The 85,389-nt window shown below is 70.0% G+C and carries 78 protein-coding genes, 2 pseudogenes and 1 riboswitch (1 of these 81 cut by a window edge); of the genes and pseudogenes, 38 read left to right on the top strand and 42 right to left on the bottom strand.

Annotated features, from left to right (window positions below; genetic code table 11):
- The 3 genes from rho to ACWEPL_RS18680 all read left to right on the top strand — a co-directional run.
- Window positions 1–629, top strand: partial view of a transcription termination factor Rho gene (gene rho / locus ACWEPL_RS18670; RefSeq protein ID WP_452436919.1) — the 3' portion only. Its footprint begins 478 nt before the window's first position; only the last 629 of its 1,107 coding nucleotides appear in the window; its start codon lies off the left edge, out of view; its stop codon occupies window positions 627–629.
- A gap of 185 nt (window positions 630–814) precedes the next feature.
- Window positions 815–1,864 (top strand): putative RNA methyltransferase, encoded by a 1,050-nt coding sequence (locus tag ACWEPL_RS18675; protein WP_452436920.1) that lies wholly within the window; start codon window positions 815–817, stop codon window positions 1,862–1,864.
- Window positions 1,865–2,008: 144 nt separating this feature from the next.
- The gene (locus tag ACWEPL_RS18680; protein WP_363977088.1) at window positions 2,009–3,781 is read left to right on the top strand and encodes a S9 family peptidase; all 1,773 of its coding nucleotides are present in this window, start codon (window positions 2,009–2,011) and stop codon (window positions 3,779–3,781) included.
- A gap of 98 nt (window positions 3,782–3,879) precedes the next feature.
- Here the strand turns inward: ACWEPL_RS18680 and ACWEPL_RS18685 are convergent, their stop codons facing one another.
- The gene (locus ACWEPL_RS18685) at window positions 3,880–4,935 is read right to left on the bottom strand and encodes a PP2C family protein-serine/threonine phosphatase (RefSeq protein WP_363977091.1); all 1,056 of its coding nucleotides are present in this window, start codon (window positions 4,933–4,935) and stop codon (window positions 3,880–3,882) included.
- Between the two features lie 609 nt (window positions 4,936–5,544).
- Between ACWEPL_RS18685 and ACWEPL_RS18690 the strand changes: the two genes are divergently transcribed.
- Window positions 5,545–9,729: a HAMP domain-containing protein gene (locus ACWEPL_RS18690; protein WP_363977094.1), complete on the top strand. Its 4,185-nt coding sequence runs from the start codon at window positions 5,545–5,547 to the stop codon at window positions 9,727–9,729.
- Between the two features lie 3 nt (window positions 9,730–9,732).
- The gene (locus tag ACWEPL_RS18695) at window positions 9,733–10,362 is read left to right on the top strand and encodes a response regulator (protein WP_363977097.1); all 630 of its coding nucleotides are present in this window, start codon (window positions 9,733–9,735) and stop codon (window positions 10,360–10,362) included.
- 344 nt (window positions 10,363–10,706) lie between these two features.
- On the opposite strand, the gene ACWEPL_RS18700 is transcribed toward ACWEPL_RS18695, so the two are convergent.
- Entirely contained in the window at window positions 10,707–11,900 is a 1,194-nt protein-coding gene (locus tag ACWEPL_RS18700) for an NYN domain-containing protein (protein WP_363977100.1), read from the bottom strand.
- Between the two features lie 187 nt (window positions 11,901–12,087).
- Window positions 12,088–14,442 (bottom strand): sigma-70 family RNA polymerase sigma factor, encoded by a 2,355-nt coding sequence (locus ACWEPL_RS18705; RefSeq protein ID WP_452436921.1) that lies wholly within the window; start codon window positions 14,440–14,442, stop codon window positions 12,088–12,090.
- Between the two features lie 143 nt (window positions 14,443–14,585).
- Between ACWEPL_RS18705 and pyrE (ACWEPL_RS18710) the strand changes: the two genes are divergently transcribed.
- Window positions 14,586–15,119 carry an orotate phosphoribosyltransferase gene (gene pyrE / locus ACWEPL_RS18710; RefSeq protein WP_350732624.1) on the top strand — a complete coding sequence of 178 codons (534 nt, stop codon included), beginning with the start codon at window positions 14,586–14,588 and terminating at the stop codon, window positions 15,117–15,119.
- Between the two features lie 20 nt (window positions 15,120–15,139).
- Here the strand turns inward: pyrE (ACWEPL_RS18710) and ACWEPL_RS18715 are convergent, their stop codons facing one another.
- Together ACWEPL_RS18715 and ACWEPL_RS18720 are read right to left on the bottom strand one after the other, a co-directional pair.
- Entirely contained in the window at window positions 15,140–15,550 is a 411-nt protein-coding gene (locus ACWEPL_RS18715; protein ID WP_363977107.1) for a hypothetical protein, read from the bottom strand.
- A gap of 62 nt (window positions 15,551–15,612) precedes the next feature.
- Window positions 15,613–16,320 (bottom strand): DedA family protein, encoded by a 708-nt coding sequence (locus tag ACWEPL_RS18720; RefSeq protein ID WP_350732620.1) that lies wholly within the window; start codon window positions 16,318–16,320, stop codon window positions 15,613–15,615.
- A 108-nt stretch (window positions 16,321–16,428) separates the two neighbouring features.
- On the opposite strand from ACWEPL_RS18720, the gene fbaA reads away from it, so the two are divergent.
- The 4 genes from fbaA to hisC all read left to right on the top strand — a co-directional run bounded on the left by fbaA (window position 16,429) and on the right by hisC (window position 20,436).
- On the top strand, window positions 16,429–17,451 hold the full coding sequence (fbaA, locus tag ACWEPL_RS18725) for a class II fructose-bisphosphate aldolase (RefSeq protein WP_363977113.1): 1,023 nt from the start codon (window positions 16,429–16,431) through the stop codon (window positions 17,449–17,451).
- Window positions 17,452–17,485: 34 nt separating this feature from the next.
- Complete coding sequence (locus ACWEPL_RS18730) at window positions 17,486–17,896, top strand: DUF3151 domain-containing protein (protein ID WP_350732618.1); 411 nt, start codon at window positions 17,486–17,488, stop codon at window positions 17,894–17,896.
- Between the two features lie 107 nt (window positions 17,897–18,003).
- On the top strand, window positions 18,004–19,287 hold the full coding sequence (locus tag ACWEPL_RS18735; protein ID WP_355202845.1) for an adenylosuccinate synthase: 1,284 nt from the start codon (window positions 18,004–18,006) through the stop codon (window positions 19,285–19,287).
- 90 nt (window positions 19,288–19,377) lie between these two features.
- Window positions 19,378–20,436, top strand: coding sequence for a histidinol-phosphate transaminase (hisC, locus tag ACWEPL_RS18740; protein WP_397369022.1), 1,059 nt, complete (start codon window positions 19,378–19,380; stop codon window positions 20,434–20,436).
- Here hisC and ACWEPL_RS18745 read toward each other — a convergent pair whose 3' ends face one another.
- The 3 genes from ACWEPL_RS18745 to ACWEPL_RS18755 are packed head-to-tail and all read right to left on the bottom strand — an operon-like array spanning window position 20,437 to window position 23,704.
- Window positions 20,437–21,960, bottom strand: coding sequence for a hypothetical protein (locus ACWEPL_RS18745; protein ID WP_452436922.1), 1,524 nt, complete (start codon window positions 21,958–21,960; stop codon window positions 20,437–20,439). It abuts the gene before it with no gap.
- A gap of 26 nt (window positions 21,961–21,986) precedes the next feature.
- Entirely contained in the window at window positions 21,987–22,820 is an 834-nt protein-coding gene (locus ACWEPL_RS18750; RefSeq protein ID WP_350732611.1) for a carbohydrate ABC transporter permease, read from the bottom strand.
- Complete coding sequence (locus tag ACWEPL_RS18755) at window positions 22,817–23,704, bottom strand: carbohydrate ABC transporter permease (RefSeq protein ID WP_350732609.1); 888 nt, start codon at window positions 23,702–23,704, stop codon at window positions 22,817–22,819. The genes ACWEPL_RS18750 and ACWEPL_RS18755 overlap by 4 nt, the downstream gene beginning before the upstream one ends.
- A gap of 200 nt (window positions 23,705–23,904) precedes the next feature.
- Between ACWEPL_RS18755 and ACWEPL_RS18760 the strand changes: the two genes are divergently transcribed.
- Genes ACWEPL_RS18760 through ACWEPL_RS18785 form a run of 6 tightly spaced genes read left to right on the top strand, consistent with a single transcriptional unit; the run spans window position 23,905 to window position 30,614 of the window.
- Entirely contained in the window at window positions 23,905–25,200 is a 1,296-nt protein-coding gene (locus tag ACWEPL_RS18760; protein ID WP_364253960.1) for an ABC transporter substrate-binding protein, read from the top strand.
- Window positions 25,184–26,185 (top strand): Gfo/Idh/MocA family protein, encoded by a 1,002-nt coding sequence (locus ACWEPL_RS18765; RefSeq protein ID WP_363977128.1) that lies wholly within the window; start codon window positions 25,184–25,186, stop codon window positions 26,183–26,185. The genes ACWEPL_RS18760 and ACWEPL_RS18765 overlap by 17 nt, the downstream gene beginning before the upstream one ends.
- A 29-nt stretch (window positions 26,186–26,214) precedes the next feature.
- Window positions 26,215–27,768, top strand: coding sequence for a heparinase II/III family protein (locus ACWEPL_RS18770; protein ID WP_452436923.1), 1,554 nt, complete (start codon window positions 26,215–26,217; stop codon window positions 27,766–27,768).
- Window positions 27,752–28,489 carry an amidohydrolase family protein gene (locus ACWEPL_RS18775; RefSeq protein WP_363977134.1) on the top strand — a complete coding sequence of 246 codons (738 nt, stop codon included), beginning with the start codon at window positions 27,752–27,754 and terminating at the stop codon, window positions 28,487–28,489. Before ACWEPL_RS18770 ends, ACWEPL_RS18775 begins: the two co-directional genes overlap by 17 nt.
- Complete coding sequence (locus ACWEPL_RS18780; RefSeq protein WP_363977137.1) at window positions 28,486–29,292, top strand: amidohydrolase family protein; 807 nt, start codon at window positions 28,486–28,488, stop codon at window positions 29,290–29,292. The genes ACWEPL_RS18775 and ACWEPL_RS18780 overlap by 4 nt, the downstream gene beginning before the upstream one ends.
- Window positions 29,271–30,614 (top strand): GTP cyclohydrolase IIa, encoded by a 1,344-nt coding sequence (locus ACWEPL_RS18785; RefSeq protein ID WP_363977140.1) that lies wholly within the window; start codon window positions 29,271–29,273, stop codon window positions 30,612–30,614. The genes ACWEPL_RS18780 and ACWEPL_RS18785 overlap by 22 nt, the downstream gene beginning before the upstream one ends.
- Here ACWEPL_RS18785 and ACWEPL_RS18790 read toward each other — a convergent pair.
- Genes ACWEPL_RS18790 through ACWEPL_RS18810 form a run of 5 tightly spaced genes read right to left on the bottom strand, consistent with a single transcriptional unit; the run spans window position 30,611 to window position 35,452 of the window.
- Window positions 30,611–31,348 carry a sugar isomerase domain-containing protein gene (locus tag ACWEPL_RS18790; protein WP_452436924.1) on the bottom strand — a complete coding sequence of 246 codons (738 nt, stop codon included), beginning with the start codon at window positions 31,346–31,348 and terminating at the stop codon, window positions 30,611–30,613. The two genes, ACWEPL_RS18785 and ACWEPL_RS18790, sit on opposite strands and share 4 nt — an antisense overlap.
- A complete protein-coding gene (locus tag ACWEPL_RS18795) occupies window positions 31,348–32,553 on the bottom strand; it encodes a hypothetical protein (RefSeq protein ID WP_452436925.1) in 1,206 nt (401 codons plus the stop codon). The genes ACWEPL_RS18790 and ACWEPL_RS18795 overlap by 1 nt, the downstream gene beginning before the upstream one ends.
- Entirely contained in the window at window positions 32,550–33,506 is a 957-nt protein-coding gene (locus ACWEPL_RS18800; protein ID WP_452436926.1) for an N-acetylglucosamine kinase, read from the bottom strand. Before ACWEPL_RS18800 ends, ACWEPL_RS18795 begins: the two co-directional genes overlap by 4 nt.
- Before the next feature lie 14 nt (window positions 33,507–33,520).
- Window positions 33,521–34,597, bottom strand: a complete 1,077-nt coding sequence (locus ACWEPL_RS18805; protein WP_452436927.1) for a helix-turn-helix domain-containing protein — start codon at window positions 34,595–34,597, stop codon at window positions 33,521–33,523.
- Between the two features lie 9 nt (window positions 34,598–34,606).
- Entirely contained in the window at window positions 34,607–35,452 is an 846-nt protein-coding gene (locus ACWEPL_RS18810; protein WP_363977155.1) for a fumarylacetoacetate hydrolase family protein, read from the bottom strand.
- A 114-nt stretch (window positions 35,453–35,566) separates the two neighbouring features.
- On the opposite strand from ACWEPL_RS18810, the pseudogene ACWEPL_RS18815 reads away from it, so the two are divergent.
- Window positions 35,567–36,796, top strand: a pseudogene (locus ACWEPL_RS18815) (aspartate aminotransferase family protein); the annotation flags it as partial.
- Here ACWEPL_RS18815 and ACWEPL_RS18820 read toward each other — a convergent pair.
- Complete coding sequence (locus tag ACWEPL_RS18820; RefSeq protein WP_452436928.1) at window positions 36,731–37,750, bottom strand: EamA family transporter; 1,020 nt, start codon at window positions 37,748–37,750, stop codon at window positions 36,731–36,733. The pseudogene ACWEPL_RS18815 and the gene ACWEPL_RS18820 sit on opposite strands and share 66 nt — an antisense overlap.
- Before the next feature lie 164 nt (window positions 37,751–37,914).
- On the opposite strand from ACWEPL_RS18820, the gene ACWEPL_RS18825 reads away from it, so the two are divergent.
- Window positions 37,915–38,349, top strand: a complete 435-nt coding sequence (locus ACWEPL_RS18825) for a rhodanese-like domain-containing protein (RefSeq protein WP_363977160.1) — start codon at window positions 37,915–37,917, stop codon at window positions 38,347–38,349.
- A 545-nt stretch (window positions 38,350–38,894) separates the two neighbouring features.
- On the opposite strand, the gene ACWEPL_RS18830 is transcribed toward ACWEPL_RS18825, so the two are convergent.
- From ACWEPL_RS18830 to purD, 4 genes are all read right to left on the bottom strand, one after another.
- Window positions 38,895–40,184, bottom strand: coding sequence for a GTP cyclohydrolase IIa (locus ACWEPL_RS18830; RefSeq protein WP_185069825.1), 1,290 nt, complete (start codon window positions 40,182–40,184; stop codon window positions 38,895–38,897).
- Between the two features lie 201 nt (window positions 40,185–40,385).
- The gene (gene murA / locus ACWEPL_RS18835) at window positions 40,386–41,651 is read right to left on the bottom strand and encodes a UDP-N-acetylglucosamine 1-carboxyvinyltransferase (protein ID WP_350732587.1); all 1,266 of its coding nucleotides are present in this window, start codon (window positions 41,649–41,651) and stop codon (window positions 40,386–40,388) included.
- 77 nt (window positions 41,652–41,728) lie between these two features.
- Window positions 41,729–42,565, bottom strand: a complete 837-nt coding sequence (locus tag ACWEPL_RS18840) for a phosphoribosylaminoimidazolesuccinocarboxamide synthase (RefSeq protein ID WP_452436929.1) — start codon at window positions 42,563–42,565, stop codon at window positions 41,729–41,731.
- Entirely contained in the window at window positions 42,562–43,776 is a 1,215-nt protein-coding gene (gene purD / locus ACWEPL_RS18845) for a phosphoribosylamine--glycine ligase (protein WP_452436930.1), read from the bottom strand. The genes ACWEPL_RS18840 and purD overlap by 4 nt, the downstream gene beginning before the upstream one ends.
- A gap of 440 nt (window positions 43,777–44,216) precedes the next feature.
- Between purD and corA the strand changes: the two genes are divergently transcribed.
- Window positions 44,217–45,239 carry a magnesium/cobalt transporter CorA gene (gene corA / locus ACWEPL_RS18850; RefSeq protein WP_363977171.1) on the top strand — a complete coding sequence of 341 codons (1,023 nt, stop codon included), beginning with the start codon at window positions 44,217–44,219 and terminating at the stop codon, window positions 45,237–45,239.
- On the opposite strand, the gene ACWEPL_RS18855 is transcribed toward corA, so the two are convergent.
- Window positions 45,236–46,141 (bottom strand): glycerophosphodiester phosphodiesterase family protein, encoded by a 906-nt coding sequence (locus tag ACWEPL_RS18855; protein WP_452436931.1) that lies wholly within the window; start codon window positions 46,139–46,141, stop codon window positions 45,236–45,238. The genes corA and ACWEPL_RS18855 overlap by 4 nt on opposite strands.
- A gap of 109 nt (window positions 46,142–46,250) precedes the next feature.
- Here ACWEPL_RS18855 and ACWEPL_RS18860 point away from each other — a divergent pair, with 109 nt between their 5' ends.
- Window positions 46,251–46,907, top strand: a complete 657-nt coding sequence (locus tag ACWEPL_RS18860; RefSeq protein ID WP_452436932.1) for a GNAT family N-acetyltransferase — start codon at window positions 46,251–46,253, stop codon at window positions 46,905–46,907.
- On the opposite strand, the gene ACWEPL_RS18865 is transcribed toward ACWEPL_RS18860, so the two are convergent.
- The 5 genes from ACWEPL_RS18865 to ACWEPL_RS18885 form a co-directional block, all read right to left on the bottom strand.
- Window positions 46,897–47,562 (bottom strand): NUDIX hydrolase, encoded by a 666-nt coding sequence (locus tag ACWEPL_RS18865; protein WP_350732578.1) that lies wholly within the window; start codon window positions 47,560–47,562, stop codon window positions 46,897–46,899. The two genes, ACWEPL_RS18860 and ACWEPL_RS18865, sit on opposite strands and share 11 nt — an antisense overlap.
- 43 nt (window positions 47,563–47,605) lie before the next feature.
- Window positions 47,606–49,393 (bottom strand): DUF4434 domain-containing protein, encoded by a 1,788-nt coding sequence (locus ACWEPL_RS18870; protein ID WP_363977180.1) that lies wholly within the window; start codon window positions 49,391–49,393, stop codon window positions 47,606–47,608.
- A gap of 10 nt (window positions 49,394–49,403) precedes the next feature.
- On the bottom strand, window positions 49,404–50,495 hold the full coding sequence (locus ACWEPL_RS18875; protein ID WP_350732575.1) for a glycosyltransferase: 1,092 nt from the start codon (window positions 50,493–50,495) through the stop codon (window positions 49,404–49,406).
- Window positions 50,496–50,514: 19 nt separating this feature from the next.
- Window positions 50,515–51,777, bottom strand: coding sequence for a nucleotide sugar dehydrogenase (locus tag ACWEPL_RS18880; protein WP_350732574.1), 1,263 nt, complete (start codon window positions 51,775–51,777; stop codon window positions 50,515–50,517).
- Between the two features lie 121 nt (window positions 51,778–51,898).
- Window positions 51,899–53,446: a glycosyltransferase family 4 protein gene (locus ACWEPL_RS18885; protein WP_363977185.1), complete on the bottom strand. Its 1,548-nt coding sequence runs from the start codon at window positions 53,444–53,446 to the stop codon at window positions 51,899–51,901.
- Between the two features lie 176 nt (window positions 53,447–53,622).
- On the opposite strand from ACWEPL_RS18885, the gene wecB reads away from it, so the two are divergent.
- Window positions 53,623–54,753 (top strand): non-hydrolyzing UDP-N-acetylglucosamine 2-epimerase, encoded by a 1,131-nt coding sequence (gene wecB, locus ACWEPL_RS18890; RefSeq protein ID WP_363977188.1) that lies wholly within the window; start codon window positions 53,623–53,625, stop codon window positions 54,751–54,753.
- A gap of 54 nt (window positions 54,754–54,807) precedes the next feature.
- Window positions 54,808–56,844 (top strand): glycosyltransferase family protein, encoded by a 2,037-nt coding sequence (locus ACWEPL_RS18895; protein WP_363977191.1) that lies wholly within the window; start codon window positions 54,808–54,810, stop codon window positions 56,842–56,844.
- A gap of 208 nt (window positions 56,845–57,052) precedes the next feature.
- Here the strand turns inward: ACWEPL_RS18895 and ACWEPL_RS18900 are convergent, their stop codons facing one another.
- The 4 genes from ACWEPL_RS18900 to ACWEPL_RS18915 all read right to left on the bottom strand — a co-directional run bounded on the left by ACWEPL_RS18900 (window position 57,053) and on the right by ACWEPL_RS18915 (window position 60,918).
- Entirely contained in the window at window positions 57,053–57,700 is a 648-nt protein-coding gene (locus ACWEPL_RS18900; RefSeq protein ID WP_363977194.1) for a hypothetical protein, read from the bottom strand.
- Window positions 57,701–57,807: 107 nt separating this feature from the next.
- Window positions 57,808–59,139, bottom strand: coding sequence for a flotillin family protein (locus ACWEPL_RS18905; RefSeq protein WP_452436933.1), 1,332 nt, complete (start codon window positions 59,137–59,139; stop codon window positions 57,808–57,810).
- Window positions 59,140–59,218: 79 nt separating this feature from the next.
- Entirely contained in the window at window positions 59,219–60,703 is a 1,485-nt protein-coding gene (locus ACWEPL_RS18910) for an SPFH domain-containing protein (RefSeq protein ID WP_363977201.1), read from the bottom strand.
- 14 nt (window positions 60,704–60,717) lie between these two features.
- On the bottom strand, window positions 60,718–60,918 hold the full coding sequence (locus tag ACWEPL_RS18915; protein ID WP_350732563.1) for a hypothetical protein: 201 nt from the start codon (window positions 60,916–60,918) through the stop codon (window positions 60,718–60,720).
- Between the two features lie 226 nt (window positions 60,919–61,144).
- Between ACWEPL_RS18915 and ACWEPL_RS18920 the strand changes: the two genes are divergently transcribed.
- The 5 genes from ACWEPL_RS18920 (at window position 61,145) to ACWEPL_RS18940 (ending at window position 65,644) form a co-directional block, all read left to right on the top strand.
- Window positions 61,145–62,002 (top strand): PrsW family intramembrane metalloprotease, encoded by an 858-nt coding sequence (locus tag ACWEPL_RS18920; RefSeq protein WP_452436934.1) that lies wholly within the window; start codon window positions 61,145–61,147, stop codon window positions 62,000–62,002.
- Between the two features lie 167 nt (window positions 62,003–62,169).
- Window positions 62,170–64,311, top strand: coding sequence for a sensor histidine kinase (locus ACWEPL_RS18925; protein WP_363977207.1), 2,142 nt, complete (start codon window positions 62,170–62,172; stop codon window positions 64,309–64,311).
- Window positions 64,312–64,324: 13 nt separating this feature from the next.
- Entirely contained in the window at window positions 64,325–64,732 is a 408-nt protein-coding gene (locus tag ACWEPL_RS18930) for a roadblock/LC7 domain-containing protein (protein ID WP_350732559.1), read from the top strand.
- A complete protein-coding gene (locus ACWEPL_RS18935; protein WP_350732557.1) occupies window positions 64,729–65,091 on the top strand; it encodes a DUF742 domain-containing protein in 363 nt (120 codons plus the stop codon). Before ACWEPL_RS18930 ends, ACWEPL_RS18935 begins: the two co-directional genes overlap by 4 nt.
- The gene (locus ACWEPL_RS18940) at window positions 65,072–65,644 is read left to right on the top strand and encodes a GTP-binding protein (RefSeq protein WP_350732556.1); all 573 of its coding nucleotides are present in this window, start codon (window positions 65,072–65,074) and stop codon (window positions 65,642–65,644) included. The genes ACWEPL_RS18935 and ACWEPL_RS18940 overlap by 20 nt, the downstream gene beginning before the upstream one ends.
- On the opposite strand, the gene ACWEPL_RS18945 is transcribed toward ACWEPL_RS18940, so the two are convergent.
- From ACWEPL_RS18945 to ACWEPL_RS18965, 5 genes are all read right to left on the bottom strand, one after another.
- Window positions 65,641–66,018 (bottom strand): DUF742 domain-containing protein, encoded by a 378-nt coding sequence (locus ACWEPL_RS18945; protein ID WP_363977211.1) that lies wholly within the window; start codon window positions 66,016–66,018, stop codon window positions 65,641–65,643. The two genes, ACWEPL_RS18940 and ACWEPL_RS18945, sit on opposite strands and share 4 nt — an antisense overlap.
- Window positions 66,015–68,405: a sensor histidine kinase gene (locus ACWEPL_RS18950; RefSeq protein ID WP_363977214.1), complete on the bottom strand. Its 2,391-nt coding sequence runs from the start codon at window positions 68,403–68,405 to the stop codon at window positions 66,015–66,017. Before ACWEPL_RS18950 ends, ACWEPL_RS18945 begins: the two co-directional genes overlap by 4 nt.
- A 56-nt stretch (window positions 68,406–68,461) precedes the next feature.
- Window positions 68,462–69,148, bottom strand: a complete 687-nt coding sequence (locus tag ACWEPL_RS18955; RefSeq protein ID WP_452436935.1) for a DUF998 domain-containing protein — start codon at window positions 69,146–69,148, stop codon at window positions 68,462–68,464.
- Between the two features lie 76 nt (window positions 69,149–69,224).
- Entirely contained in the window at window positions 69,225–69,602 is a 378-nt protein-coding gene (locus ACWEPL_RS18960; protein WP_363977220.1) for a VOC family protein, read from the bottom strand.
- A gap of 138 nt (window positions 69,603–69,740) precedes the next feature.
- Entirely contained in the window at window positions 69,741–70,865 is a 1,125-nt protein-coding gene (locus ACWEPL_RS18965; RefSeq protein WP_363977223.1) for a S1 family peptidase, read from the bottom strand.
- 181 nt (window positions 70,866–71,046) lie between these two features.
- Here ACWEPL_RS18965 and ACWEPL_RS18970 point away from each other — a divergent pair, with 181 nt between their 5' ends.
- The gene (locus tag ACWEPL_RS18970) at window positions 71,047–71,409 is read left to right on the top strand and encodes a hypothetical protein (protein WP_452436936.1); all 363 of its coding nucleotides are present in this window, start codon (window positions 71,047–71,049) and stop codon (window positions 71,407–71,409) included.
- A 12-nt stretch (window positions 71,410–71,421) separates the two neighbouring features.
- Here ACWEPL_RS18970 and ACWEPL_RS18975 read toward each other — a convergent pair whose 3' ends face one another.
- A complete protein-coding gene (locus ACWEPL_RS18975) occupies window positions 71,422–71,754 on the bottom strand; it encodes a winged helix-turn-helix transcriptional regulator (protein ID WP_350732545.1) in 333 nt (110 codons plus the stop codon).
- Between the two features lie 87 nt (window positions 71,755–71,841).
- On the opposite strand from ACWEPL_RS18975, the gene ACWEPL_RS18980 reads away from it, so the two are divergent.
- Together ACWEPL_RS18980 and ACWEPL_RS18985 are read left to right on the top strand one after the other, a co-directional pair.
- Window positions 71,842–72,414, top strand: coding sequence for an NADPH-dependent FMN reductase (locus tag ACWEPL_RS18980; protein WP_363977231.1), 573 nt, complete (start codon window positions 71,842–71,844; stop codon window positions 72,412–72,414).
- Window positions 72,415–72,429: 15 nt separating this feature from the next.
- A complete protein-coding gene (locus ACWEPL_RS18985; RefSeq protein WP_397368988.1) occupies window positions 72,430–73,710 on the top strand; it encodes a TIGR04013 family B12-binding domain/radical SAM domain-containing protein in 1,281 nt (426 codons plus the stop codon).
- Here the strand turns inward: ACWEPL_RS18985 and ACWEPL_RS18990 are convergent.
- Window positions 73,707–73,940, bottom strand: coding sequence for a hypothetical protein (locus tag ACWEPL_RS18990; protein ID WP_185069775.1), 234 nt, complete (start codon window positions 73,938–73,940; stop codon window positions 73,707–73,709). The two genes, ACWEPL_RS18985 and ACWEPL_RS18990, sit on opposite strands and share 4 nt — an antisense overlap.
- A 44-nt stretch (window positions 73,941–73,984) precedes the next feature.
- On the bottom strand, window positions 73,985–74,494 hold the full coding sequence (locus ACWEPL_RS18995) for a VOC family protein (protein WP_363977238.1): 510 nt from the start codon (window positions 74,492–74,494) through the stop codon (window positions 73,985–73,987).
- 63 nt (window positions 74,495–74,557) lie between these two features.
- Between ACWEPL_RS18995 and ACWEPL_RS19000 the strand changes: the two genes are divergently transcribed.
- From ACWEPL_RS19000 to ACWEPL_RS19020, 5 genes and pseudogenes are all read left to right on the top strand, one after another.
- Window positions 74,558–75,007: a MarR family winged helix-turn-helix transcriptional regulator gene (locus ACWEPL_RS19000; protein WP_350732538.1), complete on the top strand. Its 450-nt coding sequence runs from the start codon at window positions 74,558–74,560 to the stop codon at window positions 75,005–75,007.
- 60 nt (window positions 75,008–75,067) lie between these two features.
- Window positions 75,068–75,256, top strand: a complete 189-nt coding sequence (locus ACWEPL_RS19005) for a hypothetical protein (protein WP_350732537.1) — start codon at window positions 75,068–75,070, stop codon at window positions 75,254–75,256.
- Window positions 75,257–75,285: 29 nt separating this feature from the next.
- Window positions 75,286–75,489: pseudogene (locus ACWEPL_RS19010) on the top strand (xylose isomerase); the annotation flags it as partial.
- A 164-nt stretch (window positions 75,490–75,653) separates the two neighbouring features.
- Window positions 75,654–77,057 carry a xylulokinase gene (gene xylB / locus ACWEPL_RS19015; protein WP_363977243.1) on the top strand — a complete coding sequence of 468 codons (1,404 nt, stop codon included), beginning with the start codon at window positions 75,654–75,656 and terminating at the stop codon, window positions 77,055–77,057.
- Between the two features lie 129 nt (window positions 77,058–77,186).
- A complete protein-coding gene (locus tag ACWEPL_RS19020) occupies window positions 77,187–77,930 on the top strand; it encodes a hypothetical protein (RefSeq protein WP_452436937.1) in 744 nt (247 codons plus the stop codon).
- A gap of 5 nt (window positions 77,931–77,935) precedes the next feature.
- On the opposite strand, the gene ACWEPL_RS19025 is transcribed toward ACWEPL_RS19020, so the two are convergent.
- Entirely contained in the window at window positions 77,936–78,793 is an 858-nt protein-coding gene (locus tag ACWEPL_RS19025) for a class I SAM-dependent methyltransferase (protein WP_452436938.1), read from the bottom strand.
- 185 nt (window positions 78,794–78,978) lie between these two features.
- Between ACWEPL_RS19025 and ACWEPL_RS19030 the strand changes: the two genes are divergently transcribed.
- Window positions 78,979–79,377, top strand: a complete 399-nt coding sequence (locus ACWEPL_RS19030) for a hypothetical protein (RefSeq protein ID WP_452436939.1) — start codon at window positions 78,979–78,981, stop codon at window positions 79,375–79,377.
- Window positions 79,378–79,400: 23 nt separating this feature from the next.
- Here the strand turns inward: ACWEPL_RS19030 and ACWEPL_RS19035 are convergent, their stop codons facing one another.
- Both ACWEPL_RS19035 and pyrE (ACWEPL_RS19040) read right to left on the bottom strand, forming a co-directional pair.
- Window positions 79,401–80,087 carry a hypothetical protein gene (locus tag ACWEPL_RS19035; protein ID WP_452436940.1) on the bottom strand — a complete coding sequence of 229 codons (687 nt, stop codon included), beginning with the start codon at window positions 80,085–80,087 and terminating at the stop codon, window positions 79,401–79,403.
- Between the two features lie 103 nt (window positions 80,088–80,190).
- A complete protein-coding gene (gene pyrE / locus ACWEPL_RS19040) occupies window positions 80,191–80,715 on the bottom strand; it encodes an orotate phosphoribosyltransferase (protein ID WP_355202957.1) in 525 nt (174 codons plus the stop codon).
- Window positions 80,716–80,997: 282 nt separating this feature from the next.
- On the opposite strand from pyrE (ACWEPL_RS19040), the gene ACWEPL_RS19045 reads away from it, so the two are divergent.
- Window positions 80,998–82,179: a L,D-transpeptidase gene (locus ACWEPL_RS19045; RefSeq protein WP_452436941.1), complete on the top strand. Its 1,182-nt coding sequence runs from the start codon at window positions 80,998–81,000 to the stop codon at window positions 82,177–82,179.
- 84 nt (window positions 82,180–82,263) lie between these two features.
- Window positions 82,264–82,364: riboswitch (SAM riboswitch) on the top strand.
- 7 nt (window positions 82,365–82,371) lie between these two features.
- Complete coding sequence (locus ACWEPL_RS19050; RefSeq protein WP_452436942.1) at window positions 82,372–83,001, top strand: GNAT family N-acetyltransferase; 630 nt, start codon at window positions 82,372–82,374, stop codon at window positions 82,999–83,001.
- A 174-nt stretch (window positions 83,002–83,175) separates the two neighbouring features.
- Here the strand turns inward: ACWEPL_RS19050 and ACWEPL_RS19055 are convergent, their stop codons facing one another.
- The 3 genes from ACWEPL_RS19055 to ACWEPL_RS19065 form a co-directional block, all read right to left on the bottom strand.
- Complete coding sequence (locus ACWEPL_RS19055) at window positions 83,176–83,580, bottom strand: hypothetical protein (RefSeq protein ID WP_452436943.1); 405 nt, start codon at window positions 83,578–83,580, stop codon at window positions 83,176–83,178.
- Between the two features lie 502 nt (window positions 83,581–84,082).
- Complete coding sequence (locus ACWEPL_RS19060) at window positions 84,083–84,286, bottom strand: hypothetical protein (protein WP_363977268.1); 204 nt, start codon at window positions 84,284–84,286, stop codon at window positions 84,083–84,085.
- A 221-nt stretch (window positions 84,287–84,507) separates the two neighbouring features.
- Entirely contained in the window at window positions 84,508–84,966 is a 459-nt protein-coding gene (locus ACWEPL_RS19065) for a hypothetical protein (RefSeq protein ID WP_452436944.1), read from the bottom strand.
- Between the last annotated feature and the right edge of the window lie 423 nt (window positions 84,967–85,389).

The following is an 85,389-nucleotide window of genomic DNA, read 5'->3' on the forward strand; positions in this document are numbered from 1 at the left end:
GGCCCGAGGAGGTCACCGAGATGCGCGCCACGATCTCCGGCGAGATCTTCTACTCCACCTTCGACCACCCCGACCGCGACCACACCGCCGTCGCCGAGCTGGCCATCGAACGCGCCAAGCGGCTCGTCGAGTCCGGCCGGGACGTCGTGCTGCTGCTCGACTCGCTGACGCGGCTGGGGCGGGCGTACAACAACCTGGCGCCCGGCGGCGGACGGGTCCTCACCGGCGGCATCGACGCCGGGGCCCTGTACCCGCCCAAGCGCTTCTTCGGCGCCGCCCGCAACGTCGAGGGCGGCGGCTCCCTCACCATCCTCGCCACCGCCCTGGTGGACACGGGGTCGCGGATGGACAACAACCTGTACGAGGAGTTCAAGGGGACGGGGAACATGGAGCTGCACCTCGTCCGCGAGCTCGCGGAGCGGCGGCTCTTCCCGGCCGTGGACCTGGACGCCTCGGGGACCCGGCGGGAGGAGATCCTGCTGCACACGGAGGAGCGGCAGGTGGTGTGGCGGCTGCGGCGCATGCTCACCTCCCTGGAGAAGCGGCAGGGGCTCGAGATCCTCGTCGACAAGCTCCGCGCCACCCCCTCCAACGCCGCCTTCCTCCTCGAAGCCACCACCGCCGCCTGACCCCCCACCCCGGCGCGCCACCTCACAACGGAACCGCCCCCATGAGACGCCCGCCCCCTTCACCGGAACCGCCCTCAAAGGACGCACACCCCCACCCAACGCGCGCTCCGATCGGCGGCGTGGTGAGGCGCACGTCAGGAGCCAAGCCCCGCCCCGTGGGGAGGGTCCCGGGGTGGTGGACGAGAATGGGCGGCATGCTGGCCGATATCGTCGAATACCTAGCGTGCCCCGTCTGCCGAGCCACCCTCCGGCTCGACGCCGGCGCGCTGCGGTGCGCTCAAGGGCACGCCTTCGACATCGCCAAGCAGGGCTACGTAAGCCTCCTGGTCGGCAACAAACCCCCGGGAACGGCCGACAGCCCCGAGATGGTGGCCGCGCGGGCGCAATTTCTCGACGCGGGCCACTACGCACCGCTGCACGACGCAGTAGCAGAAACTGTACGAAAGTACGCGTGCAGCAAGAACGTTCCAGCAAAACGTGAGTACTCCACCGAAACGAATGACGGCACGGGGCTGAGGGCGTACCGTGGGGCGGGAGTGGAGGCCGGTTACGGCGCTGGATCAACGGATCCCGCGTACGAGCCGGAAATCGACGGTGAGCGTCGCGCGGAGGGCAGGGCGGCGCCGTTGATCGTCGACGCAGGCGCGGGCACCGGGCACTACCTGGCGGCCGCGTTGGACGCGGTGAACGATGGCATCGGGATGGCGTTCGATGTGTCGAAGCACGCTGTACGCCGGGCGGCGCGGGTGCATCCCAGGGCAGGGGCGTTCGTGGCCGACGTGTGGCGTCCGCTCCCCATCAGGGATGGGGTGGCCGATGTGGTGATGGACGTGTTCGCGCCCAGGAACGGGCCCGAGTTCGGCAGGATCCTGAGGCCCGGCGGCGTCGCGGTGGTCGTGACCCCGGCGGCGCGGCATCTGAGCCCGCTGGTCGAGGAGCTCGGGCTGCTCTCCGTGGACGACGAGAAGGACCGCAGGCTGGCGCGGAGCCTGGAGGGCTTCACCGAGGTGGAGCGACGTTCGGTCGAGTTCGAGATGGAGCTGGGGCATGACGGCATCGCCCAGGTGGTCGGGATGGGCCCGAGTGCGTGGCATACCGACCCGGCCGAGCTCGACAGGCGAATAGCGGGATTTATCTCCCGAAATGCCATGAACAGACAGCAAAAAGTAGTAACGCACGCAGCGTTTCACCTGTCTATCTTCGAGCCCGTACCCCGATCAAGACCCGTTCCTTGACGGGCATGTGGGACTGGTGTTACTGATGGGGCATTTAGTCCGAAATTCCCCCACATTCCCTGAGTTTTTCCCCGGAACACGCGCAATACTGGACGGCATCCCGCGCCCGGAGGCACGGGACATCAATGGGAGGGGGCGCACCGGATGAAGGCGGAGGAACGCTGGCAGGCCAGGTTCCGCGCGTCGCGCATGACGCTGCCGTCCTGGGCACGCCAGGCCCCCAACCGCTCCATCTACCGCTCCAACGCCACCGGCACCTGGGAGGTCTACGCCTGGGACCGCGTGAGCGGCGCCGTCCGCCAGGTCACCGACCGCCCGAAGGGCACCGCGTACGCCGCCATCGACCCCACCGGCCAGTGGATCTACTGGTTCGCCGACACCGCCGGCGACGAGTTCGGCGTGTGGTGGCGCCAGCCGTTCGCCGGCGGCCCCAACGAGCCGGTCGCCCCCGACCTGCCGCCGGGCCAGCCCGGCGGCCTCGCCCTGTCCACGACGGGCGTCGCGGCGATCAGCATGGCCAGCGAGGGCACGTTCAGGATCCATGTCGTCCGCGTCGGCGGCCCGGCGAGTCTCCTGTACGAGCACAGCGAGGCCGCCTGGGTGGCCGACATGTCCCTCGACGGCTCGCTCATCGCGATCAACCACGGCGAGTACGGCGACTTCCGCCACCCCGCGCTCCGCGTCGTCCGCCCGAGCGGCGAGACGGTGGCCGAGCTGTACGACGGGCCCACCAAGGGCGTCACCGGCCTGCACTTCGCCCCCGTCGTCGGCGACCGCCGCCTGCTGGCCCTGCACGAGCGCCGCCAGCGCCACGAGCCCCTGGTCTGGGACCCGGTGAGCGGCGAGCAGCGCGAGATCTGGCTGAGGGACCCCGGCGACCTGAACGCCGAGTGGTACGACGACGGCCGCGGCCTGCTCATCCTGCGCGACCACCGCGCCCGCACGTACCTGCACCGCTACGACCTCGCGGGCGGCGGCCTGACGCTCATCGACACGCCGCACGGCGTGATCGAGGAGGCGTCTCCCCGGCCCGGCGGCCACGTCGAGTACTCCTGGTCCAGCGCCTCGCGCCCGCCGGTCATCCGCTCCAGCAGCGGCCAGGTCGTGGTCAATCCCGGCGGCCCGCCCGCCCCGCCGAGCGTCCCCGTCGAGGACATCGACGTCGACGGCGAGGGCGGCCGCATCCACGCGCTGGTCTCCAAGCCCGAGACAGGCGTCGCCCCGTACCCGGCCGTCTTCCTGCTGCACGGCGGCCCGACGGCGCACGACCGCGACGCGTTCTCGCCGGAGGTCGCGGCCTGGGTGGACGCGGGGTTCGCGGTGGTGCGGGTCAACTACCGGGGCTCGACCGGGTACGGCTCCGCCTGGCGCGACGCGCTGCACGGCGACGTCGGGCACATCGAGCTGGCCGACGTGGCCGCCGTACGCCAGGTCGTGGTCGATCGCGGCATCGCCGACCCGAACCGCATCGTGCTGGCCGGCGCGGCCTGGGGCGGCTATCTCACGCTGCTCGGCCTCGGCACCCAGCCGGAGCTGTGGGCGGCCGGCATCGCGGCGGTGCCGATCGCCTGCCACCAGACCTCGTACGAGGACGAGGCGGAGAGCCTGCGCGCCTACCACCGCGCGCTGCTCGGCGGCTCACCCGACGAGCAGCCGGAGCAGTACGCGGCCAGCTCCCCCATCACCTACGTCGACCAGGTCAAGAGCCCGCTGCTGATCCTCGCGGGCGAGAACGACACGCGCTGCCCGCTGCGCCAGATCGAGAAGTACGTGGCCAAGCTGGCCGAGCACGGGCGCGAGCACGAGGTCTACATGTACGACGCCATCGGCGGCTCGCTCGTGGTGGCGGAGCGGATCGCGCAGACCGCCCTCCAGCTCGAATTCGCCAGGAAGCACCTGGATCACAGTGACATTTGACACACTGTAAGAAGTTTCCCGACTGATCGACTTGACCGTCAGACTCTCCCGGTGACAGCATGTGCCGACGCTGTCACAGGGAGGCGTTATTGAGCGTGTTAGCGGGCGCGCAGCACCACGATGGCCAGGTCGTCATGGCTCGGCTCGGAGGCGAACTCTGCCGCGCCCCTGCGGATGCGCTCGGCCACCGCCCTGGCCGACAGCCCGGCGCATTCGGCCAGCAGCTTGGCCAGCCCGCCGTCGTCGTCGAGCAGCCGTCCGCCCGAGCGCCGCTCCGTCACCCCGTCGGTCACCGCCAGCAGCACGTCGCCGTGCTCAAGATGCACGGTGTCGGCCTCGAACATGACCTCGTGGAAGACCCCCAGCAGCGACTGCGGCGTGGTCACGGCCTCCACCTTGCCGCTCGGCTTGAGCCGCAGCGCCTCGGGGTGCCCGGCCGACACCAGGCGCACCTCCAGCCCGGTCGCCACGGGCGTGATGTCGCCGTGCAGCAGCGTGAGAAACCTGGCGCGCTCGCCCTCCTCCAGGATCGCCTGGTTGAGCCGCCCGAGCACCGCTGCCACGCCGTACCCCTCGCGGGCCAGCAGCCGCAGCGTGTGTCGGGCGAGCCCGGTCACGGCGGCGGCCTCGGGGCCCGTGCCGCACACGTCGCCGATCGCGAACCGCCACGAGTCGTCGCCCGCCTTGAACAGGTCGTAGAAGTCGCCGCCCACCTCGTTGGTCTCGCCGGCGGGCTCGTAGATGACGCCGTAGTCGAGCCCGGGAACCTCGGGCTCGTTGGGCGGCAGCAGGCTGCGCTGGAGCGCCCGGTTGGCGGCGGCCTGCTGTGCGTAGAGCCGGGCGTTGTCCATGGCCAGCGCGGCACGCCTGCCGATGTCCTCGGCGAACTGGATGACGTCGTCGGGGAAGCGGTCGGGCCGGCCCAGGCACATCATGCCGAGCCCCCGCCCGCGCGCCGTGAGCGGCACCGCGAGCACCTGCGAGTCGGCCAGGTGGACGGTCGAGGTGACCCTGGTGTCGGCGGCGGCCACGTCTATATCGGCGAGCTGCTCGCGCAGCCCGTCGATCCTGGCCTCGTCGGCGTGCCAGAGGTAGACCAGCCGCATCGGCCCGACGGAGTTGTCGGAGGTGTAGACGGCGCACCAGCTGGACAATCGCGGGACTACGACCTGAGCGACGAGGGCAGGTACCATGTCTGGGTCGAGCGTGCCCGCGAGCAGGTCACTCGCATCAGCGAGAAACCCGAGCCAGTGCGGACCTCGGGCGCTCTCCTCCAGCCATTCGGCGGCAACCCTGTCCGGGGAGCCAGGTAGCGTGAGCCTAGCCCAATGGACACGGGAATCGCCCGTGAAGGTGACGCCCCACTCTTCGACGTTCGCGGAAGGAGCTTTCGGATCACCCTGTGAGAGGCTTCGCTGCCTCAGTTCGACCTGTACGGCATCCCCGAGATGCTTCCAGATCACCTCAAACGGCTCGTCAGCGACCTGTTCGGCCAAATCTCCCGCGACTTGTTCGGCGGTATGGAGCACGCCGCCGGTGGCCCACGCGGTCATCACCTCGCGCGTGAACCTCATCGCAGCCGTCACAGCGGTCTCGCCCGGCGCGAAGGTCGCAGCGAGCACGGCGTGGGGAGAAGCAGTCATCCCACCGTGCCTACCACACTTCCAGCTGACTTGGGGTAAATCCAAGGGCAGGACTCAGAGCTACTCATCGTGACAGACTTGTATCACTCGCCGGAGCCCGCCGCGAGTGAAGGAGGCCCCATGACCACGGCCAAGGCCGCGCCAACCCCGGAGGAGAGGACCTACACCGAGTCGGATCTCATTCCCATCCTTGAGACCCTTTTCTCTTGGCGTGATGGTGATTTCCGGCGTCGTGTCCCCCACGCGCCTCCCGGGATCCTCAGCGAGGTCCGGCTGCTGCTCAACGAAGTGGCCGACCGCCGCGAACACCTGGCGAACGAGCTGGTGCGCGTTCGCAAAGAGGTCGTCAAGGAAGGGCGGTTCGGCGAGCGGCTGACGCCCGGGCCGGGCGTCGGCGCGTGGGCGGAGAGCGTCGAGTCGGTCAACCAGCTGATCGACGCCCTGGTGAGCCCCGTGAGCGGCGCGGCCGACGTGATCGACGCGGTCGCCAAGGGCGACCTGTCGCGCCGGATCGACCTCGACCGGTCCGCCAGGGGCGAGGTGCGGCGCCTCGGCAAGGCCATCAACGGCATGGTCGACCAGCTCGCGCTGTTCAACAGCGAGGTGACCAGGGTGGCGCGCGAGGCCGGCACCGAGGGCCGGCTGGGCGGCAGCGCCAACCTGCGTGGCATGTCGGGAAGCTGGCGCGACCTCACCGAGGCCGTCAACACGATGTCGTCCCGCGTGGCCGCGCAGGTGCGCGACATCGCGGTCGTGACCACCGCGGTGGCCAAGGGCGACCTGAGCCGCAAGGTGACGGTCGACGCCGTGGGCGAGATGTTCGAGCTGAAGAACACCGTCAACACGATGGTCGACCAGCTCTCCGGCTTCGCCGAGGAGGTCACCCGAGTCGCCCGCGAGGTGGGCACCGAGGGCCAGCTCGGCGGCCAGGCCCAGGTGACCGGCGTCTCGGGCGTCTGGAAGGACCTCACCGACAACGTCAACTTCATGGCCAACAACCTGACCTCCCAGGTGCGCAGCATCGCGACCGTGGCGACGGCGGTGGCCCAGGGCAACCTGTCGAAGAAGATCACCGTCGATGCGCAGGGCGAGATCCTGCAGCTCAAGGACACCCTCAACACGATGGTGGACCAGCTGTCCTCCTTCGCCGACGAGGTCACCCGAGTCGCCCGCGAGGTGGGCACCGAGGGCAAGCTGGGCGGCCGGGCCGAGGTGAAGGGCGTGTCCGGGGTCTGGAAGGACCTGACGGACAACGTCAACTCGATGGCCAACAACCTGACGTACCAGGTGCGCAACATCGCCCAGGTGACCACGGCCGTGGCCAACGGCGACCTCACCCGCAAGATCGACGTGGACGCCCAGGGCGAGATCCTCGAGCTCAAGTCGACCATGAACACGATGGTCGAGCAGCTGTCGTCGTTCGCCTCCGAGGTGACCCGAGTCGCCCGGGAGGTGGGCACGGAGGGCCAGCTGGGCGGCCAGGCGCAGGTGCGCGGCGTGTCCGGGGTCTGGAAGGACCTGACCGACAACGTCAACTTCATGGCCAACAACCTGACCTCCCAGGTGCGCCAGATCGCGGCCGTGTCGTCGGCGGTGGCCCAGGGTGACCTGTCGAAGAAGATCACCGTTGACGCGCAGGGCGAGATCCTGCAGCTCAAGGACACCCTCAACACGATGGTGGACCAGCTGTCGTCGTTCGCCGACGAGGTCACCCGAGTGGCGCGCGAGGTGGGCACGCAGGGCCAGCTGGGCGGCCAGGCCCGGGTGACCGGCGTCTCGGGCGTCTGGAAGGACCTCACCGACAACGTCAACTTCATGGCCAACAACCTGACCTCGCAGGTGCGTAACATCGCCGAGGTCACCACGGCCGTGGCCAACGGCGACCTCACCCGCAAGATCGACGTGGATGCCCAGGGCGAGATCCTGGCCCTGAAGACCACCATCAACCGCATGGTGGACCAGCTGTCGTCGTTCTCCTCCGAGGTGACCCGAGTCGCCCGGGAGGTGGGCTCCGAGGGGCAGCTGGGCGGCCAGGCCCGGGTCGAGGGCGTCGAGGGCACGTGGAAGCGGCTCACCGAGAGCACCAATGTGCTGGCCGGCAACCTCACCACGCAGGTGCGCGCCATCGCCACCGTCACCAGCGCCGTGGCCCGCGGCGACCTGACCCGCTCGATCGCCGTCGATGCGCAGGGCGAGCTGGCGGAGCTGAAGGACAACATCAACTCGATGGTGGCCAACCTCCGCGAGACCACCCAGGCCAACCAGGAGCAGGACTGGCTCAAGTCCAACCTGGCCCGCATCTCCAGGCTCATGCAGGGCCACCGCGACCTGCTCGAGGTGGCCAAGCTGACGATGAGCGAGCTGACGCCGCTGGTCTCGGCCCGCTACGGCGCCTTCTACGGCATCGACCCCGAGGGCGCCCACGAGCTGATACTGATCGGCGGGTACGGCGTGCGTCCCGACCGGGGGCCGCGCCAGCGGTTCGCGATCGGCGAGGGCATCGTCGGCCAGGCGGCCGCCGAAGGCCGGCACATCATGCTCGACGACGTGCCGCCGCAGTTCATCACCATCGACAGCGGGCTCAGCCAGTCCACGCCCGCGCAGATCGTGGTGCTGCCGATCCTGTTCGAGAGCCGGGTGCTCGGCGTGCTCGAGCTGGCCTCGTTCACGCCGTTCGGCGAGGTGCACCTCGACTTCCTGCGCCAGCTCGTCGAGACCATCGGTGTCACGATGAACACGATCATCGCCAACTCCCGCACCGAAGACCTGCTCACCGAGTCGCAGCGGCTCACCAGGGAGCTCCAGGAGCGCTCCGACGAGCTGCAGCGCCAGCAGGAGGAGTTGCGCAGATCCAACGCCGAGCTGGAGGACAAGGCGGCGCTGCTGGCCAAGCAGAACCGCGCGATCGAGATCCAGAACTTCCAGATCGAGCAGGCCCGCCGCACGCTGGAGGAGCGCGCCGAGCAGCTGGCGGTCTCCTCGCGCTACAAGTCCGAGTTCCTCGCGAACATGTCCCACGAGCTGCGCACGCCGCTCAACAGCCTGCTGGTGCTGGCCAAGCTGCTGACCGAGAACGCCGAGGGCAACCTGACCTCGCAGCAGGTGGAGTTCGCCCGCACGATCCACAGCGCGGGCTCGTCGCTGCTCCAGCTCATCAACGACATGCTCGACCTTTCCAAGGTCGAGGCGGGCCGGATGGACATCCACCCGATCCAGGTGTCGCTGCCGAAGATGGTGGACCTGCTGGAGGCGGCGTTCACGCCGCTGGCGCAGGACAAGGGGCTGTCGTTCAGCGTCGACGTCGAGAACGACGTGCCGAAGGAGCTGCGCGCCGACGAGCAGCGCCTGCAGCAGGTGCTGCGCAACCTGCTCTCCAACGCGGTGAAGTTCACGCCGCGGGGCGAGGTGAAGCTGCGCGTCTCGATGGCGCCGCCCGGGGTCGACTTCGACGACGACACCCTGCACGGCGCCGACGATCTGCTCGCCTTCCAGGTGATCGACACCGGCATCGGCATCGCGCCCGACAAGCGGGACGTCATCTTCGAGGCGTTCAGACAGGCCGACGGCACGACGAGCCGCAAGTACGGCGGCACGGGCCTGGGTCTCGCGATCTGCCGGGACATCGCCAGGCTGCTCGGCGGCGAGATCCACGTGGACAGCGAGCTGGGCAAGGGCAGCTCGTTCACGCTCTACCTGCCGGCCTCCTACACCGGCCCGCTGGCCGCCACCGACGGCGGCGTGGCCCGCCGCCAGCTGATGACGGCGCCGGCGGAGGAGTCGGCCGCCGCGGTCGCGCCCGAGCCGCCGCTGCCGCTCGACCTGCCGATGCACGAACTGGTCGAGCCGGTGGAGACCCCGGCCCAGTGGCAGGGCGACGACCCGCTCAGCGGCGCCAAGATCCTCATCGTGGACGACGACATCCGTAACGTGTTCGCGCTGACCAGCGTCCTGGAACGACACGGTTCCACGGTCGTCTACGCTGAAAACGGTCGGGAGGGGATCGAGCAGCTCGAACGAAACGAGGACGTCGCGCTCGTGCTGATGGACATCATGATGCCGGAGATGGACGGCTGGGCCACCACCTCCGCCATCCGGCGCATGCCTCAGTTCGCCGACCTGCCGATCATCGCGCTGACCGCCAAGGTCATGCGGGGCGATCGCGAGAAGAGCATCGCCTCCGGCGCGTCCGACTACGTCCCCAAGCCGGTGGACGTGGACCGCCTGCTCGAACGCCTGCGCGGCTGGCTGAGCCGCGGGCGCGGGTCCATGTCCGACTCGTCAGCCTCAGCAGCCGAAGGGTCGTGATCGATGCCAGATCGCGCCAAGATTCTCCTCGTCGACGATCGCGAGGAGAACCTGATCGCCCTCGAAGCCATCCTCAGCTCCCTCGACCTGGTGCCGGTGCGCGCCAGGTCGGGCGAGGAGGCTCTCAAGGCGCTGCTCAACACCGAGTTCGCCTTGATCCTGCTGGACGTGCGCATGCCCGGCATGGACGGCTTCGAGACGGCCGCCCACATCAAGCGGCGGGAGCGGACCAGGAACATCCCGATCATCTTCCTGACCGTGGTGGACAGCGCGCCCGACTACGCCTTCCGCGGCTACGCGGCCGGGGCGGTCGACTACCTGACCAAGCCGTTCGACCCCTGGGTCCTGCGGGCGAAGGTGTCGGTGTTCACGGAGCTGTACAACATGAACAAGCGGCTGGCCGAGCAGGCGTCCCTGCTCCGCGACCGCGTGAGCGGCGAACTCCCGCCGGGGGCCGGCGACCAAGCCTCGGTGCTGCCCGAGCTGTCGCGACGGCTGACGGCGGTGGAGGACGAGCTGGCCCGGGTTCGGGAGCTGGCCCGCAAGGCCCAGGACCCGGCCCTCACCGTCCCCCTGTCCGACCTCACGGACCGCCTCAACCACCTCCGCGCCGGCTTCGACGCCCTCTCCTGACCCCGCCCCCGCCCCCGCCCCCGCCGGGCATGACGGCGGGGCAGGCACCACCACGCAACCGCCGCCTCCCAAGCGCCGTGCCGGCGAGGCGTCGGTGGGTGGGAGCGGCCGCGAAAGGGCTCGGCCAGGAGTCCGGAGGGGCGCGTAACGGGAAGCGCCGTAATCCGGATTCCTGTAGTGAGGGGTGAGGTGGCCGGGGAGCTCCTGGCCGGAGGGTCGCGTGGGGAACGAAGTGACACGGCGATAGCGGCAGGGCCGGCCGACGAGGCGACACGGCGACAGCGGCGGGGCCGGCCGATGAGGTGGGGAAGTGACCGGCGGGGCGGGATCGGCTGGGGGGTGAGTCAGTGACGGGCGCGTTCCAAGGCGTCCCAGAAGCCGCGTCTCAGCGCGTGCCGTACCTCGTCGTGCAGCAGGAAGTCGATCGGCAGGGAAGACCCCTGCAGCAACCGCGCCTCCAGGTCCGAAGGCATTCGCGGCTTGCGCGCCAGCACCGCCTCCAGCCACAGCGCGGGCGCGTCGCGCGCCACGGACTCGCCGAAGTCGTGCCCCTCCCGGTGGGCGGACTTGACCGCGTCCGCCAGCGTGGTGGCGCCGGCGGTGGCCGCGGACGGCGGGGTGACGGGCGCGGGCTGCGGCCCCGTGTACGGCCCCAGTTGGGCCGGCTGGTAGGTGCCGCTGGACGACGGGCTGGCGAACTGTCCGGTGCTGGGCGACTGCGACTGGATGGGCCCGGTCGCCGGAGCGGCCGGCGGGGGTGTGACCGGCGGCTGCTCGGGCTGGTAGCTGGCGTACGTCGGCAGCACGGGCGGCGTGGACGACTGCCCGCGCCCGGACGAGGACCCGTTGGACGAGGACGGCGTCGAGGAGCCGGCGGCGTGGCTGCCGCTGGACGGCGGCAGCGGGGGCAGCGACGGGGGCAGGGCCGGCTGGGCGGGCGGCAGCGAATGGGCGGCCTGCCCGTTGCTGATCGGCTGGTGCCCGTTGGACGACTCCGCGATGCCCGCGACGAGGCTGACGTAAGGGCGCAGGTGGACGGCGCCCAGCTCGACCAGGTCGTCGCATTCCTGGCGCAGCGACCGCGACACGGCCCAGCCGCCGTCGGCCGCGATGTGGATCACGCTGACCCTGATGCCGAGGTCCTGCGCGTCGCACACGACCTGGGCCAGGTCCTCGTCCCCGCTCACGACCACCGCGTCGCAGATGGCGTTGTTGCGGGCGAGCGTCATGAGGTCGCGGTGGACCTGGGCGTCGACGCCTTCGCGCCGGCCCGGCCGGATGCGCGACAGCCTGAGCTTGAGGCCCGGTATGTCGGCCAGCGCGTCGTGCTCCGGCGTGCGACGGCCTTCGACCGTCGCCTCGTACCAGTAGCACCTCAGCAGCGGCAGGCCGGTGCGCTCGCGCGACAGGCTGGTCATCAGCTGGAGCAGCCCCGGGTAGTCCCAGGCAACCGCTTCACGATGACGCGTGCCGTGCACGGCCATCGCGCCATCGGCCAGCAGATAGCCGGCGTCCACGAACAGCGCACAGCGATCCACTTAGCACCGCCCCTTTCCTGGTGGTCCGTCCTGGCTGGCTCTGCACCGTCAGAGACCGGACTCGGCGGCCCTCTCTCAGGGTAATGAAAGCTGGTGATCGCGCGAGGGTTAATCCCGACGATTCGGCATCGACCCGCTGCCACCCCGGAGCATTCAGGCAGACCGTACCAGTTTGTCCCGTTCACAGTCATGATCGCGCTCGGACGCTCAACGCGGCCACCCCGAACAGCACGACATCCTTGTCCGTCGCGATCGTCAGCCCCGGATCCACCCCGAGTTCGGCCCCGACCGTGTCGACGTCGACGCCGAACGTCATCTCCGCCGCGCCGGTCGAGGACTCGTCGAAGACGTTCGACGCGTCCCGATCGCCGCCCTCGGGGGCGAGCGCGCCGGACCCGAGCGAGACCTTGTCACCCTTGAGATCGGCGTCGCCCTCCCACGTCACCAGCTCGACCCTGGCGGGCGAGGCGGCCGGGCTCAGCCCGCCGAGCGGTATGCGCACCCGTCCCGCCGACCCGCCGACCACGGTGGCCGCGTCGAGCACCATGGCCTGGCTGTACGGCTCCGCGGGATCCGTGACGATCAGCACCAGGCTCCATCCGGCATGCCGGGACACCCCTTCTTCCATGGGCATGTCGGCCGCCCACCACGTGCCGTTGCGGTCGGAGGCGGAGACCAGCTCGCTGACGTCGGCGTACGCCTGGTAGACGGCCCCTGAGGGCAGCTCGCGGAGCGCCACGTCGTCGGGTTTGACCAGCGTGTACTGGCGCCGCCCCGGCGGTCTGACCTTGATGGGCCCGGCCGTCGTCGCGCTCGCGGACCAGTAGAGGCCGGCCCACACGACCTTGCTCCCCTTGGGCAGGCTCAGCGCGGCCCCGCTGGACGCGCCGGTGCCGGAGCTGCCGTCCTGGTCGAGCGCGGTCATCGGCCAGAGGTCGTTGTCGCGCTGGCCGCGCCGGCGCTTCCGGGCCTCCGCGCAGCCGTCCGCAGTCTCGGGGCAGGTCAGCAGCGAGTTGCCGATCGCCCTGACGGCCACCTTCCCGTCGGTGGCGAACCTGGCGGGCGCCCCGGTCGTCCGTACGCCGTCCTCCGCCTGCGCCGTGACGTGCAGCGGGCCCGAGTCGATCCGGACGGCCGGGCCCGCGCCCTCCGGCGCCTCCGCCGCCACCCGTACCCGCAGGAACAACGCCGTGCCCTGCCCCGCCGCCAGCGGCGCCCTGGCGCACCGCGCGTCGTGCCCGGAGGGGCGGCACGCCCACCCGTCCACGGTGCCCACGGTGTCGCGGTCGTCGCGCCGCGCGGGCGGGACGAGCGTCACGCCGGAGGGCAGGTCCACGAACGCCGTCAACTCCTCGCTGGGCGCCTCGCCATAGTTGCGCAGGCGCAGGCCGACGATGCCGGGCCGGGCGCGTACGAGCGAGCCCAGCGCCTCGACGGTGGCACGCAGCCGCGCCCTGCCCGGCTCCCCGCTCGTGACAGGGCTCTTGACCGGGCTCCTGGCCGGCGGCCGCACCCGCGTGGGCTCCTCGCTCTGCAACGGCACGGGCACCGGCATGGGCTCGCCGGCGAACGGCGGCGGCCCCGCGACCGGTACGGCGGCGGTTGGCCTCGCGATCGGCTTCTCGTCGGTGACCAGCAGCAGCCCGGCCGCCACGGCCACGGTGACGGCCATGCTGCCGGCCATCGCGGCCAGCTGCTGCCTGGGCCCCCGCCACAGCCGGGGGAACGCCCGCAGCAGCCCGCCCGCGCCGCCGCCCGCGGCCGACTTCGCCAGCGTCGTCGCATACCCGCCGAAGATCGGCCCCGCGACCAGCGGGCCGACCATGACGCGAAGCCCGCGGTTGACGTCGGTCAGCTCCAGCAGGACCCCGTTGCACTCCTCGCAGGCGGCCACATGCTCGTCGACCACCTTGGCGTCGCGCCTGGTCAACCCGTCGCGGACGTACGCGCCCATCTTGCCCAGGACGGGCCGGCAGTCGTGCTTCGGCGGCGAACCCAGGTGCATCTGCAGGTAGGCCTGCCGCAGCCCCTCCCTCGCCCGGTACGCGAGCGCCGCCACGCCGTTGGGCGACAGGCCCAGCAGCGGCGCCACCTGGGCCGGTTTGCACCGTTCGACCTCGGTGTGCCAGAGCACCGCCCGCCACCGCTCGGGCAGCGACAGGAACGCCTTGGCGATCAGCGACTTCTCCAGCTCCACGAGCGCCGGATCGACGAACGGCACCCCCGGGTCGTACTCCTCGATCTCGCCCGTGGCCACCTGACGGCTCTCGATCCTGGAGCGGTCGTAGACCGTGCGCCGCACCACCGTCAGCAGATAGGTGCGGAAGCCGGACTCGGGCCCACCGCCCCTGCCGACCAGGTCGAGGATCTTCGTGAACGACTCCGCGACCACGTCCTCGACCTCGGAGCGCCGGACGAGCTGCCTGGCCAGCGCGCGGGCGGCGGCAGCGTGGCGCTCGTAGAGCTGCCCGTAGGCGGCGGCGTTGCCCTCTCTGACCGCCTGGAGAAGCTCTGCGTCGCTTTGCGGAGTTACGCCACCCATAGTGACCTCACGATTACACGGGGTTGCCTCGCGCATTCATTCCGCACTCCCCGCCGGGACTAAACCGCACCCGCGCCTTTACCTTCGAGAGGTTTCGAGGGCGCCGCGACGGGCCCTCCGGCCGGAGCCATAAGCTTGGGCGCATGACGGATCGCGACAACCTGCTGGCCGAGATCAAGAGCAAGGCCGTCGTCCACGGCAAGGTCATCCTCTCCTCCGGCATGGAGGCCGACTTCTACCTCGACCTGCGCCGCATCACCCTCGACGGGGTGGCCGCGCCGCTCGTCGGCCGGGTGATGCTCGACCTGACGGCCGACCTGGAGTTCGACGCGGTGGGCGGGCTCACGCTGGGGGCCGACCCGGTCGCGGGCGCGATGCTGCACGCGGCGGCGGCGCGCGGGCGCACGCTCGACGCGTTCGTGGTGCGCAAGGCGCAGAAGCAGCACGGCATGCAGCGCAGGATCGAGGGGCCCGAGGTGAAGGGGCGGCGGGTGCTGGCCGTCGAGGACACCTCCACGACGGGCTCCTCGCCGCTGACGGCCGTGGAGGCGCTGCGCGAGGCGGGGGCCGAGGTGGTGGCCGTGGCCACGATCGTCGACCGGGGCGCGCGCGAGCGCATCACCGGTGAGGGACTGGAGTACCGCTCGGTCTTCACCCTCGGCGACCTCGGGCTCTGAAGGTCCGGAGCCGCCGAGCGTCAGCCGCCGGACGACTTGACGGTGAACGCCTCCCGGGCGCCGGCCTTCCCCTGCTCGCGCGGCTTGCCGTTCTCGGTGACGCGGACGGTGCCCGCGTCGCTGAGCACGACGTCGAGCTCCGGCTCGTAGTAGCTGACCTCCTCGCCCCTGCTCATCTCGCGATACTGCAGCACGTCGCCGCCCGGCACGCGTACGGTGACGACGGGGCAGGCATCGGCCAGGCACTCGATGTGCACGGTCGGCACCCGCGCGGTGGTCTCCGCGGCGGGGCCGGGCGTGACGGCCGACGCGCGCTCGCGTTCGGGCGGCGTCGCGCCGAACGAGCCGAACAGCGCGCGGCCGCCGATGACCAGCAGCGTCACCACGGCGCCCGCGGCGAGGACGGCGAGCGCCATACGGGCGACGCCCATCGGATCTGACCTGTGGCGTCCCACAGGGGGCAGCGTACCCCGGGTAACCCCCGGTTTTCGGCTCAGAACTGGGTGTCGGTCGGCACGCGGTGGTGTTTGCCGTTGGGCTCAGGAAGGCTCTTGTGCTCCCTGCGCTTCTTGATCACCTCGACGATGATCGGGATCAGCGAGATGAACACGATGACGAAGACGCCCGGCAGGATGTACTTGTCGATCTGCTTGGGGTCGACCTTGCTGCCGAGGAAGTGGCCGAGCAGGAGCAGGCCCTCGACCCAGACGACGCCGCCGACGACGTTCCACAGGAAGAAACGCTTGGCCGGCATCTCCAGCACGCCCGCGACGGGATTCATGAACGTGCGCACGATCGGCACGAACCTGGCCAGAATCACCGCCCTGGCCGGACCGAACTTCTGGAAGAACTCCTCGGCCCTGACGACGTGCTCCCTCTTGAACAAGCGCGAATCAGGTTTCTCGAAGAGCCTGCGGCCGAACCTGGCCCCCAGGAAATGCCCGAGTTGGGCGCCCGCAATGGCGCACAGAGGCGTGCCGATCAAGAGGACGGGAAAGGAGAGCGGCTCGATGCCCATTCCCTGCGCCACCGAGGCCGAGCTGAAAATCCCCGCGGCCACCAGCAGCGAGTCGCCGGGGAGGAAGAACCCGAGCAGCAAGCCCGTTTCGGCGAAGATGATGGCGAGAACGCCGATCGTCGCGAAAGCCCCCAACACGGTCAGCCACCACGTCGGGTCGAGGAGATTCCAGAGCCAGTCCACGCCGAGAGCCTACCTGTAGAGGCGACAAACGCGTTGTGTCTACCACACGGGGTAGTGAGTCGGGATACTGGGCCTGCGCGAAGCCGTTACTTCTCAGGGAGATGAATCATGCCTATTGCGACTCCAGAGGTCTACGCTGAGATGCTCGACCGGGCGAAGGCCGGCGGATTCGCCTACCCGGCGATCAACGTGACCTCATCGCAGACGCTGAACGCCGCTCTGCGGGGCTTCGCCGAGGCCGAGAGCGACGGCATCGTCCAGGTCTCCACGGGCGGCGCCGAGTTCCTGTCCGGCGCGACCGTCAAGGACATGGTCACGGGGGCCACGGCGCTGGCCGAGTACGCGCGGGTGGTGGCCGCCAAATATCCCGTGACGGTGGCGCTGCACACCGACCACTGCCCGAAGGACAAGCTCGACGGCTTCATGAGGCCGCTGCTCGACATCTCCCTGGAACGGGTCGCCAAGGGCCTCGACCCGCTCTTCCAGTCCCACATGTGGGACGGCTCCGCCGTGCCGCTGGAGGAGAACCTGGAGATCGCCAAGGAGCTCCTGGAGAAGTGCGCCAGGGCGCGGATCATCATGGAGATGGAGATCGGCGTCGTCGGCGGTGAGGAGGACGGCGTCGTCGGCGAGATCAACGAGAAGCTCTACACGACCCCCGAGGACGCCCTGGCCACGGCCGAGGCCGTCGGGATCGGCGAGAAGGGCCGCTACCTGCTGGCCGCCACGTTCGGCAACGTCCACGGCGTCTACAAGCCCGGTCACGTCAAGCTGCGTCCGGGCGTGCTGAAGGACATCCAGGAGGCGGTCGCGGCCAAGTACGGCAAGGACAAGCCGTTCGACCTGGTCTTCCACGGCGGCTCCGGCTCGTCGCTGGAGGAGATCCACGAGGCGATCTCGTACGGCGTCGTCAAGATGAACATCGACACCGACACCCAGTACGCCTTCACCAGGCCGATCGCGGACCACATGTTCCGCAACTACGACGGCGTGCTCAAGGTGGACGGCGACGTGGGCAACAAGAAGACGTACGACCCCCGTTCCTACGGCAAGAGCGCCGAGGCCGGCATGGCCAAGCGCGTCGTGGAGGCGTGCGAGAACCTCAAGAGCGCTGGGACGAAGATCTCCTAGCCAGTTTCATGGCCCGGCGGGTATGACTTGTCCTATGGATAACCTTCTCGCCGGGCCGCCCCCGACTCAACTGCCGGATCTGCCCGAGGCCAGGGAGGCGCTCGACTCCGGAGCCAAGGCCGCGGACGTGGCCGCCCGTTTCCCCGCCTACCCGGCGGCCTGGGCAACGCTCGCGGAAGAGTACTTCGCACAGGGGCACGCCGTCACTTCCTACGCTTTCGCCCGCACGGGCTACCACCGCGGGCTCGACGCGCTCCGCCGCAGCGGCTGGAAGGGACACGGGCCCATCCCCTGGGAGCACGAGCCCAACCGGGGCTTCCTGCGCTGCCTGTACGCCCTGTCCAGGGCCGCCCAGGCGATCGGCGAGAAGGACGAGGCCGAGCGATGCGTACAGTTCCTCAGGGACAGCACCGAGACGGGCTACGAGGCGCTCGCCAAGGGTTAGTCCTCGTTGTCTTGGGACGAATAGGCACGTTCGGGTAGTCTCTCTACGCAAGAGCCCCTGTCGCGCTTGCGCCAGGGGTTTTCGTTTTGTGCACGGGAGACTGAACCATGCCGGCTGCCGTTCTCGTAGGCGCCCAGTGGGGCGATGAGGGCAAGGGCAAGGCCACCGACCTGCTCGGTGGCGACGTCGACTACGTCGTCCGCTATCAGGGTGGCAACAACGCGGGACACACCGTGGTCATCGGGGACCAGAAATACGCGCTGCACCTTCTACCGACGGGAATCCTGTCGCCCGACGTGGTCCCCGTGATCGGCAACGGCGTGGTCATCGACCCCGGCGTGCTGCTGAGCGAGATCGACGGGCTCGCCGCGCGCGGCATCTCCGCCGAGCGCCTGCTGATCTCCTCGAACGCGCACCTGATCATGCCGCACCACAAGGCCCTCGACAAGGTCACCGAGCGATACCTCGGCAAGGCCAGGATCGGCACCACGGGCCGCGGCATCGGGCCTGCGTACGGCGACAAGATCGCCCGTATGGGCGTGCGCGTCCAGGACCTGCTCGACCCCGGCATCCTGGCCAAGAAGATCGAGGTCGCCCTGGGCGAGAAGAACCAGGTGCTCACCAAGGTCTACAACCGCCGCGGCATCGACCCCACGGCGGTCCTGGACGAGTACCTCGCCTACGCCGAGCGCCTCAAGCCGCACATCGCCGACACCTCGCTGGTGCTCTCCAAGGCGCTGGACGAGGGCAAGTTCGTGCTGCTGGAGGGCGGTCAGGGCACGCTGCTGGACATCGACCACGGCACCTACCCCTTCGTCACGTCCTCCTCGCCGACCTCCGGGGGCGCCTGCGCCGGGGCCGGGATCCCGCCGAACCGCCTCACCAAGATCATCGGCATCCTCAAGGCGTACACGACCCGGGTCGGCTCCGGCCCCTTCCCGACCGAGCTCACCGACGAGGTCGGCGAGTGGCTGCGCCAGACGGGCGGGGAGTACGGCGTCACCACGGGCCGTAACCGCCGCTGCGGCTGGTTCGACGCGGTCATCGCCCGCTACGCGACCCGGATCAACGGCATCACCGACTACTTCCTCACCAAGCTGGACGTGCTGTCGGGGCTGGAGCGGATCCCGGTGTGCGTGGCGTACGACGTGGACGGGGTGCGGCACGACGAGATCCCGATGACGCAGACGGACTTCCACCACGCCGTGCCGATCTACGAAGAGCTGCCGGGGTGGCAGGAGGACATCACGAGCGCGAAGGACTTCGACGATCTGCCGCCGAACGCGCAGGCGTACGTGCGGGCGCTGGAGGAGATGAGTGGCGCCCCGGTCTCGGCCATCGGCGTGGGCCCCGGCCGCGACCAGACCGTGGTGGTGCGCTCGCTCGTCTGAGAGCAGGCGCCGGGGTCCGGCGAAACCGGACCCCGGCACACCGCGAGGCCAGGTGGTGCCTCGGCCTGCCTGGCCTCATATGGTTGGGGTATGCCTCGTTTCCGCCACATCCTGGACACCATGGCCGCCTACAAGCCGGGCAAGGTCGTAGCGACCCCCGACGGCCGGTCGTTCAAGCTGTCCTCCAACGAATCCCCGTACGACCCGCTGCCGTCCGTGGTCGAGGCGATCGCCGAGGGGGCGCGGCAGATCAACCGCTACCCCGACCCCGGCGCCGTCGGGCTGACGGAGGCCATCGCGGAGCGGTTCGGGGTGCCGGCCGACAACATCGCGCTCGGCGCGGGGTCCGTCACGGTGGCGCAGCAGCTGTTCGAGTCGATCGGGGAGCCCGGGGTCGAGGTCGTCTACGCGTGGCGGTCGTTCGAGGCGTACCCGCTGCTGGCCGACCTCGCCGGGGTGAAGTCGGTCATGGTGCCGTTGGCCGGGGAGGACCACGACCTGGACGCCATGGCGGAGGCGATCAACGAGCGCACGCGCATGGTGTTCGTGTGCAACCCGAACAACCCGACCGGCACCTCGATCCGCCGGAGCGCGCTGGAGGCGTTCCTGGACCGGGTGCCCGAGCATGTGCTGGTGGTGCTGGACGAGGCCTACCGGGAGTACGTGCGTGACGAGGACGTCCCCGACGGCCTCACCCTCTACCGCGACCGGCCGAACGTCTGCGTGCTGCGCACGTTCTCCAAGGCGTACGGGCTGGCGGGCCTGCGGGTCGGCTACCTGGTCGCGCACGAGCCCGTGGCGACGGCGATCCGCAAGACGATCATCCCGTTCGCGGTCAACCACCTCGCCCAGGTGGCGGCCATCGCCTCGCTCAAGGCCGAGGACGAGCTGCTGGAGCGGGTCGAGCACGTGGTCAAGGAGCGTACGAGGGTCCGGGAGGCACTCATCGCCCAGGGCTGGACGGTGCCGCCCACCGAGGCCAACTTCGTCTGGCTCAGGCTCGGTGAGCGCACCCTCGACTTCGCGGCCGCCTGCGCCGTGGAGGGCGTGGCGGTGCGGCCGTTCGCCGGGGAGGGCGCGCGGGTGTCCATCGGTTCCCCCGAGGCGAACGACGCGTTCCTCACCGCCGCCGCGGCCTTCCGCGGCTGATCAGCGGCGGGGCTGCCAGTTGAGGTAGGCGACCGACAGCAGCGTGGAGCCGTACTGCGACTGGACGGCGTGGTCGGCGTAGACCGCCAGCGCGTGCGTGAACAGGGCCGGGTCCCACTGGGCCACCGGCATGTAGCGCGGCGCCTGCAGATACTGCCCGGCGGCGGCCAGGCCGCCGGTGCCGTCCACCCGCAGGAACGTCGTCGCCACGCCGTTGTCGGTGGTGGCCATGTTCTTGGTGTAGCTGCGGGCGAAGCGACCCATGTCGGCGTCGGTGAAGGCGAGGCCGAACCGGTGCGCGGCGGCGGCGAACTCGACGTCGATGCCGCCGTGGCTGAGGTCCTCGATCTGCTGCCCGCCCTTGGGCGGGGTGCCGTAGGACGGGGTCCACTCGGAGACGCCGTCCGCCTTGGTGTAGCCGCTGTAGAGCTTGCCGAAGCTGGGCCAGTACGGCCAGTAGTAGGCGTCCTTGTCGTTGGTCTTGAGGTCGCGGGCGAACGTGGCGGCGAGCCGGCGGGTGCGGTCGCGGAAGAACGGGTCGCGGGTCGCCGCCGCCAGCTCCGCGTACGTCTGGCCGAGACCGACGCTCTGGTTGATCGGCTGTTCGACGCCGTCGTAGGGGACGGGCATGCCCTTGGGCCAGATGTAGTAGCCGTCCGCCACCCATTCGGGGTCGTGCGCGGCAGCGGCGTCCCGGCACGCCTTCAGGTATTCGGCGGCCTTGGCCCGGTAGCGGGCGTTGCGCAAGAGGCGCGGGTCCCGGCGGACGATCCGGACGAACGACGCGAGCGGGTAGGTGATCATGCCGGTGTGCACCGAGAAGATCACCGGCGCGGCGGCCAGCTTGAACGTCCCGAGCGCCGGCATCGCCGCCCCCGCCGGCGAGGGACGCAGGTCCTTGGCCGTCACCATGGTCGGCGAAGGGTAGGCGTCGAGGATCCGCTTCACCGCGTAGTCGGGGCTGGCGGGGTCCATACTCAGGTCGGTGAAGGTGGACACCTTGCTCTTGACGGGGTTGTTCACCTCCAGGGTGAACCGCCCGTCCGAGGTGCCCGCCCGTACGGTCGCCACCGCATCGTTGACGTTGACGAGCGCGCTGCGCACCTCCAGGAGCGGCTGCCCCGACGCGTCGAGCAGGCTCACGCCGCCCGCGCTGTAGACGAGGCTGCGCCAGGCGGGCAGCGACAGGCCGCGGTAGTCCCTGACGCCGCGCTCGGAGTCGCGGTTGCCCAGCACGAGGTCGGCGTTGTGGATGAGCCGGTCCAGGTAGGTGGTGTCGTGGTAGGCCTCGTACATCCTGATGTAGGCGGCCATCACGTAGGAGGCGCCCCAGCCGAGACCGCCCGCCTCGTTGGTGTCGGTGGGCTGGCCGGCGTTGCCGCTCTCGTGGAACACCTTGTCGAACAGGTCGAACGTCTCGCGTGCGGTGTAGTCGTAGCCTGCCGCGGCGCGGGCCGTGCCGGGCAGTGCTGCCAGGGCGCCGAGGGAGAGCGCGCCCACGCCGAATTGGCGGCGAGTAAGCATGGATGACCCTTTCACAACGGGCGGCGTCAGCTCTTGACCGCGCCGCGCATGCCTTCGAGGACGTGTCGTTGCATGATCATGAAGAAGACGACCACGGGCAGGATCGAGATGATCGTGCCCGCCGCCAGGCTGCGGATGTCGGTGCCGGTGATTCCGGCCAGGTAGGCGATCCCCAGCGAGATGGGATACAGGGAGGAGTCCTTCAGCACGACCATCGGCCAGATGAAGCTGTTCCAGACCGAGATGAAGCCGAAGACGCCGAGGATCGCCAGGGTGGGGCGGGCGGCCGGCAGCATGACGTGCCAGAAGATGCGCAGTTCGTGGCAGCCGTCGGTCCTGGCGGCGTCCACCACCTCGCGTGGCACCCCGGCGAAGGTCTGCCGGAGCAGGAAGATCCCGAACGCCGACAGCAGGCCGGGCAGGATCACGCCCAGGTAGCCGTCGGCCATCCCGATCTGGGAGACCACCAGGAACCTCGGCAGCAGCATCACCTCGCCGGGCAGGAACATGGTGGCGAGGATCGCGAAGAAGATCAGGCTCCGGCCGCGGAAGGCCATCTGCGCCAGCGGGTACGCGCACAGAGCCGACACCAGGATGTAGAGCGGCACCATCACGGCCACCAGGAACGCGGAGTTGAGCAGGTAGCGCGGGAACGGGATGGCCGTCCACGCCTCCTTGGCCCAGGTGAGCACCGGGGGCCGGGGGATGATGTCCGGCGGGAAGGAGAAGACGGCCTGGCCGGCCGGTTTCAACGCCGCCGACAGCAGGATGAGAAAGGGGCCGACGAACGCCAGGGCGATCGCGGTGAGCAGCACGTACATGCCCGCGCGGCGCACCCACCAGCCGAGCCTCCGAGTCACCGCTCGTCCTTCCTTCCGCTGGTGAGCCGATAGTTGAGCAGGGCCATCACGATCAGCAGGACCCACAGGACGAGGCCGACGGCGCTGGCGTAGCCCATGTCGTACTTCTCGAACGCCTCGGCCCAGATGTAGTAGCCGAGCATCAGGGTGGCGTCCTGCGGGCCGCCCTTGGTCATCACGAAGACGGTCGTGAACGCCTGCATCGCGTCGAGCATGGCCATCGTGACGGTGACCGCGATGTAGGGGACCATCAGCGGGACGGTGATGCGCCGCATCCGGTGCCAGCCGTTGGCGCCGTCTATCTTGGCGGCCTCGTAGAGCTCCGACGGGATCGTCTGGAGGCCCGCGAGGTAGACCATCATGTAGACGCCCATGTTCTTCCAGCCCTCGACCAGGATCAGCGCGGGCAGCGCCCAGACGGGGTCGAGGAGGTACTGGATGGGCTCGTCCAGGATGCCCAGGCCGGTGAGCAGCCAGTTGACCACGCCCTGCTGGTGGAAGACGTAGTTCCAGGCCACCGCGACCGCGACCATCGAGGTCACGACCGGCAGGTAGTAGAGCATCCGGAACGTCCTGATGCCGGGCAGCTTCTGGTTTACCAGCACGGCCAGCGGCAGCGGGAGCACGACGAGCAGCGGGAACAGGCCCACGAGGAACACGAGCGAGTTGCGCAGGGCGGTCCAGAACCTGGCGTCCCCGAGGATCTTGACGAAGTTGTCCAGTCCGGTGAAGACGGGCGGGCTGACGCCGTCGTAGTCGGTGAAGGAGAGCTGGACGGCGGTGACGGCCGGCCAGGCGAAGAACACCCCGAACAGCACCAGGGCCGGTAAGGGGAAGAGGTACGGCGTGTACCAGCGCTGCCCTGGGATCCGGCTGGCGGCCACCGGCCTCACATCCTTCGGTCCTTAATAGTGACGCCCAAAGCCTCGATAAGAGTTGGCCAGAATTTGATCGCAGACTATAGACGGCCGATCTCGACCGTCAAGAGCGGATCTGAGCAGGGACCCTTGACGACTCAGGCGCTGGAGTGTCATTGTGCCGAAAGAATTATTAAGGACGGCCATAATTCTCAGGAGGTCCCCCGATGTCGAGGAGAAGAGCGTTGGGGGCAGGCGCGCTCGCGCTGGCTCTCATGTCGTCCGGCTGCGTGGCCGGAACGTCGGGCAGCACGTCGGGGGGACAGGCGGACGACCAGCCGTTCGAGGGGGAGGTCGAGTTCTGGACGATCAACCTGAAGAAGAACTTCGGCTCCTACATCGACGGGCTGATCGCCCAGTACCAGAAGGAGCACCCCAAGGTCACCGTCAAGTGGGTCGACGTGCCCGGGCAGGACATCGCGACCAAGCTGCTCGCCGCGGTCGCCAGCGGCGACGTCCCCGACGCGGTCAACATCGCCTCCTCCGACCTCGGCCGGTTCACCCCGTCGCTGGCCCCTCTCGACGAGTTGCTCAAGCCCGCCGACCTCGCCGACTTCCAGCCGAACCTGGTCGACTCGCTGCGCGTGGCGGGCAAGCTGTATGCCGTGCCCTGGTACAACGGCGGCACGCCCGTGGGCATCTACCGCAAGTCCGTCGTCGGCAAGGCGGGCTTCGACGAGAAGGCCCCGCCCAAGTCCTACGCCGAGGCCCTCGCCCTGGCCGACAAGGTCTACGCCGAGACCAAGGTCTACGGCAGCAACGACATCCCCGGCGTCAACGCCGCCTCGGTGCTGCGCTACTACGGCATCGAACTGCTGAGCGCCGACAAGAAGAAGGCGACGTTCAACACGCCCGAGGTCGCCAAGCTGCTGGACACGTTCAAGGCGAGCTACGACAAGCACGGCATCGCGCCGGGATCGATCTCCAAGGACGTCCGGAACTACCCGCAGACCCTGGAGAACGGCCAGATCGCGATGGCGGCGAGCGCGTCCGCGGCGACGCTGGTCAACGTCGAGAAGAACGCCCCCGACGTCTACAAGGACCTGCTCGTCACCGAGCCCGTCCAGACCGGGACCGGCGGATACCTGCTGCTCGCCCAGCAGACCGTGGCCATCCCCAAGGCGTCCAAGCACCAGCGGGCGGCGGCCGAGTTCGTCAAGTTCTTCACCAACGGCGCCAACCAGCTCGCGTTCTGCAAGCTGGTGCCGATCTACCCCTCGACGATCTCCTCCACCAAGGACGCCTTCTTCTCGGACATCACCGGCGACTCCCCGATGGACGTCGCCCGCCGGGTGATCGTCAAGGGCCTGCCGAAGCTGGAGTACGTCCCGCTGGGCACGGCCAAGGACGCCGAGCTCGGAGAGTCGCTGTCCGAGGAGATCAGGGCCTTCCTCCAGGGATCCAAGAGCGCCAAGGAGGCGCTCGACGCCGCAGAGAAGCAATGGAATGACGCACTTGCCTAAGCTCAGAGTCGGGATCGTCGGCGCCGGGATCATGGGCCGCGGCCACGCCGAAGTCCTGTCCGCCCACCCGGACGCCGAGGTCACCGCCGTCGCGCGCCGTCCTCTCGACGCCGCCCCGCAGGCGGCCGTCTATCCGGGCTACCGGGAGCTGATCGACTCCGGCACCGTCGACGCCGTGTCGATCACCACCCCCGACCACCTGCACGCGGACGTGATGGTGGCGGCCGCGGAGGCAGGGCTGCACATCCTGGTCGAGAAGCCGTTCACGACCACGGTCGAGGACGCCGACCGCTCCGTGGCCGCGATCCGGCAGGCGGGCGTCACCGCGATGTGCCTGTTCAACCACCGCTGGGTGCCCGCGTACGCGCAGGCCAAGCAGCAGATGGAGCTGATCGGCGAGCCGGTCGTGGGCTACGCCCGCAAGGACGACACGATCCACGTGCCCACCGAGATGATCGGCTGGGCCGATCGGACGACCTGCGCCTGGTTCCTGTCGAGCCACGACATCGACCTGGTCACCTGGCTCTACGACGACCACGTCGTGGAGGTCTTCGCCACCGCCCGCCACGGCAAGCTGCGCGGGATGGGCATCGACACCCCCGACGCGATGCAGATCCAGGCCCGCTTCAGCCGGGGCGCCGTGGCCACGTTCGAGTCGGCCTGGATCTACCCGAACACCTTCCCGACCATGGTCGACAGCTACATCACCGTGGCCGGCGAGTCGGGCGTCATCCAGCTCGACCGGCAGAAGGAGAACATCCAGCTCGCCACCGAGAAGTCCTACTCCTACCCGCGCAACATGCTCCAGCGGGTCGTGCACGGCATCCCGGCGGGCGCCTACCGCGACGCGATCCACCACTTCGTGGACTGCGCCCGTACCGGCGCCGAGCCGCTGGTCAGCGTGGAGAGTTCGCGGCACGTGACCGCCGTGCTCGCCGCCGCGCACGAGTCCGCCCGCACCGGCCGGCCGGTGACATGTTCGTAGAGAAACCGCCGCACGTGCATCCCACGCGCATGCGGCACATCACCGACGAGGCCCTGCTGGAAACGCTCGGGACGGGCGGCGTCGCCGAGGCCAGGGCCTGGCGCCGGCGGCGGCCGGTCCCGGCGGCCCTCGGCGCGGAGGGCGCGGACGCCCTGCTCGGGATCGAGGTCGACTTCCTGGACAAGGGCCACGGCCGCTCGCTGCTGTACGGCTTCCACTACCTGCGCTGGATGTCCCCGCTGATCACGGCCTACGCCGGGACCGGGGACCCCCGCTACGCGGCCGAGTGGGACCGCCTGTTCCGCCAGTGGTACGACGACCGCGACCGGGTCGAGGGCGACTGGCCGGGGCTCGACGTGGTCTGGTACTCGCTCGGCGTCCGCGCCCGCGCCATGTACGTCACCGAGGCGCTGGCCGTCTTCGCGGACGAGCCCGCGCTGAGCGACGGGTGCTGGCTGCGGATGATGAAGACGGTCGTCGGCGGCGCCAGGTGGTCGGCCGAGGAGCACGACGAGTTCCGCCACGGCAACTGGCAGTTCGTCAACGCGTGCGAGCTGCTGCACACGGCCAGGGTGTTCGCGGACCTCCCCGAGGCGGAGCAGTGGGCCGAGGTCGCCATGGCCCGCATCCTGGAGCACCTCGAACAGGACGTGCGCGCCGACGGCGGCCACCACGAGCGCTCGCCCAGCTATCACCTCATGTGCCTGGACAACCTCGAACGGGCCGTGGCCGTCGAGCCCGCGCTCGCGCGGCACCCCCGCCGCCAGGCCATGTACCGCTGGCTGAGCGTCCTGACGACGTCCGGCGGCTGGGTGCCCCATCTGCAGGACAGCGGCCTGATCTGGCCGCAGGACGTCGGGCCGGCCGAGGGCTCGCACAACCTGGAGGCCAGCGGCTACGCCACCTTCCGCCACGGGGACTTCCACACCGTCGTCAACTACGGCCCCTATGTCGGGCACGAGCTCGAACCGCACAGCCACCACGCGGCGCTCGACTTCGTGCTGTCGGGCTGGGGCGTGCCGCTGGCCTGGGAAGGGGGCGGCCCGCCGTCCTACGACGACCCCGGCTACTACGACTGGTACCAGGCGACCAGGGCGCACAACACGCTGCTCGTCCCGGGCGAGGGCTACACCGAGGACCGCCGCGCCGCCTGTGACCTGTTCTCCGTCTCCGCGCGGGCCGACGTCTTCGCGGGGCACCACCACGGCTACAGCGCGCGGCACGACCGGGAGATCGTCTTCGTCAAGGGCGACAACCCGTACTGGATCGTCACGGACCGGATCGACGCGGAGGCGATCTGGCAGATCCACGGCCTGTCGCCGTGGGTCGAGCGCGACGGCGGGTTCGCGGGCACCCGTGGCCCGGGAATCCTGGTGGTGCCGCTGGAACCGCCCGACGAGGTGGTGTACGGGACGGGCCCGGCCCGGATCCCGGACCCCGCCACCAGGACCGCCGAGTACGGCGAGATCCACTCGCTCGGCCTGCGGCGCGCCGACGGCAGGTTCACCGTCGGCATCTTCCCCTACCGCGACCAACCCCCCTGTGTCCCCGAAGATTGGACGGTTCATGCTGATCGACGCTGACGCGATGCTCGGCCGCTATCCCCGCAGGGACGTGGGCACGGGCTCGATCACGGAGGCGCTGGACAGGATGGACCGCTTCGGCATCGCGGAGGCCGTGGTCAGCCACACCCTGTCGTGGCTGCACGACCCCGCGACGGGCAACAGGGAGCTGCTGGGCCTGGTCGCCGACCATTCCAGGCTGCGCCCCTGCTGGGTGATGCTGCCCGGCACCTGCGGCGAGACCGGCACGCCGGACGAGTTCGTGACCGGGGCGCTGGAAGGCGGGGTGTGCGCCGTCCGCGCCTACCCCGCCGACCACGGCTACGACCTCGCCGGCCGCGACTGCGCGGCCATGCTCGCCGCCGTCGCCGAGGCCGGGCTGCCGCTGCTCGTGGACGCGGCCCAGACCGGCTGGGCCGCCGTGGAGTCCGTCGCCGCCGCGCACCCGAAGCTGCGGGTCGTGGTCGGCGCGATCGGCTACCGCCAGCTCAGGCAAGCGGCCGGGGTGCTCTCCCGCACCGGCAACGTCTACCTGGGGCTGGCCAACCTGTCCTCGCACTGCGGCCTCGAATGGCTCGTCGAGCGGTACGGCGAGCGCCGTCTCGTCTTCGGCACGGGGGCGCCGCTCAGGGACCCCGCCGAGGCGGTCACCCGGCTGCTGTGGGCGGAGCTCGACGACGCGGCCGTGGCCGCCATCGGCGCCGGCACCCTGCTGGAACTGCTGCCCGTGGGGGCGATGTGAACGCGATCACCTCGGCGCTGTGGCAGCGCCGCCCGCAGACCAGCGTCCGGATCGTCGACGCGCACGCGCACTCCGGCCCCTACAGCCTGTTCTTCATCCCTGAGGCGTCCCCCGACGCGATGGTCCGGGTGATGGACAGGTGCGGCGTGGCGCACGCCGTCATCTCCAGCCACCTGGCGATCCAGCTCGACGCGGCGGCGGGGAACGCCGCGACCGCCGAGGCGGTGGAGCGCGCGCCGGACCGCTTCACCGGATACCTGACGATCAACCCCTGGCAGGACCCCGACGGCGAGCTGGCCAGGTGGAGCGCGGATCCGCGCTTCGGCGGCATCAAGCTCCACCCCGACCTGCACGACTACCCGCTCACCGGCAGGCGCTACGCCGGTGTGTGGGAGTTCGCGCAGCGTACCGGCTGCCCGGTGCTCACCCACACCTACGACGGCTCCCCCTACAACGACCTGGCCGCGGTGGACGCGGTCGCGTCGGAGCACCCCGACGTGGTGATCATCGCGGGGCACGCGGGCGCGACCCCGCTGGGCATCGAGCGGGCCATCGAGGTGGCGCACCGGCGCCCAGGGGTCATCCTGGAGGTGTGCGGGTCCTTCAACACCGGGCCCGACATCGCCAGGATGGTGCGGGAGCTCGGTGCCGGCCGGGTCGTCTACGGGTCCGACTTCCCCTTCATCGATCTTCGGATCTCGCTGGGGAGGGTAATCTTCAGTGGCCTCGCAGAGGGGGACCAGGCCGCGGTGCTCGGTGCGACGATGACCCGCTTGCTGCAGTGGAGATCCGGACTGGGGTGATCAAGATCATGGACCGGCTGCGTTCGGAGTCGCGGCCCAGGGTGACGATCGGAGTCGTGGGACCGCACGATCTCGTCGAACAGATCATGATGATCGGCGCCGGCCTGCCGGCCGCGGCCGACTGGCGGCTGCTCGGCGCGCCTCATGCCGAGGAGCACGAGACCTACGACAAGTTCTCGCGGATCGCCGACAGCATCGACGTGGTGCTGTTCACCGGGCCCCTCCAGCACGACCTGGCCAGGCAGGCGGGCGAGCTGACCGTCCCCGCCACGTTCGTGCCCATGAGCGGGGCCAGCCTGTACGCCAGCCTGCTGCGCGGGGTGCTCACCCACGGGATCGACCCGGCCAGGGTGAGCATCGACTCGCTGCCCGCCGCCGACGTGGACGAGGCGTACGGCGAGATCGGGGTGAGCACGGCCGGCGTGCACCTTTCCGAGTACGACCGGCCGGAGTCGGCGCGCGGCTTCGGCGCCTTCCACGAGGAGCTCTACCGCCAGGGCGAGACCACCGCGGCGCTCACCACGATAAGGAGCGTCGCCAACAAGCTGAGCGCCGCCGGCGTGCCCGTGCTGCGCCTGCTGCCGACCTCCCACACGTTGCGCCTCGCGCTCAACACCGCCGCCCTGCTCGGCACCGGCAGCAGGCTGGAGGACGCGCAGATCGCCATCGTGGTCGTCGAGCTCGCCGCCTCCGCCAAGCCCAGCTACTCCGGGCCGGGCAACTACTGGCAGCAGGAGCTGAAGCTGTCGCTGCACCGCTCGCTGCTCGCCGACGCGCGGCTCATGGGCGCCACCGTGGCGCCCCGCGACGAGAACGGCTACGTCGTCACCGCCACCGTGGGCGCGCTCGGCCAGGCCACGGAGGGGTTCAGGATGGCGCCGTTCATGGACCGGATCCGCTCCGACGTGGGGGTCGACGTCGAGGTCGGCGTCGGGCTCGGCAGCACGGCCCGCGACGCCGACGCCAACGCGATGGCGGCCGTCGAGAAGGCCCGCAACGCGGGGGCGACCGCCGCGTACCTGGTCGGGGGCGACGGCACCGTGCTGTCCCTGCCGGTACGCCGGCGCAAGCGGCAGGACACCGAGCCGATCGTCGCCACCAAGGCGGCCAAGCTGCTCGAACGCCTGGTGGAGGGCCTGCACGACGGCGACTCGATGGTGGTCGACGCCGAGATCGTCGCGGAGGTGCTGTCGATCTCCCCGCGCAGCGCCCGCCGGGTCCTGCAGAGCCTCGCGGAGGAGGGCCTGGCCTGGCCCATGCCTCCGGTCAAGGGCACCCAGGCGGGCCGGCCCCGCCAGCCGTACCGGCTCGTGCGGAGTTAGGCGTCGCCGAGGCGCACGCGCGGGCCGTACCTGTCCAGCAGCAGGGCGTTGTGCGCGTCGCCGCCCGGGGTGTTGGCCGACTTGAAGACGGGCGGCGGCTCGCCGGCCGCGAGGAAGCGGCCGACGACCTCGGCGACCAGGAGCTGCGCGACCAGCACGCCGGTGAGGGTCGAGACGCCGCAGGCGCTGCCGCCGCCCGGCAGCGGCAGCGTGGCGTCGCCGTACGGCGCCCCGTTGTCGATGACCACCTGGGCCAGGTCGGCCAGCCGCTCCTCGACGGCCACCGCGGCGGTGTGCGCGCGAGAGGTGATCGCGATCACGGGGTGCCCGTGCCGGACCGCGAGCCGGGCCATCTCGACGATCGCCGCGTTGCCGCCGGAGTTCGAGATGATCACGAAGACGTCGTCGGGCCGGATGTCGGCCAGCTCCCAGACGCGTGCGGCGAGGCCGGGCTCACGCTCGATCTTCGGGTCGAGGAGGTCGCGCGGCGAGGCGTCACCGTAGTAGGCGAGGTCGCGGATGCCGAGCTGGTTGACCGGCACCAGGCCGCCCGCCCGGCCGGTGAGCTCCAGCGCGACGGACCTCGAATGGCCGGTGCCGAACGCCTGGAGCACCCCGCCCGCGCGCAACGAGGCGTAGACCAGCGCGCCTGCTTGTTCGATCGCGTCGCGTTCGGCGGTGAGCAGCCGGTCCACGGCCGATCCGGCGATCAGCGCGTACGAGCTCTGGTCCATCACAGATCCTCCAGCAGGTTTCGTGCGGTCTCGGCGATGAGTTCGGCGCTGCCCGGGGCCACCTGGCTGGCCAGGACCTCGTACTCGGCACGCCGGTAGGCGGCGGCCGTCGGCAGGTATCCGGGGTAGCCGTTGACGTAGCCCAGGACCACGGTCGGCTCACCCGGCCGGTCGGCGACGCGCTCGGCGACGGCGAGGAACGGCTCGCCGGGCAGCCCGGCGAGGGAGAGCCCGCCGAGGCGGGCGACGTTCACGTCCACGCCGGTCCGTACGGGGGGTGCGGTGCGCGCCCGCAGCCCTTCGAGCCTGCTGCGGGCCAGGCGGGTGGCGACCGGGTCACCCGACGCCGCGGCCTGCTCGTACCCGGCGAGGAGGGCCGCCTCGTCGGCCGTCGTGGCGGCGGGTTCGAGCGTCAGCCGTCGCGTGGCCCAGGAGATGCCGGTGGGTCCGGCCCGCCAGAGCGGGGTGCCCGGACCCGCCAGCAGCTCGGCGCAGCGGTCCGCGACGAGCTCGCCCAGGCGTCGCAGCTCCGCCGCGTCCTGGCCGCGCCGGGTGTGGCGGGTGCTGATGTCGCCGGCCGCGCCGGTGGCGACCGCCACCCAGACGTCCTCGCCGAGCCGCCGCCGCAGGCTCGCGCGTACGGCTCCGACCAGGTCGGCGCTGACCAGGCGGTTGGCCGCGGGCAGCACGGTGGGGTGCACGGGAAGCACCGCCAGCACCCCGGCGAGGCCGCCGTCGCGCACGGCGATCAGGTCGAGCGGCACCACGGCCGGCGCCCCCGGCCTGCTCCGGTCGGCGCCGACCCCGTGCAGCTCGCCGCGGTACGCCATGCCCTCGCACGGCCGCTCCGCCTCGATCGCCCGCCGCACGGCCGTGCGGACCGCCTCGGTGAGCCGGCCGAGCCACGGCTCGGGTGTCGGCCCGCCGCCCGGTACGCAGCCGGTCTCGGGCCCCGCGTGGGTGTGGCTCGCCGCCAGCCACAGCTCGCACCCGGCCGCCTGCCTGGCCCGCGCGGCGAGGTCCTCGTTGACGCAGATGACGTCGGCGATCGCCAGCGCGAACCGTCTCCCGCCGTCCGACCAGGTCACCGCGCTGACCGACAGCGGGTCCGCCAGGCCCGTGGACGGCCCCGGCCGGTCGATGTAACCGCCCATCGGCGTGCCGTCCGGCACGGGCAGCTCGGCGGTGCCGTGTCCCACTCTCATCGTTCCGCCGTTCTGATCATCGTCTCGTAGCGGCTCGGCCCCGTGGAGGCGGCCAGCAGGGCGGCGCCCGCGAGGCTGTCGCCCGCGGGAGGCCGGAGGGTCGCTTGAGGGAGCAGCCGGGCCAGCTCCGCCTCGAAGCCGGCGCGGAGTCCGGGGTCGCGCAGCAGGCGGCCGGTCCACGCGACGGGCACCGCCGCCTCATTCGCGAGGCAGCGGGCCGCCGCCGCCACCGTGCCCGCCAGCTCGCGGGCCGCCTCCTCGGCGATGGCGCGGGCCGTGGGATCTGGGCGGCTCCGGTCTTCCGCCGGCTCCAGGACGCGGCCCGAGTCTCCCGCCGGCTCCAGGACGCGGCCCGAGTCTCCTGCCAGCTCCAGGACGTGGACGGCGAAGCGCGCGATCCGCGCCACCGCGTCGGGGGCCAGGTAGAGGCGCCCGGGCAGGCCGGCCAGGTCGCCGAACACGGCCTGGGCGCGCTCGGTGAGCGGGCCGGGCTCCGCGCGCCCGTCGAAGCCCCGGAAGGCGGCGTCGAGGCCGCGGCGGCCGATCCAGAAGCCGCTGCCCGCGTCGCCGTAGAGGTAGCCCCAGCCGTCCACCTGCCGGATGCCGTCACCCACGCCCAGGGCGATCGCTCCGGTGCCCGCGGCCAGCACCACGCCGTCGCCGCCCGCGAACGCCCCCGCGTGCGAGGTGACCACGTCGGTCGTGATCAGCACGCGGCGGGCCATGGAGAGCAGCCGGGTTGCCAGCTTGCCGGGGTCGTCCAGGATGGTGGTCAGGCCGAGGCAGACGGTGCCGAGTGGCCCCCATCCCGTCCCGATCCGCTCCAGCACGGCCTCGGCCGGGGAGCCCTCCGCGTACGACAGGCCGGGCAGCTCGCGGATCTCCCGGATCCGCCCCGACTCGGCCAGGCCGATCCGCAGGCCCGTCTGCCCGCCGTCGATCGCCAGGTCCATGCGCGTCCTCCTGGTCACGATTCGGGCCGGAGCCCGGCCCTGCGGTATTCCGTGGGGGAGCAGCCGACGTACCGCCGGAACGCGCTGCGCAGGGCCTTCGCGGTCGGGTAGCCGGTGTGCGCGGCGACCACGTCCACCGGCAGCGCCGAGGTGGCCAGCAACCGGCGGGCGTGCCGCAGCCGCAGCCCGGTCAGGTGCCGCAGGAACGTCGTCCGCCGCTCCTCCGCGAACAGGTGCGAGATGTAGTACGGGCTCGCGCTCACGGCCTCCGCCACGGTCGCCAGGCGCAGCCCGGGATCGGTGTAGTGCTCCGCCAGGTACGCCTCGGCCAGCGCGAGCACGTCACGGCGGGGCGCGGCCGGCATGAGCCGGCCCAGCGTCTCCCGCAGCCAGAAGTGCAGGTAGGAGCGTTCGTGGATGTCTCCAACCATGACGATGTCCTCGATCGGCAGCCGGGCGCAGGCCTCCACCCAGTCCGTCGACCCGTCGGCCAGCCTGCTCCGGTTGGCCACGTCCACCACGAACAGCAGCTGGCCGATGAGCCAGTTGCGCAGCGTGCGCGGGTCGACCCCGGGCTCCCTGGCGCACCTGTCGACCCACCCGGCCAGCAGGCCCGCCGCGCCGTTGCGGTCACCGGCGCGGACCCGCCTGGTCAGCTCCTGCTCGATGCGCACCGGAGGCGCCGGCGCGGCGCTCTCGTGCGCGGGAGGCGCGATCACCCGGTCGCCGCCGAGCACGAGCTTGTAGTCGTTGACCCGCCTGGCGTCCCGCTCCGCCGCGAGGTGTTCGAGGCTGGGCGCGCCCAGGCTGACCGTGGCCGTCCACGCCGTCTCGCGGACGATCCTGGCCCGCAGCTCCTCGGCCAGCTCCTCCGCGTCGGACATCAGCGCGCCCGGGTCGGCGCCCGACAACACGATCAGCCACTCCTCCGGGGGCCGGGGGTGGCAGGTCGCGTCGCGGCGGGCGCTCGCGGCGGCGCGCACCGCGTGATCGGCGCGCTGGAGCTGGCGCAGCGCCCACGGCCGGCCACGGGTCTTCTCGGAAACCATGAAGTCGTCGATGTCCACCAGGGCAGCCACGGCGTAGGTCATGCCTCTACTTTAGGCGGACCGAAATTTGACCGTATTCACCAGCGTCCCGATTCCCTCCACCGTGGCCCGCATGGTGTCGCCGTCCTTGAGCGGGGCGATCCCGGCGATGGTGCCGGTCGCGACGATGTCCCCGGGCATCAGCGTCATCCCGTCGGACAGGTCGGCGATGAGCCGGGGCAGCCCGAAGACCATCTGCCGGGTGTTGGCCCGCTGCCTGACCTCGCCGTCCACCTCCAAGGTCAGCTCCAGCTCCTGCGGATCGGGCACCTCGTCCACCGTCGCCAGGTACGGGCCCACGGGCGCGAAGGTGTCGAACCCCTTCGACTGGTCCCACGGCACGTTGCGGGCTATGTTGGCCAGCTGGAGGTCGCGGGCCGTCATGTCGTTGATCACGGTGTATCCGGCGACGGCCTCGCGCCACCGCTCGGCCGGCAGGTCCCTGGTCACCTTGCCGATGACCACGGCCAGCTCCACCTCGTGCTCCAGGTGGCGGGTGCGGGCGGGGGCGACGACCGGGTGGCCGTGGCCCACGAGCGCGGACGGCGGCTTGAAGAACAGCACCGGCTCCGGGGGCACCTCCAGGCCGCTCTCGTCCGCGTGCTCCTGGTAGTTCAGCGCGAGGCAGCAGATCTTCGTGCAGGTGGCGACGGGCGGCTCGAAGATCACCGCGCTCTCGTCCAAGGCGGGGCCGTCGTGGCCGGCCACCAGCTCGGTCAGGCGGTCGAGCCCGTACGAGTCCAGGGCCGCCACCGGGTCGGACCCGAGGTCGGCCAGGCTCACGAGCTCGCCGGGCGCGCGCCGGGCCACCAGCTCGACGGGGCCGGAAGGGGTGCGCCGAATGCGTCCAAGAAACATGTCCGTAAGCCCATCAAGGCCCTGTGACCTCCACAAGCACCGAAATTTGCGCTTAGACCCGCTTCTTGCTCTCTTTCTTGTGGCCGGGCGAGGTGCCCCCGTTTGATGGTCGGCATGACCCGCACTCTGGACGTCAGCCGCGACCTCTACACCAATGCCCAGCGCTACATCGCGGGCGGCGTCTCCAGCGACGCCCGCCGCACCGCGGGCGTGCCGCTCTACGTGGACAGGGCATCGGGAGCCAGGCTCTGGGACGTCGACGGCAACGTCTACACCGACTACGTGCTCGGCCAGGGCCCGGCGCTGCTCGGCCACTGCCCGCCCGCCGTGGTGGAGGCCGTGGCCGCGCAGGTGGCCCGCGGCATCGTCTACTCCGCCCAGCACGCGGCGGAGGCCCGCGTCGCCGAGCGGCTGTGCGCGATGGTGCCCTCCGCGGAGCGCGTCCGCTTCAACACCGTCGGCTCCGAGGCCGCGCACGCCGCCTGGCGCCTGGCACGCGGCTTCACCGGACGGCCCAAGATCCTCAAGTTCGAGGGCCACTACCACGGCTGGCTCGACCCGGTCCTCTACAGCGTCCACCCGTCCCTGGACGACGCGGGCCCGCAGGACCACCCGCGCCCCGTCCCCGGCACCGCGGGCCAGCCACCCGCCGCCGACCTGGTGATCTGCCCCTGGAACGACCTGGACGCGCTCAGCCGTCTCATGGACGAGCACGCGGGACAGATCGCCGCCGTCGTCACGGAGCCGGTGCTCTGCAACACCGGCGCCATCGAGCCGGACCCCGGCTACCTCCAGGGGGTGCGCGCGCTGTGCGACCGCCACGGCAGCCTGCTGATCTTCGACGAGATCATCACCGGTTTCCGGCTCGCCCCCGGCGGCGCCCAGGAGTACCTCGGCGTCAGCCCCGACCTGTCGGTCTTCGGCAAGGCGATGGCGGGCGGCATGCAGGTGTCCGCGCTGGCGGGGCGGGCGGCCGTGATGGACGCCATCTCCTCGGGCAAGGTCGCGCACGCCGGGACGTTCAACTCCCAGCCCGTCGGCATCGCCGCCGCCGAGGCCACCCTGCGCATCCTGGACGAGGAGCGCGAGGAGGTCTACGGCACCCTCTACGCGCGGGGGCGGCAGCTCATGGCCGGCCTGCGCGAGGCCGCGGCCAAGGTGGGCGTCCCGATGCTGGTGGACGGGCCGGGGCCGGTCTTCCAGACGTACTTCACCGACGCGCCCGCCGTACGCGACTACCGCGACTTCGCCGGGACCGACCGCGCCATGATGACCCGCCTACACGCCGCGCTGCTCGACCGCGGGGTCAACATGGTGCCGCGCGGGCTGTGGTTCCTGTCCACCGCCCACACCGAGGCCGACGTCGCCGCCACCGTCGACGTCTTCGAGGACGCGCTTCGGTCGCTTCCGCTCGGTTGAGATCACCAGCGCCACGCCGGCCAGGATGACCAGGCCGCCGACGACCACCTGGGTCGTGATCGGCTCGTCCAGCATGAGCGCGCCGAGCGCGACGGCCACCGCCGGGTTGACGTAGGCGTAGGTGGACACCAGCGAGATGGGGGCGTTGCCGAGCAGCCAGGAGAACGCGGTGAACCCGATCAGGGACCCCACCAGCACCAGGTAGGCCAGCGCCACCCACGATCTGGTGGTGACGGCCGACACGTCGAGCCGCTCGCCGACCCCGGTCCCGAGCACCAGCAGCCCGGCGCCGCCCACGACCATCTCGACCGCGCTGGTGGCCAGCGCGTTGGCGGGCATCTGGATCCTGCTCGACAGGAACGAGCCCACGGCCCAGGAAACCGAGCCGAGCAGGACCACCACGATCCCGACGCCGCTGCCGCCGTCGGCGCCGGTCAGCGACAGCGCCGCGACCCCGCCGAGCCCGACCAGCACGCCCGCGAGCGTGAGCGTCTTGGGACGGTCGCGTACGGCGAACCTGAACACGACCAGCCACAGCGGCACCGAGGCCACCAGGAGCGCCGCCAGGCCCGTGGAGATGTACTGCTCGGCCACCGCCAGCAGCCCGTTGCCGGTGGTCAGCAGCAGCACGCCCACGACGGCCGCGCCCACGAACTGCCGGCGCGACATCCTGAAGGCCGACGGCCCCGACCGGACCAGCAGGAAACCGGCGAGCAGGGCGGCGGCGGTGATGAACCGCAGGGCCCCGCTGAGCATCGGCGGGATCGACTCGATGGCGACGCCGATCCCGAGGTACGTCGAACCCCAGACCACGTAGACGACCGCCAGGGCGCCCCAGACGAGGACTGTGGGTCGACTGTCAGTGGTGTCCGTACGCATGGCTCATGACTGTACCGGGCGACCCCGACAGAACTCTCGCAGGTATCAGACATCGCACTCTGGCGGGATATTAGCGATCAGCGGCATTCACGCCACTGTCCTCCTACCTGCGGAAAGTGACACGATCCTTCGCAGTCACCCGCTACGAAGGGAACGATCCCCCGATGTCCGACAACGCCGCCGCGCTCGCCCACTTCGCCGCCCGCCTCGCCTTCGAGACCGACGTCTCGGACGTGGCCGCCGACCTGGCCGCCGGGGCTCCCGGCGTCGTGGTCGTCGACTCGCGCAGCCGGGAGAGCTGGGACCAGGGCCACATCGAGGGCGCCGTGCACCTCCCGACCGCCGAGATCGCCACGAGGGCGCCCGGCCTGGTCCCGGGTGAGGCCATGGTCGTGACGTACTGCTGGGGCCCGGGGTGCAACGGCGCCACCAGAGCGGCCCTGGAGTTCGCGAAGCTGGGCTACCGGGTCAAGGAGATGATCGGCGGCTTCGAGTACTGGGCGAGGGAGGGCTTCCCCGTGGAGACCGCCTCGGGCGTCACCCGGCGCCCCGTGGACGCCCTCACGGCGCCGGTGTCCGGCGCCGCCTGCGCCTGCTGACGGCGCACGGCCCGCAACACCGGACGAATCAGCCCGAAACCGGCCGCTTCCCTACCACGACTTCCGGCCTCCGACCTGCGGAAACGCGCCGAGCCACGTGGTGTTGGACGAAACCGCGACGCCTCGGCCAGAAACACACAGCCAGAACGCGCGCGAGGGCGGAAGATCGACGCCTGAAAGAATTGGCGCCCCCGTCCGAATCCCGTCGATCGGGGGCACTGGAGAACATACCCGGATCTACACGGGTCAACCAATGAGTTCACAAGAGTCAATGCGTGAGTTCGCAAAGATGACATCGATTGTCAATGCCATCCTGTTCCCCAGGTCATACGAAAGCCCACAACAGTCACACACGACTCCGTAATGCACACAGAGGGGCGGCGGCTCCCCGCCGGGCATCAGACCAGCCCCAGGAGCGTTTCCAGCCTCAAGAGACGCCTCAGGCCCGTACGGCGGGCAGCACGAAGTGCCCGCGGGCGCGGACCCCGCCCGTGACGCTCGGTGCCGAGAGGCGGCCCGGCACCGAAACGCTCAGTCCCGGACCCTCATCGGGGCCCGAGCTTCTCCACGATCAGCCGGTACAGCTGGCGCGGACGGCCAGGCTGCGGTGTGCGGTTCGGCGGTAGCGGCCACGCGAGTCCCTCGTCAACCAACGTGCGCAGCAACCGCCGAGCCGTACGCGGCGTCACTCCCAGCATCTTGCCCGCGCCCTCGGCGTCCACCACGGTGTCTCCGCCTTCGAGCTTGGCCGCGAGCCGGGCCAGTACTTCCACCCCCTTCGGTTTGAGTGCGTTGGACCCGGTCGGTGGCATCCGGGGGGCCGGGATGAGTGCCCGCCCCTCGCGATCCACCGCGAATCCCTGTGCCTGTTTGCCCGCCTGCGTGCGGGCCAGTGCCGCCCGGGCGTGCGACTCCGCGTCATGCGTCGTGCGACCCATGCCCACGCCGACCTCGACCGCCAGTCCCAGCTCGTCCCTGATCCTGGCCGCGAACGGCAACACCCTGAACCCGTCCGTCGCCGCCGCGATCGAGCCTCTGGTAGCGGTAACCAGATAGCTGTGATCGTCGATGGGCCAGACGGTGGCGTTGATCCGGTTCGCCTCCTGGACCAGGAGCCGATGCAGTGACAGCCGCAGCTCGTCGCGCCAGTAGCGGGGGGCCGCGCGGCGCACGGGTTCGCGCAGCGTCGGCACCTCCACCAGTACCACGGTGAGCTGTGACTCCTCCAGCCGGTGGTGTGCCCCCAGCAGCGCCGCGGTGTGCAGCGCCGTGCGGACCGCCGCCGAGGTCGGCCTGATCCTGATGACCGGAACGCCCGCGGCGTGCAGGCGTTCGGCCACCGCGGGGAGGCACGTCAGTGCCCCCGAGGTGGCCCCCTGCCTGGCCAGACGTTCGTGGTAGGCCGCGATCGTGCCGGTGGCTCCCGGCTCGTCGCGGCTGTGCACGTCCGTCGCGGGGATGCCGAGGTCGGTGTACGCCTCCTCGACATCGGCCCTGCTCACCACGTCGATGCTGACCCGCTGGGGGTCGATGCGAGTGTCGAGCGCGGCCTTGGCCAACGCCGCCACCAGTGCTGCTCCGCCGAGTTGGACGTACGTCGCCGGCATCGTCAGCACACCGGAACGCCTGGCCAGGTCATAAGGGACCGGGCTGGCGAACAAGCATGCGTCGACTCCGGGTCCGAGCCGCGTCACCTTGTCGGGCGCCTCCTGTTCGTCGCGGTATGCGGCCGCGACCAGGCGACACGGCAGCGGAGCCGCGGCATGACCCATCAGCATGACTCGCTCGACCAGGTCGTGGGGTCCGACCACGCCGATGGTGAGGTCCGGTGTCATAGCGCCCGGGCGTGACACTCGGGGAGTTTCTTCGGCCCTCTCGACCAATGTTCGTCCCATCCTGCCGTCCGTTGCAGTGCTCTCTTTTGGAACGATCGCTCGCGGGGGCCGTAATGTCACGCCCGACTTTTCCGGAAAGTCGTTCAGGTTGACCGCCCGACAAGATGTCCTAGCAGCTCAACGAGGTTTTTCTGGCGTTTTTTAGCGCTCTGAAATCTCTCGTGTAATGTCCGCACCGAGAGCGCGCATTCGGGCGGCGAGATGCGCGTGGCCGCGATCGATGAGGTATCCGGAGTCGATGTGGGTCTCCCCCTCGGCGGCGAGGCCGGCGAGCACCAGGGCGATGCCGGAGCGGAGATCGTGGGCCGTCACCTGGGTGCCGATCAGCGGCGTCCGGCCGCGCACGATGGCCCGGCTGCCCTCGACCTCGACGTTCGCGCCCATCTTGTTCAGCTCTCCGGCCAGGGCGAACCTGCCGTCGAAGATGCGCTCGTGGATGTAGCTGGTGCCGTCGGCGAGCGCGGCGACGGTCATCATCGGCGACTGCAGGTCGGTGGCGAAGCCGGGGTAGGTGTCGGTGATGATGTTGATCGGGCGCAGCGGGCCCTCGCACCGCACGTGCAGGACGGCGCCCTGCCGGGCGAACTCGACGCCCATCTGCTCCAGCTTGTAGCGGACGACGCCGAGGTCGAGGCCCGTGCCCACCAGGCTCAGCTCGCCCCCGGTGATCGCCGCGGCCATCGCGAACACGCCCGCGTCGAGCCGGTCGGGCATCACCGTGTGCTCGACGGCGTGCAGCTCCTCCACGCCCTCCACGGTGATGAACCCCGTGCCGCCGCCGCTGATCCGCGCGCCCATCTTGGTCAGCATGTCGATGACGTCGAGCACCTCGGGCTCCAGGGCCGCGTTCTCGATCACGGTCGTGCCCTTGGCCAGGGCGGCGGCCATGATGAGGTTCTCGGTGCCGGTGTGCGACGGGGTGTCGAGGTAGAGGGTCGCGCCGGTCAGGCCGGACGCCTTGACGTGGATGACGGTCTCGCCCTCGTCCACGAGCGCGCCCAGCCGCTTGTAGCCGAGGTAGTGGAAGTCGAGGTTGCGGCTGCCGAGGTTGCAGCCGCCGATCCCCTCGATGATGGCCTCGCCCAGCCGGTGGAGCAGGGCGGGGGTGAACAGCACGGAACCGCGGAAGCGCCTGGCGATCTCTGCCGGCAGAACGGCGCTGGTCAGCCTGGAGGCGTCGATGACCAGCGTGCGCTCCGACTCGTGCAGCTCGACGTACGCGCCGACCGCCTCGGCCAGCTCGACCGCGCGGCGGACGTCCTCGATGATCGGCACGTTGCGTAGAACGGTGCGGCCCTTGGCGGCGAGCAGAGCCGCACCGATCATGGGGAGCACGGCGTTCTTCGCGCCCTGGATGAACGCGGTTCCACGCAGTGCGTTGCCACCGCGCACGCGGTAACGGACCATTCGTGCGGCTCCTTGAAATCAACGGTGAGGCTCGATCGGGCCAACAGTAGTCGGTAACACCAACTGGCCCAGCCGAATCATCCGCTAAAGGAAGCCCCCGTGATGCGCTCATATGCTTCTAGGTATCGCTGCCTCGTGCGCTCCACGATGTGGTCAGGAAGCGCAGGTGGGGGGTTTCCGGAGGATTTGTCCCATCCCGATTCGGGCGATAGCAGCCAATCGCGTACAAATTGCTTGTCGAAAGAGGGCTGTGAGCGGCCCGGCTTCCACTCGTCGGCCGGCCAGAACCGCGACGAGTCGGGGGTCAGCACCTCGTCGCCCAGGGTCAGCACCCCGTCGGCGTCCCAGCCGAGCTCGATCTTGGTGTCGGCCACGATGATGCCGCGCTCCGCGGCGATCTCCGCGCCGCGCGTGTAGACGGCCAGGGTGATCCGCCGCAGCTCCTCGGCGGTCTCCTTGCCGACCTCCTGGACGACCTGCTCGTACGAGATCGGCTCGTCATGCTGCCCCATGGGCGCCTTGGTGGACGGCGTGAAGATCGGCTCGGGCAGCCGGGAGCCGTCCTCCAGCCCTTCCGGCAGCCGGACCCCGGAGACCGTGCCGTCGGCGCGGTACTCGTTGAGCCCGCCGCCGGTGAGGTAGCCCCGCGCCACGCACTCGACCTGCACCATCGTCAGCGGCTTGCACAGCACGCTGCGGGAGTCGTCGCCCTCGCCCAGGATGTGGTTGGGCACGACGTCCTTGAGCTGGTCGAACCACCACAACGACATCTGCGTGAGAATGGCCCCCTTGTCGGGGATATCGGGCTCCAGCACGTAGTCGAAGGCCGACAGGCGGTCGGAGGCGACCATCAGCAGCTTGCCGTCGTCGGTCTGATAGAGGTCGCGTACCTTGCCGGAGTGCACGTGCTTCATCGGGCGATGTCCGTCCTGTGGTGGGAGCCGCGCAGCTCGATCCGGCCGACGAGGTCATAGGCCGCCCGGCGCGCGCTCCCCTGGTCGGGCCCGTGGCCGACCACGGCGAGCACCCGCCCGCCGGCGGAGACCACCTCGTCACCCTGCCGCGCGGTCCCGGCGTGCAGGACGTACGCGTCGCCGCTCTCCTGCGGCCCCCTGATCACGTCGCCCTTGACCGGCGCCTCGGGGTAGCCCTCGGAAGCGACCACCACGGTCACGGCCGAGCCGTCCTTGAACACCGGGTCGAGCCCCAGCTCGCCCGTCGCGCACGCCATCAGCAGCCCGCCCAGCGGCGTCTCCAGCCGGTCGAGCAGCACCTCCGTCTCCGGGTCGCCGAAGCGCGCGTTGAACTCCACGACCTTCGGCCCCTTGGAGGTCAGCGCCAGCCCCACGAAGAGCACGCCCTGGAAGGGCAGCCCGCGCCGGGTCAGCTCGCCGATCGTCGGGTGCACGATCTCCCGCATGACCTGCTCGGTCAGCCCGTCGGGCGCCCACGGCAGCGGCGTGTAGGCGCCCATGCCGCCGGTGTTGGGGCCCTCGTCGCCGTCGTAGGCCCGCTTGAAGTCCTGCGCGAGCTGCAGCGGCACCGCCGTGCTGCCGTCGCACAGCGCGAACAGCGACACCTCCGGCCCGTCGAGGAACTCCTCGATCACCACGCGCTCGCACGCGCGCGCGTGCGCGAGGGCCTTGTCCCTGTCGTCGGTGACGACCACGCCCTTGCCGGCCGCGAGCCCGTCGTCCTTGACCACGTAAGGAGCCCCGAACTCGTCGAGCGCGGCGGCCGCCTCCTCCTCGGTGACGCACGTCCTGGCCCGCGCGGTCGGCACGTCGGCCGCCTTCATGACCTCCTTGGCGAAGGTCTTGGAGCCCTCGATCATGGCGGCGTCCTTCGACGGCCCGAAGCACGCGATGCCCGCGTCGCGCACGGCGTCGGACACCCCCGCGACGAGCGGCGCCTCGGGCCCCACGACCACGAGATCGACCCGCAGCCGCACGGCCAGCTCGGCCACCTGCCCGGGATCGAGCGGATCGACGGGATGAAGGGCCGCCACCTGCTCGATGCCCGGGTTGCCCGGGGCGCAGTGGAGCTCGCTGACCTGGGGATCGAGGCTGAGGGAACGGCACAGGGCGTGCTCACGCCCTCCGGAACCAATGACTAGAACGCGCACGAGGTCCATTGTCGCAGGCCCGCAGCCTGGCACAGGCTAGGGCCTCGGCCACACCAATCGCCGGAATAGGGCCATAACTTTGTGGAGTTCTACCTGAGTCGAGACGGTCCTGGCGAGTATCGTCAAAGAAGTTCACCCGGCTGTGGTAAGTTAAGGCGGCTTCGCGGCGTCCCCATGTGATTGGAGGTGGTCCGGGATGAATCCTGGTGATCCCAGCAGTACGTGCTCGCCCACGTACACCTCGTATACCCCCGACCACTCCAATCCGGCAGCCTGATCGTGCCTCCACGCATTCTGTGAGGTGAAGTTTCATCGCGCGTGGAGCGTGCCAGGTCGGGCGGAAAGGGACTGCCATGCGCTCGTCCACGCTTTTCCGTCGCATCAACCGTCACCCTCTTCAGACGCGCACCGCGCTCCAGCTCGCAGAGCCGGTGCGTGACATGTGCGTGCCCCCCGTCGACTCCATCGTCGAGTACGGCGCCTACGTCCAGGGCAAGAAGGTCGCCACCACCGGCATCGTCGAGGCGCTCAACCTCGTCCGCGAGCGCAACAAGGAGTCCGACGGCGCCAACGCGTTCGTCTGGGTGGGGCTCCACGAGCCCGACGCCCCCGAGGTCGAGTGGCTGTCCGAGGTGTTCGACCTCCACCCGCTCGCCGTCGAGGACGCCGTCAAGGCCCATCAGCGCCCCAAGGTCGAGCGGTACGGCGAGTCGCTGTTCATGGTGCTCAAGACCATCGCCTACCTCGACCACGACGAGCTGACCGCCACCAGCGAGATCATCGCCACCGGCGAGATCATGGTGTTCATCGGCCCGGACTTCGTGGTGACGGTGCGGCACGGCGATCACTGCCCGCTCAGCGCGGTCCGCGAGCGCCTCGAGGACAAGCCCAAGCTGATGAACCGCGGCCCCGCCGGCGTCCTGCACGCCATCTCCGACCACGTCGTCGACCAGTACCTCCAGGTCGCCGACCTCATGCAGCTGGAGCTGGAAGAGGTCGAGGCGACGGTGTTCGCCGACGTCAGCTCCCGCGACATCAACCGGATCTACCAGCTCAAGCGGGAGATGCTGGAGATGAAGCGGGCCATAATGCCGCTGCAGTCCCCCATGGCCGCGCTGCCGCAGCGTCGCGTCATCCCCTCGGAGATGCGCGAATACTTCCGCGACGTCGGCGACCACCTCTCCCGGGTCTGCGAGCAGGTGGAGTCCTCCAACGAGCTGTGCAGCTCGATCCTCCAGGCCGCCCTGGCCCGCTCGAACGCCCTGGCCAACGAGGACATGCGCAAGATCTCCTCCTGGGTGGCCATCCTGGCCGTGCCCACCATGATCGCCGGGATCTACGGCATGAACTTCGACTCCATGCCGGAGCTCCACTCGGCCTGGGGCTACCCCGCGGTGCTGGCCGTCATGGTCACCGCCTGCGTGTTCCTGCATCGGGGCTTCCGCAGGAACGGCTGGCTCTAGACCCCCACCGGCTTCAGCGGGCCCACGGGCTCGGGCAGCTCCATCCCCCGCTCCCGCCAGAGGTCCCGCATCCGATCGGGGTAGTCGGTGACGATCCCGGCCACCCCCAGGTCCAGCATCCGCGCCGCCAGGCCGGCCTCGTTGACGGTCCAGACCGCCACGTCGAGGCCGGCGGCCCGGGCCTGGGCCATCAGCGCCTCGTCCACCATGGCGTGCTCGGGCGAGAGCGTGGTCGCCCCGGCGGCGCGGGCGGCGGCGGGGATGTCGTCGCCCAGGTCGTCGTGCCAGTGGAGGGTGTCCAGCTCGATCAGCGCGAACCGCCGCGCGCCCGGGGCGAGCCTGGCCGCATGGGTGATGATCCGCCAGTCGAAGCTGAGCACGGCCACGTTGTCCAGCCTGCCGTGCCGGTCGAGCTCTTCGACGACCAGCTCGGTGAACATCTCGGGGTCGGCCGTCAGGTGGGGCCTGGTGGGGTCGGACTTCAGCTCGACGTGCAGCCGTACGCCCTCCGCCTCGTAGGCGTTCACCAGCCCCAGCACCGCGCCGAGCGTCGGCATCCTGGTCTCGGGCATGGCGACCTGCGTCAGCGCGAACGGGTCGTCGGGGTGGCGCGGCAGCCGCACGCCCACGTCGAGCATGCGCAGCTGCGCCAGCGTGAGGGCGTTGATCGGCTTGCCGACGTAGGGGTAGAGCGGATCGTCGGCCCTGAGCGGCCGCCGGTCGGCACTGGTCACGGCGGAGACCGTGAGGTCGTGCGTGAGCACGAGCCGCCGATCGGCGGTGAGGGCGACGTCGAGCTCGAGCGCGTGGACGCCGAGCTCCATCGTGCGGCTCATCCCCGGCAGGGTGTTCTCCGGCCAGAGGCCACGAGCTCCCCTGTGACCATGTATCTCAACGCGCACACCGGGGACCCTACCTGGCCCGGGTCACGACTCGGCGGTGCCACGCCGTGTCCTTTTTATCCTGCTACGCCCCGGTCAGTGGTAGAGGCCAGACCATAAGCTGGACATCATGACGGAGGTTCTCAAAACTGCCCATACCGCAACAGTTCGGGCCTGGGTGGACGGCTGGGTGATCTCCCGCAACGCCCCCCGACCCGTACCGGTGCCGTGGGGCCTGCGGGTGGACGTGGGCCTGCCCGGCCACGTGTCCCGCCACATCGTCGCCGCCCCGACGCCGGAGGCCCTCCACCGCCTGACCGCCACCCTCATGACGCCCGGGACCTGGCTGAAGCTGTGCGCCTCCGCCGCGGACGTCGGCCCCCTCCTGCCGGAGCGGTGGGCGGTCCAGGAACCGGAGTTCATGATGACGGCGCCCCTGACCCGCGAGACCTTCCAGGCTCCCCCCGGCTACACGCTCGCTGTCACGACCCGCGCCGGGGTCACGGCCGCCCGCCTGCTGACGGCCGCGGGCGAGGTCGCCGCCAGGGGCCAGTTCGCCCTGGCGGGCCGCACGGCCGTGGTGGACCAGGTGGAGACGGCCGGCAACCACCGCCGCCGCGGGCTCGGCAGCGTGATCATGCGTACGCTGACGAGCACGGCGGCGTCGCGGGGGGCTCATACGGGCGTCCTGGTGGCCACGGCGGAAGGCCAGGCCCTCTACGAAACCCTCGGCTGGACCCTGCACACCCCCATGACCGCCGCCGTGCTGAGGAGCCCTACTCCTTGAGGCTGCGCAGCATCGGCGGGTGAAGGAGCTCGGCGGGGCCGCGGCGGTAGAGCTTGGCCGGGCGGCCCCCGTCCCTGGTCGTCGTGGCGCCCGTCTCCACCAGGAAGCCCTCGGCCTTGGTGACCTTCCGGTGGAAGTTGCGCGGGTCGAGGAGGCGGCCCCAGACGATCTCGTACACGCGGCGCAGGTCCGCCACCGTGAACTCCGGCGGGCAGAAGGCCGCCCCCAGCGGGGTGTACTCCAGCTTGGCCCGCGCCCTCTCGATCCCGTCCTGCATGATGCGGCGGTGGTCGAAGGCCATGACCGTGAGCGAGTCGACCGGCTGCCAGCTCATGTGGGCCTTCTCCGAGGCCGGCAGGTCGGGGGCCAGGCCCAGGTAGGCGACGCTCAGGACGCGCTGGCGGGGGTCTCGGTCGGGGTAGCCGTACGTCTGGAGCTGCTCCAGGTGGACCGGCGCGCCCGGGAGACCGGCCCGTTCGGCGAGAATGCGGTGGGCGGCGGCCGGAAGGTCCTCGTCGAGCTGGATGAAGCCGCCGGACAGGGACCAGCGACGGAGGAACGGGGGGTTGTCCCGGCGCCACACCAGGGCGCTCAGGGCGTGGTTTCGCACGGTGAGCACGACCAGGTCGACGCTGACCGGGATGCTCGGGACCATGCAGGCACGCTACACGTTGTCAGTAGTCGGCAGGTAACCGTGCCTACGTGACAATCCGAACGTGCAAGGGCTCCGTGGTGGCCTGGCCCGACGGGCCCTTGACGGTGACCTGCACCCAGTCGCCGGCCGGCACCTGCGTCCAGTCGAACGGCACCCACGCCGTGACCATGCCCTCGGCCAGCCCTTCCTGCCGGGTCTCGTCCAGCCAGCCGACGGCCGGCACCGACAGGTCCTTCGTCCCGCCGGACCACGTGATCGTGACGGTGCTGTCCTTGAAGTTGTAGCCGCGTACCTCCACCCCGTCCTGGACGTCGCGGGCCTTCCTGATCGCGTCCACCGCGATCGGCCGCCGCCAGTCGGTGGTGATCTCCTTCTCGAGCGACGGCGTGCCGCACGTCATGAAGTCGCTCCACATGTAGGAGACGACCTTCTGTACGTAACGCCCGGCCATCGTCACGGCCTGGTCCAGGCGCTTCTTGTCCGTCTTGCCGCGGGTGCCCTGCGGGGCGCACGGCTCCTTGCCGGAGGGCTCGAACGCCTCGACGTTCGCCCACAGGTCCACCTGGAAGCCGGCCGCGACCATCTCCGCGCGGGCCGCCGCCATCTCCCGGTAGTAGTCCCGCGTGGAGCCGTAGTAGGCCGTCCCGTACGTCGATTCCCCCACCACCGGGCGCAGCCGCTCGTCCACCTCGTCGTCGCGCTGGTCCGGCCAGAACAGCCCCACCTTGCCGGTCCCCCGGCTGTCCTGCGGCGCGATGATGCCGACCCCGGTCTTCGCCAGCGCCTTGAACGCCTCGGCCACCTGCTTGGGCGACTGCCCGAAGGGCACCCTCCTGCGCGCGTCCATGTAGGGGCTGATCAGGATGGGCTTGCCGAGCTCCTGCTCCACGATCGTGTGCTGGTCGGCGTACACCTCCAGCGTCGGGTTCGTGGCCAGGGTGTCCGCCATCTGGACCTCGAACGGCTGGTAGACGCCACCGAGCGAGTCGCGGTTGGCGAACCGCACGCCGTAGTCCTGCAGGATGCGCCGCGTCAGCGTGGTCAGCGTGCCGAGATGCTTCTTGTACGCCCTGGTGGGCGTCTTGGGGTCGCGCGGCGCCAGCGGCAGCGCCGGGAAGATCCGCATGCCGAACTGGTCGCCCAGGTCGAGGAGCTTGGCCAGGCTGTCCTCCTCCGACCCGGCCACCAGGATCATGTCGTACGAGGTGGCCTTGCCGGAGAAGTCGCACGTGGCGTCGTCCGAGCCGTCCGGCTGGGTGAGGAGCCGGTAGTAGATCCGCTTGCCCGCCTTGACGGGGTGCTCCATCTGCGGGCAGCGGAACAGGTTGGTGCCGAACGACTCGTCCGTGCGGTAGACGTACGTGCGGCCGATCCGGTTACCGGGGTTGGCCTCGCGCAGATCCCGCTCGGCCGCGTCGTGACAGGTGAGCCCGTCCTCCTCGCACGCCTTGTAGAGCGAGTCGAGCTCCCCGTCCCTCGTCAGGATCTCGCCCGAGTCGGAGACGGTGCGGAACTGCAGGCCGTACCCGATCCGGATGATCGTGTCGCCGCCCACGCTGTGGATCTCCTCCAGCTGGCTGCGCCAGGTGCAGGGGTTCGACCTGGGGGTGATCCAGTAGCCGGTGACGGCGTACGGGGCCCGCTCTCTGGTCTCGAACGTTCCACAGGGGTCGGTGAACTTCGACACCTTCGGCGTGGGGTCGGACGGCGACGGCTTGGGCGTCGAGGACGAGGCCGTGGGCGCCGGCTCGTCGGACGGCGGCATGACGATGACCACGGCGGCGACCACTGCCAGGATCGCTGCGCCCACGACGAGTAAGAGCCAGCGCACGGTCAGGAACCTACCCCCGCTTGACCCCGGCCCAGGACTCAAGCTGGGTCACGAAGCGCTTGGCCGAGTTGGGCCAGTGGTGGTTGGCCCGGGCCGCCGCGTAGCCGCGCGCACCCTGCGCCCGCCGCTCCCGTACGTCGTCCCGCAGCGTCAGGACGGCCTGCGCCACGGCCTTGGGGTCCTCCCAGGGCACCACGACGCCGCTGTCATAGCGCTCCACCAGCTCGACGGCACGCGGCGACGGGGTCGTGATGACGGGGATGCCGTGCGCCATGTACTCCACGATCTTCGTGGGCATCGAGTGGCGGTAGTTCGGCTCGTCGTGCAGCAGCGACAGCCCCGCCAGCGCCCCGTCGAGCCGCTTGAGCGCCTCGTCGTTGGGCATGAAGTCGCGCCACTCCAGCAGGCCCTCGGTGACGGCCTGGTTGAGCATCGGACGGCTCTGCGGGTCGGCGTACCCGATCAGCTCCACGGCCACCCGGTACGGCTGCAGCAGCTTCGCCACCTCGACGGCCTCGAACACGCCCCTGGCCCTGGACAGCCAGCCGAGGTAGACCACCCGGTCGTCGCCGGGAGGCGTCACGGAGTCGGGCACCCAGGTCTCGTTCGGGACGATCAGGTGGGCGTGCTTGAACCTGCCCGCGTACGCCGTCTCGGCCAGCAGCAGGTGCATGTGGCGCTCGGCGGTGCCTTCCAGCATGCGGGCGAAGAACCGCACGGGAGGCCGCAGCGGCGCCGGCAGCCACGGCTTGAGCGAGAGCGTGGCGGGGGTGTCCTCGTGCACGTCCCACACCACGGGCGGCCGGTTGCGCACGCCCCAGATGGCGAACAGCAGCTCGGGGTCGTGGATGAGGACGAGATCGACCTTGTCGCGCATGCGTTTGAACAGCCGCCGGGCGGCCCACACGGCCGACATCCGCTTGCGTTGGGCGGCACGGGGGAGGTCGACGCCGGTCACCCAGGGTCGCGGGACGACCCCGTGGGCGGTGAACGAGGCGGCGTACGTGACCTCATGACCGGCATCCACAAGGGCACGAATCTGCCTGTGCAGAATTCGAGCATCCTCGGGGTTATGCACCACCGTCATGACGAGCACGTGCACTGCGCGCAGCCCTCCGTCGCTACAGCCGCTCGACGCGTTCACCCTCGGTGAGCACACCGCGGGTGTCGAGCACGAGCCGGGCGTTCTCCTCGACCATGTCGAGGTCGAAAGCGGCGTGCTGCTGCAGCAGCAGCGTCACGTCCGCGTCGATCACGGCCTTGGCCAGATCCTCCTCACGCGGCACCGGGGTGCCGTCAACCGCCCACTCCTTGACATAGGGGTCCGCGAACGAGAGCTCGGCGCCCAGCTCCAGCAGCGCACGCGCCACCGGGAGGGCCGGAGTTTCGCGTTCGTCGGCGATGTCCGGTTTGTAGGTGACGCCGAGCATAACGACCCGGGCGCCGTTCACGGCCTTCTTATGCCGGTTCAGCAGTCGCTGGACGCGGGCCACCACGTACGACGGCATCCGCTCGTTGATCTCCTGCGCCAGCTCCACGAACCTGAACGGGTAGCCGAGCTTGCGCACGGTGTACGACAGGTACGACGGGTCGACGGGGATGCAGTGCCCACCGACGCCCGGACCGGGCAGGAACTTCTGGAACCCGAACGGCTTGGTCGCCGCAGCCTCGATCGACTCCCACAGGTTGATGCCGAGCTCGTCGCAGAAGATCGCCATCTCGTTGACGAGGGCGATGTTGACGTGCCGGTAGGTGTTCTCCAGCAGCTTGGCCATCTCGGCCTCGCGGGTGCCGCTGACCGGCACCACCTGCTCGATGAACTGCCCGTAGAACGCCGTGGCGCGGTCGCGGCAGGGCGGCGTGTAGCCGCCCACGACCTTGGGGGTGTTCCGCAGGCCGAACTTGGGGTTGCCGGGGTCGATGCGCTCGGGCGAGAAGGCGAGGTGGAAATCCTCGCCCGCGACGAGCCCCGAGCTCTCCAGCAGCGGCCTGGCCACCTCGTCGGTGGTGCCCGGCCAGGTGGTGGACTCGAGCACGACGAGCGTGCCCTTGCTCAGGTTGCGGCCGACGGCCTTGGTGGCGCCCTCCACGGCGGACAGGTCCGGTCGGTGGTCCTCGTCCAGCGGGGTGGGCACGCAGATCACGATCGTGTTGCTTCTGGCCAGCACGGTCTCGTCGAGCGTGGCGCTGAACCCGTTGGCCAGCATGTGCTCGAGATCGGCGTCGGCCAGGTCATCGATGTACGACTGCCCGGCGTTGAGCGCGTCGACCTTGGCGGGGTCGACGTCGAGGCCGACGACCCGCAGGCCGGCGGCGACCGCCTCCTTGGCCAGCGGCATGCCGACATAGCCCAGGCCGATGACAGCCAAGTCGATTTCTGTCACAGCAGCGCCTTAGAGAGCCGGAAACAACACTTCATGGTCGCAAAGGTTATCTCAAGTCCACCTAGCTCACGCCTAATGCGACCGAACACGTCAGAAGTGACAGCCAACGCGAAGGTCAACATTAGGCAAGCGACCGGTATAGGGCTTGATAAGTCTCGGCAACGCGGCTCCAAGTCCGCTTCGCCGCCACTTCCGCCCGTCCCGCCTCACCCATCTCAGCGCGCCGGGCCGGGTCCTCCCGGAGCCCCGCGATGGCCTTGGCGAGCGCGGCCGGGTCGCCCGGAGGGACGAGCATCCCGGCGCCGTCCGAGCCTACGAGCTCGGACAGAGCAGGCAGATCGCTGAGTACGACGGGCTTTCCGAGCGCCATCGCCTCGACGGGTTTCAATGGCGTAACAAGTCGGCATACCCGCAGGTCCTCTCGCGGGCAGGCGAAGATGTCGATGGCGTCCTGCGCCTGCAACGCCTCGTCGGGGCCGACCCGGCCCGGCAGGATGGCGTCGCCGAGGCCCAGCTCGTCGACCAGCGCCAGGAGGTTCTCGCGCTCGGTGCCGTCGCCCACGATGAGGACCTTTACGGGGGTGCCGTCGTCACGCAGCAGCGCGGCGGCCCGCAGCAGGGTGGCGAAGCCCTCGTAGGCCACGATGCTGGACACCGAGCCGACGACGATCTCACCGGGGGCGATGCCGTACGCGTTCCTGAACGAGGCGCCGTCGTAGTGGGCGGTCAGCAGCGAGTCGTCCACGGCGTTGGGCGCCAGGTGGATCTTCTCCCGCGGCACGCCACGCTCGACGATCTCCGTGGCCATGGTCTCGGCCAGCGTGACCACGGCGTCGGCCTCGCGCATGAGGAACGCCTCGCGCTCGCGCTGGAGCACCTGCCGCTCGCTGCCCACCCGGATCGGATCGCGCGAGGCCCAGGTCTCCTCCAGGAAGCCGCGTACCTCGTAGACGAACGGCGTGCCCGTCCTGTCGCGCACCGCGTGGGCCATGGAGCCGTTGCGGTGGTCGGTGGCGGCGTGCAGGACCTGCGGCTTGAGCTCGGTGACGAGCTTGGTGACCGCGTCGGCGCCCCTGATGATGCGCCCGCGCGTCTCGAACGGCATCTCGCCGTGGCCGTCGGGCAGCAGCCGGTAGTAGGGGATGCCGTCGATCTCCTCGAACGGCGCCGCGTCCGCGTGCCCCTGCAGCATCGGCCAGCCCCAGCTGGTGACCACGTGCGGGTCGAGCCCGGCGGCTTTCTGCGAGGTGACAATGCGGTGCGTGCGCACCGTGTACCCGGCCTGCGTGTACGGCAACGCGTTCGTGACCATGTGCAGCACCCGGCCCGCGACGCGGTCGGTGATGGCCACCTTCGGCCCGGGCGGGATCGGGTCAGGGCTGATCGCGGCCAGCTCGCCCCGGTAGTAGGCGGCCCTGCGCTTGACGAACGGGTACTTGGTGTGGGCTTCGAGCACCTCGGCGGCCTCGGTCACCCTGCCGGCGTCCCACAGCTCTTTGGCCTCGTTCCACGGCCCCTTGACCACGCGCATGCCGAACTTGCGCACGATGCGCCGGGCGCGCCGGGCGACGGGCCAGGCGACGCTGCCCACGACGGGACGCAGCCGGGGCGGGAGCGCGTCGGCGGCGGCCTGGGCCACCCGGACGGGGTCGGATTTGACCTTCGTCACGACGACACGGGAAACGATGATCGGGTGCTGAACGAAACCTTTGAGAAGTCCACCGACGCCGGCTCGGGCGGACTTCGCGGAAACCTTGGAGGAGTCTTGACGACTGGCGTCGGATGCCACGCGGTGACCGTACCATAGGCAACGTTTTTCCCCTTCCGCTATGAAAGGCGAGGTCAATGAGGGAGAACCCCCTGGTCCTGCACGTATTGGGCGCTCGCCCCAATTTCGTGAAAGCGGCCCCGGTGGTGCGGGCACTCGGTGAACTCGGCGTGCGGCAGGGCATCATCCACACTGGTCAGCACTATGACGCGCTGATGTCGGACGTCTTCTTCGCCGACCTCGGCCTCCCCGAGCCCGTCGCGAACCTGGGGGTCGGCTCGGGCAGCCACGCCAAGCAGACCGCGGCGCTCCTCGTCGGCCTGGAGGAGGTCGTCCAGGAGCAGGACCCCGACCTGGTCGTCGTCTACGGCGACGTGAACTCGACGCTGGCCGCGATCCTCGTCTGCTCCAAGCTGGGCATCAGGACCGCGCATGTGGAGGCGGGGCTGCGCTCGTTCGACCGGGGCATGCCGGAGGAGGTCAACCGGGTCGTCACCGACGCGCTGGCCGATGTGCTCTTCGCCACCTCCCCCGAGGCCCTGGCCTACCTGGCGAACGAGGGCGTGCCCGCGTCCAAGGTGCACCTGGTGGGCAACCCCATGATCGACAGCCTGTACTCGGCGCTGCCGTCGCTGGACCCGGCGCCCGTCGTGGAGCGGCTGGCCATACCGGCTCGTTATGCCGTGGCGACCCTGCACCGGCCCGCGAACGTGGACACCCCCGAGGCCGCCAAGGAGCTGGTGGACGCGGTGCTGCAGGTCTCGCGGCAGATCCCGATCGTGGTGCCGATCCACCCGCGCGGCAAGGCGCGGCTGGCCGAGGCGGGCCTGGTGGACGGGGAGTCGGTCAAGGTCGTCGACCCGCTGGGCTATGTGGACTTTCTCTCACTCGTACGCGGCGCCGCGCTGGTGGTCACGGACTCCGGCGGCGTCCAGGAGGAGACGACCGTGCTGGGCGTCCCCTGCCTGACCGTGCGGCCCAACACCGAGCGGCCGATCACGATCACGCACGGCACGAACCGCCTGGTCACGCCGACCGTCCTGCCGGCCGCCGCGGAGAAGGCGCTGGCCGACGGCGCCGCCACGCCGGCCGGCGAGCTGCCGGTGCTCTGGGACGGCCAGGCCGGGATGCGGATCGCGCGGGTGATCTCCGCCTGGCTGAAGGGCGACAACCTCGCTCCCGCCTCTCAGGCCAAACGCCCCGTTTAGCTGCCATATCCGCCGTAACATGACGTACCTCCGCTAAGCGATAGGCGTATCACCATGGCCGAAACCCCTGAAGAGCCCACGTACCAGCGGCTCGGGCCCGTCAACTGGCTGCCCGAGGAGCGCAAGCTCGTCGAGCGATTCGAGGCCGAGGTCAGGGAGCTGCGGCGGCGGCTGGAGATCGCCGAGGCCAAGGCCGCGTACGCGAGCTGGAAGCTGGAGGCCACGCAGGCGAAGCGGACGTACAAGCTGGGCGAGGCCCTGGGCTCGAAGAGCCCGGGGAAGATCGTCGAGGCGGTCCGGTCGAAGGAGAAGGCGCCGAAGCCGCCCGTACCGGTCTCCGAGGCGACCGAGCTCGCCAACCACCGACCGCCGCTCGTCGAGGTGCCGGCGGTGAAGTGGCCGAAGGGGCCGGTCAACCGGCCGGACCTGAAGGTCGCGGTGATCCTGGACGACTTCTCCCGGATGGCCTTCAAGTACGAGTGGGACCAGATCGAGTTCGGGCTCAAGGACTGGCCGGAGATCTTCGCCGAGAAGCGTCCCGACCTGCTGTTCTGCGAGTCGGCCTGGCACGGCAACCAGGGCCGCTGGCGCTACCAGATGACCGGCACCAACGCGCCCAAGGAGCCGCTGCGCGAGCTGGTGGCCTGGTGCAAGCGGGAGGGCATCCCGACGGTCTTCTGGAACAAGGAGGACCCGCCGAACTTCGACTTCTTCATCGACACGGCCAAGCTGTTCGACTACGTGTTCACCTGTGACGGTGACATGGTGCCGAAATATCGGGAAATTTTGGGACACGATCGGGTTGATGTGCTGCAGTTCGCGGCCCAGCCCCGCGTGCACAACCCGATCCAGCAGCGGCAGGGGCGCCTGCACGACGTGGTCTTCGCCGGGATGTACTTCCGCGACAAGCACCCCGAGCGCCGCGAGCAGATGGAGACCGTCATCGACCCGGTCAGGGAGCTGGGTCTGCACATCTTCGCGCGCAACGGCGAGGTGGACGAGAAGTACGCCTGGCCGGAGAAGTACCGGCCGCACATCGTGGGCGAGCTCCCCTACGACCAGATGCTGGCCGCGTACCGGATGTACAAGGTCTTCCTCAACGTCAACTCGGTGCTGGACTCGCCGACCATGTGCGCCCGGCGGGTCTTCGAGCTGTCCGCCTGCGCCACGCCTGTCGTGTCGGGGTGGTCACGTGCCGTCGAGGAGACCTTCGGCGACCTCGTCCCCATCGCGCGCGAGCCGGTCGAGTCGTACAACCAGGTCCTGCACCTGATCAACAGCCCCGAGCTGCGGGCCAGGATGGGGCACCTGGCGATGCGCGAGGTCTTCGACAAGCACCTGTTCTCGCACCGCGTGGACCAGATCCTCCAGGACCTCGGGCACCAGGTGCAGCCCAGGTCGCGCTCGATCTCGGTCGTGCTGCCCACCAACCGCGCCTCCCAGATCGAACACGCCATCTCCTCCGTGGCCCGCCAGATCCACCGGCCGCTCCAGCTCGTCATGGTGCTGCACGGGCTGGACATCGACCCGGTCGTGGTCGCCGACAAGGCCCGCATGGCGGGCATCACGGACGTCGTCGTCCTGCCCGCCGACGCGTCCCTGTCGCTCGGCGCCTGCATGAACCTGGGCATCTCGGCCGCCGAGGGCGACCTGATCGCCAAGATGGACGACGACAACCTGTACGGGGAGCACTACCTGTCGGACCTGGTGCGCGCGTTCGACTACTCCGACGCCGAACTGGTCGGCAAGGGGGCGCACTACGCGTACTTCGAGGGCAGCAACACGACCATGCTCCGCCTGCCGGGGCTGGAGCACCGCTACTCCTTCCTGGTCCAGGGCGGCACGTTCCTCGGCAAGGCGGACATGTTCCGCTCGTACGGCTTCGCGGACATCACCCGTGGTGAGGACACCCACCTGGTGCGGCGGCTGAAGGAGGACTCCGTCAAGATCTACTCGGCGGACCGCTTCAACTTCGTCTACTGGCGCAGCGCGGACGCGTCGATGCACACCTGGCAGGCGGACCACATCAAGCTGACCCGCAACGCCCAGTTCTCCTTCGTCGGCCGCCCGGACGACCACGTCCTCATCTAGGCCGGCGTCCCTTTGAGGAGAGCGCCGCGGAGAGGAGGTCCGCGGCACGCGCCCCCTGCGGACGGTGGCCGGCCCCGTTGGCCCGGCGCCCCTCCGCGACGCCCGCTCCCGACGCGCATCGGCGGGCGTTCCCTTTGGGAGCGTCGGGCAGGTGGTGCGGGCGGCGCCGCCCTCCGTCCTCGAAGGACCCCGGCCGAAGTGCGGCGGGTCAGTGGGTGATCTGGGCCAGGTTCTGGTCGGCGAGGCGGGCGAGCTCGTAGAGCCCCTGCGGCTTCACCCGCTGCCCCACCACCAGCATGCTCATGATCAGCGTCCCCCGCCGGATCATGACCGACCCGATCTGCGCGTTCTTCTGGCCCCCCGCCGCCGTCGTGAGGTAGGCCCGCGACTCGTCGCCCTTGGCCGGCATCGCCAGCATGCGCGTCTTGTAGGTCACCTGCGTGCCGCTCACGTCCGCGGTGTACGAGTTGCACTCCTTGGGCAGCGGCGCCGGGAAGGCCTTCCCGGGCAGCGCCACCACGGCCTGCGTGATCGAGCCGCGGTCGGCGGCGAAGGCGATCACCGCCGCCGGCGCCTGGGCGACGTCGGGAGTGTCGGCGTCGAGCTGGGCCGCGCCCGCGCACTCCGGCCGCTGCAGCTTGGCTGCGCGGACGGCCGCGAGGCCCTGCTGGGTGGACTTGAGCGAGCCGAACGCGCCCAGCTCGGGCCCGTACGCGACGTGCATGCCCTTGGGCACCGGCAGCAGGGCGGCGCGCAGCCGGGCCGTCTCGGCGGACGCCTGCGGCGCGGACGACGCGGCGGCCGCCGGCGCCGCCGACGGGGCGTTGTCGGCGGAACATCCGGCAATAGCCAGCAAACTCAGGAATATACCGGAAATGGGCTTCAGCATTCGTCCTCCAATTCGCTCCAGCGGTATTGTCAAAACGCTAGAGGAATGGAAGGCCGGACAGCCGAGTAACGTCGCTATTCGCGGGATTCAGTGGTTTTACGAACGATTTCCGGTTCGTTGCCGTTTGGCGATCCGCCGTTGAGCAGGGCTCTGGCCAGGCCCAATCCGGCACCCCCGAGCGTGAGCGCCTTGGCGAGCATTTCCTCGACGCCCTGCGCGCCGTTCAGGACCACCATGTGTTCGACGTTTCCGAACGCCTTCGAGCCGGCCTCGACGATTTCCGGCCAGCGTTCGGCGAGTTGCTGCGCGACGACCGCCTCCTGGTTGCTCGCCAGCGCCTCCGCGCGGGCCTTGATGGCCTCCGCCTGCGCCAGACCCTTGGCCCGCGCGGCCTCGGCCTCGGCGATGCCGCGCAGCCTGGTCGCCTCCGACTCCGCCTCGCCGCGCAGCCTGATGCCCTCGGCCTCGGCCTGCGCCTCGGCGACCGCCGCGCGCCGCGCCGCCTCCGCGAGCGTGACCTGCTCGTACGCCCTGGCGTCCGCGGGCCTGCGCACCTCGCCTTCCAGCCGCTTCTCGGCGAGCAGGGCCTCGCGTTCGGCGGCGGTCGTCTGCTGGACCACGACCTCCTGGCGGGCGGTGGCCTCGGCCAGCGGGCCCGCCTGCTTGGCCGCGGCCGACGCCCGGTCGATCTCGGCCTGGTACCCGGCCTGCTGGATGCGGGCCTCGCGGACCGCGGCGGCCTTCTTGATGGCGGCCTCCTGCTCGGCGGCGTTGGCCTCCTGGTCGCGGTGGGCCTCGGCGATCCTGGCCAGCGAGGCCACGGCGGCCGCGTGCGGGCGGCCGAGGTTGGAGATGTAGCCGGTGGCGTCGTCGATCTCCTGGATCTGCAGGGAGTCCACGTTCAGGCCGAGCTTGCTCATCTCGTCGGCCGACGACGTGCGGATCTCGTTGGTGAGCGCGTCCCGGTTGACGATCAGGTCCTCGACCGTGAGGTTGCCGATGATCGAGCGCAGGTGGCCCGAGAAGAGCTGGTGCGTCTTCTCGTCCACGGTCTTCTGCTGGTCGAGGAAGCGGCGGGCGGCGTTGGCGATGGAGACGAAGTCGTCGCCCACCTTGTAGATCACCACGCCGCGCACGTGCACCGGGATGCCCTGCTTGGTGACGCACTTGACTTCGAGCTGGGAGACGCGGCTGTCGAGCGACATGCGGCGCGCGGTCTGGAACCCCGGGACGACCAGCGCGCCCTTGCCCGTGACGATCTTGAAGCCGAGCGTCTCCCGGCCGCGGGCGCCCAGGCCCGAGATGAGGATCGCCTCGTTCGGCTCCGCGACCCGCCAGACCAGCTTGAACGCCACGACGCAGATGAACGCGATGAGGGCGATGATGCCTGCGAGCATTAAGTCCATGACCTGCTCCCGGGAGGACGTCGTCGTATAAGTTGCCGACCAGACTTCCCGGCTCGCCCCAATTGGAAGGTACGCCCGATCAAGGCGCTTTACTAGATATTTCCGGCTCCGTCCCATTGGGAGTCCCATTGGGAGCGGCGCCGTTAAGTAGGGCCCTGGCCAGGCCGATTCCGGCGCCGCCGAGCGTGAGGGCCTTGGCCAGCAGTTCCTCGACGCCCTGGGCGCCGTTCAGCACCACCATGTGGTCCACGTTCCCGAACGCCTTCGCGCCCGCCTCCACGACCTCCGGCCAGCGCTCGGCGAGCTGCTGGGCGATGACCGCCTCCTGGTTCTCCTTCAGCGCCTCGGCACGGGCCCTGATCGCCTGCGCCTCCGCCAGGCCCTTGGCCTCCGATGCCTCGGCCTCGGCCAGACCCAGCGCCTTGGCGGCCTCGGCCTGCGCCAGACCGCGGGCCCGGGCTGCCTGGGCCTCGGCCTCACCGGCGATCTTCGTGGCGGCGCCGGAGGCCTCGCCGCGCAGCCGTACGGACTCGGCGTCCGCCGCGGCGGCCAGCTTGACCTGGGAGGCCTGCGCGGCGGCGCGCAGCTCGGTCTCCCTGGCCTCGGCCTCCGCCTGCGCGATGCGGGCGTCGCGCTCGGCCTGGGAGAGCGTGACGGTCTCGTACGCCTTGGCGTCGGCGGGCTTGCGCACCTGCGACTGCAGCCGCTGCTCGGCGAGCTTGGCCTCCAGCTCGGCGGCCCTCGTCTCCTGGACCACCACCTCCTGGCGGGCGGTCGCCTCCGACAGCGGGCCGGCCTGGCGGGCGGTGGCCTGGGCCTGGTCGATCTCGGCCTGGTAGGAGGCCTCCTTGATGCGGGAGTCGCGGCGGGCGGCGGCCATGTTGGCGGCGGCGATCTGCTCGGCCTCGGTGGCCTCCTGGTCGCGCTGGGCCTGGGCGATGCGGGCGGTGGAGGCGACCTTGGCGGCGTGCGGCTTGCCGAGGTTGACGATGTAGCCGGTCTCGTCGTCGATCTCCTGGATCTGCAGGGAGTCGACGATCAGGCCCAGCTTGCTCATCTCGTCGGCGGCCGAGGCCCTGGTCTCGCTGGTCAGGCGCTCGCGGTTGAGTATGAGGTCCTCGATGGTGAGGTTGCCGATGATCGAGCGCAGGTGGCCGGTGAACAGCTCGTGGATGGCGCTCGTCATGAAGTCCTGCTGGTCGAGGAAGCGGCGGGCGGCGTTGGCGATGGAGGACAGGTCGTCGCCGACCTTGTAGATGACCACGCCGCGGATGTGCACGGGGATGCCCTGCTGGGTGACGCAGGAGACCTGGAGGTTGGCGGCCCTGGTGTCCAGCCGCAGCCGCCTGGCCGCCTGGAACCCGGGCAGCACCGCCGCACCCTTGCCTGTGATGATCTTGAAGCCCAGGCTGTCCACGCCCTCGCCGCGACGGCGGGCGCCCAGCCCGGAGATGATCAGGGCCTCGTTGGGTTCCGCGACCCGCCACACGGCCTTGAACAGCAGGATGATGATGACTGCGGCGGCGACGATGCCGCCGGCGGCGATGTAGAACTCGGGGGACATCGGAGCGGCCTCCCTTAGACGAGCGCCCTGACCACGTAGACGGTCCGCGGGGGGAAGTACTCGACCACGACCACGATGGATCCGGTCAGGAACTCCTCGTCGGGCACGCTGGGATGTGCGTAGAACGCCTCCACGCCGCCCCTGACCGGGATCATGACCTCGCCGACGAGCCCTGGGCCGATCTTTCCCGTGACCCTGCCCTGCTTGCCGACCACCTGACTCCCCCCGCTCGCGATATTCCGGACGCTACTCCAAACGAGCATGCGCGGTAATAGGCCGCACGAAAGATTCCGGCGGGCCCGGATACTCGGACATTCGGGACGATCGACCCCTGAGACGACGATTGACGCCTGAGGAACGGGGTATGCGCGGTTCGACGGTTTGGGCTCGGCCTGGCGGCGCCGTCACGGCAGCCCTCCGCGCTGTGGAGGTGAAGGCGCTGTGAAGCTGTGGCCGCGGGTCTTCCTGATCGGGTTCGTCTTGTGGCTGGCCAGCGTCGCGGTCACCGCCTGGACGGCCAACTCCAACCTCGTGCCGACCGTGGTGCTGTTCGGCAGCTTCCTGGTGCCCGTGACGTTCGTGGTCTGGGCGTACGCCCGCGACCGCTCGCCGCAGGTGACGGTCGAGCTGCTGTTCGTGGCCTTCGTGGTGGGCGGCGTGCTGGGCGTGCTCGGCGCCTCCCTCCTCGAGAGCCTGCTGATCCGCCCGTCGATCGTCATGTACATCCTCGTCGGCCTCATCGAGGAGGGCGTGAAGCTCGGCGCGCTGATGTTCGTCACCAGGAGGATGGCCCGGCGTTCCGCCCGGGACGGCATCGTGCTCGGCGCCACCGTCGGCTTCGGCTTCGCCGCGTTCGAGAGCGCCGGGTACGCCTTCAACGCCCTCTTCACCGCCGACGGCCTGTCGCTGTCCCAGCTCGTCGAGACCGAGGTGCTGCGCGGCATCCTGTCGCCCGTCGGGCACGGCCTGTGGACGGCCATCGCGGGCGGCGTGCTGTTCGCGGCGCGCGGCCGGATCACCGGCTCCGTCGTCCTGGCCTACCTCGGTGTCTCGCTGCTGCACGCCCTCTGGGACTCCATGACCGCCATCGCGATCGCGATCACGCTCGTGCTGACCGGCCAGCCGTGGCAGTGGGAGCTCCTGCGTATCGGCCGGGTCCCGAACGTGACCGCGTGGCAGGTGCACGTGTACACCATGGTCAACTGGGCCGGGCTCATCGCGATCTCCCTGGTAGCGCTGCTGTGGCTGCGGACGATCGCCGCCAGGGCACGTCGCGATCGCGAGATCTTGTCCCAATAATCACGGTAATGAACGTGTTCCTCCCACTGCGCCGGAACCATAAACGGTGCTAGTCTCCTATGCGATCTTCCGGAGGTGTATTTACACAAGGTGTGGAAATGCCCCCGACTCGAGGTTGGGACATGGGCTCGCGAAACCGGTCAATTCGGTTCAAGATCTTCTTATTGTTGCTGCTACCCCTTCTGTCTCTGAGCGCGCTCTGGGGTTTCGTCCTCAACCTCACCATGGGCGACGCCCAGTCACTGCTCCGCGCGAACACGCTCTATCGGACTATCGGCGTCACCTCCACGGACCTGGGACTACAGCTGCAGGCCGAGCGGGTGCGCTCCGCCGAGACGCTCACTACGCGTAAGCTCACCTCGGTGCTCAGCGCCCAGCGCGCCCGCACCGACCGGTCGGTCACCGACTTCAAGCTGGCCGTCATGGAGGCCGGCGGCTCGGTCGGCGACGACCTGCGACTGCCGCTCGGCACCCTCGAATCCGCCCTCGGCCGCCTCGCGGCGATCAGGGCCGACATCGACGGCGGCCTCGGCTCCCGGCTGGCCGGGCTGAACGAGTACAACCGCATCCTCGACGGGATCTTCACCCTCTACGACCACCTGGTCTCCGTCTCCGACCTGACGATCTTCCAGCAGGCGTCCTCGCTGCAGGCCATGGGCATGGCCAGGGAGTACATCGCCAGGGAGCACGCGCTCATCATCGGGGCGCTGGCCGACCGCCGGCTCACCGCGCCCGAGGTCTCCGCCTTCACCGAGTACGCGGCCTCCAGGAAGTTCCTCCACGCGCGCGGCCTGGCCGGGCTCGACGTGACGCTGCGCCGGCCGTACGAGCAGGTCTTCGCCACCGAGCCGTTCCAGACCTTCGCCACCACTGAGGCGCGGATCATCAAGACCGGCAGCCCGCCCCCCACCGCCGAGGCGTGGACCGAGGCCGTCGACAAGCTCACCTCGCGGCTCGACCAGCTCGGCTCCTCCTCCGCCGGCGTGCTGGCCACGCGCACGTCCGAGGCCGCGACCTCCACCATCGTCAAGATCTCCGTCGCCGGCGGCGTGGGCTTGATCGCCGTGCTCGCGTCGATCATCATCTCTGTACGCTTCGGTCGCCGCCTGGCCGGCGAGCTGGCCGGGCTGCGTACCGCCGCGATCGAGCTGTCGCAGAGCCGGCTGCCCGACATCGTCGAGCGGCTGCGCAGGGGCGAGGACGTCGACGTGCGGAAGGAGGCCAAGGCGATCAAGGTGCACGGTTCCGCCGAGATCAGCGACGTCGCCAGTGCCTTCGGCTCCGTGCAGCGCACCGCCGTGACGGCGGCGGTCGGCCAGGCCGCGATGCGGCGCGGGGTCGGCCAGGTCTTCCTCAACCTCGCCCGGCGCAAGCAGGGCCTGCTGCACCGGCAGCTGTCGCTGCTGGACGCCATGCAGCGCCGTACGCACGACCCCGACCGGCTCGAGGAGCTCTTCCGCCTCGACCACCTGACCACCCGCATGCGCCGGCACGCGGAGAGCCTGATGATCCTCTCCGGGTCCGCGCCGGGACGGGCCTGGCGCAAGCCGGTGCCCGTGATCGACATCGTCCGCGCGGCCATCGCCGAGATCGAGGACTACACCAGGGTCACCGTCGAGGGCATGCCGGTCGCCGCGGTCGACGGCACCGCCGCCGCCGACCTCACCCACCTGGTGGCCGAGCTGGTCGAGAACGCCACCATCTACTCGCCGCCGGACACCACGGTCCAGGTGCGCGGCGACCTGGTGAGCAACGGATACGTCATCGAGGTGGAGGACCGCGGGCTCGGGCTGTCGGTCGCCGAGTATTCGGCGTTCAACACGCGGATGGCCGCGCCGCCGGAGTTCGACCTGGCCGACAGCGACAGGCTGGGCCTGTTCGTGGTGGCCAAGCTGGCGCAACAGTACGGGATCAAGGTGCTGCTGCGGCGGTCGCCCTTCGGCGGGACGACGGCCATCGTGCTCGTGCCGCGTTCGATGGTGACCGAGCAGGCGGCGCTGGAGGCGGGCGACATCGACGGCAAGGCCGATCTGCCGAGCCGTACGCGGAAGAAGGCGCTCGCCGTGGTGACCTCCGGCACGCACGCGGGACTGCCCAGACGGGTGCGCCAGACCAACCTGGCGCCGCAGCTCAAGGAGAGCCCGCCGCTCGGGCAGGAGCGGGCTCCCGAGCAGGAGCCGCGTGGCCAGGAGCCGCGTGGCCAGGAGCCGCCGCCCGAACGCTCTCCTGACGAGGTAAGGGACTTGTTCTCCGCGTTCCAGCGGGGGACCCAACGCGCCCGAGAAGAAGCCTCTGAGGAGGGGCCATGAGTAAGGGGGATGCATGACTTTGCCGACCACCAACACCGGTGAGCTCAACTGGCTGCTGGACGATCTTGCCACCAGGGTCGCCGCAGTGCGCCAGGCGGTCATCTTGTCGACCGACGGCCTCGCGATTGGGTACTCGAAGGGCTTGATCCGGGAGGACGCCGAGCATCTGTCGGCGGTTGCGGCCGGGTTCCAGAGCCTGGCCCGTGGCACCGGACGCCATTTCGGCGGTGGCGATGTGCGTCAGACCATTGTGGAGATGGAGTCGGCCTTCCTGTTCGTGACAGCGGCGGGACAGGGCACCTGCCTGGCCGTGATCGCCGATGCGAACGTGGACGTCGGCCACATCGCCTACGAGATGGCGATGCTGGTCAAGCGGGTTGGCCAGCACATCACCACCAATCCGCGCGCTGGAGCGTCATGAGCGATAGCCCGCAGTGGTTCGATGAGGACGCGGGGCCCGTCGTTCGGCCCTATGCTCTCATCCGCGGCCGTACGCGTTCCTCAGGGGACACGTTCGACCTCGTGGCAACCGTGCGCGCCGTCGGCGACCCGCCTGGCGAGCTCGGTCCCGAACAGCAGCTCATCCTGCGGGCAGCACGCAATCCGATCTCGGTGGCCGACCTGGCCGTCGAGCTCGACCTGCCCGTCGGCGTCGTCCGGGTCCTGCTGGGCGACATGCGTGACCACGGGCTCATCTCGGTGTCGTCGCCCTCATCCGGAGGGTCGCGGTCGAATGAGCGCATTCTCAAGGAAGTGATCAATGGACTCCGTGCTCTCTGAGGACCCCGTCGCGCTGAAGATTCTCATCGCAGGGGGGTTCGGCGTCGGCAAGACCACACTGGTCGGGGCGGTCAGCGAGATCAAGCCGCTGCGCACGGAAGAGGTGCTCTCCGACCGTGGGATCGGGATCGACGACCTCGACGGCGTGGAGGCCAAGAACACCACGACCGTGGCGATGGACTTCGGCCGCATCACGATCCGCGACGGGCTGGTCGTGTACCTGTTCGGGACGCCTGGGCAGGAGCGGTTCTGGTTCATGTGGGACGAGCTGTCCTACGGCGCGCTGGGCGCCGTCGTCATCGCGGACACGCGCCGGCTGACCGACTGCTTCCCGTCCGTCGACTACTTCGAGCAGCGCGGCACGCCGTTCGTGGTGGCCGTCAACTGCTTCGAGGGGGCGGCGCGGCACAGCGTCGAGGACGTGCGCATCGCGCTCGACCTGGACGACGACGTGCCGGTCATGCTGTGCGACGTGCGGCGGCGCACCTCCGCCAAGGAAGTCATGATCGCCCTCGTGGAGCACTCCCTGCGGACGCTGACCTCAGCGAACTAGAGCGCCCTGAGGCCGTTGATCACCTCTCGGAGCAGGCTCTCCGTGGGCGTCGCGGCCTTGTCGCGCGGCGGGCGGACCGTGACCAGTCCGTGGTCGAGCAGGTCGCCCAGCAGCACCCTCACGACGCCGACGGGCAGGCCCAGATCCGAGGCGACCTCGGCGACGGGCCTGGTCTGACCTGCCACGACGCCCAGCAACCGCCGGTGCTGAGCGCTGAGCTCCGCCTTGGCCGGGACGGGCAGCCCCGTCCCGGCGACGGTCGCCAGCAGGTCGAGCGCGTTGGAGGAAGTGGGCCTGGTGCGCCCACGCGCGACCGCGTACGGCCGCACGACGGGCCCCGCCTCCTCATCGACCCACTCGTGCTCGCCGCTCACGATTGAGATCCCCCATCCTGTTCACTGGCGTCCTGCCGCCCGCGCTGCCAGCCCGACTGGAGCGAGGAGAGCAGCGCCCTGGTCTCCTCTGGTGAGCGCTCCTCGGCCGGCGGCGCTGGTGGCGGTGTCTGCTTGAGCCGCTGCGGCAGGTCCGCCTGCCGCTCGCGCTGCGGCAAGCCGGTCTCCCGCTGCCGCTCGCGCTGCGGGAGCCCCGTCTCCCTCTGGCGGTCACGCTGTGGCAACCCGGTCTCCCGCTGCCGCTGGCGGCGCGGCAGGTCGGGCTCCTGCTGCTGCGGCAGGGCCACCGGGCCGCTGCCCGTCTGCTGCTGTGACGCCTGCTGTGACACTTGCTGGGGCACGGCCACGGGGCCGGTCCCGCCCGCCTGCTGGCCCCGCTTGCTGGTACGGACCCGGCGCGGCAGCTCACCGGGCCCCGTGGGCTCCTGCCGGACCTCACCGCGACCGAGCACCGAGACCGAGACGGACTCGAACTCCAGCGGCTGCACCGGGGTCGCCATGGGCTCCACCAGGGAGCCGGGCACGAGCACGATGGCGGTGGTGCCGCCGTACGGCGAGGGCTTGAGCGTCACCTTGACGCCGTGCCTGGCCGCGAGCATGCCGACCACCGCGAAGCCCAGCCGTTCGGTCTGGGAGGGGTCGAACTCCTGCGGGCTGGCCAGGCGCGCGTTGATGCCCCTGCGGACGGCATCGTCCATGCCCAGGCCGCGGTCCTCGATCTCGACCGCGAAGCCCCGGCCGACCATCTCACCGCGTACGGAGACCTCGTTGCTGGGCGAGGAGAAGGAGGCGGCGTTCTCGATCAGCTCGGCGAACAGGTGCATGAGGTCGGCCACCGCCGCGCCCGAGACGCCGCACTCGTTCATCGGGTAGACGCGTACCCGGGTGTACTCCTCGACCTGGGCCGCCGCGCCGCTCAGCACGTCCTCGATCGGGATGACGCCGCGCCACCTGCGGCCCGCCGCGCCGCCCGAGAGCAGCACCAGGCCCTCGGCGTGGCGGCGCATGCGGGTGGTCAGGTGGTCGAGCCTGAACAGGCGCTCCAGCGCCTCCGGGTCCTCCGTCTGGCGCTGCATCTCGTCGAGCATCTTGAGCTGGCGCTGCAGCAGCGACTGGCTGCGCCTGGCGAGGTTGCGCAGCGCCTGCGACACGCCCTCGCGCAGCCTGGCCTGCTCGACGGCCGCGTCCACGGCCGTGCTCTGCACGCTGTCGAACGCCGTGGCCAGGTCGGTGACCTCGCTGGTCGAGCCGCGGCCCACCGTGATGGGCGGCGCCTCGGTGGCGATGTCCACGCTCTCGCCCTTGCGCAGCTTCGTCACGACGTCCGGGAGCCTGATCTCGGCCAGGTCCAGCGCGGTACGGCGCAGCGTCCTCATCTCGCGGGTGAGCCTGCGGCCGACCTTGATCGAGATGACGATGGAGAAGATGACGGCGATGAGGCCGAGCGCGCCCGCGATGGCGGCCCGCACCACGATGCCGATGCCCGCGGGCTCCATCCTGGCCAGCAGCTTGTCGCCGGTGCGCCAGACGGCCTCGCGGTATTCCTTCTGCACCTGCTCGGAGACGCCCCGCCACAGCTCGACGTCCACCGGCTGGCCGGAGATGTAGCTCTCCAGCAGGTTCTCCATGGTGCCATAGCGCGGGGAGTAGTACAGCTTCTCGAACGGGGCCCGCAGCTCGGTGTCGAGGTTGGCCAGGGCCTTGGGGAACAGGTACGTCCGGGTGTTGTCCAAACCGGCCAGCAGGTGGAGGTCGGCGTGCATGGTCATCCGGCCGTTGGCGGCGACGATCAGCGCGTGCTCCCGGCTCAGCAGCTCGCGTACCTCGTCGGCGGCGATCAGGCCCTGCGCCTGGAGCGCCATCTGGAGGTCGGTGCTGACCATCATCCTGGAGTACAGCAGGTGGATCTCGTCGGAGACCTTCGCGTACTCGGTGACGAGGGTGCCGGGGGTGAGCTTGCGGTCGTCCACCTTGCGACGGATGTCCGGGATCCGGTTGATCGCCTCGAAGACGTTCTGGAGCTGGGTCTTCATGTCCTGCGTGAGTGCCGACTGCACGTCCTCGGACATGGCGCGCTCACGCAGCGTCTTGCGGTTGTTGTCGACCTTGGCCCGCGCCTTGTTCAGCGCGTCGGGGTCCGTGACCGTGCCCGCGATCCGCTCGGCGGAGGCCAGGCGCTCGGTCTGGAGGTTGGAGATCAGACCGTCGGCGTTGTTGATGACGCCCGTCCAGATCGTCTCGACCTTGAGCAGGTTGAGCGCGTCCCCCGACGTGGTGCTCGCGGCGAAGCCCCAGAGTGCGACCAGGGAGACCAAGGGGATGACGAGCAGCGTCGAGATCTTGAATCTGATGGATCTGCCCGATGCCATGACACCCGCTCCCGGATAGAAGATCGCGGGAGAGAATAGCATCGAAACAGGTGGTTTTAAGATCGACTTGCGATAAATCTGTGATATGTCAGGAAATCCGCATGTTGCGCAGCAGCCCGCCGGCTGACCGGACGCCAGGTCAGCCACGCCAGCCACGCGGCCAGCACGCCCAGCAACGTCACCTCGGCACCCAGCAGCAACCGCTCGACGAGACCGATCATCACCCGCTCGCCGGGCAGGGCCACGTACGTGATCGCCAGCAGCCCGAACCCCCCGGCCAGGGTCACCCACTCCACCACCCGAGCCACAGGCTTCCAGCGGGCGTCTGAGCCCAGTCTGGGCACCATCAACAGCCCGGCGGCGGGCAGGCTCACGAACGCCGCGACGGACACGTACCGGTGGATCTGGGCCGCGAGGTCGAGATCCACCCCGAGGGGTGTGGTCGGGACCAGGGCCGCAACGACCAGAGCCCCGGACCACACCCCCAGCAACCACTGAGGCATCCCCCGCACCGGCGCCCCGGCCGCCCGCAACCCCACGAGCAGCGCCAGGGATCCCAACCCGAGCACCGCCATGGCGACCTCCGTGACGCCCCCGCGGTCGGACACGGCGTATTCGCTGACGGTTGTGCTCATGGGGTCGAGCTGGGGATCGGGCCCGAACTGCCCGACCAGCACGGCGACCACCGAGAACAGGATCGCGGCACAGGCGATCAGGGGGGAGAGCCTCTTCACTGCGGTCATGAAGCAACTCTCCCGCCGGGGGCAGCCCTCTCACATCGGGCTCCGTCCCCGAGCCGACCCTGACCCGACCCTGAGGTCACATGCCTGCGCGATGGGCCTCGCTGAGCTGGATGATCTGGACGTAGTTGCCGTCCGGGTCGATCGCGGTGGCGAACAGGCTGCCGTCGCGGTCCTCGACCTCCGCCAGCCACGTCACGCCCGCGCTGTCCATGCGCGCGGCGACCGCGCGGGCGTCGGCCACGTCGAAGTTCAGGACCACCCTGCCGGGCTCGGGGTTCTTGTCCGACACATCCGTCCGCGTGTCGATGAACAGGTAGAACTCGCCGAACTTGAGCACCCCGTACCCGCCGACGTCGGAGTTGTCCTCCGGGTCGAGGGCGTCGACGTACCAGGTGCGCAGACGCTCGGGGTTCGTGCTGGCGAGCAGCAGGCTGCCGAGAACGGGTCGCCTCATCGCGAGCTCCTCCGATGGTGTTGACGTGCTTTCCATCAGACAGACCGGACAGGGCGGGAGAACTCATCGCTGTGAACGCAAAAAACCTCCGCGCGGCGCGCCCAGCCGGGCGTGCCGCGCGGAGTTCGGCGCCGTGGGTCAGCCTGTGCGGAGGGTGAGCCCGTAGACGCTCAGGATCTCGTTGACGGGCTGGTGGTACGTGGTCCCGCCGACGGAGCAGTTGCCGGAGCCGCCCGAGGTGACACCCTGGGCCTGGCTGCCCGAGATGAACGAGCCGCCGGAGTCGCCGGGCTCGGCGCAGGCGCTGGTGCGGGTCAGGCCGGTGACGGTGCCCTGCGGGTACGTGACCGTGGCGTTGTGCTGCTGGATGGTGCCGCAGCGCCAGCCGGTGGTCGAACCGGAGCGGCAGATGGACGAGCCCACCGCGGCCTGGGTGGAGCCGCGGACGATCACGTTCGCGCCGCCGGAGCCACGTACCCACGGCTGCGCGGTGTTGCCGGGAGCGGCGACCCACGCGTAGTCGTTACCCGGGAAGGAGGCGCCCTGGAAGGTGCCCGTCGGGTTGGTGGTGTTGGTGGCCACGCGGCAGTGTCCGGCGGTGACGAAACCGGGGGTGCTGCCCCTGGTGACCGAGAAGCCGACGCTGCAGCGGCTGGAGCCGATGTAGAACGGCGCGCCGCCGATGATGTTGATGAGCGGAACGGGCCGCTCGGCGGTCGCCGACACGCTGACCGCGCTCCTGTCCACGCCCGCGGCCGTGGCCAGGGCCTCGGCGGCCTCCACCGTGGGCGCCTGGATGGCGACGCTGTTGGTCTTCACGTCCACGAACCAGAGCGCCGCCCCGGCCTGGGCCTTCTTCGGCGCCTGGTCGAGCTGCTGGACGACCGCGTCGAGCTGGGCGAGCGAGCGCGCGACCACGACCGGCTCGGCGCCCTGCGCCTTGATGGTGCCGGTGGCGTTGGGGTCGGTGGTGGCGACCAGGAACTTGGAGGCGTCGTCGTTCAGCCAGGCGCCGCCGTACGACGCGCCGAGCTGGGAGGTGAGCGTGGCCTGCGTGGACGCGGCGCGTTCCTCGTTGGCCAGGCGGGCGTTGACCTGCTGCTCGGAGAGTCCGAGGTCCCGTTCGAGCGCGTCCACGACGGGCGGGGGAAGGGATGGGGAGGCGGATTGAGGCGCCGGGTCGGCTGCTGCGGGGCTGAGGGGGGTGGCCAGGCAGGCGGCGAGGATGACGCCGCCAACCAACGCACAGCGTTTACTCGACATGTGCACTCCTCGGGTGGGGGTGCTGTCAAGCTAACGGTTGCTAAGGCGCCTGCCAGCATGCCAAAGAGCCTCTATTTCGGTGTTATGGGGTCTTTTCGGACACAGGCTATGGACCGATTTATCGCCTAAAAGGTGAGCGGTCTGGTAGGTCGGTATGGTCCCGTTGCTGGAGGTGTTCTCTTTGCGAAACGGTGTTCGCCATCTGCTCGGCGCCGGCGCGGGACTGCTGGCCACCCCGCTCATTGCAACCGGTTTCATCGTGGGGATCGAGCGCTATCGCCACACGGCGGCCATGACCGTCGACTGGGTCGTGCCGGCCGCGTACGTCGGCACGGTGGTGCTCATCGGGATCCTGGCCGGGTCGAGGATCTCACCGCTCGCCTCGCTGCTGCCCGGCCTGGCCTTCCTCGGTTTCATCGGAGCGGCGCCCTCGCTCTTCCCCTCACGCTGGCGGGCGGCCAGGACCGACCCGCCCCCGCCGCCTCCGCGGGATGCCCCGGAGCCGCCGCCGCTGCCCAAGCGGATCCCGTCCTCCCACCGCTGAGGGCCGGGATCGCTAGGCGGACTTGGCCTCCGGCAGCGGGATCCACTTGTGCGCCCAGGTCACCAGCTCGTCCAGCACCGGCCGCAGCTCCTGCCCCATCTCGGTCAGGTGGTATTCGACGCGCACCGGCGACGTGGGCAGCACGCGGCGCTCGATGAGCCCGGCGCTCTCCAGCTCGCGCAGCCGCCGGGCCAGCATCGTGTCGTTGATGCCGGGGATGGCCGCCTTGAGGTCGGCGTACCGGTGGGCGCCCTTGAAGATCATGTGGATCACCGCGCCCGACCACCGGGCGCCGATCAGCTCTAAGGCGATGTGGAAGCGCGCGCACACCAAATCGAGACTCATGCCACAAATCCTATCAGCGCTTGCTCAGAAATATGTAGCAGCTCAATAATGTTGAGCAGCTACACCGCCTGAGTGAAGGAGCATGCCATGGGCAAGCCGGTCCTGCAGATCGTCGTCGCCAGCACCCGTCCCGGCCGTGCCGGACGTCCCATCGCCGAGTGGTTCCACGGCAAGGCCGTGGAGTCGGGACTGTTCGAGGTCGAGCTGGTCGACCTGGCGGAGGTCGCGCTGCCGTTCCTGGACGAGCCCAACCACCCCCGGCTCAAGCAGTATGTGAACGCGCACACCAAGGAGTGGAGCGCCACCGTCGAGCGGGGCGACGCGTACGTGTTCGTGACCCCCGAGTACAACCACAGCTTCAACGCCGTGCTGAAGAACGCCCTCGACTACCTGCACCACGAGTGGCAGCACAAGGCGGCCGGGTTCGTCAGCTACGGCGGCGTCTCCGGCGGCACCCGCGCCGCGAACAGCCTGCGCCAGGTCACCAGCACCCTGAGGATGATCCCGGTGCTGGAGGCGGTGAACATCCCGTTCCACTCCCAGTTCATCGGCGAGGACGGCAAGGTGCACGCCAACGACGTCATGGACTCCGCCGCCGACGCCATGCTCGCCGAGCTGGCCAAGCTGACCGGCGCGTTGCGTTCGATGCGCGCCGCCTGAGCTACGCTGCCGGACGTGGCACTGGCTGTAGGTGTGGTGGTCCGTTACCGCAAGGCGGTGACGTACGGCGTGCACGCGCTGCTCGCCGCGCTGGAGAGCGCCGGGGTGGAGCACGAGCTGAGACTCGGCACCACCCCTGAGGAGACCGCGGAGCACATCACGGCCAGCCAGGCCGACCGCGTGCTCGTGCTCTGGTCGTTCTACTCGCCCGACGCCGAGGCCATGGCCGCCGAGCTGGCCACGGTCAGGTCGCTGAGCGGCGGCCGGGGGCTGCACATCGCGGGCGGCGTGCACGCCACGGCCGAGCCGCAGCAGGTCATCGACGCGGGCTGGGACCTGGCGGGGATCGGCGAGGGCGAGACCACGATCATCTCCCTCGTCCGGGCGCTCCAGCAGGACGAGCCGCTCACCTCGGTGCCGGGGCTGGCGATCAAGGACGCCGACGGCGTCGCCCTGCGCACGAGGCCGGCGCCGCAGCTGCCGCTCGACGCGTTCCCCTCCTTCGTGGGCAGGAACGGGCCGATCGAGATCACCCGCGGCTGCCGCTACACCTGCCGCTTCTGCCAGACGCCGTTCATGTTCGGCGGGCAGTTCCGCCACCGCTCGGTCGCCAGCGTGCGCGAGCACGTGCGCGGGATGGTCGACAGGGGCCTGCGCGACATCCGCTTCATCACGCCGACCTCGCTCTCATATGGCTCCCCCGGGCCCGATCCCGACCTGGGCAAGGTGGAGGAGCTGCTGGCCGGGGTCAAGGAGGAGCTGCCGGCGCGCGGCCGGGTGTTCTTCGGGAGCTTCCCCTCAGAGGTACGGCCCGAGCACGTCAGCCCAGAGGCCATGCGGATGCTCAAGCGCTACGTGGCCAACGACAACCTGATCATCGGCGCCCAGTCCGGCTCCGACAAGGTGCTGGCCGCCTCGGGCCGCGGCCACGACACCTCACCCGTGCGCGACGCCGTCAGGATCGCGGTCGAGCACGGCTTCCGGCCGAACGTCGACTTCATCTTCGGCATGCCGGGCGAGACCGAGGAGGACCAGGAGCAGTCGCTGAAGCTCGCCTCCGACCTGGCCGAGCTGGGGGCCCGCATCCACACCCACACGTTCATGCCGCTGCCCGGCACGCCGTGGCGGGACGCCGAGCCCGCGTTCATCCCGCTGGCGACCATGAGCGAGCTGGACCGGCTGGCGCAGCGCGGCGACGCCTACGGGCACTGGCGCAAGCAGGCCGAACACGCCGTACGGCTGGCCGAGACGGCCAAGGCCTACCCGCGCCGGGCACGGCGCCGGCGCACCGGCTAGTGATCGTCGTCGTCGAAGGTGTGCATGACCCGCTCGAACGCGTCGCTGACGGGACGCAGCGCCTGCGCGAACGCGTTGACCAGCGGACCGAAGATCTCCGTCACCTCGGTCAGGAAGTCGGGACTCTTGGTTTCGGGAGGCGACCAGCGCATGGCGTCCGCGCTCAGCGTCTCCCACTCGTCGACGACACCGTCGATGGCGTCGAGCACGTGGTCAGGATCGCTTGGCATGACCGTTCCCCGTGAAAGAAGGGTCGTATCACACCTACGGTACTTCAGACGGGGATGGACACGCCTACTCCGCCTCGCGTCTGAGCGCCGTACCTCTCCTTGTCGGCGGCCAGGTCGAGCGGACGGATGCTGGAGCGCGCGGCGAGGACCTCGTCGGTGATCAGCGTGGCCGGCACCAGCCATGACACCTCGAACTCCAGCCCGTCGGGGTCCTTCGCGTACAGCGCCTTGGTCGTGCCGTGGTCGGACGAGCCGACCAGCGCGCCGAGCTCGCTCAGCTTGACCGCGACCCGCTCCAGCTCGTCGAGGGTGTCGACCTCCCACGCCAGGTGGTAGAGGCCCACGGACGTGCTGCCGGCCGGGGACGGGTCCGCCTTGGGGCCGATCTGGAACAGGCCCAGGTCGTGGTCGTTCGTCGAGCCGGGGGCCTGGAGGAAGGCGGCGCCCGGCATGCCCATCACGACGTCGAAGCCGAGGGCCTCGCGGTAAAAGCCGACGCTGCGTTCCACGTCGCGGACGTAAAGGACCGCGTGGTTGAGTCGCTGAACAGGCATGATGTGCCCCTTTCCGGGCGGAGTCCCGTCTCAAGTATATGAGAGTTCAACTAAATTGGGACCGTGACGAGATGGCTGGATGCGGACGAACAGCACACCTGGCGAAACTTCCTGGCGGCGACCCAGCTCATCAACGAGGCGCTCGACCGCCAGCTCCAGCGGGACGCGAGCATGCCGCACACGTACTACATGATCCTCGTGGCGCTCTCCGAGGCGCCCGGGCGGTCGATGCGGATGAGCGAGCTGGCCGCCAGGGCTCAGAGCTCGCAGAGCCGGCTGTCGCACGCCGTGGCGCGCCTGGAGGAGCGCGGGTGGGTCCGGCGCGAGCGCTGCCCCGACGACGGGCGCGGCAGCTTCGCGGTGCTCACGGACGCCGGGTTCGCCGCGCTGGCCGCCGCCGCGCCTGGGCACGTCGAGGAGGTACGGCGGAGCCTGTTCGACGTGCTGACGCCCGAGCAGGTACGCCGGCTCGACGAGATTTGCGTCGCAGTGCGGAACACGCTGGAGGGGTAGCGAGCGAACTGTCGTGCCGAGGCCGTAGGTTTCTCCGGGTACCCGAACAAGGAGAGGCCGATGCACGACACCGATGAGGCGCTGTTCAGGGCTGTCCACGGCATCGCGGGACGGTTCGCCGGCCAGCCCGTGCCCGTGGTGATGGAGGCGTTGCTGCGCCACCTGCCCAAGGCTCCGGGCCTCGAGGTGGCGGAGATCCGCAAGATCGCCGAGGAGATCAGCGTGGGACGTGACCCCTCGGGCTTGTGAACAGCTGATCGCCAGGGGAGCATCGAGACATGCACGAGCCAACCCCTGAAGACCGATTCACCTTCGGTCTGTGGACGGTGGGCCGGCAGCCGCTCGATCCGGTGGAGAGCGTGCACCGACTGACCGAGCTCGGGGCCTACGGCGTCACCTTCCACGACGACGACCTGCCGGCCGTCCAGCCCGATCGCGACCGGGCGATCGCGGCCTTCAGGAAAGCGCTTGCCGAAATCGGGCCGGCCTACCGTGTCGAAGGGCTCGGCCTGCCCACGCTCAACCGCGGTGAGACGCCGGCCGATCTCGCCTCCGACGGCTTCGATCCGGACGTCGCCGCCGCGCGCGGATACCATTTCACGCATCTCAACCAGCTTGCGCTGGAGCACTTGTTAGGAGTTCGTGGGTGACGCTGGTCGCTGGGGTCGATTCCTCGACGCAGAGTTGCAAGGTCGTCATTCGTGACGCTGAGACGGGCGCGCTGGTCCGGCAGGGCCGCGCGCCGCATCCCGACGGCACGGAGGTGCATCCGTCGCACTGGTGGGACGCGTTGTTGCGGGCCATCGAGGAGGCCGGCGGTCTGGACGACGTGCTCGCCGTCAGTGTGGGCGGGCAGCAGCATGGCATGGTCTGCCTAGACGAGTCCGGAAATGTCGTGCGTGATGCCCTGTTGTGGAACGACACCCGCTCCGCGCAGGCCGCCGCCGACCTCGTGTCGGAGCTGGGCGGGCCGGAGGCCTGGGCCACCGCCGTCGGGTCGGTGCCGGTCGCCTCGTTCACGGTGACCAAGCTGCGCTGGCTGGCCGAGCACGAGCCGGACAACGCGGCCCGTACGGCGGCCGTCTGCCTGCCGCACGACTGGCTCTCCTGGCGCCTGGCCGGCGCGTTCGCCTCGGGGACCTTCTCGGCCGACTCCCCGGTGCCGCCGCTCGACCGGCTCGCCACGGACCGGGGCGACGCCTCGGGCACGGGCTACTGGTCGCCGTCGACGGGCGCGTACCGGACGGATCTGCTGAAGCTGGCGTTCGGCTCGATCCCCCTGCTGCCCCGGGTGCTGGGGCCGGACGAGGCGGCGTACGAAGGGGGCGCGGCGCTGATCGCCCCCGGCACGGGCGACAACATGGCGGCGGCGCTCGGCGTGGGCGCCCGTTCCGGCGACGTCGTGGTGTCGCTGGGCACCTCCGGCACCGTGTTCGCGGTCGCGGAGTCGCCCAGCGCCGACCCGACGGGCGCGGTGGCCGGCTTCGCCGACGCGACGGGACGGTTCCTGCCGCTGGTGTGCACGCTCAACGCCGCCCGCGTCATGGACGCCGCCGCCCGCATCGCCGGGGTGAGCCTGGACGCGCTGAGCGATCTGGCTCTCCAGGCCCCGCCGGGGTCGGGCGGGCTGACGCTGGTGCCGTACCTGGAGGGCGAGCGCACCCCCAACCGCCCGACCGCGACGGGCTCCGTCCACGGGCTGACCCTGGCCACCTCCACCCCCGCCCACCTGGCGCGGGCGGCCATCGAGGGCATGCTGTGCGGCCTCGCCGACGCTCTCGACGCGCTGGGCACCAAGCCGGAGCGGGTGCTGCTGATCGGCGGCGCGGCCCGTTCCGAGGCGGTCCGCCGCATCGCCCCGACGATCTTCGGCGTCCCGATCACGGTGCCGCCGCCGGCCGAGTACGTCGCCAACGGCGCCGCGTACCAGGCCGCCACGCTGGTCACCACGCCGGACTGGCGGTCGGAGGAGACGGAGACGTACGAAGGGGACGCCGTCCCCTCGATCCGCGACCGCTACGCCCGCGCCACCACCCACATCCTCGACTGACCCCTTCGTTTCCGACCGCCTGTCCGGCTTGTTTCCGGTCTTCTGCCCGGCGCCCCTGACTTTCGACAGGGGCGCCGGTTGACCATCGGCCGATGACGGGCCCACCTCAGCGGCGCCAGGCTCGCTCCCATGAACGCCCCCTCCTCTCTCACCGGCGCCCCGATGGACACTCCCTTCCCCGGACGATGGATCGGCGGCGTGACGCTCATCGTGGGACCGGTGATCATGTGCGCCGGATACCTGCTGCGTTACCTGAGCACGGTCACCGCCCTCACCCCTCAGCAGCAGGCCTGGGCCGAGGCACAGCCCTTCGCCGCCTACGGCCAGCTCCTCGCCTACACGTCGGCGCCCGCCCTGCTCACCCTCTCCTACGCGGTGTTCGCGCTGGGGGCGCTGCTGCTCTTCCCCGCCTTCGTCGCTCTGGCCCAGCAGGTGGGCGGCCACCTCGCTTACTGGGGCGCCACGCTGCTGGTCATCGGCCTGTTCGCCCGCCTGTACTTCGCCGGCGCCGACCAGACCGCCTTCCAGCTCACCGAGGCCATCGGCCTGGACCAGGCGACGAGCGCGATCATGAAGGAGTATGTGGACATCTCCTACGGACCGTGGCGGGTACCGGTCTGGGCCTCCGTCGGCCAGTACGCGGGCTCGCTGCTGCTGGCCATCGCCGCCTGGCGCTCAGGCCTGCTCGGCACCGCCCGCGCCGTGATGTTGCTGCTGGCAGGAGGTACGTGGATGGGCGTGCTGAAGGGCGCCTCCATCCCCGACGTGCTGGTCACCGGCCTGCTCTGCGTGGCCCTGGTCCCGCTCGGCGCCCGGGTGCTCCGTGACCGGCCGCCCGCCACGACCGGCCGGCCGAAGGCGCTGAGTTGGTGAGCGGGTCAGGGCTTTCGGAGATGCCAGACGATCAAGGCGGGAGTGTCCCGATAGGCCACCGCCGCCGCTTCCGAACACCACCGCTGAGCGAGAGGGCCACCGTGCCCGCCGGGCGACTCGCCCCACCGAGGTTCGTGGCAGGCCACGATCCGCAGCCCTGCCTCGTGGATGGCGTTGATGTAGTCACTGGCCAGGAAGCGGCTGGCCGGCATGGCCCGTACGCCCCCGTCCGGTCCCGCCACCCTCGGCACACCTCCCAGATACAGCGACAGCGGATGGATGTCCGACAGCACCAGGTGCCCACCGGGCCGGGCGACACGGGCCAGTTCTGCCAGCGGCGGCCCCAGGGCCGGCAGATGGGTCAACGCCAGCGCGCAGACCACCGCATCGAAACTCGCCGACGGGACCGGCATGCGACACAGGTCCCCCTGACGGAACTCCCCGTCCGGAACCTTGGCCTCCGCTCTGGCAAGCATCTCCGCCGAGGAGTCCACGCCGACGACCTCATGCCCCAGCCCAGTCAGGAACGCGGCATGCCGGCCGGTGCCGCACGCGGCGTCCAGCGCCCGCCCCACCGCCAGCGTTTCCAGGATGCGCCGCACCAGCGGCTCCTCCACGGCGATCAGCGGGTTTCCTTCGCCGTCGTATTGCTCAGCCCACTGCGCGTACCCCTCCGTGGTGGAGGCCTGGCCGACGACCACGCCCGCGTTCAGCTCCGGATCCGGGTCGGTCACCATCTTGCGGATCTCGGCGATCCGCTCTTCCACAAAGGCCGCATCCTCCAGATCACCCGCCTGCGCGCGTAACAGCGCGATTCCTTCCAGCCCCAGCAGCCAGGCCAGCGAGTGAGCGTAGAAAGGCATGCCGACACGATAAGAACCAGGCCATCGCCACCGCGACCCAATAAAGGCGGAGCCGTTCACCCTCCGGAGTGTGGTTAAACAGCAGAGTCGCCGCAGGCGGGCGACTGCGCCGCGTACCCTTCGGCGACCAGCAAGTACACGCAGTTCAACGCGAGGGCCGGTCAGAACGGCAACGAAATGACGCTTTGCCTGCTCATAGATGTCCGGTCGACGGGGCGGAACGACGCCCGCCGTGGATCTCGGGAATCTCGCGCACGATCACTGCCACTGTCTCCTCAGGGGCCCTGATCAACGCTACTCACGATCTTCAACCTTCCCACAAGAGGCTGGCCGGTGCGACAACCGAACTGCTGACCTTCCACAAGAGAATCCACGTCGCTCTTCCAAGTACCCAGATCAAACGCTGGCCGTACTACCTTCCGGGCAAATGGATACCCCACTGCACCCTCGCCCTTGGCCTGGACCGCGCGGAGTTGTCGAAAGCGATGAATGCCATACACGGCTACGAGCCGATGGTCGCCACTGTCTCCGGCATCAGCATCACCGAGACCTCCACGGGCACGGTCACGCCATTGATTCCATGAATGCGTGCAACCCAGTGGCGTCATCAAGACCTGTAGACGTTCACAAGCGGCAGATAGGCACTGAAGTGGTCGGCCACGATATCCGCCACAGCCCCCGCATCATCGGCCCCATCCACCTCCAGAACCCGGATGCCCAAACGGCGAGCGGACCGAACGGCCTCGTCGGCGACGAGCCGGTCCCGGGCGAGTCGGTTGCGCTGTGCTCGATCAGGATCGCTGACTCGGTGATCGACGGCGGCGGCCCGGGGCAGCTCGCGAACCTGACGCCGGCGGAACTCTTCGCTCGGCACCATGACGATCATTCGCCAGGTTGAGTCGATGATGGGAGCGACCAGTTCGGGACGCAGCCCCCAGCCTTCGGCGACGACCGGCCGCCCCGAAACCAGGCCACGCAGGTCGTCCAGAACCCATTCGAACCGCGCGGGAAAGCCGGCCAGGATCTCGTCGGCCATTTTCTGAGGGCTGGTGTTCACCCAGACGGCGTCCGGCTCAGGGTCCGCGATGGGCTCGCCGAGCCGCACGCGACGGGCGATCCGACGGTCATTGTGCGCACGTGCGTCGTGATAGTCGTAGTGATAGGCGGTCAGCCCGTACCGGGTGGCGAGCAGCCTGGCGACGGTGGATTTGCCGGCCCATTGTCCCCCTCCGATCCACAGGGCGTTGTGCAAGGTGCCGAACGGATCCCAGACCTCGCTATTTGTGGCGTTCACGGTTACAGCATGGCGACGGCACCGACCAAAGAAACAGTCTTGTTCTGCCTGCCCGGACGGGTGACGATCGTAGAGAGAAGCCCTTGTCGATGGGCCCGGCGGATCAGTCCGTCATGCGCAGATCGGTCGCGGTCAGCAACGACGAAAGCCTGATGCCTTCCGCGGCCAACGCCGCCGCACCTCCCTGCTCGCGGTCGATGACGCACAATGCCTCACTGACCTGGGCCCCGAGGCTCCGCAGCTCAGCAGTGGACAGGACGATCTGGCCACCGCTGGTGACAACATCCTCAACCACCAGAACCCGCCGCCCCACCACATCCGCGCCCTCGGCCAGACGACAGGTCCCGTACGCCTTGGCCTGCTTACGGACGAACGCACACGGCAGACCGGTGTGCCGGCCAAGCGCGGTGACCACCGGAATCCCGCCCATCTCAAGCCCGGCCAACACCTCGATGTCCCCCGGGACCACGGGCGCCATCGCCCGAGCGATGTCATCCAGCAGAACGGGGTCACCCTCGAACTTGTACTTGTCGAAGTACTCGGTGGCGGTACGTCCTGAGCGGAGCACGAAGTGGCCGGTGAGGTGGGCTGCGGCATGAATCCTGCGAGCCAGGTCAGAGCGCGTCACAGGCACCCAGTCTCCCAGAGGCATGGCGGACGCGCTCAGGGGCCGCCCCACACAGCCGAGAAGCACGAACAGCCTCACCTCATGGTGGGCGGGTGCCACGTCCCGAGGTCCCACTCCTCGATCTCGCAGAGGCCCTCTGGATACGCCTGCCTCGCAACCTGCCGCATCGATCAAGGCACTTTTGCATTGCTACCTACAGTTATGGGCATATAGCTCTCTGTATCGCTAATAGGCCGTCTTGTCCGAAAGATGCCTATTTGTCGGGGAGTGGAGGCATCGACGATGCGGAACGGCCGAACCATACTCGTCAGCACGTTCACGGCTGCGCTGCTGCTGGCCGCAGGCTGCACCTCGGGTGGCTCGAACCCACCACCGCCCGCCGGCCCACAGGAGCGGGCCCTCGCAGCCAAGCTGTCGATCATCCCGGCGAACGGCACGAAGAAGGTGCCCCCGGACGCCGGAGTCAGGGTCAAGGCCACCGACGGCAAGGTCACCAAGCTGACCGTCGCCGACGCCAAGGGGCATGAGGTCCGCGGAACCCTCGGCGCGGACGGGACGTGGCACCCCACGTGGCCGCTGCGGCCCTCGACCGCGTACACGGTGAGCGCGCAGGCGACCGGCAGGGACGGCAAGCCCGTCACCGCGCGGGCCACGTTCACCACGCTCAAGCCGAAGCGGGTGCTGGAGAGCGGCATGTCCCCGCTGGACGGCGAGAAGGTCGGCGTCGGCATGCCCGTCCAGCTCCTGCTGTCGCGCCCCGTGACCGCCAGGAGCGACCGGGCCGCGGTCGAGAGGTCGCTGGAGGTGCGGATGTCGAAGCCGGTCGAAGGCGCGTGGAGCTGGGTGAGCGACCGCGAGGTCCAGTTCAGGCCGCGCGAGTACTGGCCGGTCGGCGAGAAGGTCACGGTGGTCGCGCACCTGGCCGGGCTGCGGGCGGGCCGGGACCTGTGGGGCACCAGGGACCGCAGCCTGACGTTCACCGTCGGCGACGAGCACATCACCAAGATCCGCAACACCACCCACCGGGCGGTCGTGCGGGAGAACGGCAAGGTCGTCAAGGCCATCCCGGTCAGCCTGGGCAAGAAGGGCGACGAGAGCTGGTCCGGTGTCATGATCGCCCAGGAGAAGGCCGCGTCGACCCTCATGGACTCGGCCACCATCGGCAGGCCCGGCGAGTACTACGCCCATACCAAGTGGAATGTCAGGATGACCTACAGCGGCATGTTCTTCCATGCCGCGCCCTGGTCGACCGGCGCGCAGGGCAACAGCAACGTCAGCCATGGCTGCGTGAACGCCAGCATGGCCAACGCCCGCTGGTTCTACAACTTCACGCAGCGGGGAGACATCATCGAGGTCACGGGGACGTCGCGGAAGCTCGAGTTCGGCAACGGGCCGACGCCGTGGGCGAAGTCATGGGACGACTGGCTCGCGAGCAGCGCCCTCGGCAAGTCGATCAACGCCTGATGGGAGAAACCGCGTCGGTTTGATTGGGCGGACCCGCTTGCGCATTGACGGTGTCCGCCTGTGCAGGCATGATCTCGACTCGGTAGTTCATCCAGAGGATCTGAGGGACCTGGCCCTGTGACGGTCCGGCAACCTCCCCGGCGGGAAACCCGCGGGAAAGGTGCCAATGCCAGGAACGATGAGGGAGAGCTGATGAGCGTGCGGCTTGATGTTCCTGTCCTTTCCGGGGATCTGGTGCGGTTGGAGCCGCTGGCGATGCGACATGCGCCGGATCTCGCGGAGGCGGCCGAGGAGGATCGGTCGTCCTACGACTTCACGCTGGTGCCTCGCGCTCGCGAGATACCGGACTACCTGGCGGCCCAGCTCGTCCGCGACGGGCTGACCCCATTCGCGCAGGTTCGGCTCAGCGACGGCAAGGCGGTGGGCTGCACCGGCCTGTGGGATCCCCGCAGGTGGCCGGACCGGCCGGACCTGCGCGCGATCGAGATCGGCTTCACCTGGCTGGCCGCCTCGGCGCAGGGCACCGGGATCAATGCCGAGGCGAAGCTGTTGCTGCTGTCGTACGCGTTCGACGTGCTCGGCGTCGCCCGCGTCGACCTGAAGACCGACGCCCGCAACCACCGGTGCCGCCAGGCCTTGGAACGCCTCGGCATCCCCTTCGAGGGCGTGCTGCGCGCCTGGTCCATGTCGTGGGCGCGCGGCGAGGAGGGCAAGATCCGTGACTCGGCCATGTTCGCAGTGGTCGCCGAAGACTGGCCTACCGTCAAACCGGCACTGCAAGCCCGTCTCACCGCCGTGAGCTCCCGTTCGCCGGCCCTCTGAGAAGCTTCGGCTGGGTGCGGTGAGGCGCCCCTGAGCGTCTGAACACGGCCTGTCGGCAAGTTCGGCGCCCACCAACTTGGCCGCCCGGTGGCGGGACTCGACCCGTGCCTGACCCGTCACGCCGCCTTGTCACGGGATCCGGAGTGGACCCCGCGACACGAGGTTGACATCCCATCAAGCAGCGTCGAGCGCTGCGGTGATCTTGCGGGTCATCTCGGCCAGGGTAGGGCTGGGCCGACCCTGGTGGGTACGGGCGGCTGCTTCGAGGGCGACGCTGACGGTGCTGTGGAAGTTGTCGGCCTCGGCCGGATCCTGCTGCTTGAGCAGGTTCATGGACGCGGTCAGCGCCGGCAGCACCAGGTCGGCGAGGTCGGCGACGGACTTGCCGTACTTCACGCCCTTGGGCGCCTTGGTGAGCACGTGCCCGACCAGGCCGGTCGCGGAGGTCAGGGCGATGGAGCCTTCGGTGGCGACCTTGTGGGCCGAGCCGGCGGCTCCGGCGGCGGACATCAGGGAGACGGCGCCCCATGCAGCGGTCCGCAGGGTGAGCTTGTCCTGGTCGGAAAGGGTGATGGACATGGTGGCGTACTCCCTTGGCTCTGTTATGAAATGGGCTTCCACGAGAGGCGGGGGCGAGCTGGGCGTGCCCCGGTTCGCGCTCTGTGCATTCACTGTCGCCGACCGCTCTGATACCGGGCCGTTGGCGTGCTGACACAGCCGCTGACACCGACACAGCATCCGACCCGATCGCCCGGGACACTGCCTGCCGCGCTCCTGGCCCTCCTACGGGCGCAAGAAGGCCCAGACCGCGGAACGACGGCTCAAGGCTAGGAACAGGTGGACCGATCATGATCCGGCCTTCACCACGAAGCTTGGCGACCCGATCGCGCACACGGAGGACTGGAAGCGGTGGAAGTCCATCCTCAAGCAGGCCGACGTACGGGACCCCAAGTCAACAATGCCGTCCTCATCGAGCAAGGCGTTCAGGAAATCCTCGGCCACACCCGTGTGACCACCACCGGGCGCGCCACCCCCACGTAGCAACCCTCCAGATGAAAGACACCCTCTGGGGTCTCCCTGATCAGTGCCGGTTAAGGTCCTCGATCGCCAGCACGACGGCTGTGATGAGAAACCCCAGCCCCACGCCCACCAGCGCGATCACCGCCGTGGTCGCATCGCCCCCTGTTCCGGTGAGAACGACCCAGCCGGCCACAACGAGGAACAACCAGCCGAGAAGGACGAGACCACGAGCACCACTACGACGAGTTCCGCTGCTGCGCTTCAACGACCATCCTTCGGTTGGGTGAGGCTACAGAATGATGGTCCATGCATCACCGCTCAGGAAAGATCCAATGCATGGGCCCTTCCAGAAATACGGGGCGAGGTCAACCCACTCGTCTCCCTACTGATGACGACCGGCAAAACCGATGATTGCCGGGCCTGACGGTCCGGCAAAGGTCCGGCATGATCCACCGCCAGGCGGGCGCGGCAGCCATATGGCGCCATCTAAAGGCCGAGGCGTTCCACCTCCGTCGCCTTCGCTTTGAGCGTCCTGGACGAGGACGTAGTCGAGGCGAACTCCTCCTCCTGGTAGCTGACCTCATCCCCCTGAATCGTGAACGTGTTGACGGCCGGGCCGTCCTCGAGGCCGGTCACCTCATAGGTGACCTGGTACTCCTGGTCCGGGTTCAGAGCCGGTCCGGAGTAGCTGACGCGGATGCTGTAGGTGACGTTGCAGCCGGCGCTGCCGTAGCACTTCTTTTCTAGGGTCTTCACGCGGAGACTGAATTCCTCAGGGTCAGGCGTGTGCGTGAACGAGGCCGGGCTGGCGGAGGTGGTCGCGGCTGCCGATGGTGTGCCACTCGTGGAGGCGGGGGCGGACAGCAGTCCTTTGGCAGCAGGGGCACAGCCTGCCAGCAGCAGGCCGGCGATCAGGGTGCCAGGCAGGACGGTAAGGGTACGCATGGGTTCTCCTTCTCGGGTGATGGAAGCGTGAGCGAGCACGCATGCGTGCCGGTTGACGTGCGCTTTCTCAGCGGACATATCGGGTAGCCGTCTCGATCACGGCTGATGGCGCACCCTGAGCCACGAGCTCACGACGGCACAACGCACACGCCGAGGTGCCAACCTCGGGGCGCAGTACGGCGCCGCCGGCATCCGAAGGGCACGACTAGCGCGCCCCGCGCGGCGGTACTCGGTGTCGAAGTGATTCCCTTCGCCCGAGCCGTGCTTAGCCTCGACACCACGCTAGAGGCCATCGGACGCGTAGCTATGCGGGAGCCTGAGCGCCGTGCTAGTGTCCTGAGTCAGTAATTCGCCGACAATATGAGGCGAGGGCGTCGAGAATCTCTTCGGCGGTCTTGGCCCAGACGAAAGGCTTGGGGTCGT

The organism is Nonomuraea sp. NPDC004186 (assembly GCF_053603495.1).

Coding starts and splice junctions, on each gene's coding strand:
- ACWEPL_RS18965 (WP_363977223.1), bottom strand. CDS start 70,865: ATGTCGAGTAAACGCTGTGCGTTGGTTGGCGGCGTCATCCTCGCCGCC.
- ACWEPL_RS18695 (WP_363977097.1), top strand. CDS start 9,733: ATGCCAGATCGCGCCAAGATTCTCCTCGTCGACGATCGCGAGGAGAAC.
- ACWEPL_RS18805 (WP_452436927.1), bottom strand. CDS start 34,597: ATGACCTACGCCGTGGCTGCCCTGGTGGACATCGACGACTTCATGGTT.
- ACWEPL_RS18950 (WP_363977214.1), bottom strand. CDS start 68,405: ATGGCATCGGGCAGATCCATCAGATTCAAGATCTCGACGCTGCTCGTC.
- ACWEPL_RS19050 (WP_452436942.1), top strand. CDS start 82,372: ATGAGCGTGCGGCTTGATGTTCCTGTCCTTTCCGGGGATCTGGTGCGG.
- ACWEPL_RS18735 (WP_355202845.1), top strand. CDS start 18,004: ATGCCGGCTGCCGTTCTCGTAGGCGCCCAGTGGGGCGATGAGGGCAAG.
- ACWEPL_RS18730 (WP_350732618.1), top strand. CDS start 17,486: ATGGATAACCTTCTCGCCGGGCCGCCCCCGACTCAACTGCCGGATCTG.
- ACWEPL_RS18760 (WP_364253960.1), top strand. CDS start 23,905: ATGTCGAGGAGAAGAGCGTTGGGGGCAGGCGCGCTCGCGCTGGCTCTC.
- ACWEPL_RS19005 (WP_350732537.1), top strand. CDS start 75,068: ATGCACGACACCGATGAGGCGCTGTTCAGGGCTGTCCACGGCATCGCG.
- ACWEPL_RS18820 (WP_452436928.1), bottom strand. CDS start 37,750: ATGCGTACGGACACCACTGACAGTCGACCCACAGTCCTCGTCTGGGGC.
- ACWEPL_RS18825 (WP_363977160.1), top strand. CDS start 37,915: ATGTCCGACAACGCCGCCGCGCTCGCCCACTTCGCCGCCCGCCTCGCC.
- ACWEPL_RS18775 (WP_363977134.1), top strand. CDS start 27,752: ATGCTGATCGACGCTGACGCGATGCTCGGCCGCTATCCCCGCAGGGAC.
- wecB (WP_363977188.1), top strand. CDS start 53,623: ATGAGGGAGAACCCCCTGGTCCTGCACGTATTGGGCGCTCGCCCCAAT.
- ACWEPL_RS18995 (WP_363977238.1), bottom strand. CDS start 74,494: ATGCCTGTTCAGCGACTCAACCACGCGGTCCTTTACGTCCGCGACGTG.
- ACWEPL_RS18960 (WP_363977220.1), bottom strand. CDS start 69,602: ATGAGGCGACCCGTTCTCGGCAGCCTGCTGCTCGCCAGCACGAACCCC.
- ACWEPL_RS18955 (WP_452436935.1), bottom strand. CDS start 69,148: ATGACCGCAGTGAAGAGGCTCTCCCCCCTGATCGCCTGTGCCGCGATC.
- ACWEPL_RS18675 (WP_452436920.1), top strand. CDS start 815: ATGGGCGGCATGCTGGCCGATATCGTCGAATACCTAGCGTGCCCCGTC.
- ACWEPL_RS19020 (WP_452436937.1), top strand. CDS start 77,187: ATGAACGCCCCCTCCTCTCTCACCGGCGCCCCGATGGACACTCCCTTC.
- ACWEPL_RS18935 (WP_350732557.1), top strand. CDS start 64,729: ATGAGCGATAGCCCGCAGTGGTTCGATGAGGACGCGGGGCCCGTCGTT.
- ACWEPL_RS18765 (WP_363977128.1), top strand. CDS start 25,184: ATGACGCACTTGCCTAAGCTCAGAGTCGGGATCGTCGGCGCCGGGATC.
- ACWEPL_RS18895 (WP_363977191.1), top strand. CDS start 54,808: ATGGCCGAAACCCCTGAAGAGCCCACGTACCAGCGGCTCGGGCCCGTC.
- ACWEPL_RS18705 (WP_452436921.1), bottom strand. CDS start 14,442: ATGGGTGGCGTAACTCCGCAAAGCGACGCAGAGCTTCTCCAGGCGGTC.
- ACWEPL_RS18865 (WP_350732578.1), bottom strand. CDS start 47,562: ATGGTCCCGAGCATCCCGGTCAGCGTCGACCTGGTCGTGCTCACCGTG.
- ACWEPL_RS19045 (WP_452436941.1), top strand. CDS start 80,998: ATGCGGAACGGCCGAACCATACTCGTCAGCACGTTCACGGCTGCGCTG.
- ACWEPL_RS18790 (WP_452436924.1), bottom strand. CDS start 31,348: ATGGACCAGAGCTCGTACGCGCTGATCGCCGGATCGGCCGTGGACCGG.
- ACWEPL_RS18990 (WP_185069775.1), bottom strand. CDS start 73,940: ATGCCAAGCGATCCTGACCACGTGCTCGACGCCATCGACGGTGTCGTC.
- ACWEPL_RS18830 (WP_185069825.1), bottom strand. CDS start 40,184: ATGACACCGGACCTCACCATCGGCGTGGTCGGACCCCACGACCTGGTC.
- ACWEPL_RS18840 (WP_452436929.1), bottom strand. CDS start 42,565: ATGAAGCACGTGCACTCCGGCAAGGTACGCGACCTCTATCAGACCGAC.
- ACWEPL_RS18690 (WP_363977094.1), top strand. CDS start 5,545: ATGACCACGGCCAAGGCCGCGCCAACCCCGGAGGAGAGGACCTACACC.
- pyrE (WP_350732624.1), top strand. CDS start 14,586: ATGACGGATCGCGACAACCTGCTGGCCGAGATCAAGAGCAAGGCCGTC.
- ACWEPL_RS18770 (WP_452436923.1), top strand. CDS start 26,215: ATGCGGCACATCACCGACGAGGCCCTGCTGGAAACGCTCGGGACGGGC.
- ACWEPL_RS18680 (WP_363977088.1), top strand. CDS start 2,009: ATGAAGGCGGAGGAACGCTGGCAGGCCAGGTTCCGCGCGTCGCGCATG.
- ACWEPL_RS18930 (WP_350732559.1), top strand. CDS start 64,325: ATGACTTTGCCGACCACCAACACCGGTGAGCTCAACTGGCTGCTGGAC.
- ACWEPL_RS18860 (WP_452436932.1), top strand. CDS start 46,251: ATGACGGAGGTTCTCAAAACTGCCCATACCGCAACAGTTCGGGCCTGG.
- ACWEPL_RS18905 (WP_452436933.1), bottom strand. CDS start 59,139: ATGGACTTAATGCTCGCAGGCATCATCGCCCTCATCGCGTTCATCTGC.
- murA (WP_350732587.1), bottom strand. CDS start 41,651: ATGGTCCGTTACCGCGTGCGCGGTGGCAACGCACTGCGTGGAACCGCG.
- ACWEPL_RS18910 (WP_363977201.1), bottom strand. CDS start 60,703: ATGTCCCCCGAGTTCTACATCGCCGCCGGCGGCATCGTCGCCGCCGCA.
- ACWEPL_RS18940 (WP_350732556.1), top strand. CDS start 65,072: ATGGACTCCGTGCTCTCTGAGGACCCCGTCGCGCTGAAGATTCTCATC.
- ACWEPL_RS18800 (WP_452436926.1), bottom strand. CDS start 33,506: ATGGACCTGGCGATCGACGGCGGGCAGACGGGCCTGCGGATCGGCCTG.
- ACWEPL_RS18980 (WP_363977231.1), top strand. CDS start 71,842: ATGGGCAAGCCGGTCCTGCAGATCGTCGTCGCCAGCACCCGTCCCGGC.
- ACWEPL_RS19025 (WP_452436938.1), bottom strand. CDS start 78,793: ATGCCTTTCTACGCTCACTCGCTGGCCTGGCTGCTGGGGCTGGAAGGA.
- ACWEPL_RS19065 (WP_452436944.1), bottom strand. CDS start 84,966: ATGCGTACCCTTACCGTCCTGCCTGGCACCCTGATCGCCGGCCTGCTG.
- hisC (WP_397369022.1), top strand. CDS start 19,378: ATGCCTCGTTTCCGCCACATCCTGGACACCATGGCCGCCTACAAGCCG.
- ACWEPL_RS18975 (WP_350732545.1), bottom strand. CDS start 71,754: ATGAGTCTCGATTTGGTGTGCGCGCGCTTCCACATCGCCTTAGAGCTG.
- ACWEPL_RS18745 (WP_452436922.1), bottom strand. CDS start 21,960: ATGCTTACTCGCCGCCAATTCGGCGTGGGCGCGCTCTCCCTCGGCGCC.
- ACWEPL_RS18795 (WP_452436925.1), bottom strand. CDS start 32,553: ATGAGAGTGGGACACGGCACCGCCGAGCTGCCCGTGCCGGACGGCACG.
- fbaA (WP_363977113.1), top strand. CDS start 16,429: ATGCCTATTGCGACTCCAGAGGTCTACGCTGAGATGCTCGACCGGGCG.
- ACWEPL_RS18715 (WP_363977107.1), bottom strand. CDS start 15,550: ATGGGCGTCGCCCGTATGGCGCTCGCCGTCCTCGCCGCGGGCGCCGTG.
- corA (WP_363977171.1), top strand. CDS start 44,217: ATGTGCGTGCCCCCCGTCGACTCCATCGTCGAGTACGGCGCCTACGTC.
- ACWEPL_RS19055 (WP_452436943.1), bottom strand. CDS start 83,580: ATGTCCATCACCCTTTCCGACCAGGACAAGCTCACCCTGCGGACCGCT.
- ACWEPL_RS18810 (WP_363977155.1), bottom strand. CDS start 35,452: ATGTTTCTTGGACGCATTCGGCGCACCCCTTCCGGCCCCGTCGAGCTG.